The organism is Streptosporangium sp. NPDC020072, assembly GCF_040631445.1.
Taxonomy (GTDB): domain Bacteria; phylum Actinomycetota; class Actinomycetes; order Streptosporangiales; family Streptosporangiaceae; genus Streptosporangium.
This window is the reverse complement of sequence record NZ_JBEYAB010000017.1, coordinates 1-112,978: the sequence shown is the minus strand read 5'-3', so window position 1 is coordinate 112,978 and position 112,978 is coordinate 1. Positions and strand designations below refer to the sequence as shown.

Here is a 112,978-nt window from a genome sequence, read left to right as displayed (position 1 = left end):
TCGCGGAAGTCCTCGATGATCTGCCCGGTGGCGTCCGTCGATCCGTCGTCGACCACGATGAACTCGAAGTCCCTGCGCGCGTTCCTGACCAGGGAGGTCAACGCGTCGGAGATGTAGAGCTCGGCGTCCTTGACCGGGACGACGACGGACAACGTGATCAAGTTTTCCCTTTTCTGTTTTCTCTGGTGATTCGACTCCCACGCGGGGACTTCCTAAGCCCTACACGTGAGGTTTTTGACCTTGCGCTTTACCGGCCCCAAGTGCGAGGAGTTTCGGCTTGGGCGCGTCGGTGCTTGGACTGAGGAACGCAGGAGCGCAGCGACGGAGTGACGAGGGAAAGCGCCGACCCGGGGCGCCCAAGCCCGCGACGCCGCCAGGCGGAGCAAAGGAACACAACTCAGACCCGCACCCTCCGCAGCCGGGCCTTCGGGGCCTCCTCACCGGGGAAGACGCGCTTGACGCCGTCGCCGAGGGCGGTCTCGATGATGCGGATGTCACGGACCAGGTGCTCCAGGCCCGAGGGTTCGAGCGAGGCGGCGTGGTCGGAGCCCCACATGGTGCGGTCCAGCGTGATGTGCCGCTCGACGGTCACCGCGCCCAGCGTCACCGCGGCCAGGGAGATCTGCAGGCCGCGCTCGTGGCCGGAGTAGCCGACGGGCACGCCGTAGCGCTCCTGGAGGGTGACGATCGTGCGGAGGTTGGCCTCCTCGGGCGGCAGGGGGTAGGTGGAGGTCGCGTGCATCAGCACCAGCTTGGAGGTGCCGAGGATCTCCACCGCCCTGTCGATCTCCTCAAGGGTGGACATGCCGGTCGAGAGGATGATCGGCTTGCCGGTCGCGGCCAGGGCCTGCAGCAGCTCCACGTCGGTGACACTGGCCGAGGCGACCTTGTGCGTGACGACGTCCATGGCCTCAAGGAACTCGACCGAGGGCACGTCCCACGGCGAGGCGAACCAGTGCAGGCCGCGCTCCTGGCAGTACCTGGCGATCTCGGTGTACTCGTCGAGACCGAACTCGGTCCTGACCTTGTACTCCATGTAGGTCATCTCGCCCCACGGCGTCTGCCGGATCTGGTCGCGCTGCTCAAGCGGCACGCAGATCTCCGGGGTGCGCTTCTGGAACTTGACCGCCTGGCAGCCCGCCTCGGCGGCCACGTCGATGAGCCTGCGCGCGATGTCGATGTCGCCGTTGTGGTTGATGCCGATCTCGCCGATCACGTAGACCGGCTGGCCCGAGCCGACCAGCGCGTCGCCGATCTGGACCGGCTTGGCGACCGGGGAGAGCCGCAGCTCGGTCCTGGGGGCGGGGGTCGCGGCCGTCTCCGTCGCGGGGCGCGCGGCCAGGACGCGGTCGCACAGTTCCCGTACGGCTCCGGCCCCGCCGGGCCTGGTCAGCACGGTCCTGGCCGCGGCGCGGACCCTGGGGTGGGCGTCGGGGACCGCGACGGGCCAGCCGACGTCGCCCATCGGGCCGAGGTCGTTGACGTCGTTGCCGACGTAGGCGACACGGGAGGGGTCGATGCCCTCGATGGCCAGCCAGTCGCGCAGCACGGTCCGCTTGTCGGTCAGCCCCTGCAGGACGGGCACGCCGAGCTTGCGGGCACGGGCGGTGACCACCGGGTTCTGCTCGGTCGACATGATCATCAGCTTGACGCCCGCCCTGCGCAGCAGGGAGATGCCCATGCCGTCGGAGCGGCTGACCGCGACCGTCTCGTGGCCGTCCTGGTCCACGTAGGCGCGGTCGTCGGTGTGCACGCCGTCGAAGTCGGTGATCACCGCGTCCACGTCGATGGGCTCGGGCAGGTCGACGAACGGCGCGAGGGCCCTGACGATCTCCAGGTCCTCGGGAGAGTCGATCTCCAGGGCGTGCCTGGCGGGGACGGGCTGCACGGAGACGGCGCCGAAGAAGCGGTGACCGTGCTCGCGCAGGCCTTCGGTGCGCATCACGTAGAAGGCGCCGGTCTCGCGGTAATCGGGCTCGCGGTCCTGGCGGCGCGGCCGGTGCGCGGGGTCGTGGTTGATGCCCGCGCCCGCCGAGCTCCACAGGAACTCGTGCGTCTCCAGCCCGGAGAACACCACGTCCGCGGTGCCGTCGAGGACCTTGACGATCGCGCCGTCCAGGTCGGCCGGGTCGATGAACGCGCTGGTGCACTGCACCAGGACGACCACGTCCGGCACGTCGGACAGGTGGTCGAGGACGTGCAGGACGGCCGACTCGCTTGAGGCGGTCGCGCCGCTCAGCTCCTCGGGGCGTTCGATCACGGTCGCCCCCGCCTCACGGGCCGCCTCGGCGATCCCCCTGTGGTCGGTGCTGACCACCACCTCGTCGATCAGTTCGGCCCGCAGGCAGGCCTTGACCGCGCGGGCGACCAGGGGAGTGCCGCCGACCGCGGCCAGGTTCTTCAGCGGGACGCCCGCTGATCCTCCACGGGCGGGGACAACGGCCAGGACTCGCAAGGTTGCTCCTCGTGACATGCGGCAAATGCCCCTGAGCTGGGGCGTTTTAGGAACGCTAGTCACGGGGGTGACCGGACAGGGGTGACTGAGCTGAACGCCCAGAGTCGGTCGTCTTAACTTTCCGGAGAGCCGGGGGCTCCAACACGGAGGGCAGCATGGGGCATACCGGATGTGTCGCCGTGCGCGGTCAGGCGCTCGCGCCGATGGAGTCCATGAGCATGGGCAGCGCCCGTTCCAGGCTCTGCCGCCAGTACGGCCAGCTGTGGGTTCCGGGGCCGTAGAAGTCGGTCACGACCCGCGCGCCGTTCGCCTGGGCCCGGTTGACGAAGGTCTGCGCCTGACGCAGCAGAGTGGCCTCCCCGCGGTCGGGGGCGGTGCCCAGCGGGTCGAGAGACCCGGGTGTGCCGTCCCCGCAGGAGACGAAGAGCCGCACTCCGCGCAGCCCGGCGGTCAGGTCGGCCGGGTTGTGCGCCGCCCAGGCGGGGTCGCGGTGGCCGCCCCACAGGTCGGCGGAGTCCTCGCCGTACTCGTTGAGCAGCCAGTCGACGCCGTTGTTGCCGTCGAGGGTGTTCAGCACACCGGAGAAGGAGGCCGCCGCCCGGAACATCCCCGGGTGACGGGCCGCGTAGGACATCGCGCCGAGCCCGCCCATGGACAGCCCCGCCACCGCCCTGCGGTCCCCGGCGCCGTAGTCGCGCTCCAGGACGCGGCGGACCTCGGTGAGGTGGAAGGTCTCCCAGGCGGGGCCCTCCCGCCAGTCCGAGTAGAAGCCCACCTGGCCCCCCTCGGGGATGACCACGATCACCGGATAGGCCGAGGTGAGCCTGGCCGCCTCCCCCTGGGTCGTCCACGCGTCGTACTCGGACTGGCAGCACCCGTTGAGCAGGTACAGCACCGGCCACGGCCCCGATCCGGGGCGCCACCCGCCGGGCAGCAGCACCCGGACCATGCCCTCGCGTCCCAGCGCGGCCGAGCGGATCGTGAGCTCGTGGTCGCGCTCGCTCAGCCGGTTGACGTGGACGCTTCCCGGCCCGGAGCCGAGCGGTGACATCTCCGGGCCACGCGGTGTCCCGCCGGAGGAGAAGGGGGTCAGCAGCGCCAGGAGCACGGCCGCCACGGCCGCTCCGGCGAGCAGGAGGACTCCGAGGCGTGCGGCTGTGCGGTTCACGGGACCAATCCTGGCGAAACTTCGCGATCACCGGAAGTGCCGGGCGGCGGCGCGCCGTGGCGCAATGGTTCGTCATGGCCTGCCGGGGTACGGCCGTTCCGCAGGGGTCGGGGACATCCGGGGGAGAGGGGACGGCGGATGCGCGGGCTGGTGTGGATGAAGGACGGGGGCGCCGAGTACGCCGAGGTGGACCTCGGGGCGGAGCTGACGGCGGTCGGGGTGGCGATCGGCACCGACCCCGTGCCCTACCGCCTTGAGTACACCCTGCGCACCCTGACCGGATACGTCACCGAACTGCTGTCGGTGCGGGTCCACGGCGCGGGCTGGCACCGGGCGCTCGACCTGCGCCGCTCCGTGCACGGAGCCTGGTCCTGCGAGACCAAGGAGGAGGGGAACCTGGGCGGGCCGTCCCCGGGCGGCGACATGAACGCCCTGGGCGACGCGCTCGACTGCGACCTCGCGCTGTCTCCGCTGACCAACACCATGCCGATCCTGCGCCACGGCCTCGACGCCAACGACGGGCGGATCGACCTCGTCACCGCCTGGGTCGGGGTGCCCCACCTGCACGTGACCCGTCACCCGCAGCGCTACGTCCACCTGGCGCAGGGCCGGGTGCGCTTCGAGGGAGAGGGCTTCGGCGCCGACCTCACCCTCGACGGGGACGGCGTCGTCGCCGACTACCCGGGGCTGGCCAGGCTGATGAGCGGGGACGCCTCCCCGGCCTGGTGACCCCTCTCAGGGAGCGGGCCGTACGAAGACGGCGACCGTGCGGGCGGAGACGCTCAGCGTGCCGGTCGCGGGGTCGAAGCCGGACCTCCGGACGACGGGGTCGCCGCCGCCGGCCTGGACGGGGTGCAGTTCCACCCGGGCGCCCGCCAGCGCCGCGACGGCCTGCGTCACGGTCCCCGGTGTCGCGTTGAAGACGACCGTCAGTGACGTCCGGTGCGGGTCGAGGCCGTCGGAGTCCAGATGCATGGTCACCACGCCGGGGATCTCCCGCGGCCCGGCGGCGGGAAAGGACAGGCGCGCCTGCACCTCGTCGAGGGAGCCGAGCGCGAAGGCGGGGGACGAGGCGCGGATCCTCAGCAACTCGCCGTACCTCGCCCTGGCCGAGCGGATCGCCGCACGGCCCGGCCTGAGGGCGGGGTCGGCCAGCAGCGGCCTGGCGTACTCCCACCTGGCCTCGTTGCCCGCCCTCGGGGGGAGGCCCGCGCCGAACCCGTTGCCCAGCGCGGGGTCCCACAGCATCCGGTTGAACCAGTCGCCCGAGTCGTAGGAGTTGCGGTCGAAGGACTTCGAGCGGAGCCGTTCGCTGCCCGCGTGCACGAACGCGAGGCCCTGCCCGAGCAGTACGGTGGCCAGCGAGAGCGTCTGCATCCGCACCCGGTCGGCCATCGTCGTCGACCTGGGCAGCTTGTAGGCCAGCGCGTCGAACAGCGTCTCGTTGTCGTGGGCGTCCACATAGGTGACGACCTCGCCGGGTGAGGCGGTGTACCCGGCGGGGGAGCCGTTGTAGCCGATCTCCGAGGCCCGCGTCCACCTGCCGTCCGAGGCGGTGAAGGCGTAGTCGCGCAGGTTGCCCGCGAGCCCCGCCTTGATCAGGTCCTGGTAGTACAGCAGCCGCCCCCGCCGCTGCTCGGGCGTGCCGTTCACGGGTGAGTCGTCGGGCGGTCCCGCCAGGCCGGAACCGAAGCCCCGCACCCTCGGGTCGGCGTCGAAGGGGCCGCCGCCGCGCACCGCGTCCCGCAGCCGGTCGCTGAAGGTGGCGATCCCGGTGCCCGCCATGGCGGTCTGGGTCGCCTGCTCGAAACGGGCGCCGCCGGCGACCTCGCCGAAGTCCCAGCCCTCGCCGTACAGCAGGACCGAGGCGCCGTCCACGCCGTCGGCGCCGGGGGTGAGCCGGTCGAGGGCCTCGCGAACCGCCAGGAGGTTCGCCTTCGGGTGATGGCCCATCAGGTCGAACCTGAAGCCGTCCACCTTGTACTCGCGGGCCCAGGTGACGACGGAGTCGACGACGAGTCTGCCCATCATGAGGTGCTCGGGGGCGGTGTTCGCGCAGCAGGTCGAGGTGGCGACCGTGCCGTCGTCGAGCAGCCGGTGGTAGTAGCCGGGCACGAGCCGGTCGAGCACGGCCGAGGGGTGCTGACCGCAGGCGTAGGCGTGGTTGTAGACCACGTCCATGACCACCCGCAGCCCCATCCGGTTCAGTTCGGCGACCATCCGCCGGAACTCCACGATCCGCGCCGTCCCGTCGGGGTCGGAGGCGTAGGAACCCTCGGGCACCGTGTGGTGCAGCGGGTCGTAGCCCCAGTTGTAGGAGTCCCGCGCCGCCGTCAGGGCCACACGTTCCTGCTGCAGCTCGGAGTCCGGCGGCATCGAGGCCAGGTCGCCGTCCGGCTCGGTCCGCTCGGACCGGCGGTCCGGGACGGTGGCGAAGTCGAAGACCGGCAGCAGGTGCACGTGGGTCAGGCCGTCCCGGGCCAGGGAGCGCAGCTCCGCCGTCCCCGCCGAGTCCCGGGCGAAGGCGGCGTAGGTGCCCCGCTCCTCCTCGGGGACCGACGGGTCGCCGGCGGAGAAGTCGCGCACGTGCAGTTCGTGGATCACCGGCCGGTGCCGGGTGACGGGGGGCTTGCGCAGTTCGGCCCAGCCCTCCGGGGCCAGGGCGGGGTCGGCGAGGTCGGCGAACTGGCTGCGCGTGGAGCCGGCCGACAGCGACAGGCCGTATGGGTCGGTGACCTCGTTGACGACGACCTTTCCCGCGGCCGGGGCGTAAACCGTGACCAGGAAGGTGTAGTAGCGCCCTCTCCACGACGGGTCGCCGGTGACCGACCAGACGCCCGTCCCGTCGTCGCGCCGCATCGGACGCACGGTACGGCCCGCCCCGGAGGGGGTGTCGTACAGCGCCAGCCGTACCTTCCCGGCGGTCGGGGCCCAGACCGAGACCCTGGGGACGCCGTCCTCCCAGACCGGGCCCAGCTCGGCGTCGGCCGCCGCCCGGTAGAGGTCGTCGAGCACCCCGGCGATCTGCACCCCGGTCGCGGCCAGCGGCGCCCCCGCCGGGTCCCGCCGCACGGCGACCACCTGGCCGCGCAGTGCCGAGGGGACCAGGCCCGCGTCACGCGGATCGACCGTGAAGGCCGTCCGCCCGGCCAGGTGAGGCCGTACGGCCAGCTGCGCGGCGGTGAGCGAGCCGGGGGACAGGCGGATGACCCCGAGGGCGCCGGTCAGGTCCCCGCCCGTGCGGGCGATGCCGCCCTCGCCGGACAGGAGCAGGCTGTGGCCGAACCCGGCCGGGTCCCCGTCCAGGTCCCAGACGACCGTCCCGCCGTCGATCCAGTGCGCCCACGCCCGGCCGGGATCGATGTCACCCCCTGCGCCGTCGTGCTCCGTTGCCTGGCTCACGTTCGCGGTCTCCTCGCCTCACGGGCACGCTTTCCTGACCTCCTCGTTCCCCGCGAGGCGGCCGTGACGCAAGCGGTTACAGGGGTTTCATCGGGAGTCCTCGGTGCCTCCAGGGTGAGAAACATGCAGCTAGACGGATATATGGTGACTTTCCTGGTGAGCGTTCCGGGTCCTGTCTTGACATCTTCCTGTAACAAGTTTGCAGAAAGTTGCGGCAAATTCTTTCGCTCCGGCTTACCGCCGCGTAACGTCCGGCGTATCCTGCCCGGCCCGGTGGTCCGTCCCCGGCCGCGGCGGGGACCGCCATACCGTGGGCCCGCCGGGCGTCACGGTCTGACAGTCGTCTGATCGGGGGACCCCCATGACCGAACTCGCCCAGTCCCACCGCCCCGGCGGAGCAGACGGGACGGCCACCCGCTGGTGGCGCGACGCGGTGATCTACCAGGTCTACGTGCGCAGCTTCGCCGACGGCAACGGGGACGGGATCGGTGACCTGCTCGGGGTGCGCGGGCGCCTGCCGTACCTCGCGGACCTGGGCGTCGACGCCCTCTGGCTGACCCCGTTCTACACCTCGCCGATGGCCGACTTCGGCTACGACGTGGCGGACTACCGGGACGTCGATCCGATCTTCGGGACGCTGGCCGACGCCGCCGCGCTCGTCGAGGAGGCGCATCGGTACGGGCTGAGGGTGATCGTGGACGTCGTGCCCAACCACACCTCCGACCGGCACGCCTGGTTCAGGGAGGCGCTTGAGGCGGGACCGGGCAGCCCGGAGCGGGAGCGCTACGTCTTCCGCGAGGGCAGGGGCGAGAACGGCGAGCTGCCGCCGAACGACTGGGAGTCGATCTTCGGGGGGCGCGCCTGGACCCGGCTGCCGGACGGCGAGTGGTACCTCCACCTGTTCGCCCCCGAGCAGCCCGACCTGAACTGGGAGAATCCCGAGGTCCACGCCGAGTTCGAGTCGGTCCTGCGCTTCTGGCTCGACCTGGGCGTCGACGGCTTCCGGGTGGACGTGGCGCACGGCATGGTCAAGGCGCCGGGGCTGCCCGACGTCGGCCATCCCGACCAGATCCGGATGATCGGCACCGACGTGGTGCCGTTCTTCGACCAGGACGGCGTCCACGACATCCACCGGGCCTGGCGCAGGCTCCTGGACTCCTACCCCGGCGAGCGGATCGGCGTCGCCGAGGCGTGGGCGCCCTCCCCGGGACGGTTGGCCCGTTACGTCCGCCCCGACGAGCTGCACCAGGCCTTCAACTTCCACTTCCTGGGCACCCCGTGGGAGGCGGCGGCCTTCCGCGCGGTGATCCAGGAGTCTCTGGACACCGCCGGGTCGGTTGGCGCCCCGACCACCTGGGTGCTGTCCAACCACGACGTCAAACGGCACGTCACCCGCTACGGCGGCGGCGGGACGGGCCTGCGCAGGGCCCGCGCCGCGGCGCTGCTGACGCTCGGCCTGCCCGGATCGGCCTACGTCTACCAGGGGGAGGAGCTCGGCCTGCCCGAGGTCCTCGACCTGCCGGAGGAGTTCCTGCACGACCCGCAGCGGCTGCGCGACCCGGAGGCGGGCAGGGACGGCTGCCGGGTGCCCCTGCCGTGGAACGAGACCGAGCCGCACCTCGGCTTCGGCCTGCCGGGCGGCGAGGACCCCTGGCTGCCGATACCCGCCTCGTGGGGGCCGCTCAGCGTCGAGTCGCAGCTGGCCGACCCCTCCTCCACGCTCAACCTGTACCGGCGGGCCCTGGAGGTCAGGCGCGCCCGGCGCTCCTTCGGCGAGGACGCTCTGGCGTGGCTGCCCTCCCCGGAGGGGACGCTGGCCTTCGCCCGCGGCGAGGGGTTCGCCTGCACGGTCAACCTGACCGGTGAGCCGGTCGAACTGCCCGCGCCGGGACGTGTCCTGCTGGCCAGCGAGGAGCCGGTAATCGAGGGCGGCCTGGCGCGGCTCGCCCCTGACTCCGCTGTCTGGTGGGAGCGCGAGGGCGCGTGAGAGCGCCGTTCGCCGGGCAATGCCCACCTCAACGCCGGTGAAAGAGTTGTAACGGTTCGCTGGGTGCCTGCCGCCCCCGATGGTCCGGCGGGGGCTCCCTGTGCCAGGATCTCCGCTGACCGTCACTCAGCGATGGGACGTGCCTACATGGAGTCGATCATTCCGCGATGGACCGTTCCCGCTCTCGCGGTGTTCACCGTGAGCGGTCTCCTCGTCGCGGTCCCCGGCCCCGCCCAGGCGCGGGCGGGCGGCGTCTACTACGTCGACTCCGAGAAGGGCGACGACGCGGCCGCAGGCACCTCGCCGGAGAAGGCGTGGCGTTCCCTGGGCAGGGTCAACGACGCCAGGTTGCGCCCCGGTGACGTGGTGCGGCTCAGTCGCGGCGGAGTGTGGCAGGGACCGCTGCGGCTTCGCGCGAAGGGCACCGCGGCGCGGCCCGTCGTGGTCGAGCCGTACGGCACGGGCTCGGCGCCGAAGGTCGGCGGCGAGGGCACGGAGAGTTGCGTGGTGCTCGGCGGCTCCCACCTGCGGGTGACCGGGGTGCGCGCGAGCGGCTGCCAGTGGGCGGGCTTCGAGGTGACCGGAGACGACAACGAGCTCGACGGCGTCCTGGCCGACCGCAACGCCAGCGGCGTCAACCTCGTCGGAGCGCGCAACGTCCTGAGGAACAGCGTGCTGACCCGCAACGACCGCATGAGCGTCAACGACAACGGCGGTGACAACGACTCCGGCGCCTTCGGCGTGCTGCTCAACGGCGACGACAACCTGGTCTCCGACAACGTCATCACCGGCAGCTACGCCGCCAGCCAGGACTACGGCACCGACGGCGCCGCGGTCGAGGTGTTCAACGGCGACCGCAACCGGGTGGTCAGGAACATCGCCCGCGACAACGAGACCTTCGCGGAGCTGGGCGCGCGCAAGGGCAGGACCGCGACCGGGAACGTGTTCGCCTTCAACGTGGTGACCTCCTCACGCAAACGCGGCTCCTTCCTGATCACCCGGGGCGCCGGTCATGTGGTCGGGCCGGTGCTCGGCACGGTGGCGGTGCAGAACTCGGTGTACCTCCCCGCCCGCGACACCATCGGCTGGTCGTGTCACGACGGCTGCTCCCCGGCCATCCTCAAACTGCGCAACAACGTCATCGTGGTCGGCGGCCAGATGGGCTACGAGGACGGTGCGGGGGCCGACGAGGGCGGCAGCGTCTACCGGGGCAGGTCCCGCGGGTTCAAGCTCGGCTCGCGGTCCGTCGTCGCCGATCCGCGCTTCAGGGGTGGGAACGACCTGCGCCTGAAGCCGGGCTCCCCGGCCCTCGGCCGGGGCCTCAAACTCAACCCTGCCTGGTACGGCGGCGCCTCCCAGGCCCGTGACCTGGCGGGGAAGGCCCCTTCGGTGGTTCCCGACGCGGGCGCCTACCAGCACTAAGCTTTCCGAATTTTTCGGATTTAAGGTCTTATCTTGGACATCTCCCCGGAACATCCGTGAAACCTGTCTAGGACACCCTGTGTTCGGAGAGGGGGGATCGACGATGATGTTGCGACTGCGGGTGTCCTTTCCCGACAGGCCGGGGGCCCTGGGCCAGGTGGCCCGGGTGCTCGGCACGCTGGGCGCCGACATCCTCCAGGTGACGGTGCTGGAACGTGAGGCGGGGCGGGTCGTCGATGACTTCACCGTCTCCTGGCCGGGACCGTTCGGCCCGGAGGGCGTCAGGGACCGGCTCTCCGCCGTGCCGGGCATCCGTGTCGAGGCCGTCTGGCGGACCAGGGAGATCCCCGGGACGTCCCCCGACTACGACCTGCTCAGGCACGTCGTCGCGGAGCCGGGGCGGGCCTTCGCCACCCTGGTCGACGCCATCCCGGACCTGGTGAGCGCCGAGTGGGCGGTCGTCGTCTCCTCCGAGAGCGGCGAACTCGTCCACCGAAGCTGGCAGGCGCCGGAGTCCCTCGACGAACGGGGAGGCCTGTCCGGGATCGGATCGGCCGACCTCACCGCCCTGCGCCCCTGCGCGCTCACCGGGGGACGTCACCGCTTCATGAGCGTGCCCGTCCCCGGCGCGGGACTCCATCTGGTCCTCGCACGTACGGAGGGACCTCCGTTCCACCGCGCCGAGCTGGACCGCGCGGTCCGTGTCGTGGAGATCGTCTCCATCATCGGCCGCAGCACCGCGCCGCAGACCCCTCAGGGCGTCTGAGGCCGTTCATCCGGGCCTTGCCGCGATCCGGGTCCCCGGGTCCGTCCAGGGCGCGTCCGGTCCCGCTCAGCGGCGGGGCGGGTCGATGCGCGAGCCGTCCACGGTGAAGAGCATCAACCGGCTGGCGTCCACGCCGACCCTGGCGGGCTCCCCCGCCCGCCAGACGGGACGAGCGCCGAGCCGGACGATGAGGTCGGCCCTGCGATGGGTCCCGCTCGCCTGCTCGTTTCCGTACTCGGTCTCGGCCTGTGCGGACCGGCCGGGCAGCAGCCTGCGGATGGCCGCCATCGCACGGCCACCGGAGGCGGCCATCGCGTGGGCGTTGTGGCGCGGGTCGGGCGGCTCGGGGACGGCGACGGACTGGATGCCGCTCTCGACGTAGGCGAGCCACTCGTGGCCGTGGTACTCAAGCGCCCTGACCCGGCCGAAGAAGACCGGGCCCTCGAACGTCTCCGGCACCGGGGCGAGGCAGTCGGGACGCAGGCCGACGATGATCTGACGGCCGACGTGCTGGGAGATCACGTACGCCCTGGGATCGGTCCAAGGAATGGTGATCTGATGTGGCCCGAAGTCCAGCATGATGAACTGGTTCTGCGGGGTCTTGACCACGGCCGACAGCAGGTTGAGCTGCTGGGAGCTGAGGAAGGCCGCGGTGAAGGCGGTCGCCGGGTCGTTGTAGACCTGTCCCGGGGTGCCCAGGTCCTGGAGCACGCCGCGGTTCATGATGGCGATGCGGTCGGCCAGGGTCAGGGCCTCGACCTGGTCGTGGGTGACGTAGATGGTGGTCACGCCGAGGGAACGGACCAGCGAGGAGATCTCCATGCGCATCTCGGTGCGCATGCCCGCGTCGAGGTTGGACAGCGGCTCGTCCATCAGGAACAGCGAGGGCTGGCGGACGATCGCCCTGCCCATCGCGACACGCTGGCGCTGGCCACCGGAGAGCGTTCCAGGACGGCGGTCGAGGGTCTCGTCGATGTGCAGCGCCTTCGACAGCTCGGTCACCCGCTCGCGCACCAGGGCGGGGTCGGCCTTGGCGATCTCCAGGGGGAAGGCCATGTTGCCCCGCACGGTGCGGTGCGGGTAGAGCGCGCCGTTCTGGAAGACCATGGCGACGTCACGCTCACGCGGCGGCAGGTCGTTGGCGAGGGTGCCGCCGAGCCACAGGTCGCCCGAGGTGACCTCCTCAAGCCCGGCGATCATCCGTAGCAGCGTGGACTTACCGCATCCCGAGGGCCCCAGCAGGACAAGGAACTCCCCGTTCTCGGCGCGCAGGTTGACGCGGTCAACCGCGAGGTACCCGCCGGGGTAGACCTTGGTCACATTGTCGAGGACGACGGTACTCATGCGCGCTCGTTCCTCCCGGACTCCGCTGCCCGGATCCAGCCGTGTGATTGATGAGGTAGTACATCGCGACATTCACCTGTGTGTCCATAGATGTGGTTAGAAATCGCTTGCCTTCGGGCCACTTCCGGAGCCCGGCTCCGGGTGGCCGATGTCGCGACGACAAGGGTTCAGGTGCTGATCGTGATGACGGTCGCTGAATGTTACAGTTTGCGAAAAGTTGTGCGAACCCTTTCACGGGGGCCGGATGCCGTCTGGCTTGCGCCCCGCTCGGCCGCATGGTGGGGTGCTTGTGATGGACGGCGAACTCCCGCGGGTCCCCCGGCCCCGCCTCGACGGCGCGGGTGTCAGACTGGCCGACATCGCGGCGCGGGCGGGAGTGAGCGAGGCCACGGTCAGCCGGGTGCTCAACGGCAGGCCGGGCGTGGCGGTCACGACCAGGCAGGCGGTGCTGGCCGCGCTGGACGTGCTCGGCTACGAGCGCCCGCAGCGCCCGCGCGGGAGCAGCAACGGGGTGGTCGGCCTGGTGATCCCCGAGCTGGACAACCCGATCTTCCCTGCGTTCGCCCAGGCTCTCGGAAGAGAGCTGACCCAGCACGGCTACACCCCGGTGCTGTGCACCCAGCTTCCCGGCGGCGCCCCCGAGGACGAGTTCACCGAGATGCTGACGGAGCGGGGGGCCAGCGGCATCGTCTTCGTCTCCGGGCTGCACGCCGACACCACCGCCGACGTCGAGCGCTACACCCGACTGGTCGGCCGGGGCCTGCCGATCGTGCTGCTGGACGGCTACAGCGACCGGATCGAGGCCCCCTTCATCTCCCCTGACGACAGGGCGGCGGCGTGGCTGGCCGTGCAGCACCTGGTGGACCTCGGGCACGAGCGGATCGGCATGGCCCTCGGGCCGCGCCGGTACGTGCCGGTGATCCGCAAGATCGAGGGTTACCGCCAGGCGATGGCGCACCTGCTCGGCGCGGACGAGACCGACGAGCTGATCTCGCATTCGCTGTTCTCCGTCGAGGGCGGCCAGGCCGCCGCGGTCCGGCTGCTCGAACAGGGTTGCACCGGGATCGTCTGCGCCTCCGACCTGATGGCGCTCGGCGTGATCAGGGCCTGCCGGGAACGGGGGCTGTCCGTGCCCGAGGACGTCTCGGTGGTCGGCTTCGACGACTCGCCGCTGATCGCCTTCACCGACCCGCCGCTGACCACCGTCCGCAAGCCCGTCGGCGCGATGGCCGCGGCCGCCGTCGCGGCCCTCATCGAGGAGATCAGCGGCACCCGGGGCAGGAACGTCGAACTGGTCTTCCAGCCCGAGCTGGTCGTACGCCGCTCGACCGGCTCCGGCCCGCTGGTGAACCGTTAGACCCGCCGGATGCGGGCCGCCTCTCCGCACCGGGCGCCGTTGACCGGTGCGGAGGGTCTCGCGGCCCCGGCTCACCCCCGTTCGGGGGAGCCGGGCCTGCGGCCGCCGGAAAGGCGGCCGAGAAGGGAGGCGGCGGAGGCCCGGTAGGCGGCCACGTTGCGCATCTTGACGTGCTCGTAACCGCGCACGACGTCCGGCAGTTCGGCCAGTTCCAGGACCGTCGCCGCGGTCTCGGGGGTCAGGTGGGACAGGGCCCGCCGCACGTCGCGGGTGTACTCCGCGACCAGCGCCCGCTCGGTCCTGCGCACCCCGGCCATGCCGAACGGGTCCAGCCGGGTGCCGCGCAGCCCGCGCATGCCGTACAGCAGGCGGAAGGCGGGGTCGAACCAGGTGCCGAGGCGGATCTTGCGGTTCATGCCCATGGCACGCAGCACCGGCGGGTGCAGGTTGTAGGAGATCTTCGCACCCGGCCCGAACTCGGCGGCGATCCTGGCCCGCTCGGCCGGGTCGAGGTGCAGTCTGGCGACCTCGTACTCGTCCTTGTAGGCCATGAGCCGGTGCAGGTGACGTGCGTAGGCCTCGGTGATCGGCAGCGAGTCCCCGGAGGTCCCCCTGGAGGCCTTCTCCTCCTCCTCGGCCTTGACCGCGCGCACCGCCTCGGCGTAACCGGCCGCGTAGCGCGGGTTCTGGTAGGCGGCCAGGTCGGGCACCCTGACCGTCAGAAGGCGGTGCAGTTCGGTGCCGGGCTCGGCGATCGAGTCGACGAGCCGGGCGAGCTCCGGGTCGGGACGGGAGGCGGGCGGCGCGGGCGGGCGGGCCGCCTCGGAGACGGCCTCGGGGGCGGCGACGACGGCCCTGCCCCAGTGGAAGGCGGCGATCGTCAGGTCGGCGGTCTTGCCCCCGCTCTGCCGTACGGCCCGCTCGATCGACTCCAGGCTCAGCGGGATGAGCCCGCGCTGCCAGGCCGCGCCGACCACGATCGTGTTGGCCGGCATGTGGTCGCCGAACAGCGCCTGGGCCAGGTCCTCGGCGTCGAGGTAGACGTTCAGTTCGCTCCTGGTGCGCGATTCGAGCGCGCCGATCGGTGAGCCGAGTTCGGTGACGTGCCTGGACGGGTCGACGACCATGGAACCGGTGGGGACCAGGCTGGTCGAGACCACCGCGACGGTCCGCCCGGGGTCGGCGGCGCTCAGGTGCTTGGGGTCGGTCGCGCCGAGCAGGTCGAGCGCCAGGTAGGCGTCGACCGCGCCGGTGCCCGCCCGCGCGGAGCGGTCCTCGCCGTCCTCGAAGATCCGGACGTCGGAGACGACGGTGCCGCCCTTCTGGGCCAGGCCGGTCTGGTCGAGCCCGCGTGAGCGCTTGCCGTCCAGCATCGCCGCGGTGCCGAGCATCTGCGCCACGGAGACCACCCCGGTCCCGCCGATGCCGACCAGCCTGATCGTCGTCTCCCCGGCGCGCGGCTCGGGCGCGGGCAGCGCGGGCGGCACGGGTACGGCCCGGCGCCGCCGGGTGTCCTTGCCGGGCACGACGGTCACGAAGGACGGGCAGTCGCCCTCGACGCACGAGTAGTCCTTGTTGCACGAGGACTGGTGGATCTCGGTCTTGCGGCCGAACTCCGTCTCGACCGGGAGCACGGACAGGCACTCCGACTTCTGCCCGCAGTCGCCGCAGCCCTCGCACACCCGCTGGTTGATGGCCACCCGCCTGACCGGGTCGGGCAGTTCGCCCCGTTTGCGCAGCCGCCGCTTCTCCGCCGCGCACTGCTGGTCGTGGACCAGCACGGTCACGCCGGGGATCGAGGCCAGCTCCCGCTGCGCCTGTTCGAGCGCGCTCCGGTCGCGGACCTCGGCGATCCGGGAGAGCCTGACCCCCCGGTAACGCTCGGGCTCGTCGGTCGTGACGATCACCCTGCGCACGCCCTCGGTCTCCAGCCAGCGGGTCAGGTCGGCCACCGCGAGCGACGGGGTGATCGTCTGCCCGCCGGTCATCGCGACCGCGCTGTTGTAGAGCAGCTTGTAGGTGATGTTGACCCCCGCGCCGACGGCCGCCCGTACGGCCAGCGAGCCGGAGTGGTGGAAGGTGCCGTCCCCCAGGTTCTGGAAGATGTGCGGGGTGTCGGTGAAGGGCGCCTGCCCGATCCACTGCGCCCCCTCGCCGCCCATCTGGGTCAGGCCGGTCAGCGTGCCCTTGCCCTCGCGGTTGATCACGATCATCGTGTGGCAGCCGATCCCCGCGCCGACGGGGGCGCCGTCGGGCACCGCGGTCGAGCGGTTGTGCGGGCAGCCGGAACAGAAGAAGGGGGTGCGCTGCGGGCCGAGCAGCTTCAGCGGCGCCGGACGGGAGATCACCGCCAGCCCCCTGTCGACCCGGTCGCCGGCCGCCGGGTCGAGTCCGGCCCTGCGCAGCCGGAAGGCCAGCGCCTTCGCCGCCAGGTCGGCGTCGACGCCGCCGCTCCTCGGGATCAGCGGGGCGCCGTTCTCGTCGAGCTTGCCCAGCACGCGGGGGGCGTCGGCGGTGCCGTACAGGACGTCCTTGACCAGGCCCTCAAGCAGCGGGTCCTTCTCCTCGACGACGAGGATCTCCTTGAGCCCCCTGGCGAAGGTCCTGACGATCTCCGGTTCGAGCGGCCAGATCATGCCTATCTTGAGGACGCGGACGCCGAGCTCCGCCGGGTCGACGCCCAGCCTGCGGAAGGCCTCGCACACGTCGTAGTAGGCGGTGCCGGAGGCGACGACGCCGAGCCAGGCGTCCCGGGGGTCGACGGTGACGCGGTTGAGGCCGTTCTCCCTGGCGTAGGCACGGGCCAGGTCGAGGCGCGGGCCGGTGAGGGTCCGCTCCATCTCCAGTGACCACGGCGTGAGCAGGGTCGCGTCGGGCGTGTGCCGGTACGGCCTGCCCTGGTACTCGACGACGGGTGTGACCGGGACCACACGGCCGGGTCCCACCTCGACCGTGCCGCTGGCGTCGACGACGTCGGTCACCGTCTTGACGGCCACCCACAGGCCGCTGGCCCGGGAGGCGGCGATGGCGTGGCGGCCGAGGTCGAGCAGTTCCTGGACGCTTCCCGGATGGACGATCGGCATGCCGAAGGAGGCCAGCGTGCTCTCCGTCGCCGAGGGGAGCGTGGAGGACTTGCAGATCGGGTCGTCCCCGCACAGGGCGATCAGGCCGCCGTCGGGGTGGGCGCCGACGAAGTTGCCGTGCCGCAGCGCGTCGGCGGCGCGGTCGACACCGGGGGCCTTGCCGTACCAGACGCCGAGGACGCCGGCTTTGCGCGGCCGGGGCAGGCCGGGGACGAGCTGGCTGCCCCAGACGGCCGTGGCGCCGAGCTCCTCGTTCTGGCCGGGACGGTGCACGACGTCCAGGGGCTCGGCGTGCCGCCGCGAGCGGGAGAGTTCGAGGTCGAAGCCCCCGAGGGGGGAACCGGGGTAGCCGGAGACCATGGCGCCGGTTTCGAGACCGGCCGCGCGGTCGGCGCGCATCTGGTCGAGGATCACGCGGACCAGGGCCTGCGTGCCGGTCATGAACACCTGGCCCTCTTCGAGGGCGTATCGGTCGTCGGGAGCCGTTGCGCGGGTTTCGGCGGAGATCGTCATGATCGGTGGTCCCGTCTTGCCGTGGTGCACTTTGGTTGCCGCAAGGTTATGTCAGGCTGTCCGAAATATGATGTCAATATTTATTGTCCACTGCTGAGTGGATAGCATCTGATGCCATGGATGCCACGGATCGCGCAATCATCGGCCTTCTCCAGGTGGAGGGCAGGCTCAGCAACCTCGAACTCGCCGAGCGGGTGAGGCTCACTCCCTCGCCCTGTCTGCGCCGGGTCCGCAACCTTGAGGAGTCGGGGGTGATCAGCGGTTACCGGGCCGTCATCGACCCGGCGGCCGTCGGGCGCGGCTTCCAGGTTCTGGCGTACGTGGAGCTTGAGGGCCAGGACGCGGAGACCGTCACCGCCTTCGAGGCCGCGGTCCTGGAGATCGAGGACGTGGTCGAGTGCCTGCGCATGTTCGGCCGCCCCGACTACGTGCTGCGGATCGCGGTGCCCGACATGGAGGCCTACAGCCAGCTGTGCCTCGAACGGCTCGGCAAACTGCCCGGCCTCGACAAGCTGACCTCCCAGATCGCCATGAAGGCCCTCAAACCCGGTGGCGTCCTACCGCTGTGACCTCCGCGGCGCGGCGGACGGGGCGGGAGTCCCGGAGGGCGACGGCTTGGACGACGGCTTGGACGACGGCCTGGGAGATGGCGCGGGCGGGGGAGGGGGTGGCGTCCTGGGCAGGTCGATCAGCGCCTGCCTGGCCCGGGGCGCGCCGTCGAGGGAGAAGTAGGGGTTGATCCGCAACGCCCTGGCCAGGTGGGCGCGGGCGGCGGCCGTGTCGCCGAGGGCACGCGCGATCTCGCCCCGGTGGTAGGCGGCCTGCGCGTTCCGGGAGCCGGGGGGTTCGGCGCGGGCGGCGTACCCGGCCGCCTCGGCGTCGTGGCCGGCCCGGTGCAGCGCCCACGCCAGGGCGTCGGCGACGTCCGCGCCGCCGTGCCCGTTCCACTCGGCCCGCAGGCGCCGTACGGCAGAGGCGGGGTCGCCGTGGTCGGCCTCGAACCGTCCCGCCCTCAGCGCGTCCACCCTCGCCAGGCCGTGGGAGGTGAACAGGGCGTACTGCCGCGCGGCCCGCTCCGGCCGCCCGAGGTGCTCGTACAGTTCGCCGAGGTCGGCCGTGTAGCCGGGGTCGCGGGCCGCCGCGGCGCCGTAGTCGCGGATCGCCGCGCCGGTCCAGCCGAGCGCCGCCTCCGCCCTGGCCCGTCCCGCGTAGGAGGGGGCGTGCTCGGGGTCGGCGGCGAGCGCCCGCCCGTAGGCGCGTACGGCCCGCCGCGGCCGTCCCAGACTCCATTCGAGCTCGCCGAGCCCGTGGGCCTGGCACGCCAGCTCTGCGGGGGAGGAGGCCGCGAACCCGGCTCTGCGGAGCACGGCCCTGGCCCGCCCGCTCTCACCGCGCAGCCGCAGCAGGTCGGCGGCCCGGGTGAGCGAGGCCACGTCCGGGGTGCCGCCGAGCATCCGCCTCAGGGCCAGGTCCGCCCTGTCGTACCGGCCGAGCCCGGTGTAGGCGTCGGCCAGCACCGTGTACAGCGGCCAGCGGCGCGGCGCGGTCCTGCGGGCCCGTGTTCCCCAAGCACGGGCGGCGCCGTGGTCGTGCCTGACGTTGGCGATCACCCCCATGCCGATCATCGCGTCGGCCTCGGGGGACAGGCTCAGCGAGTACCTGAAGGCCGAGCGCGCCAGGGCGTAGTGGGCCGGGTCGCCGGTGCGCCCCGCCGCGTCGAGATGGGCGTCGCCGAGCGCCGTCCAGGCCCGCGCGTCGGCGGGATGCTCACGCAGGCGGGCGCGCGCGTCCGCGACGGGGTCGGTCCGCGTCCGGGAGGTCCGTGAGCCTCCGGCGGAGGCCCCGTCAGGTCCGGTCGAGGCTCCGGGCGGTGTTCCGGGACCGGGTGCCGGATCACCGGGGCCGAACAGGGCCAGCAGGACGCCGCCCGCCGTCAGGCAGCCGAGCAACGGCAGGAATCTGCGCACGCGTCTCGCCTCCGCGCTCTCAGAGGTGGCCGGGCCACGGCGGCCCGTCGTTCCGCGTGGAACGGTGGGGAACGGGAACCGGCTGGCGGCACATTATCCGGATTTTTCCGGAAATGATCTCTCGGGAAACGCGGCGAAACCGGGTCGAGTACTGCGTGAAACCCACGTTCGGCGTCCTTTTCGAAAAGCCCCCGTTCAGGTTCTCGATCATGAGAAAACTAGCACCGCGGGCACGAGCCTCTCGGGGAGCAGCCGGTCAAGAAACCCCAAAAACGGGAGCGAAAAAGCACGAGGCCCCCGCCGGAGCGGGGGCCTCACGGACCTGCGTCAGACCACGCCGGTCTTGACACGCGTCAGGAAGTCGGCCCAAACCTGGGGGCTGAACAGCAGAGCCGGGCCATCGGGGTTCTTGCTGTCGCGAACCGCGATGACGCCGGGGAGGTTGTCGGCCACCTCCACGCACTCGCCGCCGTTTCCGTTGCTACGGCTGCTCTTGCGCCACTGTGCGCCGGTCAGGTCCATGAATGCATCCTTTTCTCGATGAAGGCCGCCGATGCGGCCTGGGGTAGGGCATATGAGCGCAGGGCGTCGAACTGGGCCGATAGAGGGTCGACCCGCGCTGGATCGATCAGAAGCTGTGCGGCTTCCGCGTTCTCCATGTACACGATGTCGGGGGCGCCTTTGAAGGACAGGACCAAGATGGGCCCTGCGAGCCCGGCATAGGCGCCCACGTCGAAGGGGATCACCTGGATGGTGATCCGCGGTCGCATCGTGGCATCCAGAAGGTGTTGCAACTGCGCGCGCATGACCGCGCCGCCACCGATGGGGCGGGTCAGCACGGCTTCGTCCAGCAGGACGAAGAGGATCGGCGGGTCCGGCCGGTCGAGCAGTCGCTGGCGTTGCATACGCACAGTAATCATCTCCTCAACCTCCTTCTCGGTGTCGAACGGCCTTCCCGCCCGGGTCAGCGCCCGTGCGTAGTCCTCGGTCTGTAGCAACCCGGGAACCACCGACAGCTGATAGTTACGCAGCGTCCTTGCCTCCCACTCCAGCTCGAACAGCGAGCGCACCCACGCGGGGGAGGACTCCCTGCCGATCAGCGGCCAGAGCTTGACGAGGGTGCCGCCGGTCTCCAGGACCTCATCGCATCTCTGTGCGAACTTCCTGGTGGGAGCACGTGCGGCGGTCTCGATCAAGCCGACCAGTGAGGTGGAGTACGAGGTCCGTCTGGCCAGCTCCTGCTGGCTCCAGCCCATCGCCTCGCGCAACCTGCGCAGCTCGGAACCCCAGTAAGCGCTGACGCTCGTGCTGGGGTCCAGCTCTTTGGGGGCGGGCATGGGGGGCTCCCGTCTTTCTGGGTCCTACAGGGGTCGGGGTGGAACCTACAGCCGACCCGAACCGAGGTGCATGTACCTCTTCGTAGTCGAACATCTACAGAAAGTAATCACTCCTGTTCACTCTGGGAAGTGGAAACGAAGAATCGCTTGCATCGATTACCGAGAGGAGGTGGACGGTGGTGACGATCGTCCACGGCACATCCGCCTGGACGCCCGCCGTGCGTGCCGCAGGTCTGCTCAATGACGAGCTGGCCAGTCGGGGAGTCAAGGGTGACGTCCACGGGGGTTACGGTCTGGCGCTGGTCTCCGTGCACGGAGACCTGGTGGTCTGGACGGACGGAACGGTCTACCGCTGGTGGGCCGGACACCTGTCGCGGCGGACGGGACGGCGGCTCTACGCCGTCTACGGGGTGGACAACCCCGCGACCGTCGCGCGTGGGGTGATGCTGCGTTACGTCGAGCTGGACGGCGGACAGGACGGTGAGTACGGCGGCGGGTACGGAGGCGAGCGCGGAGGCGATCACAGCGGCGAGCACGGCGACGGGCAGGCAGGGCGGCCGGGGGAACGCCGCCCCTCCTTCGCGCCTCCGCCGGACAGGACGGTGCCGCCGCCGGGCAGGGCGTTGCGAGGGCCGGTCACGGGGGACCGTCCTGAGGAGCCGCCTTCCCCCGCCCTGACGCGGCCGTCGGCCGTGTCCGGGGTCATGCTCGCGGCCGGGGTCGCGCCGGGCGTGACGGACGGGAGCCGTCCGCGCCCGGTACCCGTCCGGTAGGCCCGAAAGAGACGCCCCTTTCCGCCTGGTCCTGCCGGGCGGGGCGGAAAGGGGCGGCGGACGGCGGTAGAGTCGTCCGCCCGGCCACCGAGTACGGCGGACCCGGGGCGTGGACCGTTCCGCGCGGCCCCGGATCCCACGGCGGGGCCGTACGCGCGGGCCCGGCCGTCGAAGGGATCTCTGGAACGTCATGGCGCAGCGGTTTCGGGGCGGGCTCGTCGCGGCCGCGGGCACACTGACCGCCCTCGTCCTCGCCGGGCACCGGCTGGTGCCGAACTGGCGGGGATGGGGCAACACGCTCGACAGCGCCCTGCCGTGGTTCGGTCTCGTGGTCCCGCTGCTGGCCGTGGCCGCTCTCGCCAGGAGGTCACGGCTCGCCACCGCGGGGGCGCTGGTGCCGGCCGTGACGTGGGGGGTGATGTTCGGGCCCGCGTTCGTGCCCGTCGTCCGGGCCGGGCAGCCGGACCTGCGCGTGGTCCACCAGAACGTCAACATGGCCAACCCCGACCTCGCCGGGACCGCGAGGGCCCTTCGCGCGGCGCGCCCCGACATCCTGGTGGCGGCCGAGCTCTACGACGACCCGGTCCTGATGAACGGGACGGTCGATCCCGCCTTCGCCGCGGAGATCGACCCCGACCTGCCCTACCGGTTCCCCGACAACCCCGGCATCGCGGTGTGGAGCAGATATCCCTTCGTGGGCAGGCCCAAGTCGGTGCCCGGGGTGCCGCGCTCCCGGTGGGCGACCATCCGTACCCCGCACGGCCGGGTCAACCTCTACGCCGTGCACCTGGCGTCCTTCCGCCCGGGGGAGCGGTGGGTGATCGCCGAGCGCAACGCCCAGGTCGAGGCGCTGGCCGCGGCGATCAGGGCCGATCCGAGCCCCCGGATCATCGTCGTCGGCGACCTCAACACCGCCTCGACCGACCGGGAGCTGCGAGCGCTCACCGAGACGCTCTCACCCGCGGCCGAGCGGGCGGGCTCCGGCCTGCAGTTCACCTGGCCGGCCACGCTGCCCCTGGTGCGTCTCGACCACGTGCTCACCCGGGGGTTGGAGGTGCTCGACAGCCGGGTGCTGCCCAGGTCGGTCAGCGACCACCGGCCGATCCTGGCCGACCTGCGTTTCCCCTCCGGGAGGGAGGCCGGCGCGGGCCGGTGAAGCGGATCGCGCCGACCCGGTCCGCCGCCGGCCTGTCCAGCAGGGTCACACCCGCGGCGGGCGGCAGGGGGCCGCGCCGGGCCCGGCCGACCAGGTCCCGCCAGCGGCGGCGGTGCCTGGCGAAGGTCGTCGCGGTGACCGTGCGCCCCCGGGCGCGCTGCCCGGCCCGCGCCGTCTCCGGGTCGACGTCGAGCAGCACGAGGTGGACCTCGCCGCCTGCCCTGCGGGCCAGCCAGGCGAAGCCGTGCAGAATGTGCGGCCAGGTGCCCCGGGTGTGCGCGACCACGTCGTGCCCGCCGAGCACCGCCCGTGCGATCCGCCACACATGTGTGGCATGCACGAGCGGAGTGCGGGCCCGATGTGGGACCGGCCCGAGATAGCGGGCCCACCAGTTGCGTGACTGCCGTGAGTCGATCACCCGGGTACCACCGGCGGCGACCGGCTCCCGTTCGTCGCCGCTGAGGCCGTACAGCCGGTCGAGCAGAGTGCTCTTGCCCGCGCCGGGGAGACCAGCGAGCAGGACCAGGGAACCCGGCGGATAGGTCAGGACCGTCGCGGCCCCTCCCCCGAGAGGAAAGGAGGGAGTGTCGCCGGTGGGGGAGGGGAGGGTGGGCATGGCGACTCCTCGAATGACGCGGTCATCCGAGGTCTCCTTCACCCGCGCAGTGCGGGCGGCCGCCCGGGGACGCCGTGGGACGTCCGTACTGACCGGGTCGGCTCTTGGGAAGTACTCCCCTCGCCCCTACAGGGTAAAGGAACGGTGCTCCCGGCTCCACCCCGTGAACGTCGCTCAGCGGAGAGCGGCGGCCTCCGCGGCCAGTCGCTCGATGCGGGAGTAGTCACCGGAGGCCAGCGCGTCCGCCGGGGTGAGCCAGCTGCCGCCGACACACCCGACGTTGGGCAGCGCGAGGTAGGTCGCGGCCGTCGCGGGCTTGATGCCGCCCGTCGGGCAGAACCGCACCTCCGCCAGCGGTCCGGCCAGCGCCTTCAGGTACGGCAGCCCGCCCGCGGCCTCGGCGGGGAAGAACTTCATCTCGGTCAGGCCGCGCTCGGCCAGCGCCAGAACCTCGGAGGCGGTCGCGACACCCGGCAGGAACGGCACGCCGCTGTCCCGCATGGCGTCCAGCAGCGAGGGTGTGGAGCCGGGGCTGACCAGGAACCGGGCACCGGCCTTGACGGCGGCGTCCACGTCCGCGCCGGTACGGATGGTCCCCGCGCCGATGACGGCCTCGGGCACCTCGGCGGCGATCCGCTTGACGGCCTCCAGCGCGCCCTCGGTGCGGAGGGTGACCTCGATCACGGGCAGGCCGCCCCGGACCAGGGCACGGGCCATGGGGACCGCGGTCTCCGGGTCGTCGATCACGACGACCGGGATCACCGGGGCGATGTCGAGCAGACTCATCGATACTCCATGTTGGACAGGCGCTGGCTCAGCCACGCCGCCGCGCCGACGAGCGCGGGCTGGGGCGCCACGATCAGGTTCGTGGCGATGCCGGAAAGGTAGTCGTTCAGCATGGGGGTGCTCTCGAACCGGCGGCGGAAGCCGCTGGAGAGAACCCGTCCCACCATACGGGGCAGCACGCCACCGCCGAGATAGACGCCGCCCCTGGCGCCCAGGGTGAGCGCCACGTTCCCGGCGAAGGTGCCGAGCATGCAGCAGAACACCTCGACGGTCTCCGCGCACAGCGAGTCGTCCATCCTGGCCACGATGTCGGCGGCGGTCAGGCGCGGCGCGTCGGTCCCGCGCACCAGTGCCAGGGCACGGTGCAGCCGGGTCAGGCCGGGGCCGGACAGCAGGTGCTCGGCGATCACGTGTTCGAGCCCCTCGGAGCGCAGCGCGCGGACGATCTCGTGGTCGCGCTCGTCGAGGATCGGCACGGTGACGTGGCCGCCCTCGCTGGGGATCGGCACCCAGCCCCCGGCCGCGGGCGCCAGACCCCCGACGCCGAGGCCCGTTCCCGGCCCGAGCACGGCCTTGATGCCGTGCGAGGGCGCGGGGCCGCCGAGCGAGACCAGATCCTCCCCGCCCAGATGGGGCAGGGAGGCGGCCAGGGCCTCGAAGTCGTTGAGCAGTTCGGCGTTGGGGATGCCGAGGGCGTGTACGGAGCCCGACCAGCCCGCGTTCGTGAGCCGGTAACGGTCTCCCTCGACGGGACCCGCGATCGCGATACAGGCCGCTCCCGGCTGAACTCCGCCCGCGTGTTCCGCGAGATAGGCGGCTACGGCTTCGGGAAGCCCTTCGTGATCGGCGCCGGCCAGCACGGCCACCGCCTCGGGGGCGCCGCCCGGCTCGGTGACCAGGCCGAAACGGGCGTTGGTTCCCCCGACGTCGGCGACAAGCCAGGGGAGCCAGGGCAGGCTCACCATCGCGCGTTCCTCATGCCCCGGCCTCAAGGCTCTCCGCGTGGCCGTTCAGGGCGAAGATCCCGGCGCCGCGTTCGGCGGGGCCCGCCGTACGGCGGAAGGCGGCGAACAGCTCACGTCCCGTGCCGACCCACCGGGCGTCGGTGAGCGGGGCGCCCTGCGGGGTGCGGGCCGCCAGCTCCTCGGCCGGGACGAGCAGCTCAAGGGTGCCTGCCGTCGAGTCGAGACGGATCGGGTCGCCGTCCCTGACCAGTGCGATCGGCCCGCCGTGCGCGGCCTCGGGCGACAGGTGGATGGCCGCGGGAACCTTGCCGGAGGCCCCGGACATGCGGCCGTCGGTGACGATCGCCACCCGCTGCCCCCGGTCGAGCAGCACCGCCAGCGGCGGGGTGAGCTTGTGCAGTTCGGGCATGCCGTTGGCGCTGGGTCCCTGGTAGCGGATGACGGCGACGAAGTCCTGGCCGTCGAGCTCGCCCGCCTCGAAGGCGCGCAGCAGTTCGAGCTGGTCGTCGAAGACCTTCGCCGGGGCCTCGACGACCAGGTGCTCCGGCTTGACCGCGGAGACCTTGCTGACCGCGCGGCCCAGGTTGCCGTCGAGCATGTGGATGCCGCCGTCGGGGGAGAAGGCCTCGGAGACGGGACGCAGCACGTCGGGGTCGGTGCTGCCCTCGGTGCGCTCCTCCCACAGCAGCTCGCCGTCCGCGCCGTCCTTGAGGACGGGGGCCGAGCGGTAGTGGTCGAGGCCGTGTCCGGCGACGGTCAGCACGTCGGCGTGGAGCAGCCCGGCGTCGAGCAGGTCGCCGATGAGCACCTGCATGCCGCCCGCGGCCTGGAAGTGGTTCACGTCGGCCTGGCCGTTGGGGTACATGCGGGTCAGCAGCGGCACCACCTTCGACAACGCGGCCAGGTCGTCCCAGAGCAGTTCGATGCCCGCTGCGGCGGCGATGGCCACCAGGTGCATCGTGTGGTTGGTCGAGCCGCCGGTGGCCAGCAGCGCCACACAGGCGTTGACGATCGCCTTCTCGTCGACGACCCGCCCCACGGGGGTGTACTCCTCGCCGTGCACGGTGATCTCGACCGCCCGCCTGCCCGCGGCCTTCGTCAGGGCCTCACGCAGCTCGGTGCGCGGGTTGACGAACGTCGAGCCCGGCAGGTGCAGGCCCATGACCTCGATCATGACCTGGTTGGAGTTGGCGGTGCCGTAGAAGGTGCAGGTGCCGGGCGAGTGGTAGGAGCGCGACTCGGCGTCGAGCAGTTCCTCCCTGCCGACCTTGCCCTCGGCGAAGAGCTGCCGGGTGCGTGCCTTGACCTTGTTGGGCAGGCCCGAGGTCATTGGGCCCGCGGGCACGAACACCGCGGGCAGGTGGCCGAAGTGCAGCGCGCCGATCAGCAGGCCCGGCACGATCTTGTCGCAGACGCCCAGCATGAGACCGGCGTCGAACATGTCGTGCGAGAGCGCGATCGCGGTGGACATCGCGATGACCTCGCGGCTGTAGAGCGACAGCTCCATTCCCGCGCGGCCCTGGGTGATGCCGTCGCACATGGCGGGCACGCCGCCGGCGAACTGCGCGACGCCGCCCGCCGCGCGCACGGCCGCCTTGAGGATCGGCGGATAGGTCTCGTACGGCTGGTGCGCCGACAGCATGTCGTTGTAGCTCGACACGATCGCGACGCCGGGCTTGACGTTGGCCATCAGGTCCGGCTTGTCCCTGCCGGCGGCGGCGAAGCCGTGGGCCAGGTTGGCGCAGCCGAGATGTCCGCGCGCGGGCCCGCGCTCGCGGGCCGTCCTCGCCTCGGCGTCGAGCCGGGCGAGGTAGGCGCCACGGCTGGCGCGGCTGCGCTCGGCCAGGCGGTCGGTGATCTCCTGGATGGCGGGGTTCATCCGGCCTCCTCGTCGGTCGTCGTGGTCTGCGGGCTCGTTCACTCCGAGGCCTCCTCGTGCCAGGTACGGCCGCTGCGGCCGAGGAGCTCGTGGGCTCCTGCGGGACCCGAGGTGCCCGCGGGGTACGGCTCGGGCAGGGTGCCGTGCGCCTCCCACTCGCCGAGGATCGGGTCGATCCACCGCCAGGCGGCCTCGACCTCGTCACGCCGCATGAACAGGGTGGGGTTGCCGGTCAGGACGTCCATGAGCAGCCGCTCGTAGGCCTCGGGCACCCGGGTGGTGAAGGTCTCGGCGAAGCTCAGGCTGAGCGGAACCGGCTTGAGGGCGACCTCGCCGGCGCCCGGCTCCTTGGCCATGATGTGCAGCTGGATGCCCTCGCTGGGCTGCAGCCGCAGCACCAGCCGGTTGGGCGCGCTGCCGGGGAAGATCGAGTGGGGCACGTCCTTGAACTGCACCACGATCTCCGAGTACCGGTGGGGCATGCGCTTGCCCGTGCGCAGGTAGAAGGGGACGCCCGCCCAGCGCCAGTTCTTCACCTCGGCGCGGATCGCGGCGAAGGTCTCCACCCGGCGCGAGGTCTCGGTCGGCGCGGTGCCGTCCGGCTCGTCGAGGTATCCGGGGACCTGCTCGCCGCCGGACTCGCCCGCGGTGTACTGGCCGCGGACGGTGAACCGGTCGACCTCGCCGCCGACGATGGGCCGCAGCGCCTGCAGGACCTTGACCTTCTCGTCGCGGATGGCCTCGCGGTCGTTGCGCGAGGGGGGCTCCATCGCGACCAGGCACAGGAGCTGGAGCAGGTGGTTCTGCACCATGTCACGCAGCGCGCCCGCGTGGTCGTAGTAGCCGCGCCTGCCGGGGGTGCCGACGGTCTCCGAGGCGGTGATCTGGACGTGGTCGATCCACAGGGAGTTCCAGATCGGCTCAAGGAAGGCGTTGGCGAAGCGGAGCACGAGCAGGTTCTGCACGGTCTCCTTGCCCAGGTAGTGGTCGATGCGGTGGATCTGGCGCTCGTCGAAGATGGCGCCGACCTCGTCGTTGATGCGCCGCGCGCTGGCCAGGTCGCGGCCGAGCGGCTTTTCGAGCACCACCCGGGAGGCGGGGGTGACCAGCCCCACACGTTCGAGCTGCCTGCAGAAGGGGCCGAACGTCATGGGCGGGCTGGCCAGGTAGAACACCCGGGTCCGCTGCTCGTGCCCGGCGAGCATGGCGCCGAGCCGCTCCCAGCCGGCCGTGTCCTCGCCGCCGATGTCGACCGAGACGTGGTGCAGCCTGCCGAGGAAACGCTCCCAGACGTTCAGGTCGTCGATCGGTACCGCGCCGCGGACCTGGGCGTCCACCTTGCCGCGGAAGTCGGCGTCGTCGAGTCCGCCCCGGGACATCGCGATGATGCGGGTCTCGGGGGAGAGACGGCCGTCACGGTCGCAGTGGTACAGCGCGGGGAGAAGTTTCCGCATGGAGAGGTCGCCTGTACCGCCGAAGACGATCAGGTCGGCGGACTGCGGGAGCTCGGACATGGGGAGTACTCCGTGGTGATCTACCGGAATTAGGGATAGATCGGACACTATCCGGATCTTGCGCTCTACACAAGCGGAGTTTTGTCATCTTAGATGAGAAAGTTTGAACTTTTCATTTCCTAAGCGGGTGTGGTTCACTTAGCGGATGCCTCGTCGTCCCGCTGCCGCGCTCGCCACCAGCGGTGAGGTTCTGCGCCTCATTCGCACCGGTGAGGCGATCACGCGCGCGGACATCGGCCGGGTCACCGGCCTGTCCCGGCCCGCCGTCTCGCTTCGGGTCACCGAGCTGCTGGACCGCCGCCTCGTCATCGAGGACAGCGACGGTCCCTCCACCGGAGGCCGCCCGCCGACCCGCCTGGTCTTCAACGCCTCGGGCGGCGTCGTGCTGGTCGGCTCCCTCGGGGCGAGCAAGACACAGATCGCCGTGTGCGACCTCGCGGGCGGAGAGCTGGCCCGCGCCGACCTCGCCATCGACGTCGAGGAGGGGCCGGACGTCGTCCTCCCCCTGGTCATGCGGACCTGGGGCGAACTGCTCGGCGACCGGCCCGTCTCCCAGGTGCGCGGGGTCGGCCTCGGGGTGCCCGCGACGGTCGAGTTCGCGGCGGGCCGTACCGAGAGCGCCCGCATCATGGCGAGCTGGACCGGTGTCACGATCCCGCCGATCATCGCGGACCGTTTCCCCGCCCCGGTCTTCCTCGACAACGACGTCAACGTCATCGCGATCGGCGAGCACCGGGCCGTCTACGCTGGGCAGGCCGACGACCTGCTGTTCATCAAGGTCTCGACCCGGATCGGCTCCGGCATCATCGCGGGCGGCGAGATCCTGCGCGGCGCGCTCGGCGCCGCCGGGGAGATCGGGCACATCCCGGTCCGCGACGGCGGCGGGGTGCTCTGCCGGTGCGGCAACGTCGACTGCGTCGACTCCGTCGCCAGCGGCACCGCGATCCTGCGTGACCTGCGCGCCAGGGGCCACGAGGTGAGAACCCTTGCGGACGTGGTGAGCCTGGTGCGGGCGGGCGACGCCGAGACCATGACCGTCGTCCGCAACGCGGCCAGGATGCTCGGCGAGGTCGTCGCCACCGCCGTCAACCTGCTCAACCCCGCCGTGGTCGTGCTGGGCGGGGACGTGGCCGAGACCTTCCAGCCGCTGCTCGCCGGGGTGCGCGAGGTCGTCCACCGGCGCTCGACGGCCCTGTCGACCCGTAACCTGCGGATCGAGCGGAGCAGACTCGGTCCCGGCGCGGGCATCGTCGGCTGCGCGCACATGGTCCTGGACCACATCCTGTCGCCCGAGGCCGTGGACGCCCCCTCCTGAGGGCCGGTACCCGGCCGCGCCCACGGGGAGCCTGTACTCCCGAGGGCCGTGCCTGCGGGCGGCGGTCCTCCAGGAAGGGCGCTCAGCCCGCCTCGGTCGTCGTGCCCTTCCTGGCGTGCGACTGGCGTCGGACCGCCAGGGCGATGTCGACGACCGCGACGACGACCGCCAGCGCCATCACCACGGTCAGCCAGGTCAGACCCGCCACGAAGCCGAGCACACCGATGCCGACGGCCGCGATCAACGCGAACGAGCCGAGCCTGATGTGGACCACGTCGCGGGGTGTCGCGCCGACCATGGGCTTGCCGTCCGCGGACATCCGCTCCGGCTGTTCCTCGGGTGTCATCGTCTCCTCCTTCGGGCGGGGTTCTCCGGCGGGTGTGGCCCCGCGCTCAGTCCTCCCAGGGCGGTGTCTCGTGCATCTTGGAGTAGTACCTGGCCAGATGGGACTTGATCGGCCCGACGTCGCCACCGGGGACGTCGACCCCGCCTCTGGCCCCTTCGACGACGCCCGCGGCGGCGTGCAGCGCGCGCGGGACGGCCTTGAGCTCACCGTCGATCACGTCGGCGAAGGGCAGTTTGTAGCTTCCGAACTCGTCGGGCTCGCCGCCGTCGTACCAGAGGTGGGCCTCGCGGTACTTGGCGTTCGGCCTGTGCTGTGCCCCCGCCCAGGCGCGTACGCGTCTCTCGGCGGCCTCCTTGTTCCAGCGTCGCCTGGAGTCGGCCAGCGGCAGGTCATGGAACCGCGTCACCGTCATACCGGTCCCCCTTCCTCGCGGACCTCGGGTCTCGCCGGGCCTCGTACGGCACGGCGAGACCGGTGGAATCAGTCCTTGAAGGCGTCCTTGACCTTCTCGGCGCCGTCCTTCAGCTTCTCGCCCGCCTGCTTGAGGTGGCTCTTGCTCTGGTCGGCGCGACCTTCGGCCTCAAGCCGTTCGTCGTCGGTGAGGCGCCCGGCGCCCTCCTTGACCTTGCCCCCGAGTTCCTCGGCCTTGTTGGAGACCTTGTCTTCCGCACCCATGAGTGATTCATCCCCTTACATCCTCTATGTGGAGTTTCCCCGCACAGGGATATCCAGTGTCCGAGGACGAGGGAGATAAACATGGGCCTGCGGGAAAGGGGCTACGCGGGGGTGATGAGCCGTTCCATGGAGAGCATGCGGAAGGAGCGGTGGTCCTCGCGCTCGACCTCGGTGTAGCCGAGACGGCGGTAGAGGCCGATGACCTGGTGTCGCTGGGGCATGACGTCGAGGACCAGCCGGGCGAAACCCCGCTGCTCGGCATGTCTGTGCGCGTGCTCCATCAGCAGTTTGCCCGTCCCGCCACGGTGGCCGGGACGCGCGTAGAGACGGCTCACCTGGACGGCGTCCGTCCCGGGGAGGGGCTTGAGACCCACGCCGCCGATCGGCCTGTCGTCGTGGCAGGCGACGAGGAACACGCCGGGGTCGCGGTAGACGGACCCGGGGTCGCGGCATTCGTTCTGCATGCGGGCGGGCAGCTCGTCGAGGGAGACCGGGACAGGGAGACCGAGCTCCGCCTGGGTCGCTCCCATGTACTCGAAGATCAACGCTCCGACGTCCGCCCAGCGGTTCGTGGTGTGGGCGTCCAGGACACGGATGGGGGAGTTCATGACACGCTCCGACGGTCGCGCTCCGGGCGGGTTCGCCCGCCCCGGCGTTCGGGTGAGATCGGTCGCATCCCCATATCTTGAACGATGCCTTGATCCTTTGATGAGGCAGGGGTGGAGGTTTGTCTGTCACCCATGGGAGCCGCTCCCAGGTGCGCTGTGAGCGGAAAGCGCTCACAGCGAACGGCGCGGGAACGCCGGCCAGGGAGCGTTATGGTCGCGATGAATCGTCATTCGTAAATTCAGCTCCGGGGTGGGTGAAAGAGATGACCAATTCGCGGCCCGTCGCCGAGGATCAGCTCTACCAGCGGCTTTTGCGTAAACGGATCGTCGTCCTCGGCACGGAGGTGAACGACGAGGTGGCCAACAGGATCTGCGCCGAGCTGCTCCTGCTGTCCGCGGACGACGACCGGCGTGACATCTGGCTCTACATCAACTCGCCGGGCGGCTCTGTCTCGGCGGGCATGGCCATCTACGACGTCATGCAGTACATCCCCAACGACGTCGCCACGGTCGCGATGGGCATCGCGGGCTCCATGGGGCAGTTCCTGCTGTGCGCGGGGGCGCCGGGCAAGCGTTACGTGCTGCCGCACGCCAGGATCATCATGCACCAGCCCTCGGGAGGCCTGGGCGGCACCGCCACCGACATCGCCATTCAGGCCGAGCAGATGCTGTACACAAAGCAGCTCATGCGTGAGCGGATCGCCTTCCACACCGGCCAGACGCTGGAACAGATCGAGGAGGACTGGGACCGCGACCGCTGGTTCACCGCGACCGAGGCCAGGGACTACGGGCTCGTCGACGAGGTCATCCGTACCACCAGGGAGGTCGTCCCCGAGAGCTGAGACAACCCCTCTCCCCGCGCGTCCCGTGAACGGACAGGGGCGCGGCCGGGGAGAACGGGAGCAGGGCCGGGCGTGTCAGCGGTGACAGAGCAGGCAGCGCAGGGCGCGCTCAAGGGACCCGGCGTCGGAGACGGGGACGGGCCAGGGCAGACGGATCAGCGTCGGCTCGTCGACGCCTGAGCGGACGGTCGCGCCGAACCTGTCGAGCTCCCAGAGCCATACGTCGGGGACGGGCCCGTCGAGCAGGCAGGCCAGCGCCGTCTCAAGCTGGTCGCGGTGTGTGCCGTTGACATGGCCGAGCAGGCGTTCGGCGACGTCCATCAGGGGGTCGGGGCGGGCGCCGAGATACTCCTCACCGTCGAGCACCCCCGACTCCGGGCCGGTGAGATAGATCACCTGGCCGACGTCGATCCGCAGCAGCCGGGGGCCACGGCCCTCAAGAGCCTCGAACAGCGCCTCGTCGGGGCAGCGTTCGGCGATCGCGATTGCGGCCTGCCGCGCCTCCCCATCGGGTACGGCCTGCGCCCACCCCTGCACCTTGAGCAGGCCGCGCGAGGCCTGGACGGCTCCGAGACTGCGGCTGGCCGTCAGGTCGACGGTCACCACGGGTTCGTCGAGCGCGTCGTGGAGCGGATCTCCCGGCATGACCAGCAGCACCGGGCGGCCCCGGTCGTCGACGCCTCCCCTGGCGGGCGAGGCGGGCAGGCGGGTCCCGGTCAGGGACACGTGGGTCGGGACGGCCGTGGCGGCGAGGGTGCGGACCCGTTCGGGGATCGGGGGAGCGGTGACGGGCTGCATGAACAGGCTCTCCTTGAGATCGGGGGATCCTTGACCTAAGGTAAGGCTTACCTCACTAAGGCAAACCTAATCACAGAGGAGTGACCGTGCGCTACACCGGGCCCAAGGTGCGGCTGTCCCGCAGGGCGGGCGTCCCGCTGACCCGCAAGGCCGTGCGCTACTTCGAGGAGCGGCCGTACCCTCCGGGCGAGCACGGGCGCAAGACGAACAGGCGGCAGACCGGTGACTACGGCCTGCGGCTGATGGAGAAGCAGAAGCTGCGCTGGTACTACGACGTCTCCGAGCGGCAGATGCGCCGCTACTGGGACATGGCGCTGCGTGGCACCGGCCGTTCGGGAGCCGAGCTGGTCGTGCTGCTGGAGAGCCGTCTGGCCTCCCTGGTCCTGCGGGCGGGTCTCGCCCCGTCGATCTACGCGGCCCGTCAGTACATCTCCCACGGCCACATCACCGTGGACGGCCGCAAGGTCGACATCCCCAGCTACCTGGTCAAGCCCGGCCAGGTCATCGCGGTCCGTCAGAGGTCCAGGACGATGCAGCCGTTCGTCGCGGCTGCGGAGGGCGTCTACGCCGACGACCGGATCGCCGCCTACCTCGACGTCAGCCACACCGACCTGAGGTTCACCCTCGTCGGCCGCCCGCTGCGCGAGCAGATCGTGATCCCGGTCGACGAGCAGCTCGTCGTGGAGTTCTACTCCCGCTGACGGCTCACCGCTGGCGCCCGCCCACCGGTCAGCGGCCGGCGGGCGTCACCGGGACCCGGTCCCGCAACTCGCGGATCTCCGCCCTGAGCGCGGTCAGCTCCGCGAGCACCGCCTCGTTCGTCTCCCTGACCGTCAGGGCCTCCTGGGCCGCGGCCTCGGCCGACTGCTCGGCGTGCTCGTCCTCCATGGCCCTGACCACGACGGCGATGAAGAGGTTCAGCACCACGAAGGTGCACACCAGCATGAAGGCCACGAAGAAGATCCAGGCCGCCGGGTGCTCGTCCATGACCTCCCGGGTGATGTCCGACCATCCGTCCCCGGTCATCATCTGGAACAGGGTGAACAGCGAGGTCGGCAGGTCCCCGAAGTAGTCCGGCGCGGTGTCGTGATAGAGCTTGGCGCCCATCACCGCCGCCACGTAGAGCACCAGGCCGAGCAGCAGCACGATCGACGTCATCCCGGGCACCGCGTTGAGCAGCGCCGTCACCACCCTGCGCAGACTCGGCACGACCGAGATCAGGCGCAGCGCCCGCAGGATGCGCAACGCCCGCAACACCGAGAGGCCACTGGCGACGGGCAACAGGGAGATCGTCACGATCGAGGTGTCGAACAGGTTCCACGGGTCGGCGAAGAACCGGCCCCGGTAGACGTAGACCTTGGCAAGCAACTCGGCGACGAAGACGTAGAGCGCGGCGTGGTCGATGACGGTCAGGGCCGTGCCGTACCGCTCGACCGCCACCTCGGAGGTCTCCAGTCCCAGGGTCGCGGCGTTGACCAGGATGATCGCGATGACGGCCTGCTGGAAGCGCGGAGCCTCCAGAACGGCGCGGGCACGCTCGCGCAGCGGCACGAATGACTCCCCGTGGGTCGTTGGCCGGGTGAACTGAGGGAAGATCATATCGCTCGGGGATCATCCGCCCCGCCCGGAAGTCGGCCTCCTCAGGCCAGGGACCGGCCCGTCCCGCCGCAGGGGGGTCGTTCGCCCGCTCCCGCATCCGGGACGCGCGCCGAGGCCGGGGCGGCGCGGGCCGCCCCGAGCACGGTCGCCGCAGGCGCGGCGGCGACGGTCACGCGTGCCGTCTTCGGCGATCGGTTCCACCGAACCTGCCCACACCGCTTTTCCTGAAATTTGGTGATAAATCCGACAGTGTGGACTCGGCGCGCACGGAGGTCGGCGGGCCGAGAGGACGGCGGATGGAACGGAACGCGGGAACGCGTGGTCAGAGGCAGGTCAGGTCGGGGTTGGGCACCGGCCCGCAGGGGCCCTTGTTGCCGCCGCCGTCGACGACCTGACCCGCGGGAGCCCAGATGAGGTAGCCGCCGTTGAACCTGCCGACGTTGCCGGACAGGTTGATCCGGGACTCGGGGACGGTGCGGACGTGGACGCCACCCGCGACCGGGTTGCCGTCACGATCCTTGACCCCGCTGGGCCGCAGGCCGTTGCCGGTGAACACGTTGCCGGAGATCCACTCCGAGTTCGCGCGCCTGATGCCGTTGTCGACGAGGACGCCCGCGGTGCGGTTGGAGGTGAACCGGTTGCCCTTGATGGTGAAACCGGTGACGTCATCGGCCTCGAAGCCGATGTCGTTGTTCCTGATGTCGTTGTCCTGGATCGTGTTGGTGACGTTCGGCGACTGCGGCATGGCCGTGTAGAAGGCGCTTTCCGCGTTCTTCAGGACGTTGCCGGTGAACACGTTCTCGCGGGACATGTCGTAGAGGAGCACGGTGAAGTCGTCGAAGACGTTGTTCTCGTAGCGCCCCCTGCTGGACTGCTCAAGCCGCAGGGAGCCGGAGGTCAGTCTGCTCGCGCGCACGGTGCCCGTCGACTGGCGCAGATACAGCTGGTCGCGCGCCTCGCAGCCGTCGAGCGTCACCCAGGAGTCCTGGGCCCTGATCCCGTTGACCGTGCAGCCGCCGGAACCCTGACCGAGGACGGCGGAGGCGTTGGTCAGCTTCGTCTGCGCCCCGAGCCGGACTCCCGAGACCGTCAGCGGGATCGGCGAGATCAGCTGGGAACCGGCGGCGGTGAGCGACTGGGAGCCGGTGAGCGTGCCGTTGACCAGCGTCGTGCCCCTGCGGTCGGGGATCTGGACGGCGGGCGCCCCGCTGACGGTGTGGCCCGCGAGGTCGACGGTGACGTTGTCCGCGCCGATGGTCAGCCCGGTGCCCTGGCACACCAGGTCGGCGGTCAGGACGAGGTTCGCCGTCACCACGTCACCGCACTGCGCGGCCGCAGCCGTGGCGGGGGCGGGGGCGGGGGCGGGGGCGGGCAGGGCCACTCCGGGTCCGGCCGTGGCCAGGACGGCGGACAGGGCCCCGACGAGTACGGCGGCCGTGCGAACCGCCCCCGGTAATCGTGCCGGGCCGTAATCGCTCTTCCTCTCGGGCATTTCCCCTCCATGGTCACGGTGAATGATTTCCCCGGCGCCGGGATAAGGGGGCCGGCGCCGGGTTCCACGGACCAAGGGTGCACGAGGATCAGGGAGCGGAAAAGGCGGGAAAACGGCCGCCACCTGTTCCGGAAATGCCTCCGGAAGGCTACGTGACAGAAAAGGAGATACGGTTTTCCGGTTGTTCTTCTTTTTCGGCCGGGCCTTTTCGTGTTTCCCTGCCGGTGCTCGGCCTAGCGCGGCGGGCCGTACGGCTCGATGCGGGGGTCGGAGTGGGGGCCCGTGCCTCCGAAGGCGACCGGGGAGATCCGGTCGGCGGCGGCCTCGGTCACGCGCAGGCCGTACAGGCCCCTGCGGGGATCGATGAGCACCAGGTCGTAGCCCAGGTCGACCTCCTCGTCCCTGAGGCCGAGGCGGTGCGTGGCCTGTTCGAGTGTGGCCTGCGGCGGCAGCCGTACGGTGATGAGGACCATGACCGTGCCGCCGCTACGCCGCACGCCGGTCTCTGCGCCGCAGTGCGGCGAGAACCCCCGCGACGTCCAGCAGGCCGTAGCCGTAGTCGTAGTCGTAGCCGACACCGCCCCGGTCGTCCGCGGTGCGGTGCAGCAGGGTGCGCAGTTGCGAGGGGGACAGTACGGCGGCGGGCCAGCGGGTGCGGATGGCCGCGACCAGTCCGGCGGCGACGGGGCAGGCCGCGGAGGTGCCCGAGTCGGGCGAGCCCTCGCCGAAAGCCCCGGAGCCGGAGAAGTGGGTGTAGGAGCAGATGTCGGGCTTGCGCTGGGCGAGACGGCCGGGCCCCTGGGAGGAGTAGCCGACCCGCTCGCCCTCGGTGTCCGCACCGGCGACGGACAGCACGCTCGGGTGCGAGTTGGCGCCGCCGATCGGGCGGTCGGGGTAGGCGCACCGGCGGTCCCTGCAGTCGCGCCCGCAGTTGCCCGCGGCGAACAGCACGTCGGCGCCCGCCTGCTCAAGGCTGGAGACGATCAGGTTGAACGGGTGGGCCGCGTTGTCGGAGTAGTTGCCGGGGTGGCCGACGGGGAAGTCCCACTCGGGGGAGAAGGAGCCCCAGCTGTTGCTGACGACCAGCGACCGGGTCGCGGCGGGCAGGGAGTCGAGCACGGTGCGCAGGTGGGCGAAGGCGGCGACGGCGTCGGAGAGCAGGCCGTCGATCTCCGAGCCGCCGGGACGCCGGGAGAGCAGCACGGGAATGTCGATCAACGACGCCTTCGAGGCGCTGATCAGTGCGTCGAAGGCGCACATCGTGCCGTGGTCGACCTCGAACCGGCCCGCGGTCCCGGAGACGCCGGAGGGGTTCCAGCTGTGGGCGGAGTCGATGATCGGGGCGTGTCCGATGCGCTGGGCGACGTGTGCGGCGTTGATGCCGGTGTCCACGACGGCCAGGGGGACGCCGGAGCCGTCCAGCCCCTCCGACCTGAGCTCGGCGACGCGCAGCAGCCGCTCCACGTCGTGCCAGTCGCCGACGGGGGCGTCGCCGCCGCAGACGATGCTCGACCCGATCACCGGGTCGGCGTGCACCCCGATGACGTCGGAGCGGGTGTTGGGCAGCAGCGTGACCCTGGTGGAGAGCTCGTCGTCGGAGATCTCGCCGCGGACCAGGACCGAGGCGTGTTCGGCGGCGAAGGAGAAGGTCAGTGCCTGGTTCAGGGACAGCGGGTCGCCCCCGGCCGCCGGTACCGGGCGGGGCACCGCGACCGGGACGAAGGAGTGGTCGAGGACGACCCCGGGCAGGCCGTCGGACACGTCGGCCGTGGTCGTGGCGACACCCGGGTCGGCCACGGCCGCGACGATGTCGGGGGTTGGGCGGAGCTGGATCAGGACTCGCATGGCGCACCACCGGATTCGAGGGGATCGAACTCTCCCCACGTTCCTGCATTTCCGGCGGCCCCGTCCAGCCGTGAAAAATGCCTCTGAACAGGCCTTATGTCACCAATCCCAGCAAAACGCCAGGGTTGATTTCCTTCTCCGGAAGGTCGCCGATCACTGTCCCGGCGGACATGATCGCGGCACCGGGGACCGCTCCGGCCTGCTACCGGACCCCTGGACGGGCGGGCGCAGAACCGGGGCCCGCCCGCCCAGGACGAGTGGGTCAGAAGCCGCAGATCTCGCTCAGCGACTTGGCGGTGGCGCCGTTCTGGGTGGGCGTCTCGCGCGGTGTCTGCGGCGCCGTCCGGTGCGGCGTGGGCCGCGTGGTCGAGGGGGTCGCCGCGGGCGTGCCGTCGCCGCCCGTGGGGGAGGCCGTTGCCCCGCTCACGCCCGGCGAGGCCGTCACCCCGGCGGCCTGGGCCCGGCGGGCGGGCCGCTCGGACTGGCGCAGCGCCCTGACGGTCGCGGCGCGGATCTTCCGCCAGTCGGGGGAGCCGGAGTAGAACTCCGGCGGCACGAACTGCAGGCTGGTGATCCTGGCGTTCTTGACCTTGAGGGCCAGCTCGGTCAGCGGGTCGAGCAGCTCACGGGGGATGTCGGTCTTGGCCATCTTCTTGGCGACGTTCGCGATCTTGACGAAGTTGGTGAGCACGACCGAGGGGGTCGCCTGCTGGGCGAAGGCGCCGATGACGCAGCGCTGGCGGCTCATCCGGGAGAAGTCGTCGCTGCCGACACGGGAGCGGCCGTACCAGAGGGCCTCCTCACCCGACAGCGTCCGGTAGCCGGCCCTGATGGTGCCGGCGGTGCCGTAGAGGCCGCCCCACGGGACGTCCCTGTCCACCCGGATCTTCAGGCCGCCGATGGCGTCGACCAGGTGGGCGAAGCCGAACATGTTGATCAGCGCGTAGTAGTCGATCCTCAGGTTGAGGGTGTAGCCGATCGCCTCCATGAGAGCCCTGGGCCCGCGCTGACCGTCCTTGCCCTGGACGACCTCGGGGTGCTCCTCGCCGTACTGCCACACCTCGTTGAGCAGGCCGCCGTTGGGCAGTTCGCGCATGAAGCCGTTGGGGAACTGCCTGCCGAGCGTGCCGTCCGGAGGGAAGCGGACGTGCTGCAGGTTGCGGGGCAGGCTGAACATGACCGTGTTGCCGGTCGAGACCTGCACACTGGCCACGGTCATGCTGTCGGTCCTGATGCCGTCCCTGTTGCCCGCGCCGTCGCCGCCGACGAGCAGGAAGTTCACCCGGTCGCGTCCGTTCCACGGATCCTCGTGCTTGACGGGGACCACGGCCGGGTTGTCGGTCGAGCTCTGGAAGATGGCGTTGGCCGTGTTCTTGGCGGTCAGCACGGTGTTCGCCACCAGGGCGAACGGCGACATCACCCCGACGCACAGCAGGCCGATCGCGACGCCGGAGACGATCTGTCCCCTGCCGCTGAGCCTCCTCGGACGCAGGGAGATGTAGGAGGAGAGCACGATCAGGAACCAGGCGAGGGCTCCGGCGCCGGCCAGGGCCACCGCGCTCGTCAGCGTGCTGTCCCTGGTCAGGAAGCCCACGTTGCCGGGAAGGACGACGAACGCGACGACCGCCGCGGCGACCAGGAGCGCGGCGAAGACGCCCAGCAGCGCGTAGCCGGTACGGCGGTGTCCCGCGCGCAGGTGGGCCGCGCCGGGCAGGACCACCGAGAGCCCGGTCCAGCCGACGAGCGAGGCGGTCGTCAGCGGCTTGGCGAACCTGGGCCGTTTCCCTGCCGGTCGCGCCACGGGAGGCGGGCCCTGTGCGAGGTCTCCCGGGCCCTGTGGGATCCGGGCGTCCTCTCCCGGGGGCTGGGCGGTCTTCCCGGCCCCCTCGCCGGCCCCGGCCGAGGGAGGACCGGGGGCGCCGAGAACACCGGGGGCGTCGGGGGTTCCCGGAGCGCCGGGAACGTCGGCGGCGGGGGCGCCGGGGGTGACCCCCGGGTCCTGCTCAGGGGCGTGCCGTTTCCCGTCATCGCCGGAAGAGTCCCCCGGGCCCTGCCCATGGCGCATGATCACACCGCTTCCTACTGCGTCCTACCCCGGTCCACCTGGCAAAACAGCCGAGGTCCCCCGATTACATGGAATTGGCAGGATTCTAGCCCCATACATGGACATGGCAGACAGACAACCAAACTTCGGTTAATGAGTATTTAAGCTATGACGTCGAGGAGGAGGAGGCCAGCCAGGTGTTGCACTGGAAGGTCTTGTTCTTCTCGTAGCCCTGGCGGAACCAGCGGTTGTTGTTCGCCGGAGTCCCGTGGTCACGGGGGTAACCGGGCCAGTCCCCGACCCGCGAGTAGAAGTAGTAGAGCGTGTTGCGCCTGGCCGGGGTGACCGGGTAGGTGCTCGCGACCGAACGCATGAACATCCCGCCGAAGCAGGTGGCCTGGAGCTCGAACCTGCGGCTCAGCGCGAGCCTGCCGCTCCTGCTCGACGAGCGTTGCGTCTTCTGCCACCAGCTGTCGGACAGGCCGGTCAGCTGCTGCACGTGGTGGCCGTACTCATGGGCCATCATGCTGATGATCGCGCCGTGCCAGCCGACGATCTGGCCGTATCCGAGGCTGTTGCCCGATCCCTTGGCCATGGCGCCGGTCGAGGCGTAGATGGTGTGGTTGCGCGGGCAGTAGTACGGCACGATGCTGCCGATCTGGGGGAAGTCCCCGCACGCCCCGCGTCCCCGGCCCGAGACGATGGCGTAGCCGGGCGGGCTCCAGTCGATGCCCTGCTCGCCGAGGATCCGCGACCACCCCTTGTCCAGGCACTTGGAGGTCTTCAGGATCAGCCCCTTGAGCTGGCTGTGGCTGTAGATGCTCGGCGAGCCCGCGGAACAGCTCACCGTGGGCAGGCCACCGGTCCGGTAGAGGGTGTTGCCCTCCAGGGTGGTGTTGCGGACGACCTCCTTCGAGGGGCTGGGCACGTCCGTCGGCTTCGTCTCCTGCGGCGTCTCCGTCGGTGTGGGTGTGGGCGTGTCCTCGGTGGCCGGCCGCGAGGTCTCCAAGGGGGAGGGCGTGTAGGTGGGCACGGCGAAGTGCGGGGCCGAGTCCCGGTAACGGTTCTTGATGATCGACCCGGCGACCACGAGCCCGATGAAGAGCAGCGCGATCACACCGAAGACGCTCACCACGATCACTCCGGCGCCTCCCGAGCGCCGCTGCGGCGGCTGCCACGGAGCGGGAGAGACGGGAGGAGGTGGCGGGATCGGCGCGCCGTACGGCGGCTGCCCCTGGGGCGCCCCGGGGTAGGGCGGCTGCCCCTGGGGCCCGGGCCGGGGGTAGCCCTGCGCGGGCGGCGGCGGATACCCCTGGCCCGCGGGCGGGTAGCCCTGCGGTCCCGGGTTCTGGGGCGGATAGCCCTGCGGCGGGGCGGGCGGGTGACCGTATCCCTGGTTGGGGCCGGGTCTTGGGCCTGCCTGACCGGGCGGCGGATAGCCGTAACCCGGGGGGAAACCCTGCCCGGGAGGAGGCTGCGGCGCGGACGGGTACGGCTGTCCGGGCATCCCCTGCGGCGGGCCGGGAGGCGGTCCCTGTGGTGGTCCCTGAGGCGGCGCGGCGGGCCAGGCGGGAGGCGGCGGTGCGGGACGGGGGTGCCCCTGGGGGCCCTGGGGCCCCTGAGGCCCTTGAGGCCACGGTGGTTGTGGAGGGTTGTGCCCGTTGCCTGTCACGCTGTCTCCCCGTTAACCCGAGTGTCCGGCCGTCCACGAATGACCGGACTTTTATCGAATTTGGGGCGTAAGCATACTGATTTATCATCCGTCACGGATGTCGCTATATACGGTTACATTCTGAAATCGTCAAAGGTGATCTCTGCAATGTCCGGGACCGACCCCGGGCCCGTGTCCTAGCGTCGAAGCCATGAATCTGCAGCAGCTCCGCTACGTGGTCGCGACGGCGGAGCACCGCACCATGACAGATGCGGCCAGGTCGCTGTACATCGCGCAGCCCGCGCTTTCCCGCGCGATCAGAGACCTTGAGCGAGAGTTGGGAATGACGTTGTTCGCCCGTTCCGGGCGCGGCGTGGTCGTCACGGCGCAGGGGCGCCGGGTGGTCAAGCTGGCCCGGGAGGCGCTCGACGCAGTCAGGGAGATCGAGGCACTGTCCGCCCACGGCCACCAGGCCGACGCGGAACTGCGCATCGCCTCGACCCCCAGCCTCGAACCGGGGCTGGCCGGACGACTCCTTCCCGCCTACGCCGCCGAGCATCCAGGGGTGCGCGTGCACATCGTCCGTTGCGACGGCCGGGACGGCGTGGTCAACGCCATCAGGGACCAGCGGGCCGATCTCGGCCTGACGGACCTGCCCGTCCCGGCCGACCTGGTCAGCCATCCGCTGGAACGCCAGGAGATCGTGCTGATCTCCCCGTCCGGCCTGGACCTGCCCGACCCGGTCCCGATGAACAGGCTCAACGGCATGCGGCTGGTCATGCCCGTCCCCGGCAGTGCCCGGCGCAGGGAGTTCGACGCCCTGTTCACCAAGTACGGCATCGCTCCCGTGCCCGCCGTACAGCTCGACGAGCGCGGCAACTGGCTCAACACGGTCCGCTCGGGAGCGGCCTCCCTGCTGTGGTACCGGGGCATGGCCGAACAGGCGGCCAGGGCCGGGCTGGTGGTCCGCTCCCTCGACCCCTCGGTCCGCAGGGTGATCGCCCTCGTCCACGCGCGGCGGCGGCTGCCCTCCGTCGCCCAGGACTTCGTCACGGTGGCCGAGGGTGGGTCGGCCGCCTGACCTCCACGTGAGGCACGGTTTCCCCAACCCCCGGAGGCGGCGCAGGTGGGAGCGCCCGCCTCTCCGGTACCGGCCCGATAGGCTCGGTATCGATGACTATCTTGCGCCTGCGAGGCCGTGAGTTCCGGCCCGGCGAATTCGCGATCATGGCGGTGGTCAACCGCACCCCCGACTCCTTCTACGACAGGGGCAGGACCTACGGCTTCGAGGCCGCGCTCAAGGCCGTCGACGGGGCCGTCGAAGGCGGCGCGGACATCGTGGACATCGGCGGTGTCAAGGCGGGACCGGGCGACGAGGTGGACCCCGCGGAGGAGATCCGCCGGGTGGCCGGCCTGGTCGCGGCGGTCAGGGACCGTCACCCCGATCTGGTCATCAGCGTCGACACCTGGCGCGCCGAGGTCGGCGAGGTCGTCGCCGAGGCCGGCGCCGACCTGCTCAACGACACCTGGGGTGGAGTCGATCCCGGCCTGGCCGACGTCGCGGCCAGGCACGGCATCGGCCTGGTGTGCGCGCACGCGGGAGGCGTGACCCCGCGCACCCGCCCGCACCGCATCGCCTACGACGACGTGGTCGCCGACGTCGTCGACCACACCGTCGGCCTCGCCGAGCGGGCGGCCGCCGCCGGGGTCGCCAGAGAGTCGATCCTCATCGACCCGGCGCACGACTTCGGCAAGAACACCCGGCACTCCCTGGAGATCAGCCGTCGCCTCGGCGAGATGGTCGGCACCGGCTGGCCGGTGCTCGTCGCGGTCTCCAACAAGGACTTCGTCGGCGAGACCCTCGGCGGGCTGCCTGTCGACGAGCGGCACGCCGGGACCATCGCCACCCTCGCGGTCTCCGCCTGGCAGGGCGCCAGGGTCTTCCGGGTCCACGACGCCGCCTCCGCCCGTGACGCCCTCGCCGTCGTCTCCGGACTGCGCGGATCAGGTCTCTGAGAGGACCGGAATGGGATCGGGCCACCCGTGGGGGGAACGGGTGGCCCGATCGCGAGGCGGGGGCGCACCTCGCCTTTCGATGGGTCCTGTCCGCGGGCGGTCCCGCGACGGCGGCAGACGGTCCGTCCCGCAGGCCTGGGAACGCATGCCTGGCTCGTGCTGACGGTCTCGCCCGCCGGGGGTGCCCCGGCGCCCCGGAAGAGGCACAAGTGAGCGTCCCCATCGTGAACCCGCGACGGGTTTACCGCAATATCCTGACCGGGGTAAATCGATTTGTTATCTGGTCCGTCGCGTACCGTCCGCCGGAGGGAACCGAAGGTCACGGCCCTGACTCACGACCGAGGCGGATCACCCGGCAGGCCGAGGGCGTGGTGCACCACGTCGTGCATGTAGGCGCGGAAGCGGCGCAGGATCTCCGGGTCGCCGGGGCTCCAGTGGTTGCCCTCCTCGTCGAGGACCCCGCCACGGGAGAAGGCGTGCGCCGACCACGTCACCGTCCAGACCGCGAACATCACGTCGGCGGACGGCGAGGCCAGGGACCGCAGGGTCTCGCTGATGCGCCGGACCACCGGCTGGACGTACTGCCGTTCCGGCTCGGTGACGTCGCTGGCGTCGGACAGCCAGCGGTGCATCCACAACGCGGCGATGTCGGGGTTCCTGACGCAGAAGTCGATGTAGCTGTCGAGCAGGCGGTGCACGGCCCCCGAGGGCTCCCCGAGGGGGTCTCCCGGAGGCGCGGCGGCGATCTGCGCGATCGTCCCCTCAAGATCGGCGAGTTCGGTCAGGTGGGCGCGCTCCATGACCGCGAGGTACAGCTCCCGCTTGCCGCCGAAGTGCTCGTTGAGCGTGGCGACGTCGACCCCGGCGGCCTCGGTGATCTGACTGGTCGAGGTTCCGTCGTAGCCAAGGGCGGCGAAGAGCCGCGTCGCGACCCGCAGGATCAGCTCCCGCTCGCCGCCGTCAGCGGAAGTCATGAAAGTGACGCTAGGTCTCCGGGCCCTTCCCGGCCAAGCACATGATGGACAAGCGTCGGTCAAGATAGCGGAAGTCGTACAACTGCCCGTAAACCAGGCGAGGCATCCTCCAGGTGCACCGCGCCGCCGTGGGCGTTGACCGTCTCCCTGACGATCGCCAGGCCGAGCCCGGAACCGCCCTCGTCACGGCTGCGCGCGCTGTCCAGCCGGGTGAAACGGTCGAAGACCCGTTCCCTGTCCGGTTCGGGGACGCCGGGGCCGTCGTCGGTGACGGTCAGCACCGCGTCCGCGCCCTCGACGCGCAACTCGACCACCACCGGGGCCGAGGTGTACCGCAGCGCGTTGTCCACGAGGTTGACCAGCACCCGCCCCAGGTCGAGAGCGTCGCCCGTCACCACGGCCGCCCTCGTGGGGGAGTCGCCCGCCGGGGCGGGCAGCCGTACCGTGACGGCCTCGCCGTAGCGCTCGACGGTCTGCTGGATGAGCTGCTCCAGTTCGACGGGCTCCCTGCGGGCGGGGCCGCCCCGCTCGTCGAGCCTGGCCAGGGCGAGCAGGTCCTCGGCCAGCCTGGACAGGCGCATGGTGTCCTCAAGCACGCCCTCGGCCGTCTCCCGCCAGTCCTGCCCCTCGGGATGGCCGAGCGCGACCTCAAGCTGGAGACGGATACTGGCCAGCGGGCTGCGCAGCTCGTGCGCCGCGTCGGAGACCAGGGACCGCTGCCGCGCGTCGGCCTGTTCGAGCCTGGTCAGCATGTCGTTGAGGGTGGTGGCGAGGCTGTGCACCTCGTCCCTGGCCTCGGGCACCGGCAGCCGCCTGGAACGCGCGGTGTCGGTGATCTCGTCCGCGCCCCTGCGCAGCGCGGCGATGGGACGCAGCGTCCTGCCGATGATCACCCAGCTGGCGCCGGCGAGCAGCACGAGCAGCAGCGGCGTGCCGACGACCAGCACGTGACCGGCCGTACTGAGGCTGGTCTCCACCTCACGGAACGAGCGCGCCGAGATCACACTCTGCCCCCGGTCCGCGCTGAGCACCCGTACCCGAAGCAGATGCGGGATGCCGTACGGCTCGCCGTTGACGAACCGCGCCCTTCCCTTGGTGATCGCGGAGGCCCGCTCGGACGCGCTCAGCAGCGGCACCAGCCGGTCGGTGCCGGTGGTCGCGTGGGTGATCCGCCCCCGGCCGTCGATCACCTGCAGCAGCGTGCCGTCCGAGGTGGTCAGCTCGTCCGGCAGCCGCCCGGCGTCGGCCAGCGAGACCGTGTCGCGCGCCCGCTGGTAGATCGCGTCGTCGATGGTGGTGATCAGCGCCTGGCCCAGCACGCCGACCATCACGTACGCCGAGACGACCAGCGCGAGCGCGAGCACGGCGGAGGCGACCGCGGTCAGCCGGAAACGCAGGCTCTTGCGCCGCCACCAACCGGCCGTACGGCGCCCGCCCCGCGTGCGCGGGTCAGCCGCCATCGCCCGCGAGCCGGTACCCGGCCCCCCTGACGGTCTGCAGCGCGTTCCTGGAGAACGGCGCGTCGACCTTGCGGCGCAGGTAGCCCACGTAGACCTCGACCACGTTGGGGTCGGTGTCGAAGGTGTCCCACACGTGTTCCAGGATCTCGGACTTGGAGACCACCTCGTCGTGGTGGCGCATGAGGTACTCCAGGAGGGCGAACTCCCTGGGTGTCAGCTCGATCGGCTGCTGCCCCCTGGAAACACGGCGCCGCGCGGGGTCCAGGGTCAGGTCACCGGCCCGCAGCACGGCGGGGCGCCGGTTCGCGCCCCGGCGCAGCAGCGCCCTGAGCCTGGCGACCAGCACGACGTAGGAGAACGGCTTGGTCAGGTAGTCGTCGGCGCCCAGATCGAGGCCGTCGGCCATGTCGTACTCGCCGTCCTTCGCCGACAGCATCAGGATCGGCACCCAGTTCTCCTCGGCCCGCAACTGCTTGCAGACGTTGTAGCCGGAGATCCTCGGCAGCATGATGTCCAGCACGACCACGTCGTAGTCGCCGACCCTGGCCAGGTGCAGTCCCTCCTCGCCGTCATGCGCGAGGTCGACCGCGAACCCCTCGGCCTGCAGCCCGCGCTGGAGCGCCGCGGCCATCCGCCGCTCGTCCTCAACGACGAGAACCCGCATCCCCCACCACCTCCGCCTTCGCCCCCATCTTCGGCCAGCGGCACTGAGAGACCGCTGAGAACCTGTGAGACCTCTCAGTCTGTCTCAGCTCCGGCACAGGAACGGTCACGCAAGCTGCCTTCAGAAACGATCGACGCACTACCGTAAAGGAGTGACATGTCTGAACGAACAAGGCGAAGCCGCGTGACGAGATGGGGTGTGCCGGTCGCTGCGATCGCGGTGGTAGCCGCGGCCATCGGAGCGGGCCCGGTCATCGCAGCCGTCCAGGGGGAGCCCACGCTCCCCGCGCGTACGGCGCAGCAGCTGCTCGCCGACGCCGCCACGGCCTCCCGGTCCGGCATGAAGCCCATGTCGGGCACCGTCATTCAGACAGCCTCCCTGGGACTTCCCGGCCTGCCGGAGATCTCGGGCATGGGCGGCTCCTCACCCGCCGCCCTGCTGGCGGGCTCACACGAGCTCAAGGTCTGGTACGGCGGCGCGGACCGGCTCAGGCTGGCTCTTCCGGGCAAGATGAGCGAGACCGACCTGATCGTCAACGGCGACCAGGTCTGGCTGTGGCGCAGCGAGGACAACGAGGCCACCCGGATCAACGGGGTGGACCCCGAGGCGCAGGACAAGCACGCCACCGCGCTTCCCTCCGCGACCACTCCGCAGCAGGCCGCGCAGCAGGTGCTGAGCAGGGCGGCCACGGACACCGTGGTGAGCGTGAGCAACACCGAGCGGGTCGCCGACCGCCCCGCCTACCAGCTCGTCCTGGCTCCCAAGGACGGCGCGTCCCTGGTCAAGGAGGTCAAGCTGGCGCTCGACGGGGAGACCTTCGTCCCCCTGCGGGTGCAGGTCTACGCCAAGAGCGCCGCCGAGCCGGCCTTCGAGGTCGGTTTCACCTCGGTCACGTTCACCCCGCCCGCCGCGGAGAACTTCACCTTCACCCCGCCCGCGGGGGCGAAGGTGACCGAGCGGGCCGCCGACGAGTTCAGCGAGCAGGACCGGGCCAGGCAGGAACGGGAACGGGCGCTGAAGGGCAGGGCCAAGGTCGTCGGGCAGGGCTGGACCTCGGTCGCGGTGCTCCCCTTCTCCGTCAAGGACCTCGGCGCGAACCGGTCCCAGGACGCGGACGGCCCGGCGGGGAACGCGAACGCCCTCGCGGACGCCCTGCTGAGGTCGGCCAAGCAGGTCAGCGGGCCGTGGGGCAGCGGCAGGGTCATCCAGAGCAAGCTGCTCTCGGCGCTGCTGACCGACGACGGCCGCCTGCTGGTCGGCGCGGTCACCCCGGAGAGGCTGCAGGAAGCGGCGGCGAGCTGACGAACGGGACGCCGGGAGGGCCATGACTCCCGGCGGCCGGCCCCGGGGGACGCGCCCACGTCTCCCGGGACCGGGACTCCGGCGGGGCGGAGCGGGGCCGTACCCACCCTCCGGCCCGTCGGGCCACGCCCCAGGAACGACGCCGCGAGCGGAGGGCCGTCGCGCTCGAAGGCGGAGACGACACAGGCGACGATGGGAGAGCCATGCTGACCGTCCAGGAGGACAGATCCTCCTCCGCTTCCTCCGCTGTGCCTCCCGAGGCCCGCACGGAGGACTACTCGATCGTCACCCGCGGACTGACCAAACGCTTCAGGGGCGGCCAGGTGGCCGTCGACCACCTGGACCTTGCCGTGCCGAAGGGAAGCGTCTTCGGGTTCCTCGGCCCCAACGGCTCGGGAAAGACCACGACGATCCGTATGCTCCTCGGCCTGGTCGCCCCCTCGGAGGGCGGCTGGGAACTGCTCGGCACCGCCATGCCGGACGGCCTGCGGACGGCGCTGCCGAGGGTGGGCGCGCTGGTGGAGGGGCCGTCCTTCTATCCCTACCTGTCCGGTGAGGCCAATCTGCGCCGCTACGACGCGGCCGACCTCACGGTCGATCCCCGTACCGCCTCGGCCAGGATCGGTGAGGCCCTCGAAAGGGTCGGGCTCACGGCCGCCGCCCGCAAGCGTTACCGCGCCTACTCCCTCGGCATGCGTCAGCGCCTGGCGATCGCCGCCGCGTTGCTGCGGCCCAGGGAACTGCTGATCCTCGACGAGCCGACCAACGGCCTCGACCCGCAGGGCACCAGGGAGGTGCGCGGCCTGGTCAAGGAGATCGCGGCGGAGGGCACGACCGTGTTCGTCTCCTCCCACCTGCTGGCCGAGATCGAGCAGATGTGCTCCCACGTGGCCGTGATGCGGGCCGGACGGCTGGCCGCCCAGGGTCCTCTGGCCACCCTCAGAGCCGCGGAGGCGGTCAGGATCAGCGTCGAGACACCGGACGTCGCGGCCGCGGCGGCCGTGCTGGCGGACCTGGGCCTGGCGGGAGTACGGCTCGGCGAGGACCGCGAGGACGAGGTGAGCGCGGAACTGGGCGAGAAGGCCGCCGAGCGGATCTGCGCCGAACTGGTCACCGCCGGTGTCGCGGTGCGCGGCCTGGCCGTACGCCGCCCAAGTCTTGAGGACGTGTTCGTCGGCCTGACCGGAGAGGGTTTCGATGTCGCCGGCTGAGAAGGGTTCCCCGAACCAGACAATGACCGCCCCCCAGAACACCGGAGAGAAGGACACCCCGCCCTCCGAAACCGACGCCTTAGAAGGCCCCACCCCCGGCCTGGCCCGCACCAAGGAAGACAGCGCGAAGGACTCCGGCTTGGGCGCGTCGGCGCTTGGACTGAGGAGTGAGGGAGCGCAGCGGACGAACGACGAGGGAAAGCGCCGACCCGAAAGCGCCCAAGCCCGCGACGCCGAAGGCGTCGCAAAGAGGCACGGTCTCATGCGCTTCCTCTTCTCCGAGGTCGGGCTGACCTTCCGCAGGCCGAGGAACCTCGCCATGCTGGGGGTGCTCGTCCTGGTGCCGGTGCTGCTCGGCGTCGCGCTCAGGGCGTTCGGCGGACCCGAGCCCGGTGACGGCGCTCCCGGCGTCTTCACCCAGATCACCGGCAACGGGCTGTTCCTCACCTTCGCCGCGCTCTCCCTGCTGGTGCAGTTGCTGCTGCCGGTCTCGGTCGCGGTGGTCGCCGGGGACTCGATCGCGGGGGAGGCGGGCATCGGCACGCTGCGCTACCTGCTGGCGGTTCCGGTGGGCCGCACCAGGCTGCTGGTGGTCAAGTACGCCAACGCGGTGATCTTCTGCTTGGCGGCCGTGGCGGCGGTCGCGTCGTCGGCGCTGCTCACCGGGCTGCTGTTGTTCCCGGCGGGGCCGATCACCCTGCTGTCCGGCGGGACGATCCCCATGGCCGAGGGACTGCTGAGGATCGGGCTCGTCGTGCTGTACGTCGCGGCGGGAATGGCGGCGCTGGCGGCGATCTCGCTGGCGTTCTCGACGCTGACGGAGATCGCCATCGGCGCCATCGCCGCGACCGTGGTGCTGGTCATCGTCGCCCAGGTGCTCGGGGTCATCCCGCAGTTGTCCGGGCTGCGGCCGTACCTGCTGTCGAGCTGGTGGAGCGGTTTCGACGGGGTGTTGCGAGACCCGGTCGCCACCGGGGAGATGGGACAGGGGCTGCTGGTGTTCGGCGCCTACATCGTGATCTTCGGTTCGATCGCGTGGGCCAGGTTCAGCGGCAAGGACATCAGCGGCTGATCCGGCCGGGGGAGACGGAGGCGGGGGCCCGCGGAATCGATCCGCGGGCCCCCGCCGTCTGTTCTCGTCTCCGCCGAGGCTTCTCCGCGGAAGCCTCTCCACGAGCCTCCCGCCGGAGCGCCTCACCGGCGGGTCAGGAGGCGCGTCCTCCACGGCGCAGGCCGAGCACGCCGACCACGACGCCCACGACTCCGGCCAGCAGGCCGGCCCCGCCCAGCAGCCGTGCGGTGCCGTCCGAGGAGGACGCCTGCGCGGCGGGCTTGGCGGCCTCGGACTCGTGGGCGGCCACGGTGGCCGTGGCGGACGGGCTGGCCGCTCCGGCGCCGTGCTCGTCACCCCCGGTCGAGGGGGTGAGCCTCAGGGTCGGGACCGGGCGGTCGGCCTCGGAGCCGTCGGCCTTGGGCGGGTCGGCCCACTTGACGACCTCACCACCGGTGTAGGTCTGGGTGGTGGGGAAGGTGAGCTGGTCGGTGTCCTTGGGGAGCATCCCCATGGAGACCTCGAACTCCTGGAACTGGCTGGGGCCGATCTTCCCGCCCGACCAGGTGACCTTCGTGACGGCCTCGGTGATCTCGCCGTACTCGGTCGTCACCGGCTTGGGAAGCTTGCCGGTTACCACCTTGACGTCCCAGCCGGGTACCGGCTTGACCGAGACGAACGGCAGCGGGTGGTCGGTGGGGAACTCCACCTCGACCTTCTCGGTCGAGGCGTTGTCACGCTCGTTCGGCACCCGGAAGGCGACCTTGGTGAACCCGCCCTGCTCCGCGGTTCCCGGGTTGATGCTCACGTGCGCGAGGGCGGGCAGCGCCAGGCCGATGGTGAGCGCGACGGCGCCGGCGGTCACGGCGGCGGCACGGCGGCACACTGAGGAAAGGGACATGCTTGGAGACTCCACTTCGATACTTCGTGTTCTGTTCCGGCGGTGACAGGTGACACAGGTGTCAGGCGATCTCAGACGGCGGGAAGTGGAGGACCGCGTCTGCTGACGGTATGGCGGAGCAGCCGCCCGGCGGGGACGGGGGCGACGGTGGCGGGCGCCGTGCGCGCAGGAGCGGGGATCGAGGGCAGCGGGAGCAGGCGCAGAGCCGCGCTGAGCCGCCGTCCGGCGGCGCGCAGCAGCGCCCACAGGGCGGCCTCGCCGCGTGACAGCCACCAGCCGGTGATCAGCGTCGCGGTGAGGTGCGCGATGATCATGCCGAGGCCCTCGCCCAGCCTGCCGCCGTGGCCGTGTACGGCCAGTGAGATCCCCGAGGGGTCGTCGAAGGCGAACAGTTCGTGTAGGAACAGTTGCATGCCGGACAGGGTCACGCCGATCGTCGTCGCCGACCGTTCACGACCGGCCAGCGCCGCCGTCAACGCCATGACCGTGGCGCCACCGGCCGCGACCGCCCACGACTCGGGCCCCGAGCCGCCCGCGGCCAGATGGCCGAGCACGGCGAGCGTCACGCAGACGGCCGAGAAGGCGGCCGTGCGCATGAGGCGTAACGGGAGGCGGGCATGCATGACGCCCATATGCTCTCACGCTCCGGCCTCCCCCGCCGTTCCGGGCTCATGGCCGGGCACGGACGCGAAAGCCGGGGCGCGGACGGCCCGGGGAAGATCTTTCCGGACTCTGCCCGGAATGTGGCGCCGTGGGCGTCGGATGCGCCGGAACTCCTCTTTACATACCCGTTGCGTAACTGTACGTTGTTGACTTATCACCCTACGTACTCGCGAGACAGAGGTGAGGCATGCCCGACAACGGCACCGAGCGTCGCCCCGACCCCCGGGTGGCGTTCGCCGGAGAGACGGGATCGCGCGTCGGTGAGACCGACGCGTGCCCGGGCGCCGCCGAGGGCGTCACCGCCACGACGGGCGCCGGTGGCCACCTGCCCCCGCTGGCCGAGGAGCGGCCGGACGGCAGACCGCTTGCCCAGCGCTTCGCGGAGCCGGAGGGATAGGTCATGGAATTGCACTTCCGCAACCGCTACACCGCCAGGGCATGGATCGCGATCATGTTCTACAGCCCGGACGGCTGCCGCGACCAGGGACAGTGGGGCACCCGGGGCTGGTGGGCCGTCGACCCGGGTGGTGAGGCCTACATCCTCAACACGGGCAACCGCTATGCCGCCTTCTACGCCGAGGCCGCCGACGGCGCGGTGTGGACCGGCTCCCACGGCCCGTTCTACGTCTACCGGGACGCCTTCGACTCCTGCCTGAACGTCGGCAGCACCGCCGCGCGGCGGGTCGGCGCCCGTCTGGTCGATCTGAACGGTTACTCCAGCTACTACGTCAATCTCACGGCCTGACCCCGGACCCACCCCTCCAGCCCGGCGTGCGCTCCCATCCCCCTGACCGCTGGGGCGCGCGTCGGGCGTCGCCCGCGGTGACGGACGTCCCCGGCTCCGCGCCGGTGCCTGCGCCCCGGCGTCCCGCTCCCCGGCGGCGTCCAGCCGCGAGCCGGTGACCGGCCCGTTCCCAGAGCGGGCCGGTCACCGTCCCCGCGACGACGCTCAGCCGGACGGTTCCGCGGCCGGCGCGGTTCCGCCGGTGTAGAGACGGGCGACCACGTCCTCGATGGACTTCTCCTCGGGAACGGTCGCGCGCAGGTCGTCGAGGGTGCCGTCGAACGTCAGGCGGCCGTGGTCGATGAGCATCACCCGGCGGCAGAGCCGCTCGATGTCGCCCAGGTCGTGGGTGGTGAGCAGGACAGTGGTGCCGTGCTCGGCGTTGCGGCGGCTCAGGAAATCCCGCATGGCGGCCTTGCTGACCACGTCCAGGCCGATGGTCGGCTCGTCGAGCACGAGCACGGCGGGGTCGTGCAGCAGGGCCGCGGTGACGTCACCGCGCATGCGCTGCCCCAGGCTGAGCTGGCGGACCGGGGTGGTCATGAAGGACTCCAGGCCGAGCAGGCAGGACAACTCCTCAAGCCTCTCCCGGAAGACAACGCGATCTACTTTGTAAAGGTGCCGGATCAGTTCGAAGCTGTCCCGCAGCGGCAGGTCCCACCACAGGGTGGTCCGCTGGCCGAAGACCACGCCGATCCTGCGCGCGAGAGCCGTACGGCGCCGGGCCGGGTCGAACCCGGCCACCTCGATGCGGCCCGCGGTCGGCGCGAGAATGCCGGTGAGCATCTTGATGGTGGTCGACTTGCCCGCGCCGTTCGGGCCGAGATAGCCGACGAACTCCCCGGCCCCGACCGCGAACGACAGGTCCCGTACGGCGTGCACCGTCTTACGCGCGCTGCGGCGGCCGACGGTGAACGAGCGGCCGACTCCCTGAACCTCGATCATGTCGTGTCAGCTCCCTGTCGAGCGGTAGCGGCGGACGCCCGCCCGCCAGGCGAACGCGGCGACGGCGGCCAGCGTCAGCGCGGCGAGCGGGGAGGCGAAACGCAGCCAGTACGGCAGGCCGAGCGGGTCGGGCCGGTCCAGCACGAACAATGTGGGCTGCCAGTTCACGAAGGCCAGTGGCACGACGAAGGTGACTCCTCTGACGAGGTCGCGGCTGTAGACGTTCAGCGGGTACTGGGTGAGCGCGTTGCCGCCGTAGGTGAAGGCGTTGGCCACCTCGGGCGCGTCGGTCAGCAGGAACTGCGCCGCGCCGGCCAGGGCGAAGAGAGAGGAGAAGATGACGATTCCGCACAGGATCATCGGCGGGATCGCCCAGGCCCTGTTCCAGGGCAGGTCGAGTCCCGGCAGGGCGATGGCGAGCACGACCGCGGCCTGGGTGACCCTGCCGAAGCGGTGCACACTGAAGCGGTCGACGGCCATCTGGACGAAGGCGCTCGCCGGACGGATGAGCATGATGTCGAACCCGCCCGTCCTGATGTGCTGGCTGAGCCGGTCCAGGTTGCCGAAGAGCATGTCGCTCACCCCGAAGGCCAGACTCGACGTGCCGTACAGGAACATGACCTCGGACAGGCCGAATCCGGCGAGCGAGCGGGTGTGTTCGAAGATCACCCAGATCGCCAGGACGTCGAGCATGTTGATGGCGAACGAGCTCACGGCCATCGTGATCAGCGGCCCCGGATACTGGGCGGAGGCCCGCAGCCAGGTCCAGGCGAGCAGGAGATAGGTCCTGACCATGTCAACCACCCTGGATCACGACCTTGCGGCGGGCGGCGGAGGTCGCCAGGGCGCCGAGGGTGAGCAGGGCGACCGCCCAGGCGGCCTGGAAGCCCAGGGCGTCGAGGATGTCGCGCTTGCCGAGGTAGAGGTCGGCGGGGACCTGGACCATCGCCGACCAGGGCAGCACGCGGGCGAGGTCGCCGAGCCAGCCGGGGAACAGGTTCAGCGGCAGCACCATGCCGCTGAAGAAGAGCGTCAGGACCAGTGACAGCGACTGCGTGCCCCTGTCGTCGACGAGCCAGCAGGCGGAGAGCGCGATGAGATAGCGCCAGGCGAAGCTGACGACGACCCCGAGCGCGAAGCCCGCGGCGAAGGAGAGCCAGGCGGCGGGGCCGGGGGGCAGGACCAGTTCGAAGAGCACCGCGCCGACGACCGTCGGCGGCAGGCTGCGCAGCAGGAACAGGTGGGCGGCCCTGCCCACGTCGTCGGAGAGGCTCCACAGCTGTAGCGAGGCGGGACGGACGAGGTCGACGGCCACGTCTCCGTTGCGCACGCGTTCGGCCAGCTGCAGACCTCCGCCGAAGACCTGCATCGGCCCGATGAAGGCCTGGCTGAGGAAGCAGAAGGTCACGGCGTCGGCGAGGTCGTAGCCCGCCAGGCCGGGCCGGGCGGTCCACAGGGCGATCAGCACGTAGGCGCGCAGGATGCCGAAGACGGTGTTGGTGAAGGCCCCGGCGAGGGCGGCGGACCGGTAGGCGAAGTGGCGGCGGAAGCCGTACCAGGCGATGTGAAGGTAGAGAAGGAAGGCGGCCTCCCCGGGAAGCGTCGGGACAACCGTCCTATCGTTGTCGCCGATCTTGATCGGGGCAACGGGTTTTTCCGTCTCCTCGGTCACATGGCGTCACAGGTTGATTACCGTTAGGGATGATTCCCCTTACCTTTCGCATCCCTTAGGTCTGGGGCGCGGGCGGCGGGCTCCCGGGTTCGTCACAGTGTGTGTGCCGCATCGCGTACACGAGAGGTTCAACCAGGATGGCACGTGGCGGAACTGGTCCCAGGTACGGCATGCCGCCCGGCGTGCGGCCCCTCACGTCAGGAGATCCGATCGCGGTCGGCGGCCACCGGCTGCTCGGACGGCTGGGGGCCGGGGGCATGGGCGTGGTCTACCTGGCCGAGCGTCCGAACGGGGACGTGGTCGCGCTCAAGACCCCGCACCCGGCCCACCTCGGCGACGTCACCCTGCGCGCGCGTTTCGCCGAGGAGATCGTCAACTCCCGGAGGGTGGTGCCCTTCTGCACCGCGCGGGTCTACGAGGACGGTGTGGACGGCGACCGCCAGTACCTCGTCTGCGAGTACATCCCCGGTCCCGCGCTGTCGGAGGTGATGGCCCGGGTGGGGCCGCTGTCCGCCGACCTCGCCTACGGCGTCGCCCTGGGGGTGGCGGCCGCGCTGGTCGCGGTGCACGAGGCGGGCCTGGTCCACCGCGACCTGAAGCCGGGCAACGTGCTGCTGTCGGAGGAGGGGCCGAGGCTGATCGACTTCGGCATCGCCAGGGGCGTCGACACCCTCGTCGCGCACACCGAGGCGGGGCAGGTCATGGGCAGTCCCGGCTGGGTCTCGCCGGAGCGGCTCACCGGTGGGCCCGCGCTGCCCGCCTCCGACGTCTTCGCCTGGGGATGCCTGGTCGCCTACGCCGCCACCGGCTCCCATCCCTTCGGCGCGGGGGACGCCGAGGCGCTGGCCCGCCGCGTGCTGGCCGATCCGCCGGAGCTGACCGGTCTTCCCGAGAGGCTGCGCCCGGTGGTCGAGGCCGCGCTCGCCAAGGATCCCGCGCGGCGGCCGGGCGCCGCCGACCTGCTCGGCGCGTTGCTCGCCGCGGGAGGGGTCGGCGCCCCGGGGAATCTCCGCGTGGCGGTCGCCGAGGTGCTCGGGTGGATCTGGACCCCGGTGCCGTGGCCCCGGGGCGGGGCGGGGCAGGGGTCGTTCCCGGTGAGGGCGGAAAGCGGGGCGGGCGGGGAGCGCCCCTCGGTCGGGGCGGGTTCCGCCTCCCACCGGGTGGCGAAGACGGTGCCGCAGCGACGGCCGCACCGGACGCAGGCGGGTTTCGCGGCGCTGGCCACCCTCGTCATGGCGGCCGTCACGGTCTTGGCGGCGGCCAGGGGAGGGGCCAGGCCGTACGCCGATCCCGAGGTGGGGGAGCTTCCCGCGGTGATCGCACCGGTCCACGGGAGCCCGGCGGAGCGTGCCCGGAGGGAGACGGGGCGGCCCGCCACGCCGAAGGGGCCGCCGCCGCCGACCCCGGTGGCCCCGGGGGCGTCGGCGGTCCCGGTCGTCTCGGCGGTTCCGGCCGCTCCGGTCGCCACGCCCACGGCCGGTGTCACGGAGCCCCCTGCTCTTCCGCCTGCCTTCGAGGAGCCGGGGTTCGCCAGGCCGCAGCACTATCCGAGGCGTTATCCGAGGCTTCCGCGGTGGTCGCGGCTCCCGCGGTGGACCAGGGAAACCGCCGAGGCGGAGGAGCCGGTCGGCTGCGCGGGCACCCTGGACAAGGGCGTGGAGTGCCCGGCGAGCCCGGGTGAGTCCAAGTCGTTCCTCACCCCGGTCCCGCAGGTGGGGGGGAGCGAGAGCGTCGCCCCCGTCACGGGAGGCTCCACGGCGGTGCCGCCGTCCCTCCCCTCGTCGAGCGCGGCGCCCGCCCTCAAGTCCGGGGAGTGATCCCGCCGGGGCGTCCGTTAGGGTGATCGGCGCGTGTCGAGTCGGAGGGGGAGGCCTGTGGGCGGACTCGCGCCGGGTGCGGTCGAGTTGAGCGGCGTCGGTGTCCGGGTGGTCGGTGGGACGTTGCTGGACGGGGTCGACTGGCGGGTCGGGTACGGCGAGCACTGGGTGGTGCTCGGGCCGAACGGCGCGGGCAAGACGACTCTGCTGTCGCTGGCGGCGGCCGTACGGCATCCGACGGAGGGCACGGTGACCGTGCTCGGCCAGCGGCTTGGCCGGATGGACCTGCGGGAACTGCGCCGCCACATCGGCCTGGTCGCCGCGAGCCAGCGGCTTGTCGACGAGGAACTGCTTGAGGAGGAGGGCGCGAGCGCCCACACGGTCGTGCTGACCGGTCACACCGGCACGAGCGCCCCGCTGTGGGACCGTTACCGGCCCGAGGAGCACGAACGCGCCCACCGGATGCTGGGCGAGATGGGCTGCGGGGAGCTGGCTGAGCGGCTCTTCCGGGTCTGCTCGCAGGGAGAACGGGCCAGGATCCGCGTCGCGAGGGCGTTGATGGCCGATCCGGTTCTCCTGCTGCTCGACGAGCCGTTCGCCGGGCTCGACCTTCCGGCCCGGGAGGACCTGATCACCGCGGTGGAGGGCCTCGCCATGACCCGGCCCGCGCTGACCACGGTCACGGTCACCCACCACCTTGAGGAGGTGCCCGCGACCACGACCCACGCTCTGCTGATGCGCGAGTCGCGGATCTGCGCGGCGGGGCCGGTCGAGCGGGTGCTGACGGAGGAGAACCTGTCCGGCTGCTTCGGCAGGCCGCTGCGGGTCGGCCGGCACGAAGGACGCTGGTCGGCTGTGGCCGTACGGAGCTGACACGGGACCGGCCGGTTCCGCGCCCGGTGGGGTCAGTCCTTCTTGCGCTGGCGGATGAGGCCCATGAACCCCGGGCTCGGCTTGAACCTCGCGGTCCAGGTCTCGGCGATCTCCAGGGGTTCCCCGGTCTGTGGGTTACGGCCGGTCCGTGCGGGTTTGTGGACGATCTCGAAGGAACCGAAGCCTGGGATCGCGACCTTCTCCTCGGCCGCGACGGCTGTCTGGATGGTTCCCAGGATCGCTTCGAGGGCCGCCGCGGTCTGCCTCCTGGTGAGTCCCGCCTCGGCCGCGGCCTTCTCGATCAGCTCGCGCTTGTTCATGGGGACAGTTAACGCCATTCCCCTCATCGTCGGGGAGGTGCCTGCCGTCCCATGGGGGGACGGCAGGCACCTGGGGCCTTCAGCGGTCCGACTGGGCGGCCAGCCGTTCCGCTTCCCCGTACAAGGCCTCGACGAGGATGAGCTCCAGGCGGAGGTCTTCGTCGACGAGGCCGTCCAGAACTTCCATTCGGGCCTCCCACTACTCGGACGTCTCACGGGCCGTGAAAGTTCACACGGGTACCGGATCGGACGTGACCGTGATCTGTGAAACCGCGCCGGGCGTGTGAGCGGCCTCCACCACTCCCGTGTCGTCCTATGTCGCGACAAGCTCGGCGAGATCGACGTGCTCGCCGACCTCGCGCACGTCCAGGCAGTACGCCAGCAGAACCCGCCGTTCGCCGACCCGCCGGGTGACACGCAGGCACGGTCGATCGTTGAGCACGACCGCCTCGACCTCGATGCCGTCCGGCCCTCGCCAGATCCCCATGGAGTCGAGGCTACGAACAGTCAGGTAAGGCCGGGGTAACCAACCGGGCATATCGTGATAGGTCCCGTAAGCCATGTGGTTTGACCGCTTCCGTCGGTGATTAGCCGTTGTGCTCTGGGTAACAGACGGTCTTAATCCAAGTAATCAGGGAGAAATCAACATGGTTCTGCCCAAGCTAACCCCCGAACAGCGTCAGGCGGCCCTCGCCAAGGCCGCCGAGACCCGTGTCGCCAGGGCCAGGCTTCTGGCCGAGGTCAAGGCGGGATCGATCAGCCTTGAGCAGCTGCTCTCCAGGAACGACGAGATCGCCAGGCGCATCAAGGTCTCGCAGGCGCTGCGCGCCCTGCCGGGGATCGGCAGCATCAAGGCGGCCCAGCTCATGCAGCGGGCCGAGGTCGACGAGACCCGCCGTCTCGGCGGCCTGGGAGCGCAGCAGCGGCGCAGGCTGATCAGGGCCCTGGTGAGCGGGACGACGAGCTGAACGACGCCCTGAGGCGGAACACGGCGAAGGCCCCGCCGTACGGACTCGGGAGATCCGTACGGCGGGGCCTCACGCGACGACCTGGTGGCCGGGCCCGCCCGGGGAGCGATCCCATGCCCTGGAGGCGCCCGGGCGGGCCCTTGTCCGAGGGGTCAGTGAGCCGTCTCGAACTGCTCCTCCTCGGTCGAGCCCCTGAGGGCCGTGGTCGAGGAGTCCGGCGCCACGGCCGTGCTGACCAGGTCGAAGTATCCGGTGCCGACCTCGCGCTGGTGGCGGGTGGCGGTGTAGCCGCGTCGTTCCGCGGCGAACTCGGCCTCCTGGAGGCCGACATAGGCGGTCATGCCCTCCTCGGCGTACCTCCTGGCCAGGTCGAACATCGAGTAGTTGAGCGAGTGGAAGCCCGCCAGCGTGATGAACTGGAACTTGTATCCCATGTGCCCCAGCTCGCGCTGGAACTTGGAGATCGTGGAGTCGTCGAGGTGCTTCTTCCAGTTGAACGAGGGCGAGCAGTTGTAGGCGAGCATCTGGTCGGGGTAGACGGTCTTGACGGCCTCGGCGAACCGGCGGGCGACGTCCAGGTCCGGAGTCGAGGTCTCCATCCACAGCAGGTCGGCGTAGGGGGCGTAGGCCAGGCCCCGTGCGATGCAGGCGGCGACGCCGTTGCGGACGCGGTAGAACCCCTCCGCGGTGCGCTCGCCGGTGGTGAAGGCCTGGTCACGGGGGTCGACGTCGGTGGTCAGGAGCGTCGCGGCCTGGGCGTCGGTCCGCGCGATGATCACCGAGGGGACGCCCGCGACGTCGGCCGCGAGACGGGCCGCGTTGAGCGTCTTGACGTGCTGGCCGGTGGGGATGAGCACCTTTCCGCCCAGGTGGCCGCACTTCTTCTCCGAGGCGAGCTGGTCCTCCCAGTGCACGCCCGCCGCACCCGCGGCGATCATGCCCTTCATCAGCTCGAAGGCGTTGAGCACTCCGCCGAAACCCGCCTCGGCGTCGGCCACGATCGGGGCCAGCCAGTGGGGGGCGTCGCGCTCCTCCTCCGACCAGGTGATCTGGTCGGCGCGCAGCAGCGCGTTGTTGATGCGGCGTACCACGGCCGGAACCGAGTTGGCGGGGTAGAGGCTCTGGTCGGGGTAGGTCTGCCCGCCCAGGTTGGCGTCGGCGGCCACCTGCCAGCCTGACAGGTATATGGCCTTCAGCCCGGCCTTGACCTGCTGAACGGCCTGGTTGCCGGTCAGCGCGCCGAGGGCGTGCACGTAGTCCTCGGTGTGGAGCAGTTTCCAAAGCCGCTCGGAACCGAGCCGGGCGAGAGTGTGCTCCTCCTGGACGGAGCCCCGGAGTCGAACCACGTCCTCGGCCGTGAAGGTCCGCTCGGTACCCGCCCAACGAGGGTCGGTCTGCCACTCTCGCCGCAGCTCGTCTGCGGCTCCCTTGAGGCGATCGTTCATCGTCACTCCTTGTCGTCCCCTGGGTGCCTTGCACCGAGTGTGTTCCCCATCGAAAGGGACGAACAGGTCACCGATCGCGAAAGAATCGACTTTGTTGCTACTTCGGCAAGGATTGGCCGTCTTGGGTGCAGAAGAAATTCATAGTTTTCGATATGGACTAGACCAATCCCGGGTTGGGTGCGCGGGTGCTTGAAATATCTCTCGAAATTTCGTTTAGCATCGTGGTATGGCATCGCTCGTCGGAGAAGAACCGCTGTCCTTGACGCAGGAGCTCGACCTCATCGCGTTCGGGCAGCGGCTGAGACACCTGCGCAAGCAGCGCGGCCTCACCCTCTCCGACCTCGGTGAACGCGTCGGCCGCGCGCCGAGTCAGCTGTCGCTGCTGGAGAACGGCAAGCGCGAACCCAAGCTGTCGCTGCTGAAGTCCCTTTCCGTCGCGCTCGGCGTGCCCGTCGAGGAACTGCTGCGCCGCCAGGCGCCCAACCGCAGGGCCCAGCTGGAGATGGAGCTTGAGGAGGCCCAGCGCGACCCGCTGTACGCCGGACTCGGCCTGGCCAGGCTGAAGGTCTCCGCCCGCGTCCCCAACGACGTGCTCGAACACATCCTCGGCCTGTACGGCGAGCTGCGCTCACGTCAGGCCAGGGGCACCGCGACCCCGGAGGAGGCGCGGGTCGCCAACGCCGAACTGCGGCGCATGCAGCGCGAACGGGGAAACCACTTCGAGGAGATCGAGAAGGCCGCGGCCGAGGCGCTGTCCGCGGTCGGCTACCGTACCGGGGCGCTGTCGCAGGGCACGGTCCAGGCCCTGGTCACCCACTTCGGCTACACCGTGCAGACCGTCCAGGACCTGCCCCGCACGGTGCGCTCCATCACCGACCTGCGCAACCGGCGCATCTACGTCAAGCACGAGCAACTCGGCATGCACACCCCGCGCACGATCCTGCTGCAGACACTCGGCCACCTCGCCCTGGGCCACCACAGGCCCCGCGACTTCGCCGACTTCCTGCGCCAGCGGACCGAGGCCAACTACTTCGCCGCCGCGGTGCTGGTGCCCGAGGCGACCGCCGTGCCCTTCCTCAGGGAGGCGAAACAGGACAGGGCGCTCAGCGTCGAGGACCTCAGGGACGTGTTCGCCGTCTCCTACGAGATGGCCGCGCACCGCTTCACCAACCTCGCCACCCACTTCCTCGACCTGACCTGTCACTTCGTCCGCAACGACGCGGGCGGGATCATCTTCAAGGCCTACGAGAACGACGGCATCGTCTTCCCCGCCGACGAGCAGGGGGCGATCGAGGGTCAGCGGATGTGCCTGCAGTGGTCGGGACGCCAGGTCTTCCGCTCCCCGGACAGGTTCTCGGTCTTCTACCAGTACTCCGACTCGCCGACCGGCACCTACTTCTGCATCGCCCACGTCGACCCCTCGCGGGAGCGGGACTTCGCGATCACCCTGGGCGTGCCGTACCGGGAGTCACGCTGGTTCCGCGGCAGGGAGACGACCAACCGCACCAGGTCGAACTGCCCGACCGGTGACTGCTGCCGCCGCCCGCCCGTCGAGCTGGCCCAGCGCTGGGACGGCTACGCCTGGCCCTCGGCGCGCGGCAACTCCCACGTCCTGGCCGCGCTGCCGCCGGGGTCGTTCCCCGGCGTCGACGAGGCCGACGTCTACGCCTTCCTCGAACGTCACGCCGCGGGCTGATCGCGCTCCAGCACGAGCCAGGGGTTGCCGAAGAACTGGTAGGCGGGCGCCGTCGCCGGGGCGACGCAGCGCAGCGAGCGCAGCACCTCGGCCGGAGGCTCCCCGGCCAGGGCGCGCCGGTGGAACTCCTCGACCAGGCCGTCCCCGACGGGCCTGAACGGCGCGACGGCGGCGCACGCCCCCGCCAGCAGGAACGGCTGGCAGTCACCGGGCTCGTCGAGGAAGACGAACGCGCCACCGCCCATGCCCCGGCCGAGGGACTCGGGGGCCGGGCCGCCCGTGGCGAAGTGCACCACGTCCGGCGGGTCGCCCAGCAGCGCGAGCACCTCGCCCAGCGAGGTGCCGACCTGCCTGGCGCCGAAGGCGGAGACCAGCGGGTGCGGGTGCGGCCCGCCGTGCACGACCGCCATGCCCCGCCCGCCCGCCCGCGCCGGAGGCGGCAGCTCAGGGCGGTTCCCGCCGAGCGGCCAGCGCCCCGTCACCGCCTGGCAGTTCAGGAAACCGGGCAGGGACCGGTCGAACGGATGCTGGAGCACGGCCAGATCCCACGGGACGTGTGGCTCCTGGGACAGGAAGAGCACACTCGGCCGCCGGGGCGACACCCGCCCGGCCACCGCGTTGAGCAGCTCCCAGAACCCCGGCGGGACGTGCGCCGCGACCCGCGCCCCCACCTCCTCCAGGGGCAGGGACTGCTCGGCCAGGCCCCGCCCGAACTCCGAGGCCCGCATGCCCAGCTCGCAGACCTCCGCCTGGTCGGGGGTGACGAAGTGCGGCGACTGGTAGGTCCACCACAGCCGTCCCGGCCGGTCACCGTGGACGACGACCGCCGTGACGTCCGGCGCCTGCCCGGTCTCGGCGAGCCGAACCCGGGTCCCGGCCACCGGATGCGGGGCGTTGTCCCTGCCGAGCAGGCCGGGGGAGTCGAGGACCGCCAGCGCCCGCACACCGAAACCGACCACCTGGCCGCGCACCGCGTGCACCACCTGGATCTGCCTGGCGGTGACCGGCTGCTCCTGCGCCGCGGCGACCAGGCCGACCTTCGCCCTGGGGTACGGCGAGGCCTCGTCTGCGCGCAGCCGTACCCGCCAGCCGCCGGGCGCCTCGAACCCCTCCGCGACGATCTGGATGTCAAGATCGGCAGGTCCGAGCCTGCCGTACGGCGCCGCCCGCCCACCGGGTGTCTCCTCGGCCACCAGGCCGACCTCGACCTCGGCTCCCCAGCCCGCGACGACCTCGGCGGGCGCCTCGATGAGGGGAAGCGGGGGTGCCTGCCCGGCGGCGGACGACTCGCCCTGCCTGCGGCGACGGCGGAAGGCGCCGGTCAGTCTGCCGATCACCGAGCGCGCGGGCCCGGGGGAGGCGCCGGACGGGATGCGGCCGAGCGGGCCGGTGCTCGCGGCCGGAGGCTCCTCCTGCGGGGGCGCGTCCTGGCCGAGCAGCAGGCAGAAGCGTTCCCACGCGGGGCCGTACTGGGAGATGAGGGCGACCACGGCCTCGGCGAGCGGTCCTGGCAGCTGCCCGCCCTCCCCGGCGAGCAGCGGATCGAGCCGGGCGGCGAGCTCTGCCGGAGGCTCACCCGGCATGCCGCCGAGTTCGTCACGGACGGTGCGCGCCGCCCTCATCACGGCCACCGGGTCCATACCGTCCCTCCTCGCTCCGCTCTGAGCCGATCTTCCCACTGCGCGGCGGGTACGGGAGCCCGTACCCGCCGAGAATAGGAGCCGCATAGGGTGATACCCGTGGATTTCGAGGTGCTGGGAAGGAAGGGCTGTGCTGCCTGAGGTGGAGGCATGGCTGGGCAGGCGCACCTCGTCGTCGGATGACTGGTCCCTGCCCTGGTTGCTCAAGGCCAAGGGGAACAGCACGATCAGCGTCGTGCTTCCCGCGCGTGACGAGGCCGAGACGGTCGGTGAGATCGTCACGGCGATCCGGCGCGACCTGGTCGAGAGGACCCCGCTCGTCGACGAGATCGTGGTCATCGACTCACGCTCCGTGGACGAGACCGCGGCGCGCGCCGCGCAGGCCGGGGCCAGGGTGGTCGCCCAGGACGAGATCCTGCCGGACCTGAAACCGCTGGACGGCAAGGGGGAGGCCCTGTGGAAGTCCCTCGCGGTGACCTCGGGCGACCTGCTGGTCTTCGTCGACGCCGACCTGCGTGAGTTCCGCACGTCGTTCGTGACCGGACTGCTCGGCCCGCTGCTCGACGATCCCGGTGTGGTCTACGTCAAGGGCTGCTACGACCGGCCGCTGCAGAACGTGCAGAGCGGGGGCGGGCGGGTCACCGAGCTGGTCGCCAGGCCGCTGCTCAACCTGCACTGGCCGCTGCTGGCCGGATTCGTGCAGCCCCTGGCGGGTGAGTACGCCGGGCGGCGCTGCGTGCTTGAGCGGGTCCCCTTCGTCACCGGCTACGGAGTCGAGCTGGCGCTGCTGGTCGACCTGCTCGAACTCGTCGGCCTCGACGCCCTCGCCCAGGTGGACCTGGGCAGGCGTGTCCACTCCCACCAGTCGACCGAGGCGCTCGGCGGGATGGCCGCGCAGATCCTGCAGACCGCCTGGTCCCGCCTGGAACGGCACAACAAGATGGTCTCGCTGCACACGCCCTCGCCCCGGCTGGCCCAGTTCCGCAGGGGGGCGCACGGCCACCAGGTGACCGTGCGCGACGTGGCCGTGGCCGAGCGGCCCCCGATGGCCACCGTCGAGGGACGGCGCCCGGCGAAGTGACCGGCCCGCGCGGGCGGCGGGGTTACGCGCCGCGCCGGTTGGCCAGCCGCCACCCGGCCAGCGCCAGTGCGGCCAGGACCAGCGCCCCGGCCACGTAGACCCACGGAGACGGCGAGGAACCCCCGCCCGAGGAGGCGGCGGGGGCGGGGGTCACGGGGGTGGTGGTGACAGTGGGACGGGTGGGCGTGCCGAGCGCGGACAACAGGGCCGCGGGCAGCGGCTGCCCCTCGATCCCGTCGTCCGCGACCAGCGCCCCCGTCCCGGCGCGCACCCGGTGGTCGCCGTCGCACAGCGCCGTGTGCAGCGGCAGCCCCGGCTCGGTCGGGATCATGCCGCTCTCCTTGGAGGACGCGAACACCAGGTATCGGGCCCCCTGCTCGAAGTTGTAGCCGCAGGCCGCGCTGTCGGCGTTGGTCGTCACCTGGTACTCGGTCAGTGCCTGCCCCTTGTAGACCTGGTCGGCCTTGAAGGTGTAGACGACCGGCGCGGGCACGGACGCGTCGGTCTTGGCCGGGCGGGAGGCGAGCACCGTCCCGGTGAAGACGACACTCGCGTTCCCTACCTGTTCCGTGGGTTGGAGCGGGGCGCAACTGCAGGCGCACGCGGTGCCGGGAAAGGCCACGATGGCGGCGGCCAGCAGGAGGAGGACGGTGACGACCCTGTTAATCATGTCCTCATCACGTATCCCGGCGCCCGGCGGTTCGCCCGCGGGCTCATTCCTCCGGCGTGGGGCGGTCGTGACGGGGCGTTCTGTACCAGACGACCGCGCCGATCGCCGCGAGTGCCGCCAGGGCGGCCCAGATCCACCAGGGGATGCCGCTCGGGGCCTCCTCACCCGCCGCGGCGGGTGCCGGTGAGGCCGAGACCTGGACCGCGGAGGCGGTGGGCGCGGCGGATTCACCCGGTGCTGACGGCTCTCCGGAACCGGTCACGGTGAAGGGGATCTCGCCCTCGATGGGGTGGCCGTCCGAGGAGACGACCCGCCAGGCGATCACGTATCCACCCGGGGCCAGCGGCTGTGTCACGTCGGCGGTCACCTTCGGTCCCTCGGTGCGCGGCGTGCCCAGGGGCGCCTGTGTGTTGTCCGTCCGGCGCAGGACGACGGCGGGGAAGTGGACCCGGGAGCTGAAGACCAGCTCGATCCGCTCGGGGGAGGACACCTCGGCGTTCTTCGCCGGGGAACTGCTGCGCAGCTGGTCGTGGGCGAGCGCCGCGGGCGCGGTCAGGACGAGGAGGACCCCGCAGCCCGCGACCGCCAGGACTATTCTGCGTATGAACTGCGGCAGATATGCCATAACGGACTCCATGGAGACTTCCGGACGCGCGATCGGCGCGGCCGGGCAAGGCGGAAGGCACCCCCGGCAGGGGCACCCGATCACGGGGCGCGCCGGCCACCGGACCCGCCAGGGTCTCCCTCAGCCGGCGCGCGGAAGCGCGGGCGGCCCGCGCCTGCGCGGAACCGGGCAGGCCCACCCGCTCGGGAGGGGCACGGCCTCGACGAACGGCACGAGAACGGGAACGGCCGCGGGCGTCCAGGTGGCGGCGAGCACCGGAAGGATCGGGAGCCGCGCGCCGTACACGCGGATCATGAGCCACAGGGCGCTCTCGCCGCGCCACAGCCACCAGCCGGTCAGCAGCGCCGCCGCGAGGTGGACCGCCGTCATGCCGGGCCGGGCGTGCCCGTGGGCCAGCGGGATCACCGGGTACGGCACGGGCGCGGCCCGGCTGAACAGCTCGTGCAGCAGGACCTGCGCGCCCACGCTCGCGGGAAGCACGACCTGCGGGCCGCGCTCGTGCCCGTTGAGGGCGTAGCCGAGGCAGAGGGCGACGATCCCCCCGAGGACGGCCGTGTACGGCGGCACCGCCCCGCCCCCGGCCAGGGCGTGGCCACCGCCGGAGACCACGAGGCACAACGTCGCGAAGACGAGTGCCCGCGGCAGACGGAGCGCTGACGCCACTGGGGCCATGACCGTCATCCTGTCAGCCGGGTCAGGCCCCGAGAAGACCGGGGGACGTCGCCGCTGGGCTAGCCTGAGGCGCGATGAACCGTTTGACGACCTCAAGGGGCGAGTTCGAACTCGCCCGTTTCCCCGAGCACTCCCGGCAGGAGCTACGCGCCTGGGACGCCGCCGACGAGTATCTCCTGCGGCACCTCGAAGGGGCGGACGGCGAGCCGGTCGCCCTGTCCGGCACGGTGGTCGTGTCCGGTGACCGGTGGGGAGCCCTGGCCACCGCGCTGGCCGCCCACCGGCCCGCGCCCGTGCAGATCACCGACTCCTTCCTCACCCAGGAGGCGACCCGGGCGAACCTCGCCCGCAACGGGATCGATCAGGACGCCGTCCGGCTCCTGTCGACCGGGGACACGCCCCCGGAGCGGATCGACGTGCTGCTGGTCAGGGTGCCCAAGAGCCTGGCACTCCTGGAGGACCAGCTGTGCCGTCTGGCCCCGGCCGTGCACCCGGGCACCGTCGTCGTCGGCACCGGGATGGTCACCGAGATCCACACCTCGACGCTGCGGCTGTTCGAACGCGTCCTCGGGCCGACCAGGACGTCGCTGGCGGTCAGGAAGGCACGGCTGATCTTCTGCACGCCGGAGCCGCGCCCGGCCCCGGCCGTCAACCCCTGGCCGCTGAGCTACACGCTGCCCGGCGACGTCGGAGCGGTCTCCGGCCTGACCGTCGTCAACCACGCGGGCGTCTTCTGCGCCGACCGCCTCGACATCGGCACCAGGTTCTTCCTGAGGAACCTTCCCGGCCGCAAGGGGCCGGAGCACGTGGTCGACCTGGGTTGCGGCAACGGGGTCGTCGGCCTGGCCGTGGCGCTGGCCGACGAGGAGGCGCGGGTGACCTTCGTCGACGAGTCCCACCAGGCGGTCGCCTCGGCGCGGGCCACGTTCCTGGCCAACGACGTCCCCGCCCCGGACAGGGCGGAGTTCCTCGTCGGCGACTGCCTGTCCGGGACACCCGCCGGATCGGTCGACCTGGTGCTGAACAACCCGCCCTTCCACAGCCACCGGGCGACGACCGACGAGACCGCCTGGCGGATGTTCACCGGCGCCCGCGCCGCACTGCGCCGCGGAGGTGAGCTGTGGGTCGTGGGAAACCGGCACCTCGGCTACCACGTGAAGCTGCGCAGGCTCTTCGGCAACTGCGAGGTCGTCGCGAGCGACCCGAAGTTCGTCGTCCTGCGGGCCGCCAAGCGCTGACGCCGTACCGGGCCGGTCCCGCACCGCCGCACGGCCCACGCCAGGTAGGCGGGTGTCTCGTCGGTGACGACGCGTTCGACGCCGTAGCCTGCCAGGCGCCGCCACGCGGCGGGGTCGTTGGGGGTCCAGGCGTAGACGGCGACCCTGGCCCGCGCGTACGCGCGGGCCAGCTTTCCGGTGAGCCTGTCGTGACGGATTCCGACGAAGGCGAACCTCCTGGCCAGCGAGACCGGAGGGGCCGTCCTGGCCAGCAGGCCCCGGCGCGCGTGGATGGAGCGCACCGCCCGCAGCGTGTCCGGGGAGAACGACATCAGGCTCGCCCACCGGTAGGCGTTCAGCCGGTGGTACTCGCCGGAGAGGGAACGCAGGTCCGCCGCGTCCGGGACCTCCTTGAGGTCGAGCAGCGTCCGGCCGCCTGCCGCGCGCAGGAGCCGCAGCGCCTCGTCCAGCGTCGCGGGCCGCTCGCCGCCCAGGGTGCGCAGCGCGCGGAAACGGGACAGGGTCATGCCGGAGACCCGTCCCGTGCCCGTGGTCGTCCGGTCGACCGTGGCGTCGTGCATCAGCACCGGCTGGTGGTCCCTGGTGAAGTGGACGTCCAGCTCGACCTGTCCGGACCCCGCCGCCAGGGCGTCGCGGAAGGCCCTGAGGGTGTTCTCCGTGCCCGGCGGGCCGTATCCGCGGTGGGAGACGACGGCGGGCGCCGGGCACCCGGCCGGCACCGGGGGGAGGGAGGCGGTCCGCTCACCGCCCCGGCCGAGCGTCACGACGGCCAGCGCGGCGAGCACCAGCGTCCCGCGCGCGAGCCTGACGGCGGCCGGGCTACCGGAGGACACGAGGGTGGATGTCGGACCGGGGAACAGGAAGCCGGGGAATGGTACACACAGTTATTGACTGTAACTGTGTGTCATCAATCCGCAAAGGGCCGGTCATGCCCGGTACGGCCGCCGGCCTGGGCCGGCGGCCGTACCGGGTCAACGGTCATCGGTCGCCGCGTACCTCGACCCGCTGCCTGCGGTAGTTCGCGCCCGGCCCGCCCGGGCGGTAGCCGCGCTCCACGTTGCCCGCGATGTCCACGGAGAACCAGTGCACCTCGGTCGTACGGTCGACCGTGATCCGCTGCGCCCCCTCACGCGTCCCGGCGGCGACGAGCTTGGGAGAGTTCAGCGTCGGCCTGCTGCCGTCCAGCGTGTAGTAGACGTTCGCGGGTTCGTCGGTGGTGAAGGTGAACGTGGCCGAGGCGCCGGTCCTGCCGGTCACCTTCAGCTCGGAGCCGGGACGCCGCCGGTCGCCCGAGTAGGCCCTGGCGACCTCCAGGATGGCGATCTGGCCGCTGGAGAACTCCATCGCCTCCTCGTGTCCCTCGGCGAACGGAGGCTGGAAGCCCACCGGCTGGAAGCGCTTGGTCGCCGGGTCGTAGAGGTCGGCGCCGACCTCGAAGTCCCAGCCGATGATGCCGCGGTTGTACCAGTGCTCGTCGGCGCTGTTGCCCGCCGCCGAGTACAGCACGTCCGGCACCGGCCCGGTACGGCCGGGCCAGATCGCGGTGCCGCGCCTCTCCTGCACCGCGGACAGGATGTGCCGGGAGGACTCCCAGAAGTAGTTCTCCGTGCCCAGATCGGTCCGCGGCAGCGTCTCGCGACCGGCCTCCTTGTAGGCGCCGGGAGGCCACATGAAGTAGCCGCCGTAGGAGTGGGTGTTCATCGCGAACTTGATGTTGGGGTACTTCCTGGTGAGCCAGACCTGGTTGCGGTCCTCAGGCTCCGACAGCTCGGACGGGCCCGCGAACACGCCGCTGGTGCAGTCGGAGGAGGCCCCGAGGTAGCCGTCGAACATGGAGCCGACGGAGAAGTTGCGGTTCAGGTCGACGCCCCACGAGTTGCGCGAGGCCGGGTCGGCGGCCTTGGCCGGGCAGTGGTTGGTCATGTTCTTGCGCTGCATGTTGTAGTCGTAGAAGCTGTAGTGCCCGCCGTCTGGGTTGGACGTCGGCAGGATGAAGATGTCGAGGTCGTCGACGATCCTCCTGGTCCGCGGGTCGTGCGCGTAGTTGCGCAGCAGCCGTTCCGCCGTCTCCACGCAGACCAGCGGGGTCACCCACTCACGGGCGTGCTCCTGGCAGTAGAGGAAGACGCCGACCTTCGGACCGCCCCGTTTGGTGCCGACGCGCAGCGCCTTCATCTGGAACGGCTCACGTGAGACGCTCTGCGGCGCCTTCAGGCCGTCGGTCAGCCGGGTCGCGGGGGCCGCGGCGACCAGACCGCCGCCCTGGTCGCCCCGGTAGGTGGCGGCGGTCAGCAGCGCCGAGGCCGCGGTGTTCGCGTTGAGCGCGTCGACCACCTGACGGGCGGTGCTGGAGATCGCGCCGGAGGCGTCGGTGGCCAGGCCGACCACGACGTCCTTGCCGGTGACCGTGACGCTCAGCGGGGAGGAGGCGGCCTCGGGGCGGGTCAGGGCGAGGCTGACGTCGTTGCCGCCCTGCGAGCCGTACGCGGTCGAGGTCACGTAGAACGTGCTCGCCGCGCCCGTGCCGAACTGCGCCTGCGCGGCCCTGCGGTAGCCGTTCGTCTTGTACGGCAGGTCGATGATCTGGGTGATCCTGGGGAACTCGGCGGCCAGGGCGGTGATCCGGCCGGTGACCTCGGTCGGGTCCATGTAGTGGTCGACGAAGTCGGAGACGTAGTGCCCGCCGGGCGGTGTGCGCCGTTCGCCGAGCCACTTGGTGACCGGGACCGTGACCGAGCCGCCGCGGCTGCTCTTGATCGTCACCCGCGAGGGGGCCTGCGTCACCGGCAGCGGGTAGTCGAAGCGGTGGTACATGTACTGTCCGGCGTCGGTGAGGCGTGACAGCGTGGCCGTGCCGCCCGAGTCGGGGGGAGTGCCCCGTCCCGAGTCCCAGGTGGCCGTGAGCACGGTCTCGGCGTCGGTCGCGCTCGACTTGACCTCGACCGAGAGGAACCGCCGGTCGTCGGTGCTGGTGAACCACTCCGCGCGCAGCGGGGTCAGGGTGTCGTTCTGCTGCGCGGCGGTGACCGCGGCCGACATCGCGGTCCGCCGTTCCGCCTGGTTCGCCGCGAAAGCGGCCTGGCCGGGCACGGCGTCACGGACGTCGAAGCCCTGCCCGCGCAGCTCCCGCGCCTCCTGGGGGCTGAGTACGGCGTGCACCTCGATCCCGTCGTCGACGGCCTTGCGGTACTCCGCGAGGTCGACGCCCAGGGCGTTGAGGCGGTCGACGGCCGCCTGGTCGGGGACGACGACCCGCAGCAGGGCGACCCCGTCCTGCGTGGTGCTCGGCTGCCGGTCGGGGACCACCTCGCCGCCGGACAGGGCCGGGGGAGGGGGGCTGGCGAGCACCGGGGTGGCGCCGAGCGCCAGGACGACGGGCAGGACGAACGCGGCCACGACGCGGCCGCTCCCTCTGCCGTTGAGAGAACTTCTCATGCGAGATTCCTCCAGTTGGTGCGCTCGGCCGAGTAGGGGGTGTCACGGAATGAGCACACAATCGGAGGGAAATCTTGATCGATAAGATCATCTTCGTCAAGTCCCCCGGTTTGGACGGCGTAGGGTTATACAATTTCCATTCGATTGAAGTGAAATTTCATTATGTGTCGTTTGGATTGTGCTATCCGGGACGGCCTGGACGCCTGTGGCCATGGGCCTCGGGGGTGTGTGCTCGGGGGTGTGGCCAGGCCGTCCGGCGTTTTTTCTCGGGGCGTGGCCGGTCTTCGCTGGATTTCCCGGGATATGGGTCTTCGCTTTACGGATGAGCTCCTTCGCCGGAGAACGCGTGTTCCGGATGCCCAGAAAGGCCGTGCCGCCTCATGACCGCCGGGTGTGGAACACCGGGAAAACGTGCTCTGTCATTTCCTTGGTGAGATCGCGGCGATCCGGACGGCCATGCGGCAGGCCGGAAGCCCGGCGAGCCCGTCGCCGTTGGACCTGCCCGTGGCGTACACCTGTCGCCGATCGACACAGAGTCCGTTCTCCAGGATGTTCAGCGGGGTGGAGGTGAAGGTCCGGTACTCCAGCCGTGGAGTGTGATCGGGCAGGGCGGTGGTTTGCCCGCGGACAGGCCTGGTGGCAGTGTTCGTTCCCATGCTTGTCGTGGCGCCGGGGTCGCTTCGGATTCCCGGAGCCGCGAACCCGGCAGGACGGAGGGACGAGGTCGACATGGCGGAGCCGGTTCCCGGGCAGGCGGCGGCCACGCCGGCTGATGTGGCGCGCGCCCGGGCCGAAATCGGGCCGGGCCTTCCGGCTCCGCTGGTGGCCCTGTGGAAGGTGAAGGACGGCCTGGCGACCGATGCCGGTGTGACCGTGTACCCGGCTGGGTGCATCGGTGAACGCAACGCCACCTACGACGTCACGCGGTGCGCACCGGGTTTCGTCCTCATCGGCGACGACAGCGGTGGCCGCGGGTTTCTCCTGCGCGCCGGTGATCCGTGCTCCGCCGTGTTCTCGTCAGATCTGGGCGATCTGGGCCCCGAAGACTTCGAGGTCGAGGCCGTGGACCTCACGTCCTGGATCGAATCGCTCTGCCCTGACCTCTTCCGCTGTGGACCGCCCACGGTTTCCGGTCCGGGAACAACGCCGGACGGTTGACCCGACGGGCTTCTACAGGCCGAGTTTGCGCACCTGGTCCGTCACGGCTGTCAGGAGGGCGGTCAGCGCGGGAGTGGGCGGGGTGTCCCGGGTGACGGAGACCAGGCGGCGTCTGAGGGTGGTTTCTGCGATGTCCCGGATCGCGAGGGCGGGGTCGTCGCCGGGCAGGCTCAGGGTCGGCATGAGGGCGACGGCGGTCGCGGCGCGGACGAGTTCGAGTTGGACGTCGGCGTCGCTGGAGCGGTGCCGGATGTCGGGCTCGTAGCCGCCGAGGGCGCGGCAGGTCCCGACGACCATGGCGTGGTGACCGGTGCCCTCGGCGGAGGCGGCCCAGATGTCGGATCGCAGGTCGGTGAGCGCCACGGGTCTCCCGGGCCGGGCGAGCCGATGCGCGGCCGGCAGCACGATCTTCAGGTGTTCTTCGAGCAGAAGCGTGAAGCGGAGCCCGGCCGGACGAGGGCGGGGGTGGCTGTCGTACTCGTCGCCGATGACGAGGTCGACCGCGCCCAGGCGTAGACCCGGCAGGGACTGTTCGAGCTCCAGCTCGAAGATCTCCACGCGAACCTGCGGGTGGTCCGCCTTCATGCGGGCCACCGCCGGGATGAGGAGGCGGCGGGCCGCCGATTGCAGGCCGCCGGCGCGGACAGTGCCCCGGATGACGCCGCTGAGGGTGGCAAGGTCGGCTTCCGCAGCCTCGGCGGCCGAAAGCAACACCCGCGCGTGCTGAGCGAGCAGGCGTCCGGCGTCGGTAAGCCGCACACCGCGCCCGGCCTTGTCGAGCAGCCGGGCGCCGGTTTCCCTCTCCAGCAGGGCGAGCTGCTGGGAGACCGTGGAGGGGCTGTAGCCAAGGGCCGCGGCGACCGCGGCCAGGGTGCCTCGTTCCTCGAACTCCCGCAGAAAGCGCAGCCGTCGAAGGTCCAGCTCGATCATTCGGGAATCCTAACGAGTCGCCTCCGGGAATCATCGCTGGACCCGATGGGTCAGGTGTCCAATCCTTGGGCGCATGGGTGCAGCACTGTGTCTTCTGTCCGCGGCCTGCTTCGGCGCCATGGCGATCTTCGGCAAGCTCGCCTACGACGCCGGTGTCTCCCCCGGGGCGCTGCTGCTGGTGCGCTTCGCCCTGGCCGCCGTCCTGCTCGGGATCGTCCTGCTGGTACGGCCGGGGCTGCGCCGCGCCGCCTCCGGTTCCCCCCGGGGTGAGGCGGCCGGTCGGCCGGCGATGACGCGCGGCCGGGTGACGGCCGTCGCCGTCGGCCTGGGTGCCGTCGGGTACGCCACGCAGGCGAGTCTGTTCTTCTCCGCGCTGCGGCTGATGGACGCGTCCCTGCTGGCTCTGATCCTCTACACCTACCCGGTCATGGTCACCGTGGTGGCGGTGCTGCTCGGCCGTGACCGGCTCACCCCCGCACGCGGAGCGGCGCTGGCGGCCGCCTCGGGCGGAACACTTCTGGTCCTGCTCGGCGCCGGCGGCGTGAGCTTCCACCCGCTCGGGGCGCTGCTGGCCTTCACCTCCGCGATCACCTACACCGTCTACATCCTCGTCGCCGACACCGTCGTGCACCGGCTGGCACCGGTGGCGCTGTCCGCGCTGGTGATGACCGGTGCGGCCGGCACTCTCGGCGCCCGCGCCCTGCTCACCGGCGGCGTCGATCTCCGTTTCGGGGCGCCGGGATGGCTCTGGCTGGCCTGCATCGCCGTGGTCTCCACCGTCGTGGCGATGCTGACCTTCTTCGCCGGGCTCAGGCGCACCGGCCCGTCGACCGCCGCCATCATGTCCACCTTCGAGCCCGTCGTCACCGCCGCGCTGGCCGCTGTCTTCCTCGGCGAGTCCCTGACCCCGGTGCAGCTCGCCGGCGGCGCGCTGGTGTTGTCGTCCGTGGCAGTCCTCCAGCTCCGGCGCGCCGGTGCCCGCACGAACCCCTCGCCCTCGGCGGTCCGGCGGGCAGGACCCGTCCGACGCCCTGGGAGTGCCGGACCGTCTCCTGGTGCCGAGCTGCATGCGCGTCCCGTGCGATGCGGGCCCGATCACCCCTGATCACCTCGACGGGCCGGTCGACCGGTTGCCCGCCTGATCCGGTCCGGCGCGACCACACAGCCGTCCGGGCGGTCGTCCGGCCCGCCGGTCACGGCCTTCTGGCCAGCCACACGGTCCTCGTGGTACGGACGGTGAGGTCCGTCCGCCGCAGCACGCACTCCGGGCCGTCGCCGTCGAGGAGAACGTCGAGCGCGGCCAGGTCGTCGGCGTCCAGCAGGTTCTCGACGCCGGAGCGGACGCGCCGCAGGGTCGCCAGGGCGTAGCGGCCCGTCGCGGCGGGCAGTGGCGGCCGCAGGTCGATGGCGAAGTTCCGCTCGGTCTCGACGGTGAACCCCGCCTCGGCCAGCGGAGCCCCCCAGTCGGATCCCAGGAGCGGCATGTGCTCGGCGCGCATCTCCGCCAGGAGGGCGTGACAGCGCGCCTCAAGCCCGGGACGGCCGACGCCCTGGTCGTCGGGCAGGAAACGCGGCATCGGCAGGGAGTCCATTTCGAGTACGGCCAGCAGCCCTCCGGGTCTGAGGGCCGCGTGGACGTCGGCCAGGACGCGGCCGGGGTCCGCCATGTGGTGCATGGAGGCCGAGGCCCAGACCAGGTCGACGGCGCCGACGGACGGCCAGGCGGTGTCCAGGTCCGCCTGGACGGTGCGGACCCGCCGGTCGAGGCCGAGGGCGCGGGCCCGGTCCGTGAGGCGGCGCAGCATGTGCTCGTCCTGGTCGAGGGCGATCCCCTCGGCCTCCCCGAACCGCGCGAGCAGCGTCAGGACGCCGGTTCCCGTGCCACTGCCCAGGTCGAGGATCGTACGGGGCGGCGAGTCCGCGGCCAGTCCGGCGATCAGGTCCGTCACCTCGGCCAGGTGGGCGTGCAGGACCTCCGCGTCCAGATCGAGCAGCTCGGCCATGCCCGAGCCGTCGTGGTCGGCGGTGGCGTGGTGATGATGGTGGTGGTGAGGGTTTCCCATGAGGGAACCCTACGAGGAGTTTGCGTCGATGACATACCATCTTGCGTATGAAGCAAGACGGTGATCTCGACAGCGTGGTGCGCGGGCGGATCAGAGGGCTGCGCGTGGCCAGGGGCTGGTCGCTCGACGACCTGGCGGGCCGCTGCTACCTGAGCCCCTCGACCCTGAGCCGCATCGAGACCGGCCACCGGCGCATCAGCCTCGACCAGCTCAGCGCGATCGCCCGGGCCCTGGGCACCACCATCGACCAGCTCGTCGAGCCCGTGGGCGACGAGGACGTGGTGATCAGGCCGAGGCACGACGAGGGGCGGGGGCTGACCACCTGGATGCTGGGCGGACGCGACGGGCCGCACGGGGTGACCGTCGCGAAGATGCGCGTCACCAAGCCCGTACGGCGCGGCGTCGACGAGCTGAAGGTCCACCCCGGCAGAGACTGGTTCACCGTCCTGTCCGGAACCCTCACGCTGCTGCTGGGGGAGCGGACCATCAGGGTCGAGGCCGGGCAGGCGGCCGAGTTCTCCACCATGATCCCGCACGCCTTCGGGGCCGAGGACGGCCCGGCGGAGATCCTGTGCGTCCTCGACCACGAGGGGCAGCGCACCCACCTGTGGCAGCTGCCCTGACCGGCCCGGCCGTACCCGTGACATGAGGTCCGGGGTAGGGCCGGGCCGGCCCGCGGCGTCACGCCACGGCGGGCCTGAGCGCGTCCGGGGTGTACAGCGCCGCCAGTTCGGCGGCGATCTCGGCCGGTGTGGGCAGCGCCTCGATCTCGGCCCTGACCTCGTGCGCCGTCGCGCGCAGCGCCTCGTCGGTCAGCAGGCGCTCGATCAGCGGCACCTCCAGGTCACCGATCAGTGTGGTGAGCGCGCTGCCCCTGGCGGCCAGCGTCTCGGCGTTGATGTGCCGGTCGGCCCCGTTGGGCAGGATGAGCTGCGGAACGCCCAGCGCGGAGCAGGTCAGGGTGGTGCCCGCGCCGCCGTGGTGGATGGCCGCCGCGCTGCCGCGCAGCAGAGCCCCGAGCGGCACCCAGCCGGTCACCCGGACGTTCGGCGGCAGGGGCGTGGACCACGAGGTCTCGCCGGAGCCCGTGGCGATCACGAACTCCGCGTCCACCGCCTCGGCCGCCTCGATGATCGGGGCGAACTCGCCGAGCCCGTGGGTCTCGGGAACCACCGTGCCCAGGGTGACCGCGACCCGGGGCCGGTCGCCCTCGTCGAGCAGCCACTCGGGCAGCAGCCCGCCGCCGTTGTAGGGCGTGTAACGCATCGACCACCGGGGCCGGGGCCCGATCTCCAGGGAGGACGGGACGACGCCGATCGTCTCGACGCCCTTGGGCACCGTGACACCGTGGCGCAGGAACGCCTCGTTCGCGGGCGCCTGATCGAAGACCTCGGGCTCGAACCCACCGACCCCGTAGCTGTGCGCGACACACGGCACGCCCAGCTTGGCGGCGGCCACCGGCCCCGCGGTGAAGATCGGGTCGTAGACGATCAGGTCAGGGCGCAGGCGCTCGGCGAGCCTGACGTGCCCGTCCACGTAGCCGTCCCACATCGCGACGACGAGCGGCTTGATCTGCTCCAGCTCCTCGGGACTGATGCCCTCCCGGGGCTGCTGGAGACGCTCGGCCGCGGGGCCCTCCTTGAAGTCGGCGATCATCCGCGCCGTGGTGAGGCCGGGTACGGCGTCCAGTGTGAGGAACCCGGCGTCGCGGACCGCGAGGGCGTCCCCGGCGGCGGCGAAGGTGACCTCGTGGCCGGCGAGGCGGAACGCCCACGCGAGCGGCACCATGGGAAACACATGCCCGATTCCCGGAGCAGGTACGAAAAGCACGTGCATTTCTGACAGGTCCCCTCTGTCGTTTGACACCCTGTTTTCTTGACCTTGCTCTTCCGGGGTCAAGTCAACCGAATCCCACACGTGTTGATCAAGAGCCACCCGGGTGACTTCTCACGGGAGTCAGGGCACCAGGACGATCTTGCCGCGTCCGTGCCCCTCCTCACTGAGCCGGTGCGCCCCCGCGGCGTCGGCCAGCGGGAGGACGGCGCGGACCGGCAGGGCGAGGGTCCCTGCCGCGTGCAGGGCCAGGGCCCGTGCCACGGCCTGGACACCGTGGCTCTCCCCCTCGCCGCCCCCGGTGAAGCGCGTCCCGGTCTCGACGGCCTCCGGCACGCTCACGATGCCGACGATCCGCTCGGGGCCACCGAGGAGGCCGACCGAACCGGCCAGCGCGCCCCCGGCCGCGTCCAGCACGGCGTCCACCCCCTGGGGCGCCACCTCACGAACCCGGTCGAACACCCCCTCTCCATAGGAGACAGGAACCGCGCCGAGCTCACGCAGGTAATCGTGGTTCGCCGCGCCGGCCGTACCGACGACACGGGCGCCGGACGCGACCGCGAACTGCACCACCAGGCCGCCGACACCGCCGGCGGCCCCGTGGACCAGCAGGGTCTCCCCCGCACCGACCTTGAGGAGGTCCAGCACCCGGTTGGCCGTCTCCGCCGAGGTGTACAGCCCGGAGGCGGCCTCCCAGGACAGGCCGGCCGGTTTGGCGGAGAGCAGGGCGGCGTCGGCGAGGGCGTACTCGGCGTACCCGCCCGCGACGGGGCCGAGGACCTCGTCCCCGGCCGTCCAGGCGCTCACGCCCTCGCTGACCGCCACCACCTCACCGGCCGCCTCGCCTCCCGGCGTGTACGGCAGGTCGACCGGCAGGAACTCCTTGAGCAGTCCGGCCCGGATCTTCCAGTCGACCGGGTTGACCCCGGCGGCGCGCACCCGCAGCAGCACCTGGCCGGGACCGGGGGAGGGGACGGGCACCTCGGCGAGCCGCAGTTCCTCGGCGCCGCCGTAGGAGGAGACGACGACGGCCCTGCCGACGGTGGGAAAGGACGAAGAGGACATGACACTCCTTGAGCCTTGATCGGGGTGCGCGGGCGGTGCGCCCGCGCACCGGGACACGGCCGAAACGGTCTCATCCCCCGAGACGGACGAGAAGCGGAGTGTTTTCCCTAGGATCGAAAATCCTAGTCTCAGAGTCGGGATTTCCGGAGGGCACCCCACGGGCGGAGACCCGTCCGCGGGGTGCGGCCGTCAGCAGGAAAGGGCCCCGGTCAGGGCAGCGTCCGCAGGTAGGTCGGCGGCTTGCGCACCTGGCTCGCCTGCTCGAACGCGTAGCTGATGGCGATCAGCGTCGGCTCGGAGAAACGGCCGCCGAAGAACGTCACGCCGAGCGGCAGCACGTCCTTGGCGTATCCACCGGGGACCGTGACCGCCGGGTAGCCCGCCATGGCCGAGGGCGAGGAGGTGGCGACGAAGTCGGTGAAGTCGTCACCCTTGGTCAGATTGGTCACCCAGGCCCCGTTGTTGGTCGGGGCGAGCACCGCGTCGAGCCGGTTGGCGGAGATCACGGAGTTGATCGCGTCACGGGAGAGCGAGGTCGCCTTCTCCCTCGCGGCGCGGTACTCGAAGTCGTTCAGGTCGCCGCTGGTCGCCTGCGCCTGCTCGAACAGCTCCTGCCCGAAGTAGCGGAGTTCGGTCGAGGCGTGCTTCTTGTTGAACTCGATCAGCCCGGCCAGGTCCGCCGGGTGCTTCCCGGGGGCCTCGGCCAGATAGGCGTTGACGTCGTGCTTGAACTCGTTCGTCAGAGCCGGGAACTCCTGCTCGGCCGCCTCGTCCGTCCCCGTCAGTTCGAGGTTGTCGACCACGGTCGCGCCGCGCGCCCTGAGCGTGGCGATGGTGGCGTCCAGGGCGGCGACCACCTCCCGCTTGTTCCCCGCGGCCGAACGCCAGACGCCGATGCGCTTGCCGGCGAGCGCGTCCGGCCGCAGCGCCTTGAGGTAGTCACGGTTGCCGCCCGGCACGGTGGCCGGATCGCGCGGGTCAACCCCCTGGATGACGGAGAGCACGGCGGCCGCGTCGGTGACGTTCCTGGTGAGCGGGCCCGCGGTGTCCTGGGCCAGGGAGAGCGGCACCACTCCGGCGCGGCTGACCAGGCCGACCGTCGGTTTGACCCCGACGACGCCGTTGATGCCGGCCGGGCAGACGATCGAGCCGTCGGTCTCGGTGCCGATGGTGACCGCGGCCAGGCTCGCGGCGGCGGCGACCCCGGAACCGCTGCTCGACCCGCAGGGGTTGCGGTCCAGGACGTAGGGGTTGTTGGTCTGGCCGCCGACCGCGCTCCACCCGCTTGAGGAGGCGCTGGAACGGAAGTTGGCCCATTCGGACAGGTTGGTCTTGCCGAGGATCACCGCGCCCGCCGCGCGCAGCCGCTGGACCAGGAAGGCGTCACGGGCCGGGCGGGAGCCGAGCAGCGCCAGCGAACCGGCGCTCGCGCGTCCGGCGGCGGCGATGTTGTCCTTGAGCAGGACGGGGATGCCCTCAAGGGGGCCACGCGCGCCCTGGCGCCGCCGCAGGTCGCTCTGCTTGGCCTCCCGCAGCGCCGCGGGGTTGGTCGAGATGACCGCGTGCAGCAACGGGTCGACCGTACGGATCCGGTCGAGGTAGAAGCGGGTGAGCGCCACCGAGTCGAAGCGCTTCTGGTTCATGGCGCGCTGCATGTCCAGGACGGTCGCGCGGTCCAGGTCCAGGCCGCGCAGGACGGTGCTCGACGGGGGTACGGCCGCCTCGTGGGCGTGTGCCGGTGCGGCCACGGACAGCCCGGCGACGAGTGTCGCCGCCGCCAGCCATCGCGTGGAATGCGTGAAAGTCATGGACGACCAGCGTAGCGATCATGCTTTCTGAGGAAAATGTTTCCGGTTCATACTTTTGCCGGACAGGGGCCGCTGTGATGGGCTGACGGACCGCGGTCCGCGAGAGGGGGATCTCGCGGACCGCGACCTCTCAGAGACGGCGGACGGCTCCCCTGATCGACCCCTCAGCCGGTTCCTCGGCCAGGAGGGGGCTCGGCGAGCCGCCACCGACGAGCACCTCCGCCCAGAACACGAACCCCGCGACCACGTAGTCGGAGTTTCTGTCCGGGTCCAGGAGGAACATCCTCGCCTTTCCCCAGCTCTCTCCGACCCGGCGCTCCTCCGAGCGTGTCACCTCGGGATCGGCGACGGTGAGGCGCAAACCGGAGCGGAGAGCGGGCAGGGAGATCCGTGAGACGTCCTGGAACAGGACGTCGAACACTCTCGGTCTCTCCTCGCCTTCGGGGTCGCCGTCGAAGCCTCGCAGGAGCACCTTGCCGTGCCCCACCTCGATCGCCCAGGGCTTGAACCGCCCCGGCAGGACGAGCGGGAGCCGTCCGTTCTCGATCGACACGTTCATCCCACACCAGCCCAGTCGTTGAGCCTACGGTTCCAGCGGAAGAAGTTGACTTGATCCATGATGCCCGCAGCGTCCACCTGCAACAGCTCCCACTGGGTGTGCAGCAGGTCACGAGAGTTGGTGTTCTTGGCGATCTCCAGTGCCTTCGCGGGCCCACGGTTGGCGCCGGGGAGACCGTCCAGCATGAACGAGATCTCGCCCTCGCCGCGTCCGGCCCTGGCGATCGCCGACTGGACCTCGTCCCGCCACGTCGCGCTTGGCGCTCCGAGGAGATTGCGCGCGCCGACCTTCTCCGAGAACTCGTTCAGTTTGAAGTCACGTCTTCCGAGCGCCACATGGTCCTTGGGGCCGATGAAGTCGCAGCCGTCGTTGTGGACAAGGAGCGAGGTTCCGCCGGTGACCACGTGGTAGGTGTGGATGTCGGCGATGGTGAAGTTGTGGACGCGTTCGTGGGCGGTCCACTTCTTGAGCGCGGTGACCTGGACGTGGGTGCCCGCGCTGGTGCGCAGCCACATGCCGGGCTGGAGTTCGCCGGCCTTGAGCCACTTGCGTGCGCTCTGGACCCAGAACGGGTGGCCGTCGGTCGCCGCGATCTGGCCGGTCGCCGATCCTCTGTCGCCGTCGGTGTCGACGGTGACGCGGACCAGGTTCTTTTCGCCCTCGCCGACGATCAGTCGTACGACCGGTTTGGCCGTGGTCTGGCCGGTCTCCGGGTCGGTGGCGACGACCTGTTCGCCGAGGTCGACTTTTTCGATGGGTTTGACGGTGCCGTCGGCCATGAGCACCGGCGTGCCGGCGACGAAGCTGTTGCCGGGTTTGCAGTTCGGCGCCTCGACACGAGGCCTCTCCGACGCCGCCTTGGGTTTCGTCTTGGCCTTGGCCTTGGCGGCGAGGGCTTTGGATCTCTCGGCTGCTTCGGCGGCGACCTTCTTGGCGTAGGCCTCGGCCGCCGCCTTGGCCGCCGCGGCCTTCTCCGCCGCCGCTCTGGCCGCCCTCGCGGCCGCGGCCTTGGCCGCCTCGGCCGCCTTTTCCGCGCCGCGCAGGATGGCCTTGGCCCACTTGAGTTCCTCGAAGAAGGCGAAGACGGCCTTGCCCGCCCGCCAGATCGCCTCGGCGATCTTCTTGGCCTTGAAGATCTTGCCCCAGGGCAGCGCCCCGATCACGGCCATCACACAGGAGCCGATGTCGCCGTTGAGGCAGTTGACGATGTCGTTGATCCCCATGATCTCCATGAGGATCTGGCCGCCCGCCTCCAGGATGACGTCCAGCACGCTCTTGTTCTGCAACTGCTGGGCCTTGGCGACGTCCTCGGGGCTGGGCCCGGACTCGGCCTCCTGGCCGGGGGCGGTACCGCTGCCGCCGCCGTCCGCAGCCGCGTTCACCATGCCGGTGGGGTCGGTGTAGACGAGGGGGTTGTTGGAGGCGTAGGTGTAGGCGGAGGTGGCGCCGGCACCCGTGGGCATGGGATCGACGCTGCTGAACCGGCCCGTGCCGGGGTTGTAGTTGCGGGCGCGCAGGTAGTAGTTGCCGTCGCCGGTCGTGCTGTCCTGGTAGGCGCCGGTGAACCGCAGCGGGTTGTCCGGGCCCGCCGCGACGCTCCGTTCGGGCGCGCCGGCCCCGCTCCGCCCGGCGGCTCCGGCCCCTCCCGGTGGCGGGGTCGCCCGCCCGGTGGCTCCGGCGGTCAGGGTGGTGCCCGTGCGGGGGTTGCCGAACGGGTCGTAGTCGTAGCCCGCCTCGATCTGGCCGGTCGGCGAGACCATGTTGGCGACGCCGCCGAGCCAGTCGTGGGTGTAGGAGTGCGCGCCGCCGGTCAGCAGGGCCAGCGGCTCGTCCTCGGGGCCGTAGGTGAAGCCCTGCCTCTCGACGACGGCGCCGCCCGCGTTGACGGTGGTGTCCAGCGCGATCTGCGGCAGGGTGCCGTTGACGTCCCAGCTCCAGCGCTGGATCGCCGAGACGGTGCCACCGGCTCCAGTGCTGGTCGCCGACAGGCGCAGGCCGGTGGCGTCGTAGGCGAAGGTGGTGGAGTTGCCGTTGACGGTGGCCTTGGCGAGGCTGTTGTCGAGGTTGTACTCGAACCGGTCGGCGCCCGCGCGGATCTGGTTGCCGTTGACGTCGTAGGCGAAGTCGCGGGCGACGCTGGAGCCGGGCCGGGTCACGGTCTCGCGGGTCAGCTGGTCGGCCTCGTCATAGGCGTAGACGGTGGTGTCGTTGCCCGCCGTACCGGTGCGTTTCTGGCTGAGGCGGTTGCCGACCAGGTCGTAGGTGTAGTCGATCCGCCCGGCCATCTGCGAGCCGGTGGCGCAGCTCGTGGCCGAGTAACAGGCAGAGGTGACCCGGTCGACCGTGTCGTAGGCGTAGGAAACCGACTCGCTCGCGGTGCCGCGCGTGGTGACGACCTTGGTGGGGTTGCCGACCTGGTCCAGGGTGAGGTCGAAGGCCGAGACCGGATCGGCGTCGCCGTTCGCGGTGGCGATGCGGGTCAACCGTCCGGCGTCGTCGTAGGCCCGCCTCTCGGTCAGGCCCGTGCCGCCGGGCAGGGTGGTGCTGGTGCGCCGCCCTGCCACGTCGTAGCCGAAGCGCCACTCGGCGCCCGCGCCCGCGGTGCCGCCGGTCACCTTCTGCTCGGTCTGCCTGCCGTCACCGTCGTAGGCGAAGGTGACCGCGGTGCCGTCGGGATAGGTGCGGGAGGTGATGTTGCCGCGCTCGTCGTAGCCGTAGGAGAAGGTCTCGTCGGCCTGGCCGGCGGTCTTGCGGGTCACCTTGAGGATCTGGTCCTCGTCGTCGTAGCCGACCTCCCGCACCCCGGTGGGGTCACCGTAGGAGGTGGTGCGGTCCTTGGCGTCGTAGCCGAAGGTGTAGGCCGGCCCCTGCGAGCCCAGCGCCGTCTTGGTACGGCGGCTCAGGATGTCGTAGGTGTTGACGACGGTCCGCTTGAGGCGCTCCTCGGGGCTGACCCACTCGGGACCGTTGACGGTGATCGCGGTCAGCGGGTTGCTCTCGGCGTCGTAGGTGACCTCGACCCGCCGCGACAGTGGATCGGCCTTGGTGATCAGGCGTCCGGCGTCGTCGTAGGACATCCGGGTGTAGCGGCCCAGCGGGTCGCGCACCGACTCCAGCAGCCCGTCGGTGCTGTAGGTGTAGACGGTGGAGCGGGCCGTCGGGTCGTTCGGGTTGTAGGGCGTCTCCGGAGTGTGGACCGTGGCCGGAAGGTCGTCCTCCCGGTAGGTCCGGTAGGTGGTGCGTCCCTTGGCGTCGGTGACCGAGGTGACCCGGTTGCTCGCGTCGTAGACGGCGGCCGTGGTGTTGCCGAGCGGGTCGACGGACTTGACCTGGTTGCCCGCCTGGTCATACTCGTAGCGGGTGGTGAAGCGGGCGGGGTCGGCGCCCTCGACGTTGCCCCGCGGTTCGGTGACGCCGGTCAGCAGGCCGTCGTCGTCGTATCTCCAGGTGGTCACGCCGCCCTCGGCGTTGGTCTCCTTGATCCGGTTGCCCGCCGCGTCGTACTCGGTGCGGGTGGTCTTGCCCGCCGGGTCCTTGATCTCGGTCTGCCGGCCGCTGCGGTCGTAACCCATGGTGGTCCTGCGGCCGAGCGCGTCGGTGGTGGAGGTGACCTGACCGTTGTTGTCGCGTCCGAACGCCGACTGCTTGCCCAGCTCGTCGGTCCTGTTCGTGGTCCGGTCCAGAGCGTCGACCTTGATGTCGCGCTCGGTGAACCCGCCGCCGGGATAGGGGTGCCGTACCCGGATCGGGTTGTCGTCGGCGTCGTAGAAGTAGGTGGTGGTGAAGTCGGCCGGGTTGGCGCCCGGCTCGTTGCCGCGCGGCGAGGTGACGGTCTTGAGCAGGCCCTTGCCGTCGTAGCCGTAGGTGGTCGTGATGGGGGCCCTGGTACGCAGGAGCGCCTGCGTCGAGGCCCGCCGTCCGGCGTCGGTGTAGGTGTAGGTGGTGGTGCGCCGGGAGTCGTCGACCGTCTTGAGCAGGCCGTTGGCGAAGTAGAAGTAGTCGGTTGTGGCCTCGGTCGGGGTCTGCCTGCGCACCAGGCGGCCGGTCTCGTCGAACCCGCTGCGCCAGGCGCCGTTCTTGCCCGGCTCAAGGGTGCTGGTCACCCGGTCCTGGGCGTCGTAGGCGTAACGGGTGGTGTAGGCCGCCCGGTTGCCACCGGGTACGGTACCGCGTGGGTCGACCGTGGCGGTCTGACGCCCGGTGGCGTCGTAGACGATCTCGCCGCGCCGCCCGGCGGGGGAGATCGCCGCCTTGAGCAGTCCGGCGTTCGGGTCGCCCTGCGGCAGGTACTCGTAGTGGCTCACCTTGCCGCGCTGGTCGGTCGTCGAGGTCCGCAACCCGCGGGAGTCGTAGGTGTGCGTGACGGCGTGGCCCTCGGGGTCCTCGCTGCGCACCAGCTCGTTGAACTCGTTGTAGGTGTCCTTCCACACCTGGCCGTTGGCGTCGGTGTGGGTGGTGGGGTTGTTGCGCTCGTCGAACCGGGTCTTCTCGGAGAAGCCGAGCGGCTGGGGCGCCTTGGTCTGCAGGCGGTTGCCGTTGGCGTCGAAGGTCGCCTCGTGCTGGTGCTGCTTGCCGTTGACCACCAGGTCGCGGTTGAGCTCCCGGTCGTAGCGGTGGTTGTCGGAGTCGCCGGTGCCGCGCTGGGAGTACACCAGCGTGTTGCCCCGGTAGCCGTCCCAGAGCACCACCCCGTCGGGGTCGGTGGTGGTGGCCTCCTGTTTGGCGGCGTCCCAGGCGAAGGTGGTCTGCTTGCCCAGGCCGTCGCGCTGCGCGGTCACCCGGCCGTCGGTGCCGTAGTCGTTGGAGATGATCGCCACGTTGTGCGGGTCGACCACCTGCGACAGCAGGGTGGTGGCGTGGTAGCGGTACCTCCAGGTGAACCCGCGGGCGTCGATCACCGAGGTCAGGAATCCGTCGGTGTAGAAGTAGTTCACGTTGCGGCCGTCGGGCAGTTTGATCTCCCGGATCAGGCCGCCCTCGATCCGCACCGAGACCACCCGGCCCGAGGCGTCGGTGATGTTGACCCCGAGCCCCTCGTAGGCCAGCCGTACCCCGACGTCACGCGCGTTGCGGATCGAGACGAGGCGTCCCTGACCGTCGAAGCCGTAGCGCACCTGCCGTGGTGTGGTCAGCTCCCAGCCGTCCGCCGTTCCGCGCAGGGTGGAGCGCACGCCGGGCGGGCGCTTGTAGGCGCCGCCTGCGGCGGGGGTGTAGCGGGCCTGGGCGCCGTCCTCGGCACGTACCACGGCCACGCCGTCCTCGCCCACGCTCACCCGCATGTCGTAGGACCAGGCCCAGCCGGGACCGAGAGGGCTCGCCCCCCGGTTCATCGAGGAGTAGGTGCGCGCCGAGACGAACTGCGGGCCGTAGGAGGCCATCGCCAGGTCGCGCTCGGTCCGCACGAAGGCACCCGTGCCGGTGTTGACGCCCAGCGCCCTGGAGGCCTGGCCCGCGGCGGTCAGCGCCAGCGCGTTGCCGCACCCACAGCCGGAGGCCTGCTCGTTCGGGACCGGCGGCGGGTCCACGGTCTCGCGCGGGACCGAGCGGTCCGACGGGGCGGAGACCACCTCGCGGCCGTCGTCGTAGACCGCGGCGACGGTGACGAAGTACTCCCTGCCGGTCTCCAGCGTCCAGCCGTCGGCGGCGCCGAAGGAACGGCAGAGGTCGCCCGCGCCGCCGCAGTAGGACCGTTGCAGGTCGGGGCGCTGAACCAGGGTGGAGGTCTGCTCGGTCTGCGACTGGGCGTCGTACAACCGCACCCGCGCCGCCGTCCACGAGGGACCGGCCTGGCCGACGTTGAAGTAGGTCACCAGCGAGGTGTCGCCCAGCACGTAACCCGGACGCAGCGACAGATCGGTGAACCCGTCGTCCACGGCCTTTCTCGCGGTTTTTCCGGTGAGGGACGTCCAGCGTTCCCCGCTGACCCTGACCGGCTGGCCCGCGGCCTTCGCACCCAGGGGTACGACCGGAGGCCGTTCACCCGCTTTGAACGCCCTGTCCGGGCGTATCCCCCTGGGCAGGGGGCGTTCGACGGGGCCGGGACCGGGCCTGGCCTGCGGAACCGGTGGCGGCGCGGCAATCGCGGGAGGCACGTCCGGTACCGTGAGAAATGACGCGACGAGCGTCGAGACGACAAGTGGAATCAGAATTCGGGCATGACGAAGTCGACCGATGGCGGGCATTGCCCAAAACCTCCCCCGTGGAGGGACCGGCAGCGGAAGAATCAGCTATCCAGGTACGCCAACGAGGGAATCATTCGGCATTGTGCACTGCAATGGCTTTGTTTCGCCGATGACGTTTTGTTATAGAGCCCGAATTCGCTGCGTCGAGCAGGTCGTTAATGCGGGGAAAACGTGATCAACGGTTCCGGCCTGGTGTGATGCAATTCCGGGGATCTTCCCTAATCAATCGGGAAGATCGGCCGACCTGATCCTTGCTCACGCTCCGCGTATTCCGTGTGACGCGGAAACACGGCGCCTTCCTTGGCTTTCCGCGCCACCGGGACGCACCCCGCGCCCACCCTGTCCACCGCCGGGTACGGCCGTCGCGATCCACTTCCCGGCACCCACGACCGGGTGGGCGCGGGTGCCGGAAGTGCTCTCAGCGGGGGTCGGGGTCCCGTCTGGGGACGGCGGTGACGAGCAGATGGGCGAAGGTGTCGCTGAAGGCGTGCAGCAGGGCGCAGGCGTGGGAGTCCTTCTCCCGGGTGACGGTGAACGCCAGGCTCCACTGTTCGACGACGGCGCGGTGGACGGTCTCCGTCTCGGCGGGGGCGGCCTCCGTGAGGGCCGTCCGCGACAGGTTCAGGCGGCGGCGGACCTCCGCCTCACGGGCGGAGTCCCCCCGGGCGAGCAGCCGTACGGCCCTGGCCCTGGCCATCGGCCACAGCGGGGTGGGCATCGTCGCCACCAGGATCTCCGCGGCCCGCCGTGCCGCGGTCTCCTTGACCGGAGGCAGGCTGTTGTCCTTTTTCTTTCGCACCGTCCTCGGTGCCGGGGCCGCCAGGGCCGACGGGAGCGGCGACGAGGCCGAGGACGGTTCCGCGGGCAGGAAGGTGAGCAGCTCGGCGGTGGGGGTCAGGAGGCGGGGACGCCTGGCCTGGCGGTTGACGGTGAGGAGCACGGCCGTGGCGACGGCCACGGCGAGCATGAGGGCGAGGAACTGCCAGTGGGTGCGCAGCAGGCCCAACGTGACGAGAAAGGTGGTCGGTCCACTCGGCGGGTGGGGGGTCCGGGTCAGCAGGTGGGGGGTGACGGTCATGGGCATCCTGACCGAGACCAGCGCGACCGGGGCGGGGAGGGGTGAGGTGGTCATGGGATCAGCGCGTCCCGCCCCGGCCCGCGAGCGTGGCCCGCGACCGATAGACGACATAGGGGCGCACCAGATAACCCAGCGGAACGCCGAAGGCGTGCACCAGCCTGCTGAACGGCCACAGCGCGAACAGGGCCATGCCGAGCAGGGTGTGCACCTGGAAGAGCAGCGGGGCGTTCGCCATGGCGGGCACGTCGGGCTCCAGCTCGAACAGGCTCCTGAACCACACCGAGACCCCGAGCCGGTAGTCGTAGGAGCCCGTCCTCGCCCCGATCAGGGTGGCCGCGACCCCGGCGAGCAGGACGGTGGCCAGCACCGGATAGACCAGGCGGTCACCACGGACGCCGGCCTGTCTGACGGCACTGACCCGCAGCCTTCGCCACATCAGGAGGGCGAGCCCGCAGACGGCGGCGACCCCGGCCAGGCCGCCGACGAACAGCGCGTTCGCGCGGTAGAGGGACTCGGTGATGTGCATGTCCTCGGTCAGCCGTTCGGGGACGAGCAGCCCGACGAGGTGGCCCGCGATGACGAACAGCAGGCCGTAGTGGAAGAGCGGCCCCGCCACGCGCAGCAGGCGGCTCTCGTGCAGCTGGCTTGATCGGGTGGTCATCCCGAAGCGGTCGTAGCGGTAGCGCCAGACGCTGCCCGCGACGAACAGGACGAGGACGAGGTAGGGCAGTACGCCCCACAACGCGATCTGCAGATGTCTCACCGGCGGGCTCCCTGGCTGGAGTGCTGAGTGACCGTTGGATAGGGAGTGAGGTCGAGGCCGACACTCTCGGAGGGCGGCCCCGCCTGCGCGATCTCGCCCACCGCCCGGCGTTCCCGCGCGCTCGCCTGAGGCAGGGTCGCGCGTACGGCGTCGAGCACGTCGGCGTAGGGACTGCGGTACTTGTGCAGGGCGGCGGACAGCAGGTCGAGCGCCGCCCGGTGCCCGCGCAGCAGTGGCCCGCCCCGTTCGGGGCAGCGGGCCGCGAACTCCAGCATCAGCGGCAGGAAGTCGGGTAGTTCCGCCTCCTCCGGCCGCCAGCCGCTGGCGCGGTAGAGCGCCTTGATCTCGGCGAGGGAGGCGCCCCGCCGTCTGGTGTCGCCGTCGGTGTAGTAGGTCAGGTGCAGGGTACGGCGGCCGCTGCGGTCGAAGGTCGTGACGTACCGGGCGGCGAGGTCGAGGGTGTCCTGTTCCCGCACGTGGTCGCGGAAGCGCAGCAGGAGGCGGGCGGGCGGTGCCGGGACGACGGCCAGGGCCCGTCCTACCAGGTCGAGGTGGCCGGGCCAGTCGGGACCGGGATAGGCGAGCAGCAGGGAGGCGGCCTGGTGGACGACGGCGTGGTTCATCCGGCCTCTCCTCTGCGGGGTGGGAACAGGCCGTCGGGCCGGCCCCTGCCGTCCCAGCCGAACAGGTTGAACCGCCCGCGCCGCTCGTCGCCGCCGTCCGGGATCGGTGACGCATGGAAGGCGGCGGTGTCCGCTCCCGCCCTCATCCCCGCGAACATGTCCTCCGTCATGCCGGGGCCGCCCGGTCCGTCCAGGCTGCACCCCGCCGCCGCGTCGGCCCGCCCCGCGCCCGCGGCGTAGGCGGTGGGGATCACGTACCGCTCGTCGTACTTGGCCAGGGCGAGCAGGCGGTACATCTCCTCGATCTCCCCGGGCCGCATCCCGACGTCCTCCGCGACCGTGGGATCCGGTTCCTCGCCGAGGTTGAGCGCCCGCATGTGCGAGCGCATCGCCGCGAGCCTGCGCAGCGCCGCCTCGACCGGGGCGGTGTCGCCCGCGGTGAACAGCCCCGCCAGGTACTCCAGCGGGATGCGCAGCGCGTCGATCGCGCCGAAGAGGTTGTCCGCGTCCTCCCCGTCGTTGCCGGTCCCGGCCAGCGCGTCCACCACCGGGGACAGCGGCGGCACGTACCAGACCATCGGCATGGTCCGGTACTCCGGGTGCAGCGGCAGCGCGACCCGGTAACGGGTGATGAGCGCGTTCACCGGGGAGCGCCTGGCGGCCAGGATCCAGTCGTGCGGGATGCCCGCCGCCTCCGCGGCGGCGACCACCTCGGGGTCGTCGGGCGAGAGGAAGCAGTCGAGCTGGGCCGGGTAGAGGTCCTCCTCCCTGGGCGTCGCGGCGGCCTCACCGACCCGGTCGGCGTCGTAGAGCATCACCCCGAGGTAGCGCAGCCTGCCGACGCACGTCTCGGAGCAGACGGTCGGCGCCCCGGCCTCGATCCGCGGGTAGCACAGTGTGCACTTCTCCGCCTTGCCGCTGTCGTGGTTGAAGTACACCTTCTTGTACGGGCAGCCGCTGACGCACATCCGCCAGCCCCGGCACCTGTCCTGGTCGACCAGGACGATGCCGTCCTCAAGCCGCTTGTACATCGCGCCGGAGGGGCAGACGGCCACGCAGGACGGGTTGAGGCAGTGCTCGCAGATGCGCGGCAGGTAGAACATGAAGGAGCGCTCGTACTCCAGCCGCACCTCCTGGCTGACCCTGCGCAGCACCGGGTCGCCCGCCAGGTGCTCGGGGCCGCCGCCCAGGTCGTCGTCCCAGTTGGGCCCCCAGGTGACGGCCGTCGGGGAGCCGTCGATGAGCGAACGGGGCGCGGCCGTGGGCACGTCGTCGCTCAGCGGGGCGTTGATGAGGTTCTCGTAGTCGTAGGTCCACGGCTGGTAGTAGTCGTCGAGCAGCGGCAGTTCGGGGTTGGCGAACAGCCGGCTCAGGCGCCTGACCCGGCCGCCGGAGCGCGGCACCAGTCTGCCGTTGCGCAGCCGCCAGCCGCCCTTCCACCTGTCCTGGTCCTCGTAGCCCCTGGGGTAACCCTGCCCGGGACGGGTCTCGACGTTGTTGAACCAGACGTACTCGGTGCCCGACCGGTTGGTCCATGTCTGCTTGCAGGTGACGGAGCAGGTGTGGCAGCCGATGCACTTGTCCAGGTTCATCACCATGGCGATCTGAGCCATCACGCGCATCAGTACTGCACCTCCTGGGAACGGCGGCGGATGACGGTCACCGCGTCACGCTGGTTGCCGGTCGGCCCGTAGTAGTTGGGCGCGAAGGACAGCTGGCCGTACCCGCCGATGAGGTGGGTCGGTTTGATCAGCAGTTTGGTGAGGGCGTTGTGCACGCCGCCCCGGCGCCCCGTGGCCTGCGACCTCGGCACGTTCACCAGGCGTTCCTGCACGTGGTACATGAAGACGGTGCCCTGCGGCATCCGGTGGGAGACCACGGCGCGGGCGACGACGACGCCGTTGGCGTTGACCGCCTCGATCCAGTCGTTGTCCGCGATCCCGGCGGCCCGGGCGTCCTCGACGCTGACCCAGATGACGGGGCCGCCCCTGGCCAGGGTCTGCATCAGCAGGTTCTCCTGGTACTCGGAGTGGATGGACCACTTGGAGTGCGGGGTGACGTAGCGGACGGTCACCGCGAGATCCCCCTCGTGGGTCCCGCCGTACTCGCCGAGGGCCGCCGTGTCCAGCGGCGGCCGGTAGACCGGGAGTTGCTCGCCCAGCTCGGCCATCCAGTCGTGGTCGAGGTAGAAGTGCTGGCGCCCGGTGAGGGTGTGCCACGGTTTGGCGTGCTCGACGTTGACGGTGAACGGCGCGTAGCGGCGGTCGGGGGCCTCCTTGCCCGACCACTCGAAGCTCGCCCCGACCTGCACGGGACGGTCCTGGGTGTCGGAGAAGACCACCCTGCGCTCGGCGACGGAGGCGGCCAGTTCGGCCATGCCGGAGCCGGGGCCGCAGCGTTCGCCGAGCCTGGTGAAGCCCTCGGCGGCGACCCGCCCGTTCGTGGTGCCGGACAGGGCCAGGATCGCCTCGCACAGCTTGACGTCGCTGTCCAGCAGCGGCCTGCCCGCCGCAGGGCCGTCCCCGGCCTGCCCGCAGCGCGCGGTCAGCCAGCGAGCCTCGGGCGCGGTGCCGACGGTGACGCCCTTGACCGTCAGGCCCACCTGTTCCGGCAGCGGGCCGAGGGAGGCGAGCTTGGCGGCGACGGCGGTGTAGTCACGTTCGACGAGGGTCAGCGCGGGCAGGTTGTGGCCCGGTCGCGCGGGGACGTCGCCGCCGCGCCAGTCGGGGACGCGGCCGCCGGGCTGGGCCGTCTCACCGGGCGTGTCGTGCTGCAGCGCGGTGGCGACCAGGTCGTGGGCGACGTCCAGCCGCCCCGCGGCCAGCTCGGAGAACCTGCGCGCCAGACCGTGGAAGATCTCGAAGTCGGTGCGGGCCTGCCAGGGCGGGCTGATGGCCGGGGAGAAGGCGTGCACGTACGGGTGCATGTCGGTGCTGGACAGGTCGTGTTTCTCGTACCAGGTCGCGGCGGGCAACACCAGGTCGGAGAACAACGTGGTCGAGGTCATCCGGAAGTCCAGCGAGAGCAGCAGGTCGAGCTTGCCGCGCGGCGCCTCGTCGCGCCACTCCACCTCGCGGGGCCTGTCGCCCGGGGGCGCCTCCTGGGCGGTGGCGTTGTCGGGAGCGCCGAGCAGGTGCCGCAGGAAGTACTCGTTGCCCTTGGCGGAGGAGCCGATGAGGTTGGCCCGCCACACCGTCAGCACCCTCGGCCAGTTCTCCGGCGCGTCCGGGTCCTCGCAGGCGAAGCCGACCCTGCCCGCCGCGATCTCCTCGGCCGCCCACAGCGCCGGGTCCTTCCCACTGGCCCGCGCCCTGGCCCCGAGCTCCAGGGGGTTGGCGGAGAAGGTCGGATACGACGGCATCCAGCCGAGCCTGGCCGACTGCGCGACGAGGTCGGCGGTGTGCCGTCCCGCGAACAGCCGCCGCCCGGTCGCGCTGGACAGCGCGTCGGCGGAGAAACGCTCGTAGCGCCACTGGTCGGTGTGCACGTACCAGTACGGTGTGCCCGCCATCTGCCGTGAGGGACGCACCCAGTCGGCGGCCGTGGACAGCTGCTGCCATCCGGCCAGCGGCCGTACCTTCTCCTGGCCCACGTAGTGCGCCCACCCGCCGCCGTTGACGCCCTGGCAGCCGGTCAGCAGCAGCAGTGAGAGGAACGAGCGGTAGATCGTGTCGGAGTGGAACCAGTGGTTGGTGCCCGCGCCCATCACGATCATCGCCCGGCCCCGGGTCTTCTCCGCGGTCGTGGCGAACTCCCTGGCGATCCGGGTGATCCGTTCGGCGGGGACCGAGGTGATCCGCTCCTGCCAGGCCGGGGTGCAGGGGGAGTCGGCGTCGTCGTAGCCGTCCGGCCACCGTCCGGGAAGGCCGGGGCGGCGCACGCCGTACTGGGCGAGGAGCAGGTCGAAGACGGTGGTCACCAGGCGTCCGCCGATCCGCCGCACCGGCACCCCGCGCCGTACCGCGCCCGTCTCCCCGTCGCCTTCACCGAGGCCGGAGTCGAAGCGGGGCAGCAGGATCTCGGCGGTCTCGCCGCCCTGCGGCGGGTGGAGGCTGAGCAGCGGCTCGACCGCGCCCAGGTCCAGGTTCCACCGGCCCGCGCCCTCCTCGGTCCAGCGTTCGCCGAGGGTGCCGTTGGGCGCGACCGGCTCACCGGTGACCGCGTCGAGGAGCACGGGCCGCCACCGGTCGGCCGCGTTCACCGCGGCCCCGTCCCCTGGGGCGCTGCCCTCTGGGGCGCCGTCCGGTGCCAGGTCGGCGGCGGTGACGAACTTGCCGGGCACGTATCCGCCCGTCTCGTGCTCCTCCAGCGCGACCAGGAACGGCAGGTCGGTGAAGCGCCTGACGTAGTCGGTGAAGTACGGCACGGTGCGCTCGACGAAGAACTCGTTCAGGATCACGTGTCCCATCGCCATGGCGACCGCGCCGTCCGTGCCCGGATGCGGGTGCAGCCACTCGTCGGCGAACTTCGTCGCGTCCGAGTAGTCGGGCGAGACCACGACGACCTTCTGGCCCCGGTAGCGGGCCTCGGCCATCCAGTGCGCGTCCGGGGTGCGGGTGACCGGGACGTTCGACCCCCACAGCATCAGGTAGGCCGCGTCCCACCAGTCGGCCGACTCGGGCACGTCGGTCTGGTCCCCGAAGACCTGGGGCGAGGCCACCGGCAGGTCGGCGTACCAGTCGTAGAAGGACAGCATGGGGGCGCCGATGAGCGACATGAAACGCGCGCCGATCGCGTGCGAGGCCATCGACATGGCGGGGATGGGGGAGAAGCCCGCGACGCGGTCGGGGCCGTACTTCATGATGGTGTGGACGTGCGCGGCGGCGGCGATCTCCAGCGCCTCCTCCCACCCGATCCGCACCAGCCCGCCCTGGCCGCGCGCCGACTGGTAGCGCCGTCGTCTCTCCGGGTCCGAGGTGATCTCCGCCCAGGCCGCGACGGGGTCGCCGAGCCTGGTTCTGGCCTCCCGGTACATCCGCACCAGGACGCCACGGGCGTGCGGGTGGCGGACCCTGGTCGGAGAGTAGGTGTACCAGGAGAAGGAGGCCCCGCGCGGGCATCCCCTCGGCTCGTACTCCGGCCGGTCGGGGCCCACGGAGGGGTAGTCGGTCTGCTGGGTCTCCCAGGTGATCAGCCCGTCCTTCACGTACACCTTCCAGGAGCACGACCCGGTGCAGTTCACCCCGTGGGTCGAGCGCACCACCTTGTCGTGCGCCCATCGCTCCCGGTAGGGGGCGTCGTTGACTGCCTGGTCGCCGCGGAAGACGGCCCGCAGGTCGGGGGTTGTCTCCGAGCGGTGCAGTAACCTGCCCGCCTGGAGGAGCATCTCCGTTGCGGCTGCCGCCGCCCGGTCGGTTCTGTCACGCGCTGTCCGAGGAACCATGGAACCCCCTCGGCGGGCATGCGTCATCACGCCCGCGCCGCTCCTGATGTTCACTGTGTGGAGCTGCCCGCTGTCGGTGGCGGCCTCATTGCCGCATGGAAACAACCGGAGTCAGCAGCCGGGCAACACTTTCGTCAAGGAAAGTGTTTCTATCATGCGATGGTTAACGGGGGAATCCGTCTGCTCGGCATGTCGATTCTTTCGGGCCCGAAACGCGCGAGACGGTCCTCCGGAACGACGGAAAGGGTCGCCGGGAGGGCCGTCTGCGGGGTTTTCTGCACGTCAGGTGGATATGAGGAAGGAAAATGAGCCATTGATGTGGGCCGTCGCGAACGGGCCTTTATGGCTGGATGTGTGGGGTTGTCATGGGGAAAGCGGAGCTTCAGGAGAGAAGGTCGGTATCATCCTCGTCCTGCGCGACCGCGGTGAACTCCTGCAGCCCCCGGGCGAGGGCCTGCCGCGTCCCGGGCGTCAGCCGCTCCAGCGCCGCGCCGATGCGCCTGCGACGGGCCGAGCGCAGCCGCCGCAGCGTCTCCCGGCCCCGCTCGGCGGTCTCGATGCGGATCTCACGGCGACTGTGCGGGGCGGGGAAACGGGTCAGCAGCCCGGCGCCGTCGAGCCGGTCGACCATCCGGCCCGTGGCCGAGATCGACATGCTGAGGTGGGCGGCGAGCGTGCTGAGGTTGAGCGGGCCGTGCCGGTCGACCGCCAGCAGCACCCGAAGCTGGGTGAGCGACAGGTCGCTCATCTCGGCCACCGCGTTGAGCGTCACCTCGACCAGGACCAGGGAGGCCTCCTCGACCACCCAGGCCGAATCGCTCTCCTCGCCGGAGGGAAGCTCGTCGCCGCCGCCGTGGATCGCTTCGGTGGTCATGCGCGCCCTTTCGCTGTACGGTTCGCCGCCCCCGTGGCGACGCCCTCTGTTTAGACCGTACTGAGCCCGGGCCGTCCGCACGACCGTGTACGCGGACCGGCCCCGCCGGGGAGCGCGTCGCGCCCGCCCGCCGGGGCCGGTCCTGGGTCGGTGAAAGGGGTCGGCGAGAGGTCAGTGCCGCCGGTAGGTGACGGTGAGCGTCGGCTGCCCGACGCCCTCCTCCTTGTTCTCCGAGGCGGCGAACGCACGCCAGTTGTTGGCCTCGGCCTCGTTGGCGCTGCGCAGCTGGACGCCGTGGTTGGGGGCGCCGGCGGCCCAGGCACGGGCGATGGAGGTCACCTCCCAGCGCAGGTAGCCCGCCCCGCGGCGGCAGGGGGCGGTCCAGGTACGGCCGCGACCCTCACGGTTGGTCGTGGCGCCCGCCGAGGTCGCCGGGGGCTTGTTCGCCCAGGTCAGGTTGTGCTCGTTCCAGGCGCCGGTGAGGCGCTCAACGGTCAGGCCCGAGCCGACCCGCCTGCCGCAGGCGCTGGTCTCGACGTTCCACAGCCCGAGCCGGGCCGACAGGACCTTCTTCCTTTTCAGTGCGTGGGTGTCGAACTTCAGCAGGGAGCGCATGACGTCGCTTCCGCTCTGGTCCTCCTTCAGCATCGTCCCGGCGATGATCAGGACGTCGCCCGGGTGCGAGTTCCAGGAGGTCGCGACGTCGGTGTCCGCCTCGATGGGCAGGGTGGTCGTCGGGTCGACGGTCACCGGGTAGACGGTCGCGGGGTTGGACAGGAACGCCTGGTCCGGCTTGAGGACCAGGGTCGTCGAGCCGTTCTCCGTCTCGACCCTCGTGTCGATCACCGAGACCGCCTTACCGCGGGGCTTGCCGTGCCCGCGCGAGTCCCACATCAGCGGCTGCGACGCCGAGGCGACGACCTCGCCGTTGTCCGCGCCCTCGGTGTCGGTCAGCAGCAGCCGTCCCGCCGGGGACTCCGACAGCGCGACCCCGGTGGTCTGGACGGGGATGCGCAGTTCGAGCGGGCCAGAGGGCCGCTCCCGCAGCACCACGTCGTGCCGGAAACCGGTGGGCAGCGCGGTCACGACGAGGTCGGCGGCGGGTCCGGCGGCGTCGGTGAACGTCGCGACGTTCCCCTTGACGACGGGCTTGGGCAGCGGCTTGGGCCACTGCAGGGAGAACACGCGTCCCGCGTCGTCCGTCAGCGTCGCCAGCGGCCCGTCGCCGCCGCCGGAGATCCTGACGTCCGCCCGCGCCGCGCGCGGCCTGAGCGCCCCGCCCTCCTCGACCAGGTCGGTGTCGACGGCCACCCACTGGCCGTTCCGCCTGACCTGCGAGGGGCCGGAGGTGATCGTGGAGGTGAAGCTGCCGTCGGGGTTGGCCACGGTGGTGCTGGTCTCGTCGGTCAGACCCGGCACGGGGACGGCCCGCCCCAGCGAGGCGGCCTGCTCCGCGGCGGCCTGCTCGACGGCGTCCCGAGCGTCGTCGTCGGCCACGGTCTGCGGCTGCCCTGCGCCCGGCGCGGCCAGGGCCTGGACGGCCGTCCCGCCGGTGAGAGCGGCCACCGTCGTCACGCCCAGGGCCAGCCGGCCCAGGGAACCCCCAAGAGAAATGCGCATGTGCGTCCTATGTCGTGAGCGAACATTCGACGGGAATGCCTTTTCGCACGGAAAACGCGTTCACACCGACCGTGACGGGTCGCGTGGAGTTCGGGCGCCCGTCATTTCCCCTGGAAACGGCGGGCGGTTACGGATTCCTCCGGCATGGGATTCACCGGCGCCGTTTCTTGCCCCGTGGCGTCGGTGTGAAGAGGGAGGAAGGCGGCCGGTTCGCCGAGCGAACCGGTGTGATCACCCTTGGTGAGGGTGTCCCGTCGTGGGTGCGAGCATGGTTCCCCGTTTCTGCGATGAAGCAAGATCCCCGTTGGCCCAAATAACTATCACGAATAAGTACTGAAAAATAAGGACATTAGTGCAGTGTGGCGCACGTCACACCGGTGTATCCGTTTCCTTCCGCGACGCGGAACGCGCGGGGCCGCACCCCCGTTTCCCGGACGTACGGCCCCGCGAACTGTCAGCAGTCGCTCTCGTGGTAGGTGCTGTGACCGCTCCAGACCCCCCAGCTCGCGGTGTAGCCGTAGCAGTCGGTCCACTCGCCGCCGACCGCGGTGGTGAGCGAGTCGTCGGAGTAGTAGGTGGTGCTGCAGCTGCGGCCCATCCCGCAGGGCATGGCCTGGGCCGGGGCGGCGGGGAGAAGGGCGAGGAGGGGAGCGGCGAACGCGGTGACGAGGAGCACGCGGCGCATCGTTGGGGGGTCCTTCCTGTTCGTGGGAGGGCGTGGAACGAAAAGGCCCCGATGGCGGACGGCGGAGGCCTCATGGATCCCTCATGGATCCTTCATGGATCACTGCCAGGGTGTGCGCGGGACGGTGAACCGGCAACCGGAGGTCTCATGGATGAGGCCGTCCCGACAGTCGCGGTGCCGGGACGGCGATGTCCGAAAACCAGTCCGCGACGTAGTCGATCGAGTCGATCCAGTACCCCGACCCCGCCGACAGCCTGCGCGCGTGCATGAACATGGCGCCGCCCTCGTAGGAGTAGGCGCACCGCTGCCCGCCACGCTCGGACTCGCATTCCTGGAAGATGTGGCCGACGCCGCCGTACCCGGTCCTGAACAGGGTCCTCACCGTCCCGGCCGAGGCGACCTCAAGCCCGCGGTTCCTGTCTGTGGCCTCCCGCACGATGACGCCGGCGCTCGCCTGCCGGTTCACGAAAAAGCCCTTTGTTTCGGAAACGGTGCCGAGCGCCGCCCGGAGTAAGGTGCCGCAGAGAGGAGTCGTGCGATGGGGAAAAGCGGTAACACGGAGATCTATCGTCAGGCGCGTGACCTGCTGCTGGGATGCGGCGGGGAGCACGCGGAGGCGGTGCGGCGCTTCACCTGGCCCCGGTTCGAGGGCCCCTTCAACTGGGCGGTCGACTGGTTCGACGCGATCGCGCGCGGCAACGGCCGTACGGCGTTGTGGATCGTCGAGGAGGACGGTTCCGAGGCCCGCTACACCTTCGACGAGATGGCCCGGCGTTCCGACCGGGTCGCGGCGTTCCTGGCGGCCCAGGGGGTTCGCCGGGGGGAGCGCGTCATGCTCATGCTCGACAACCAGATCGAGCTGTGGGAGTCGATGCTGGCGGTGATGAAGCTGGGCGCGGTGATCCTGCCCGCGACCACCGCGCTCGGCCCGGGCGACCTGCCCGACCGCATCGGCAGGGGCGGAGCCCGGTACGTGATCGCCAACGCCGCCGACACCCCCAAGTTCGACGGGATCGAGGGGACCTACGTCAGGATCTGCGCCGACGGCGCCCCGGCGGGCTGGGTGCCCTACCGTGACGCCCACACCCTCGACGCACCCCCGGCGGCGCATCCGGGCACCATGCCGGACGACCCGCTGTTGCTGTACTTCACCTCGGGTACCACGAGCAGGCCGAAGCTGGTCGAGCACACCCAGGTCTCCTATCCGGTCGGCCACCTGACGACGGCCTACTGGATCGGCGTGCGGCCGGGGGACGTGCACCTGAACATCAGCTCCCCCGGGTGGGCCAAGCACGCCTGGAGCTGCTTCTTCGCGCCCTGGATCGCCGAGGCGACGATCTTCGTGCACAACTACGGCAGGTTCGACGCGGGCGCGCTGCTCGCGCAGATCCGCAGGGCGGAGGTGACGACGTTCTGCGCACCGCCGACCGTCTGGCGGATGCTGATAAAAGCTGATTTGTCGGGCGGGCCGGGGCGGCTGCGGGAGGTGGTCTCCGCCGGGGAACCGCTGAACCCCGAGGTGATCGAGCAGGTCCGCGGCCACTGGGGGCTGACGATCCGCGACGGTTTCGGGCAGACCGAGACCACGCTCTCGGTCGGCAACGTGCCCGGCGAACCGGTCAAGCCCGGCTCGATGGGGCTGCCCATGCCCGGAGTCCCGGTGGTTCTGGTCGATCCCGTCACCGGCGAGCGCGCCCAGGAGGGGGAGATCTGCGTCGACCTGGGCGAGCGGCCCGTCTCGCTGATGGCCGGTTACCGGGGCGACGAGACGCGCAACGCCGAGGCCATGGCGGGCGGCTACTACCACACCGGAGACGTCGCCTCCCGCGACGCGGACGGCTACATCTTCTACGTCGGCCGCACCGACGACGTGTTCAAGGCCTCCGACTACAAGATCTCCCCCTTCGAGCTGGAGAGCGTGCTCATCGAGCATCCGGCCGTCGCCGAGGCCGCCGTGGTGCCCGCGCCCGACGAGCTGCGCCTGGCCGTGCCGAAGGCCTACGTCACGCTGGCGGCCGGGTGGGAGCCGGACAGGGAGACCGCGCTGGCCATCCTGCGTCACGCCCGCGAGCGGCTGGCGCCGTACCAGCGGGTACGGCGCCTGGAGTTCTCCGGGCTGCCGAAGACGGTCTCCGGCAAGATCCGCCGTGTGGAGCTGAGGGGACGCGCGGAACGGGACGCGGCCGAGGGCGGCTCCTCCGGCGAGTGGCGCGACGACCAGTTCCCCGAACTGCGTTCCTGAGGCCCGCCGTACCCCGCCCCGGCGACGGTGAGGGTGACCGGGACGGTGACCGGGAGTGGACAAACATGTCACCCGTTCACGAACAGTGCCTGGTCCGGGGGCGTGGGGCGGACGGGACCGTCCGCCCCACGCCCCGGCTGCCACCCGGCACGGACGGTCGCGCGACCTCTCTGAGGAAGTCGGTGGTTTCTTCGGCGGAGGTGGGAGCGCGCGGTGAACGGACGAACGACGGACGAGCGAACGGCGGGCAACGTGGCGGCGGCGCGGGAGCTGGCCCTGCGGCTGCCGAACTGGACGATCTGGTACGGCCTGCACACCCACAGCTTCTGGGCGATGCCCACGGCGGGACACCTGGCCGCCACACCCCACGTCGAGGCCTCGACCCCGCAGGAGCTGGAGAGCACGGTCAGGCACATGGAGTACCTCGCCGCGCGGGCCGCCTCTCCCGGACCCGAGGCGCCGTACGGCGGGCGCCACGCGGAGCACATCCCTTTCCATGGGGAGCCGAGGGACAGGCCACCGAGTCAGGCACCGGCGCGGGCGGCGCGGTGAGGGCCGAGCGGGCGCTGGCCGACCTGCGGCGGGAGCTGCGCGCGGCCGGGGTCGAGACCGAGGAGCACGACGTGTTCGCGACGAGCTCCGGCGATCCGATGCTCAGCCTCGCCCCGGGGCTGATCGTGTGGGCCGGGCCTGAGTGGTTCCGGTGGGTCGGGGAACGCGACCGGTGGAGGTACCACACGACCGGAGACCCGGCGGGGGCCGCCAGGCTGATCCGCCGCTTCCACGACAGGCTGCGGCGTGACCGGCCCGAGGAGGCACACGTACGGCACGAGCATCCCTGACCCGGGGCCCCAGGTGAGGAGTCGGAGACGGCCGTCCGGGGAAGTCTGTCCGGGGGGCCGGTCCACACGGCGGCCGGCTGTCCGAGGAACGAGCCTGGAGGCCCTGTGGCATACGACGTGACGGCGGTACGGGCGCACTTCCCCGCGCTGGCGGAGGGGGCGGCGCACTTCGACGGGCCGGGCGGTTCGCAGACCCCCGGTGTGGTCGCCGAGGCGGTGGCCGGGACGCTGCGCTCCGCCGTCGCCAACCGGGGAGTCATGACCGCGGCCGAGCGCCGCGCCGACGCGATCGTGACCGGCGCCCGCCGGGCGATGGCCGACCTGCTCGCGGCCACGCCGGAGGGCGTCGTCTTCGGCCGCAGCATGACGCAGCTGACCTACGACATGGCCCGCGCGCTGGCCAAGGAGTGGCGTCCCGGCGACGAGGTCGTGGTCACCACACTCGACCACGACGCCAACATCCGGCCCTGGGAGCAGGCCGCCCTGGCGCGCGGCGTCACGGTTCGCCGCGCCGACTTCGACCCGGACAGCGGGGAACTGCCCGTCGCCGCGGTCGCGGACCTGCTCACCGAGCGCACCAGGCTCGTCGCCGTCACGGCCGCGTCGAACCTGCTGGGCACCTGTCCCGACGTCGCGGCGATCGCCGCGCGGGCGCACGAGGCCGGGGCGCTGGTCTACGTGGACGGGGTGCACCTGACGCCGCACAGTCTGATCGACGTGGGGGCGCTCGGCGCCGACTTCTACGCCTGCTCGCCGTACAAGTTCCTCGGCCCGCACCTGGGCGTGCTCGCCGCGGACCCGGCGCTGCTTGAGACGATCAACCCCGACAAGCTGCTGCCCGCCAGTGATGCCGTGCCCGAGCGGTTCGAGCTGGGCACACTGCCGTACGAGCTGCTGGCGGGCACGACGGCGGCGGTCGGCTTCCTGGCGGACCTCGTGCCGGGCGAGGGGGACAGGCGCGCGCGGCTCGCCCGCTCGATGGCCGCGCTCGAAGGGCACGAACGGGCCATGCTCGACCGGCTTGAGGCGGGCCTGGCCGAGATCGGCGGGGTGCGGACGTACGGCGCGCCGGGGCGCGAGCGCACCCCGACCACGTTGTTCACCGTCGGCGGGGTCACGCCCGCCGACACCTACCGGCTGCTGGGCGAACGCGGGGTCAACGCGCCCGCCAGCTCCTTCTACGCGCTGGAGTGCTCCCGCAGGCTCGGCCTGGGGGACACGGGCGCGGTGCGCGCCGGGATCGCCCCCTACACCGACGAGCAGGACGTCGACCGGCTGCTGAAGGGCGTGCGCGAACTGGCCGGGTGAGCTCTCAGGCGGCCGTCCCGGCGGGTTGCGCGCGCCGGGCGGTCGTCTCACGTACGGCGACGAACGCCAGCAGGGCGATGCTGCCCAGGTCGAAGACGATGCTCACCGTCGACAGGCCGGGCCGGGCCGCCGGGTTGAGGAAGGTGAGCCCGAGGAAGGCGGCCTTGGCGAGGATCGCGGCCAGGCACGCGGCCAGCCGGACGGGCGGGGACAGGACGGCCCACAGCAGGGCGGCGCCCAGCAGGAGCTGGAGCACGCCGCGGTGCTGCAGCAGCGCCAGCACCATGGGATCGGGGTCGGTCACGCCGTAGGTCGACCCCAGCATGGACGGGTTGACCAGGGCGAACACGGGGAGCGTGGTGACCAGGCCCGTCACCGCGAGGGCGGCGCGGGCCGCGATCTCGCCGGGTGGTGTCGAGGACATGCGGCGGGCTCCAATCCATCAGCTTAGTTGATCGTCAGCGTAGCTGACGGATTTCCTCTCTTTCAAGGCCGCCTCCGCGCGGCTCGTGCGCCCGCGTTTCGGCCGTTCAGGCGGGTTCCGGACCCAACAACCAACATTCTAGGTAGATAAAGTGGGTTTTCGGTTTATCATGGGAACATGGGAGCATTGCTCGATCTTGTGCAACTGCGTACTTTTGTTGCCATCGCGGAGTGTGGCGGCTTCGGCCGGGCGGCGTCCGCGCTGCGGACGAGCCAGCCCACGGTGAGCCAGCACGTGCGGTCTCTGGAACGTGTCGTCGGACGTCCGCTGGTCGAACGGGCCGGCAGGCTGACCAGGTTCACCGCGGCCGGCGAGGCGCTGCTGGCCGAGGCGCGGCGACTCCTCGCCGCGCACGACGAGGCGATGTGCAGGCTCGGGGCGGAGCCGGTTCCGACGCTGACCGTCGGGGCCGTCGAGCACGCGGCCTCCCCGGTCCTGCCCGACCTGCTCACCGTCCTGATGTCCGCCCTGCCGGGACGCGACGTGGTGTTCCGGCTGGACCGCAGCACGGTCCTCGCCGAGGCGACGCTGCGCGGGACGGTGGACATGGCGCTGATCCTCGGCGCGGTCGCCAACGTGGGAGGGACGGAGGTCGGCTCCCTGCCGCTGCGCTGGCTGGCCGCGCCGGACTGGGTTCCGCCCGCGCCCGGCGCGCCGCTGCCGCTCGTCGCCTTCCAGGAGCCCTGCGGGCTGCGCCAGCAGGCCGTGGGCGCGCTGGAGAGACTCGGCTGGATCGTGCGGATCACCACCGAGGCGGCCAATCTGGAGGGCGTCCTCACCGCGGTCAGGGCGCGGCTCGGCGTCGCCCTGATGCCGACCGCGTGCGGCGTCCCGCCGGGACTTGAGGAGGTCCGCCAGCTGCCCCCGCAGGGCACACTCGGGCTGCGCCTGCTCAGCAGGCAGGGACTCGATCCGGCGATCGAGGCGTACGCGGGCGACACCCTGCGCGCCTTCTTCGCCGAGGTCCCGCCCTCCCGGCCGTTTCTCACCGGCCTTCCCGGTGGAGAGCGGCAGCGTCGCGACCAATACAAGACCAGCCATCCGATAAGCAATTCAAATTGACATCGATTGGCAAGGTGAATTGCTTGGCGAATATTCATGAAAGGTGGCCTGAAATGCTCGGACGTCATTGACGTAAATCGCCTGACATGGTGTGATCGCTGTGCGGCCCTGATGTTTGTCCGGGGCCGGGGAGAATGATTTATTTCCACGGAGGGTGCGTTTTCCGGCCATTCGGCTCACCCGCCGATGGCATGTCCGCCCCTTCTCGCGCACGCGTTCCACGCCCCAGAAGAAGGCCACGCCGATGACACCGAGCGATGACCCGGCCACCAGAGCCACCCCGATCCCCGGCCGCAGGCGGGGCGCCCTGCGCTCCCGGCGCCCCGTCGTCCTGATCGCCTGTCTGGCCACGGCCGTCGTCGCAGGCGCCGTCGCCGTCTCCGTGATGACAGGAGGCGCTGACCGGCCGGTGGCGCGGGCCGTCGCGGGCCCCTCGGGCGCGCCCGTCGCGGGCGGCACCCTCACCTACGCGATCGCGGGCACCCAGGTATCGCTGGACCCGGCCGTCGCGGCCACCGCGGTGACCGGTCTCATCGACCGCAACGTCTTCGACTCCCTGGTGGCGCAGACCGGCCCGGACAGCTTCGGTCCCTGGCTGGCCAAGGAGTGGACGGTCTCCAAGGACGGCAAGGTCTACACCTTCACCCTCCGCGAGGGCGTCACCTTCCACGACGGCACCCCGCTCACCGCGGCGGCGGTCAAGGCCTCCCTCGACCACGTGGTCGACCCCGGGACGAAGTCGGCCTACGCGGCCTCGCTGATCGCCCCGTACCGGAAGGCGCGCGTGGTGAGCGACCTGGTCGTCGAGGTGACGCTCTCCCGGCCCTTCACCCCCTTCCTGCAGGCGCTCTCCGTGCCCTACCTGGGCATCCAGAGCCCGGCCGCGCTCGCCAAGCCGGTCTCCGAGTACCGGCCGGTCGGCACCGGCCCCTTCTCCTACGTCTCCTGGGAGAAGGACAGGCGCGTCACCCTCAGGCGCAACCCCGGCTACACCGCGACCCCCGCGGGAGCCTCCCACCAGGGAGCCGCCTACCTCGACGGCCTGGTCTTCGAGTTCGTCTCCGAGGACGCCACGCGGTACGGCGCGCTGACCAGCGGCCAGGCACAGGCCATGGCGGGTGTGCCGCCCGTCAACGCCGACAGGCTGAAGACGCTGCCCGGGTTCACGCTGAACGCCCAGGAGACACCCGGCCTCAACTACAACCTCTACCTCAACCAGACCCGGGGGCCGCTGCGCGACGTGCGGGTCCGCCGCGCCCTGTCCGCCTCGGTCAACGTCGACCAGCTGGTCAGGAGCGTCTACTTCGGCCACTACAGGGCGGCGCGCAACCCGCTCAGCGCGGTGACCGCCGCCTACGACGCGGGCGCCGAGAGCGAACTGGCCTCCTACGACCCCAAGGAGGCGGCCAGGCTCCTGGACGAGGCGGGCTGGAAGGAGACCGACAAGGACGGCTACCGCGTCAAGGACGGCGAACGGCTCACCCTCGTGTGGCCCTTCTGGGCCGAGGGGAACAAGGACCAGCGCGACGTCCTGGCCGAGGGCGTCCAGGCACAGGCCAAACTCGCCGGCATCGAGATCCGGCGGCCACCCGTCGACACCGGCGCCTACGTGAGCGAGTACCTCATCGGCGGCGGCTACGACCTGATCGACGTCAGCTTCGCCAGGCCGACCCCCGACGTGCTGAGATTCGCCTTCGCCTCGGGCAACACCTACGCCAAGGCGGGCGGCAACGTCGCTCTCGTCGACTCACCCGAGATCGACGAACGGGTCGAGGAGGCGGCCGAGACCTCGGACCCGGAGACGGCCAGGCGCGACTACGCGGCCGTGCAGAAGGAGGTCCTCAGGCAGGCCTACGTGCTACCCCTCTACACGCCGGTGCAACTCGTCGGCCTGTCGGGGCGGGTGCGCGGCGTCGCCTTCGACGCGCAGACCTACCCCGTCTTCCACGGCGCCTGGCTGGGGGCCTGATCCCCATGCCGCCGCTGGCACGCCGGCTGGCACGCAGGCTCGCGCTCACCCTGTTCGTGCTGTGGGGGACGGCGACACTGGCCTTCATCGGCATGCGGCTCGTGCCCGGAGACCCCGCCCACGTCATCGCGGGCGGGGTCCAGGCGAACGCCACCCCCGAGGTGCTGGAGACGATCCGCGCCCGGTACGGCCTGCACGACCCCCTGCCCGTCCAGTACGCGATCTTCATCGGCAGGCTGGCCCGCGCCGACCTCGGCGAGTCCTACCAGCTCAACCAGCCGGTGAGCGCGGTGATCCTGGAACAGCTCGGCGCGACCGTCGCCCTGGCCACCGGCGCCGCGGTCCTCGGCTTCACCCTGGCGGTGACCCTGGCCCTGTTCACCGCGGGACGCCCCAGAGCCGGGGCCGTCTCCCGCGTCCTGGAGTTCTGCGCCGTCTCGACCCCCAACTTCTGGAGCGGCATCCTGCTGCTCGGCGCCTTCTCCTTCACCCTCCACTGGTTCCCCGTACTCGGCGAGGACGGCCCCCGCGCGCTCGTGCTGCCGTGGATCACCCTCGCGCTGCCCATCGCGGGCGTGCTCGCGCAGATCACCAGGGAGGGCGTCGAACGCGCCCTCGGACAGCCCTTCGCCCTGACCGCCAGGTCAAGGGGCGCCACGGAGAACCGCATCCGGCTGCGGCACGCGCTGCGGCACGCCGCACTGCCCGTCCTCACCCTGTCGGGCTGGGCCCTCGGCGAACTCCTCGCCGGAGTCGTGGTCGTCGAGACGGTCTTCGCCCGCCAGGGACTCGGCCAGGTCATCGTCTCGGCGGTCAACGGCAGGGACTTCCCCGTGGTGACCGGCGTCGTCGTGCTCGCGGCCCTCACCTTCTCAGTGATCAACACCGGCCTCGACCTGCTCTACCGGGTGGTCGACCCCCGCGTACGGCAGGCCACCCCGTGACCGCCCCCACGCTCGTGCCGTGCCGGGGAACGCGCCCGCGGCCAGGACTGTGGGCGGCCTGCGCGTTCCTCGCCCTCGTCTGCTGCGCCGCGTTGTTCCCCGCGCTGTTCGCCGGGGCACCCGACCAGGTGGACGCGACCGCCGCCCTGCGAGGCCCCGGCGCCGGGCACCCGTTCGGCACCGACCAGCTCGGCCGCGACGTGTTCGCCCGTGTCGTGTACGGCGCCCGCGCCTCGCTGTTCGTCGGCCTGGGCTCCACACTGCTCGCCGGAGCCGCAGGCTCGGCGTGGGGACTGCTGGCCGCGCTCGGCGGACGGGTCGCCGGTGAGGTGGCCATGCGCCTGGCCGACATCCTGCTGGCCTTCCCCGGCGTCCTCACGGCGCTGCTCGTGGTCGCCGTCCTCGGCCCCGGCACCCGCAACGCCACCCTGGCCATCACCGTCGCCCTGGCCCCCGGCTTCGCCCGCGTCGTCAGGGTCCAGGCCCTCCTCGTGCGGAACTCCGCCTACGTCAGGGCCGCGACCAACCTGGGACTGCGACCCCGCCGCGTTCTGCGCAGGCACATCGTGCCGAACACGCTGGCGCCGCTGCTGATCCTGGCGACGCTGAACGTCGGCACCGCCGTCATCGCCGGAGCCTCCCTCAGCTTCCTGGGCCTCGGCCCACGGCCACCGGCCCCCGAATGGGGCGCCATGCTCGCCCAGGCCCGTAACTACCTCGACGTCTCCTGGACCCTCGCCCTCTTCCCCGGCGCCGCCATCACCCTGACCGTCATGTCCGCCACGGCCGTGGGGCGCGCCCTGCAGGCCCGCTACGAGAGGCGGGAGCCGTGACGCGGGAGGAACCGCTGGTCGTCGTGGACGGGCTCTCCGTCGACTTCACCACCCGGCACGGCGTCGTGCGCGCCGTACGGGACGTCGGCCTGACGCTGCGCGCGGGCGAGTGCCTGGCCGTGGTCGGCGAGTCGGGCTCCGGCAAGAGCGTCACCGCCCGCGCGCTGCTCGGCCTGGCCGGGCAGGGCGCCGACGTCCGCGCGCGCACCCTGTCCTTCGCGGGACACGACCTGATCGGGCTGGGCGGACGGCAGTGGCGGCGGCTGCGCGGACGGCGGATCGGCTACGTCCTGCAGGACGCGCTGACCTCCCTCGACCCGCTGCGCAGGGTCGGCTACGAGGTCGCCGAACCCCTTGAGGTACACGGCCTGGCCACCCGTGACGACCTCGACGACCAGGTCGTCGCGCTGCTGTCCGAGGTGGGCGTCCCCGACCCCGAGGTCCGCCTCCTGCAGTACCCCCACGAACTGTCCGGTGGCCTGCGGCAGCGCGCCCTGATCGCCTCCGCCGTCGCGGCCCGCCCCCGGCTGCTGATCGCCGACGAGCCGACGACCGCCCTCGACGTCACCGTCCAGGCCCAGGTCCTCGACGTGCTGGCCGCCAGGAGGGACGCGGGTACGGCACTGCTGCTGATCAGCCACGACTTGGCGGTCGTCGCCAGGCTCGCCGGCCACGTCGCCGTCCTCTACGCGGGAACGGTCGTCGAACAGGGGCCCGCGGCCGGCCTGCTCACGGCGCCCGCCCACCCCTACACGGCCGACCTGCTCGCCGCGGTGCCCTCCGTCGACGGCCCGGTGCCCGACCTGTCCGGGCTCCGCTCCGCACCCGCCGCCCAGGAGGGCTGCCCCTACGCGCCCCGCTGCCCGCTGGCCGACGACCGCTGCCGTGAACGGCCGCCCGAGGCGCTGCCGTACGGGACGGACCGGGTGGTGCGCTGCTGGTATCCGGGGACAGTGCCCGCGACCGCGTCCAGGAAGCGCGCCGCGGGCCCCGCCGCGCCGACGCGGGCCGAGACGGTCCTCACCGTCCGGGGGGTCGTCAAACGCTTCCGTTCACCCGGCGGCTCCCACCGCACCGCGGTCGACGACGTGTCGTTCGACCTGGCCGCGGGGGAGGCGCTGGGGATCGTCGGGGAGTCGGGTTCGGGCAAGAGCACGACCGCCAGGATCGTCATGGCCGAGTTCGAACCCGACGCCGGATCGGTGCTTCTGCACGGCCGGCCCTGGAGCGGCCTGAAGGAACGGGACCGCCGCGCCCGGCGCTCCCGCATCCAGCTCGTCGACCAGGACCCGCTGAGCTCCTTCGACCCCCGCCACACCGTTGAGGAGATCGTCGCGGAGGCGCTGCCCCGCGCTCGGAAAGGCGTCGTACGTGAACGCGTCGCCGAGTTGCTCGGGCAGGTCGGGCTCGATCCCGCCGTTCTTCGCAGACGGCCCGGCCGGCTGTCCGGCGGTCAGCGGCAGCGCGTGGCCATCGCGCGGGCGCTCGCCCCCGCCCCCGACGTGCTCGTCTGCGACGAACCGGTCTCCGCGCTCGACGTCACCGTGCAGGCGCAGATCCTGACGCTGCTCACCCGGCTCAGACACGAGGCCGGGGTCTCACTGCTGTTCATCTCGCACGACCTGGGCGTCATCCGCCAGGTGTGCGACCGGGTGGCGGTCATGAAGGACGGCAAGGTGGTCGAAACCGGACAGGTCGAGGCCGTCTTCCGTGCTCCACAGGCCGCCTACACCCGGGCGTTGCTCGCCGCCGTGCCACGGATCGGCCCCGGCCCCGTACGGCACACCCGCGTTTCCCAGAACCCGGAACCGCGCGACCCGCGGCCGGGAGACCCGTCCCCGTCACGGACCTGAAAGGCCGACATGACCCCAACCACCCCTGAACCACGCCCTGAGGGCCTCTACCCGGGCTGGACCCCGGCGCCGCGATCCGTCGTCGTGACGGGCGCCGCCTCGGGCATCGGCCGGGCGACCGTGGAACTGTTCGCCGAACGGGGAGTCGGCGTCGTCGCCGTCGACCACGACGAGTGGAGCCTCAAGGAGATCGCCCGCCTCGACCGGGTCGTCCCCCTCGTCGGCGACGTGTCCACGGAGGCCGCCAACCGGAAGGCGGTCGCGCTGGCCGTCGAGGAGTTCGGCGGGCTCGACGCCGTCGTGCTCAACGCCGGGATCGGCGGCACCCGTCCCTTCGAGGCGCCCGGCGCGGTCGAGGCCGCCGAACGCATCCTCTCCGTCAACCTGCGCGGCCCCGTCCTGGGCATCCGGGCAGCGGCACCCGTGCTGCGCGAGGGAGGCGGCGGCTCCATCGTGGTGACCGCCTCCGTCGCCGGCCTGCGCGCAGACCCGGGCAACTGGGCCTACAACGCCTCGAAGGGCGCCGTCATCAACCTGGTACGGGCCGCCGCCATCGACTACGCCGTCCAGGGCATCCGGGTCAACGCCCTGGCCCCCGGCCTCACCTGGACCCGGATCAACGAGGGGGTACGGCAGAACCCGGCCTTCGCGGCGGAGATCGAGAGGCGCATCCCGCTGCAGCGCTTCGGAGAACCCCGCGAACAGGCCGAGGTCGTCTGGTTCCTGACCTCCCCGGCCGCCTCCTACGTCACCGGGACGACGCTGGTCGCCGACGGCGGCCTCGACGCGAGCCTGGGAGTCCTCCCGCTGCCCGGCGTCCGGTGACCCCCGTTCCCCACACCTCAACGGAAAAGGAGTCAACGATGAGCACCACGGAGACCAACCGCGCGGTGGCGCGACGCTTCTACGAGGAGGTCGTGTCCAAGGGCCGCCTGGAGGTCCTCGACGAGATCGTCGCCGAGGACGGCACCGACGCCGCGGGACCCGCGCTGGGCGGCGGCGGGCGCGCCGGTTTCGTCCAGCACATCACCTGGCTGCGCCAGGCGGTCGAAGGCGTGACGGCCACGGTGACCGACACCGTCGCCGAGAACGACAGGGTCGTCGTCTACTGGACCATCGAAGGGGTGCAGCGCGGCGAGGTGTTCGGCGCCCCGCCGAGCGGACGCCGTTTCGTCGGCCAGAGCATCAGCACCATCAGGTTCCGTGACGGCCAGATCATCGAGTACGAGGTCCTGCCCGACCGTCTCGGCATCGTGCAGCAGCTCGTCTGAGCGCCCGCCCGCCGCCCGCTCCGGGAGTCCGGAGCGGGCGGCGGTGTCATGCGACCGTCACACCAGCCCGTCGACCCACGACCTGATCGCCTGGGCGGTGGTGTCCGAACGCTCCTCAAGAGTGGTGAAGTGGTCGCCGGGGATGTCGGTCGACTCGTGCGCCACCGGCCAGTACGCCCGCCAGTCCAGCCGGCCCTCGGGATCGACCGTCGTGCCGCGCAACGGCTCCGTCGCCCGCAGCAGCAGGATCGGCGTCTGGACCGGCTTCGGCTGCCAGCCGACGAAGAGCCGGTTGTAGAGACCCATCGTGGTCAGCCTGTCGTCGTGCAACATCATGTCGAACCGGTCGATCCGGTCGAGCATCCCGCCGATCATGCCGCCCAGCCACCACTCCATGCCCTCCTGGCCCGCCGCGTCGATCGGATAGCTGTCGATCAGCGCGAGCCCGGCAGGCCTCAGCCCCTGGTCCTCAAGCGCGACGGCGACCGCGTGCGCGACACAGCCACCCATCGAACGGCCGACGATCACGAAGGGCTCGTCCTCGCCGACGCAGGCACGCAGACCCTCCACGTTCATCTGGACCAGCGTCTCCAGCGAGTCGGGCAGCGCCTCGGCCTCCCCGTCGGTGAATCCGGGAGACGGTACGACGTGGACGTTCCGCTCCCCCCTGAAGACCTGGCCGAACCGCGAGTACTCGTGCGGTCCGGAGATCGCGCTGAGCGCGGGGAAACACACCAGGGACACCCGCCTGGGGCCGGTGGCCAACCTGATCGGGGGCCGCGCGTACCGCTCACGTTCGGCGGCGCCGAACTGGCCGCGCACGTACGAGACCGCGAGCAGCAACTCGGCCGCCTGCAGGTGTTTGCCCGTCTCGTGCATCCGCCGGTGGATCGCGGCCAGTCCGCCGCCCGCCCCGCTCACCCCGGTACGGCCTGGCCGTACCTCCCTGGCCGTTTCCCCCAGCTCACGGTCGAGCAGGTCGGCGATGGCCTGGGGGGTGGGGTGGTCGAAGGTGAGGGTCGCCGGTAGGCGGAGTCCGGTGGCGGTGCTGAGGCGGTTGCGCAGTTCGACGGAGGTCAGCGAGTCGAGACCCAGCTCGATGAGCGCGCGGTCAGCGGGAATGGTGCCCGGCGCCGGATGGTCGAGCACCGTGCCGACCTCACCGCGGACCAGTTCGAGCAGGGCCTCGGCGCGCGCCTCACGGTCGAGCCCGGCCAGCCTGCCCGCCAGCGACGCCGCCCCGCCCCCGGCTCCCGCACGGGTCCGTGCGCTCGGCCGGGCGGCCCGGACGAGTCCGCGCAGGAGCGGTGCGGGCGTTCCCTCCACGGTCGGCGCCAGCAGCGCGGGCACCACGACCGAGCCTCGCGCCCGCCCGGAGACGGCGGCGTCGAACAGCGCGAGCGCCTGCTCGGTGGGCAGCGACCGCAGCCCGGTGCGCGCGATGCGTGCCTGGTCCGCCGAGCTCAACCGGGCGGTGATGTCGCTTTCCTGTTGCCAGAGTCCCCAGGCGAGGGAGGTGGTTGTGGGGTGGTTGGTGGCGAGGGCGTCGAGGTAGGTGTTGGCGGCGGTGTAGGCGGCTTGGGCGGCTCCGCCGAGGAGGCCGGAGATGGAGGAGAACAGGACGATGGTGGGGGGGTTGTGGCGGGTGAGGTCGTGTAGGAGGTGGGCGCCGTCGATTTTGGGGGTGAGGACGGGGTGGAGTCGTTGGGGGGTGAGGG

At 71.4% G+C, this 112,978-nt stretch carries 99 protein-coding genes (1 of these 99 cut by a window edge); 38 read left to right on the top strand and 61 right to left on the bottom strand.

Going from position 1 to position 112,978, the window contains the following annotated elements:
- From ABZ470_RS34670 to ABZ470_RS34660, 3 genes are all read right to left on the bottom strand, one after another.
- Positions 1-161: the 5' portion of a glycosyltransferase family 2 protein gene (locus tag ABZ470_RS34670; protein WP_362916721.1), read on the bottom strand. The gene continues 769 nt to the left of window position 1, outside the view; only the first 161 of its 930 coding nucleotides appear in the window; its start codon is at positions 159-161; the stop codon falls past the left edge of the window.
- Positions 162-397: 236 nt separating this feature from the next.
- Positions 398-2,455 (bottom strand): N-acetylneuraminate synthase family protein, encoded by a 2,058-nt coding sequence (locus ABZ470_RS34665; protein ID WP_362916719.1) that lies wholly within the window; start codon positions 2,453-2,455, stop codon positions 398-400.
- Positions 2,456-2,642: 187 nt separating this feature from the next.
- A complete protein-coding gene (locus tag ABZ470_RS34660; RefSeq protein WP_352009337.1) occupies positions 2,643-3,623 on the bottom strand; it encodes an alpha/beta hydrolase family protein in 981 nt (326 codons plus the stop codon).
- Positions 3,624-3,761: 138 nt separating this feature from the next.
- Between ABZ470_RS34660 and ABZ470_RS34655 the strand changes: the two genes are divergently transcribed.
- Positions 3,762-4,352, top strand: coding sequence for a putative glycolipid-binding domain-containing protein (locus ABZ470_RS34655; RefSeq protein WP_362916717.1), 591 nt, complete (start codon positions 3,762-3,764; stop codon positions 4,350-4,352).
- A 6-nt stretch (positions 4,353-4,358) separates the two neighbouring features.
- On the opposite strand, the gene pulA is transcribed toward ABZ470_RS34655, so the two are convergent.
- Positions 4,359-7,025, bottom strand: a complete 2,667-nt coding sequence (gene pulA / locus ABZ470_RS34650; protein WP_362916715.1) for a pullulanase-type alpha-1,6-glucosidase — start codon at positions 7,023-7,025, stop codon at positions 4,359-4,361.
- Positions 7,026-7,386: 361 nt separating this feature from the next.
- Between pulA and ABZ470_RS34645 the strand changes: the two genes are divergently transcribed.
- The 3 genes from ABZ470_RS34645 to ABZ470_RS34635 all read left to right on the top strand — a co-directional run bounded on the left by ABZ470_RS34645 (position 7,387) and on the right by ABZ470_RS34635 (position 11,200).
- A complete protein-coding gene (locus ABZ470_RS34645) occupies positions 7,387-9,012 on the top strand; it encodes a glycoside hydrolase family 13 protein (RefSeq protein WP_362916713.1) in 1,626 nt (541 codons plus the stop codon).
- Between the two features lie 132 nt (positions 9,013-9,144).
- Positions 9,145-10,434, top strand: coding sequence for a hypothetical protein (locus ABZ470_RS34640; protein WP_362771822.1), 1,290 nt, complete (start codon positions 9,145-9,147; stop codon positions 10,432-10,434).
- 103 nt (positions 10,435-10,537) lie between these two features.
- Entirely contained in the window at positions 10,538-11,200 is a 663-nt protein-coding gene (locus tag ABZ470_RS34635) for an amino acid-binding protein (RefSeq protein WP_352009342.1), read from the top strand.
- Positions 11,201-11,266: 66 nt separating this feature from the next.
- Here ABZ470_RS34635 and ABZ470_RS34630 read toward each other — a convergent pair whose 3' ends face one another.
- On the bottom strand, positions 11,267-12,544 hold the full coding sequence (locus ABZ470_RS34630; RefSeq protein ID WP_362916711.1) for an ATP-binding cassette domain-containing protein: 1,278 nt from the start codon (positions 12,542-12,544) through the stop codon (positions 11,267-11,269).
- A gap of 292 nt (positions 12,545-12,836) precedes the next feature.
- On the opposite strand from ABZ470_RS34630, the gene ABZ470_RS34625 reads away from it, so the two are divergent.
- Positions 12,837-13,901, top strand: coding sequence for a LacI family DNA-binding transcriptional regulator (locus ABZ470_RS34625; RefSeq protein ID WP_362916709.1), 1,065 nt, complete (start codon positions 12,837-12,839; stop codon positions 13,899-13,901).
- A gap of 71 nt (positions 13,902-13,972) precedes the next feature.
- Here the strand turns inward: ABZ470_RS34625 and ABZ470_RS34620 are convergent, their stop codons facing one another.
- The gene (locus ABZ470_RS34620) at positions 13,973-17,497 is read right to left on the bottom strand and encodes an indolepyruvate ferredoxin oxidoreductase family protein (protein WP_362916707.1); all 3,525 of its coding nucleotides are present in this window, start codon (positions 17,495-17,497) and stop codon (positions 13,973-13,975) included.
- A gap of 116 nt (positions 17,498-17,613) precedes the next feature.
- On the opposite strand from ABZ470_RS34620, the gene ABZ470_RS34615 reads away from it, so the two are divergent.
- A complete protein-coding gene (locus ABZ470_RS34615; RefSeq protein WP_352009346.1) occupies positions 17,614-18,066 on the top strand; it encodes an Lrp/AsnC family transcriptional regulator in 453 nt (150 codons plus the stop codon).
- Here the strand turns inward: ABZ470_RS34615 and ABZ470_RS34610 are convergent.
- The 3 genes from ABZ470_RS34610 to ABZ470_RS34600 form a co-directional block, all read right to left on the bottom strand.
- On the bottom strand, positions 18,055-19,464 hold the full coding sequence (locus ABZ470_RS34610; protein WP_362916705.1) for a tetratricopeptide repeat protein: 1,410 nt from the start codon (positions 19,462-19,464) through the stop codon (positions 18,055-18,057). The two genes, ABZ470_RS34615 and ABZ470_RS34610, sit on opposite strands and share 12 nt — an antisense overlap.
- 327 nt (positions 19,465-19,791) lie before the next feature.
- Positions 19,792-19,986: a DUF397 domain-containing protein gene (locus ABZ470_RS34605; RefSeq protein WP_352009348.1), complete on the bottom strand. Its 195-nt coding sequence runs from the start codon at positions 19,984-19,986 to the stop codon at positions 19,792-19,794.
- Positions 19,977-20,801 carry a helix-turn-helix transcriptional regulator gene (locus ABZ470_RS34600; RefSeq protein ID WP_352009349.1) on the bottom strand — a complete coding sequence of 275 codons (825 nt, stop codon included), beginning with the start codon at positions 20,799-20,801 and terminating at the stop codon, positions 19,977-19,979. The genes ABZ470_RS34605 and ABZ470_RS34600 overlap by 10 nt, the downstream gene beginning before the upstream one ends.
- Positions 20,802-20,977: 176 nt before the next feature.
- On the opposite strand from ABZ470_RS34600, the gene ABZ470_RS34595 reads away from it, so the two are divergent.
- Together ABZ470_RS34595 and ABZ470_RS34590 are read left to right on the top strand one after the other, a co-directional pair.
- Positions 20,978-21,574 carry a hypothetical protein gene (locus tag ABZ470_RS34595; protein WP_362916703.1) on the top strand — a complete coding sequence of 199 codons (597 nt, stop codon included), beginning with the start codon at positions 20,978-20,980 and terminating at the stop codon, positions 21,572-21,574.
- 190 nt (positions 21,575-21,764) lie between these two features.
- Complete coding sequence (locus tag ABZ470_RS34590; RefSeq protein WP_362916701.1) at positions 21,765-22,730, top strand: endonuclease/exonuclease/phosphatase family protein; 966 nt, start codon at positions 21,765-21,767, stop codon at positions 22,728-22,730.
- On the opposite strand, the gene ABZ470_RS34585 is transcribed toward ABZ470_RS34590, so the two are convergent.
- The 5 genes from ABZ470_RS34585 to zwf all read right to left on the bottom strand — a co-directional run bounded on the left by ABZ470_RS34585 (position 22,660) and on the right by zwf (position 28,490).
- Positions 22,660-23,346 (bottom strand): AAA family ATPase, encoded by a 687-nt coding sequence (locus ABZ470_RS34585; protein WP_352009352.1) that lies wholly within the window; start codon positions 23,344-23,346, stop codon positions 22,660-22,662. The two genes, ABZ470_RS34590 and ABZ470_RS34585, sit on opposite strands and share 71 nt — an antisense overlap.
- A gap of 174 nt (positions 23,347-23,520) precedes the next feature.
- The gene (eda, locus tag ABZ470_RS34580) at positions 23,521-24,132 is read right to left on the bottom strand and encodes a bifunctional 4-hydroxy-2-oxoglutarate aldolase/2-dehydro-3-deoxy-phosphogluconate aldolase (protein WP_362916699.1); all 612 of its coding nucleotides are present in this window, start codon (positions 24,130-24,132) and stop codon (positions 23,521-23,523) included.
- Positions 24,129-25,097 carry a glucokinase gene (locus ABZ470_RS34575; protein ID WP_362916697.1) on the bottom strand — a complete coding sequence of 323 codons (969 nt, stop codon included), beginning with the start codon at positions 25,095-25,097 and terminating at the stop codon, positions 24,129-24,131. The genes eda and ABZ470_RS34575 overlap by 4 nt, the downstream gene beginning before the upstream one ends.
- A 10-nt stretch (positions 25,098-25,107) precedes the next feature.
- On the bottom strand, positions 25,108-26,976 hold the full coding sequence (gene edd, locus ABZ470_RS34570) for a phosphogluconate dehydratase (RefSeq protein ID WP_352009355.1): 1,869 nt from the start codon (positions 26,974-26,976) through the stop codon (positions 25,108-25,110).
- Positions 26,977-27,014: 38 nt separating this feature from the next.
- On the bottom strand, positions 27,015-28,490 hold the full coding sequence (zwf, locus tag ABZ470_RS34565) for a glucose-6-phosphate dehydrogenase (protein ID WP_352009356.1): 1,476 nt from the start codon (positions 28,488-28,490) through the stop codon (positions 27,015-27,017).
- Between the two features lie 145 nt (positions 28,491-28,635).
- Here zwf and ABZ470_RS34560 point away from each other — a divergent pair, with 145 nt between their 5' ends.
- Complete coding sequence (locus ABZ470_RS34560; RefSeq protein WP_352009357.1) at positions 28,636-29,805, top strand: ROK family transcriptional regulator; 1,170 nt, start codon at positions 28,636-28,638, stop codon at positions 29,803-29,805.
- Between the two features lie 82 nt (positions 29,806-29,887).
- Here ABZ470_RS34560 and ABZ470_RS34555 read toward each other — a convergent pair whose 3' ends face one another.
- The 4 genes from ABZ470_RS34555 to ABZ470_RS34540 all read right to left on the bottom strand — a co-directional run bounded on the left by ABZ470_RS34555 (position 29,888) and on the right by ABZ470_RS34540 (position 31,434).
- Positions 29,888-30,151 (bottom strand): hypothetical protein, encoded by a 264-nt coding sequence (locus ABZ470_RS34555; RefSeq protein WP_352009358.1) that lies wholly within the window; start codon positions 30,149-30,151, stop codon positions 29,888-29,890.
- 46 nt (positions 30,152-30,197) lie between these two features.
- Positions 30,198-30,563: a hypothetical protein gene (locus ABZ470_RS34550; RefSeq protein WP_362916695.1), complete on the bottom strand. Its 366-nt coding sequence runs from the start codon at positions 30,561-30,563 to the stop codon at positions 30,198-30,200.
- 68 nt (positions 30,564-30,631) lie between these two features.
- The gene (locus tag ABZ470_RS34545) at positions 30,632-30,826 is read right to left on the bottom strand and encodes a CsbD family protein (protein WP_352009360.1); all 195 of its coding nucleotides are present in this window, start codon (positions 30,824-30,826) and stop codon (positions 30,632-30,634) included.
- A gap of 101 nt (positions 30,827-30,927) precedes the next feature.
- The gene (locus ABZ470_RS34540; protein ID WP_352009361.1) at positions 30,928-31,434 is read right to left on the bottom strand and encodes a GNAT family N-acetyltransferase; all 507 of its coding nucleotides are present in this window, start codon (positions 31,432-31,434) and stop codon (positions 30,928-30,930) included.
- A gap of 263 nt (positions 31,435-31,697) precedes the next feature.
- On the opposite strand from ABZ470_RS34540, the gene ABZ470_RS34535 reads away from it, so the two are divergent.
- Positions 31,698-32,276 carry an ATP-dependent Clp protease proteolytic subunit gene (locus ABZ470_RS34535; RefSeq protein WP_352009362.1) on the top strand — a complete coding sequence of 193 codons (579 nt, stop codon included), beginning with the start codon at positions 31,698-31,700 and terminating at the stop codon, positions 32,274-32,276.
- Positions 32,277-32,351: 75 nt separating this feature from the next.
- Here ABZ470_RS34535 and ABZ470_RS34530 read toward each other — a convergent pair whose 3' ends face one another.
- The gene (locus ABZ470_RS34530; RefSeq protein WP_352009363.1) at positions 32,352-33,074 is read right to left on the bottom strand and encodes a DUF2470 domain-containing protein; all 723 of its coding nucleotides are present in this window, start codon (positions 33,072-33,074) and stop codon (positions 32,352-32,354) included.
- Positions 33,075-33,160: 86 nt separating this feature from the next.
- Here ABZ470_RS34530 and rpsD point away from each other — a divergent pair, with 86 nt between their 5' ends.
- Positions 33,161-33,775 (top strand): 30S ribosomal protein S4, encoded by a 615-nt coding sequence (gene rpsD / locus ABZ470_RS34525; RefSeq protein WP_352009364.1) that lies wholly within the window; start codon positions 33,161-33,163, stop codon positions 33,773-33,775.
- Between the two features lie 28 nt (positions 33,776-33,803).
- Here the strand turns inward: rpsD and ABZ470_RS34520 are convergent, their stop codons facing one another.
- From ABZ470_RS34520 to ABZ470_RS34495, 6 genes are all read right to left on the bottom strand, one after another.
- On the bottom strand, positions 33,804-34,625 hold the full coding sequence (locus ABZ470_RS34520; RefSeq protein WP_352009365.1) for an ion transporter: 822 nt from the start codon (positions 34,623-34,625) through the stop codon (positions 33,804-33,806).
- Positions 34,626-34,995: 370 nt separating this feature from the next.
- Complete coding sequence (locus ABZ470_RS34515; RefSeq protein WP_362916693.1) at positions 34,996-36,165, bottom strand: right-handed parallel beta-helix repeat-containing protein; 1,170 nt, start codon at positions 36,163-36,165, stop codon at positions 34,996-34,998.
- Between the two features lie 233 nt (positions 36,166-36,398).
- The gene (locus ABZ470_RS34510; protein WP_352009368.1) at positions 36,399-36,662 is read right to left on the bottom strand and encodes a hypothetical protein; all 264 of its coding nucleotides are present in this window, start codon (positions 36,660-36,662) and stop codon (positions 36,399-36,401) included.
- Positions 36,652-38,010 carry a S8 family serine peptidase gene (locus ABZ470_RS34505; protein ID WP_362916691.1) on the bottom strand — a complete coding sequence of 453 codons (1,359 nt, stop codon included), beginning with the start codon at positions 38,008-38,010 and terminating at the stop codon, positions 36,652-36,654. Before ABZ470_RS34505 ends, ABZ470_RS34510 begins: the two co-directional genes overlap by 11 nt.
- Positions 38,011-38,272: 262 nt before the next feature.
- Positions 38,273-40,075: an LCP family protein gene (locus ABZ470_RS34500; protein ID WP_362916689.1), complete on the bottom strand. Its 1,803-nt coding sequence runs from the start codon at positions 40,073-40,075 to the stop codon at positions 38,273-38,275.
- A gap of 145 nt (positions 40,076-40,220) precedes the next feature.
- Entirely contained in the window at positions 40,221-41,561 is a 1,341-nt protein-coding gene (locus tag ABZ470_RS34495) for a neutral zinc metallopeptidase (RefSeq protein ID WP_362916687.1), read from the bottom strand.
- Between the two features lie 355 nt (positions 41,562-41,916).
- Between ABZ470_RS34495 and ABZ470_RS34490 the strand changes: the two genes are divergently transcribed.
- Both ABZ470_RS34490 and folP read left to right on the top strand, forming a co-directional pair.
- The gene (locus ABZ470_RS34490) at positions 41,917-42,786 is read left to right on the top strand and encodes a LysR family transcriptional regulator (protein WP_352009372.1); all 870 of its coding nucleotides are present in this window, start codon (positions 41,917-41,919) and stop codon (positions 42,784-42,786) included.
- A 92-nt stretch (positions 42,787-42,878) separates the two neighbouring features.
- On the top strand, positions 42,879-43,721 hold the full coding sequence (folP, locus tag ABZ470_RS34485) for a dihydropteroate synthase (protein WP_352009373.1): 843 nt from the start codon (positions 42,879-42,881) through the stop codon (positions 43,719-43,721).
- Positions 43,722-44,053: 332 nt separating this feature from the next.
- On the opposite strand, the gene ABZ470_RS34480 is transcribed toward folP, so the two are convergent.
- Genes ABZ470_RS34480 through ABZ470_RS34470 form a run of 3 tightly spaced genes read right to left on the bottom strand, consistent with a single transcriptional unit; the run spans position 44,054 to position 46,819 of the window.
- Positions 44,054-44,695, bottom strand: coding sequence for a TetR/AcrR family transcriptional regulator (locus ABZ470_RS34480; RefSeq protein WP_352009374.1), 642 nt, complete (start codon positions 44,693-44,695; stop codon positions 44,054-44,056).
- 59 nt (positions 44,696-44,754) lie between these two features.
- Entirely contained in the window at positions 44,755-46,155 is a 1,401-nt protein-coding gene (locus ABZ470_RS34475) for an ATP-binding protein (protein ID WP_362916684.1), read from the bottom strand.
- Positions 46,145-46,819 (bottom strand): response regulator transcription factor, encoded by a 675-nt coding sequence (locus ABZ470_RS34470; RefSeq protein ID WP_352009376.1) that lies wholly within the window; start codon positions 46,817-46,819, stop codon positions 46,145-46,147. Before ABZ470_RS34470 ends, ABZ470_RS34475 begins: the two co-directional genes overlap by 11 nt.
- Positions 46,820-47,002: 183 nt before the next feature.
- Here ABZ470_RS34470 and ABZ470_RS34465 point away from each other — a divergent pair, with 183 nt between their 5' ends.
- From ABZ470_RS34465 to ABZ470_RS34455, 3 genes are all read left to right on the top strand, one after another.
- Positions 47,003-48,121, top strand: a complete 1,119-nt coding sequence (locus ABZ470_RS34465) for a DUF2092 domain-containing protein (RefSeq protein WP_352009377.1) — start codon at positions 47,003-47,005, stop codon at positions 48,119-48,121.
- A 203-nt stretch (positions 48,122-48,324) separates the two neighbouring features.
- Positions 48,325-49,332: an ABC transporter ATP-binding protein gene (locus ABZ470_RS34460; protein ID WP_362771854.1), complete on the top strand. Its 1,008-nt coding sequence runs from the start codon at positions 48,325-48,327 to the stop codon at positions 49,330-49,332.
- Positions 49,333-49,594: 262 nt separating this feature from the next.
- Complete coding sequence (locus ABZ470_RS34455; protein WP_352009379.1) at positions 49,595-50,404, top strand: ABC transporter permease; 810 nt, start codon at positions 49,595-49,597, stop codon at positions 50,402-50,404.
- Between the two features lie 133 nt (positions 50,405-50,537).
- Here ABZ470_RS34455 and ABZ470_RS34450 read toward each other — a convergent pair whose 3' ends face one another.
- Positions 50,538-51,284, bottom strand: a complete 747-nt coding sequence (locus ABZ470_RS34450; RefSeq protein ID WP_352009380.1) for a YcnI family protein — start codon at positions 51,282-51,284, stop codon at positions 50,538-50,540.
- 71 nt (positions 51,285-51,355) lie between these two features.
- Positions 51,356-51,880 carry an MFS transporter gene (locus ABZ470_RS34445; RefSeq protein ID WP_362916682.1) on the bottom strand — a complete coding sequence of 175 codons (525 nt, stop codon included), beginning with the start codon at positions 51,878-51,880 and terminating at the stop codon, positions 51,356-51,358.
- A gap of 254 nt (positions 51,881-52,134) precedes the next feature.
- On the opposite strand from ABZ470_RS34445, the gene ABZ470_RS34440 reads away from it, so the two are divergent.
- Together ABZ470_RS34440 and ABZ470_RS34435 are read left to right on the top strand one after the other, a co-directional pair.
- Positions 52,135-52,344 (top strand): hypothetical protein, encoded by a 210-nt coding sequence (locus ABZ470_RS34440; RefSeq protein ID WP_362916680.1) that lies wholly within the window; start codon positions 52,135-52,137, stop codon positions 52,342-52,344.
- 3 nt (positions 52,345-52,347) lie between these two features.
- Positions 52,348-52,692 carry a DUF1036 domain-containing protein gene (locus ABZ470_RS34435; RefSeq protein WP_362916678.1) on the top strand — a complete coding sequence of 115 codons (345 nt, stop codon included), beginning with the start codon at positions 52,348-52,350 and terminating at the stop codon, positions 52,690-52,692.
- A gap of 204 nt (positions 52,693-52,896) precedes the next feature.
- Here the strand turns inward: ABZ470_RS34435 and ABZ470_RS34430 are convergent, their stop codons facing one another.
- Genes ABZ470_RS34430 through ABZ470_RS34420 form a run of 3 tightly spaced genes read right to left on the bottom strand, consistent with a single transcriptional unit; the run spans position 52,897 to position 55,348 of the window.
- Positions 52,897-53,676 (bottom strand): ATP-binding cassette domain-containing protein, encoded by a 780-nt coding sequence (locus ABZ470_RS34430; protein WP_362916676.1) that lies wholly within the window; start codon positions 53,674-53,676, stop codon positions 52,897-52,899.
- Between the two features lie 6 nt (positions 53,677-53,682).
- Positions 53,683-54,471, bottom strand: a complete 789-nt coding sequence (locus ABZ470_RS34425) for an ABC-2 family transporter protein (RefSeq protein ID WP_362916674.1) — start codon at positions 54,469-54,471, stop codon at positions 53,683-53,685.
- 1 nt (position 54,472) lies between these two features.
- Positions 54,473-55,348 carry an ABC-2 family transporter protein gene (locus tag ABZ470_RS34420; protein WP_362916672.1) on the bottom strand — a complete coding sequence of 292 codons (876 nt, stop codon included), beginning with the start codon at positions 55,346-55,348 and terminating at the stop codon, positions 54,473-54,475.
- Between the two features lie 137 nt (positions 55,349-55,485).
- Between ABZ470_RS34420 and ABZ470_RS34415 the strand changes: the two genes are divergently transcribed.
- Together ABZ470_RS34415 and ABZ470_RS34410 are read left to right on the top strand one after the other, a co-directional pair.
- Positions 55,486-57,165, top strand: a complete 1,680-nt coding sequence (locus ABZ470_RS34415) for a protein kinase (protein ID WP_362916670.1) — start codon at positions 55,486-55,488, stop codon at positions 57,163-57,165.
- A gap of 57 nt (positions 57,166-57,222) precedes the next feature.
- Positions 57,223-58,038, top strand: a complete 816-nt coding sequence (locus ABZ470_RS34410; protein ID WP_352009388.1) for an ATP-binding cassette domain-containing protein — start codon at positions 57,223-57,225, stop codon at positions 58,036-58,038.
- Between the two features lie 32 nt (positions 58,039-58,070).
- Here ABZ470_RS34410 and ABZ470_RS34405 read toward each other — a convergent pair whose 3' ends face one another.
- Together ABZ470_RS34405 and ABZ470_RS34400 are read right to left on the bottom strand one after the other, a co-directional pair.
- On the bottom strand, positions 58,071-58,358 hold the full coding sequence (locus ABZ470_RS34405) for an HU family DNA-binding protein (protein WP_184714124.1): 288 nt from the start codon (positions 58,356-58,358) through the stop codon (positions 58,071-58,073).
- Between the two features lie 313 nt (positions 58,359-58,671).
- On the bottom strand, positions 58,672-58,845 hold the full coding sequence (locus ABZ470_RS34400) for a hypothetical protein (RefSeq protein ID WP_352009389.1): 174 nt from the start codon (positions 58,843-58,845) through the stop codon (positions 58,672-58,674).
- Positions 58,846-59,005: 160 nt separating this feature from the next.
- Here ABZ470_RS34400 and mihF point away from each other — a divergent pair, with 160 nt between their 5' ends.
- Complete coding sequence (gene mihF, locus ABZ470_RS34395) at positions 59,006-59,326, top strand: integration host factor, actinobacterial type (protein WP_352009390.1); 321 nt, start codon at positions 59,006-59,008, stop codon at positions 59,324-59,326.
- Positions 59,327-59,478: 152 nt separating this feature from the next.
- Here mihF and aceA read toward each other — a convergent pair whose 3' ends face one another.
- Complete coding sequence (aceA, locus tag ABZ470_RS34390) at positions 59,479-60,771, bottom strand: isocitrate lyase (protein WP_352009391.1); 1,293 nt, start codon at positions 60,769-60,771, stop codon at positions 59,479-59,481.
- Positions 60,772-60,997: 226 nt separating this feature from the next.
- Here aceA and ABZ470_RS34385 point away from each other — a divergent pair, with 226 nt between their 5' ends.
- On the top strand, positions 60,998-62,467 hold the full coding sequence (locus tag ABZ470_RS34385) for a helix-turn-helix domain-containing protein (protein WP_352009392.1): 1,470 nt from the start codon (positions 60,998-61,000) through the stop codon (positions 62,465-62,467).
- Here the strand turns inward: ABZ470_RS34385 and ABZ470_RS34380 are convergent.
- Positions 62,452-64,107 carry a hypothetical protein gene (locus ABZ470_RS34380; protein ID WP_362916668.1) on the bottom strand — a complete coding sequence of 552 codons (1,656 nt, stop codon included), beginning with the start codon at positions 64,105-64,107 and terminating at the stop codon, positions 62,452-62,454. The genes ABZ470_RS34385 and ABZ470_RS34380 overlap by 16 nt on opposite strands.
- 130 nt (positions 64,108-64,237) lie before the next feature.
- On the opposite strand from ABZ470_RS34380, the gene ABZ470_RS34375 reads away from it, so the two are divergent.
- Complete coding sequence (locus ABZ470_RS34375) at positions 64,238-65,188, top strand: glucosyl-3-phosphoglycerate synthase (RefSeq protein ID WP_352009394.1); 951 nt, start codon at positions 64,238-64,240, stop codon at positions 65,186-65,188.
- Positions 65,189-65,210: 22 nt separating this feature from the next.
- On the opposite strand, the gene ABZ470_RS34370 is transcribed toward ABZ470_RS34375, so the two are convergent.
- The 3 genes from ABZ470_RS34370 to ABZ470_RS34360 all read right to left on the bottom strand — a co-directional run bounded on the left by ABZ470_RS34370 (position 65,211) and on the right by ABZ470_RS34360 (position 67,155).
- Positions 65,211-65,858 (bottom strand): hypothetical protein, encoded by a 648-nt coding sequence (locus ABZ470_RS34370; protein ID WP_362916666.1) that lies wholly within the window; start codon positions 65,856-65,858, stop codon positions 65,211-65,213.
- Between the two features lie 43 nt (positions 65,859-65,901).
- Positions 65,902-66,483, bottom strand: coding sequence for a copper resistance protein CopC (locus tag ABZ470_RS34365; RefSeq protein ID WP_362916664.1), 582 nt, complete (start codon positions 66,481-66,483; stop codon positions 65,902-65,904).
- A gap of 120 nt (positions 66,484-66,603) precedes the next feature.
- Positions 66,604-67,155, bottom strand: a complete 552-nt coding sequence (locus tag ABZ470_RS34360) for an MFS transporter (protein WP_362916662.1) — start codon at positions 67,153-67,155, stop codon at positions 66,604-66,606.
- Between the two features lie 74 nt (positions 67,156-67,229).
- Between ABZ470_RS34360 and ABZ470_RS34355 the strand changes: the two genes are divergently transcribed.
- Positions 67,230-68,393, top strand: a complete 1,164-nt coding sequence (locus ABZ470_RS34355) for a methyltransferase (protein ID WP_362916660.1) — start codon at positions 67,230-67,232, stop codon at positions 68,391-68,393.
- On the opposite strand, the gene ABZ470_RS34350 is transcribed toward ABZ470_RS34355, so the two are convergent.
- The 3 genes from ABZ470_RS34350 to ABZ470_RS34340 form a co-directional block, all read right to left on the bottom strand.
- The gene (locus tag ABZ470_RS34350) at positions 68,303-69,226 is read right to left on the bottom strand and encodes a glycerophosphodiester phosphodiesterase family protein (RefSeq protein ID WP_362916658.1); all 924 of its coding nucleotides are present in this window, start codon (positions 69,224-69,226) and stop codon (positions 68,303-68,305) included. The genes ABZ470_RS34355 and ABZ470_RS34350 overlap by 91 nt on opposite strands.
- Positions 69,227-69,371: 145 nt before the next feature.
- Positions 69,372-71,828, bottom strand: coding sequence for a M14 family zinc carboxypeptidase (locus ABZ470_RS34345; protein WP_362916656.1), 2,457 nt, complete (start codon positions 71,826-71,828; stop codon positions 69,372-69,374).
- 419 nt (positions 71,829-72,247) lie between these two features.
- The gene (locus tag ABZ470_RS34340) at positions 72,248-72,484 is read right to left on the bottom strand and encodes a hypothetical protein (RefSeq protein WP_362916654.1); all 237 of its coding nucleotides are present in this window, start codon (positions 72,482-72,484) and stop codon (positions 72,248-72,250) included.
- 73 nt (positions 72,485-72,557) lie between these two features.
- Here ABZ470_RS34340 and ABZ470_RS34335 point away from each other — a divergent pair, with 73 nt between their 5' ends.
- Positions 72,558-72,986 (top strand): hypothetical protein, encoded by a 429-nt coding sequence (locus ABZ470_RS34335; protein ID WP_352009402.1) that lies wholly within the window; start codon positions 72,558-72,560, stop codon positions 72,984-72,986.
- A 12-nt stretch (positions 72,987-72,998) separates the two neighbouring features.
- Here the strand turns inward: ABZ470_RS34335 and ABZ470_RS34330 are convergent, their stop codons facing one another.
- Positions 72,999-73,916: a LysR family transcriptional regulator gene (locus ABZ470_RS34330; RefSeq protein ID WP_362916652.1), complete on the bottom strand. Its 918-nt coding sequence runs from the start codon at positions 73,914-73,916 to the stop codon at positions 72,999-73,001.
- A 73-nt stretch (positions 73,917-73,989) separates the two neighbouring features.
- Here ABZ470_RS34330 and ABZ470_RS34325 point away from each other — a divergent pair, with 73 nt between their 5' ends.
- Entirely contained in the window at positions 73,990-75,021 is a 1,032-nt protein-coding gene (locus ABZ470_RS34325; protein ID WP_362916650.1) for a DMT family transporter, read from the top strand.
- Positions 75,022-75,109: 88 nt separating this feature from the next.
- Here ABZ470_RS34325 and ABZ470_RS34320 read toward each other — a convergent pair whose 3' ends face one another.
- Complete coding sequence (locus ABZ470_RS34320; protein ID WP_362916648.1) at positions 75,110-75,979, bottom strand: methyltransferase domain-containing protein; 870 nt, start codon at positions 75,977-75,979, stop codon at positions 75,110-75,112.
- A 47-nt stretch (positions 75,980-76,026) separates the two neighbouring features.
- Between ABZ470_RS34320 and ABZ470_RS34315 the strand changes: the two genes are divergently transcribed.
- A complete protein-coding gene (locus ABZ470_RS34315) occupies positions 76,027-76,602 on the top strand; it encodes a helix-turn-helix transcriptional regulator (protein WP_362916646.1) in 576 nt (191 codons plus the stop codon).
- A gap of 58 nt (positions 76,603-76,660) precedes the next feature.
- Here the strand turns inward: ABZ470_RS34315 and ABZ470_RS34310 are convergent, their stop codons facing one another.
- The 14 genes from ABZ470_RS34310 to ABZ470_RS34245 form a co-directional block, all read right to left on the bottom strand.
- Positions 76,661-77,767, bottom strand: coding sequence for a nucleotide disphospho-sugar-binding domain-containing protein (locus ABZ470_RS34310; protein WP_362916643.1), 1,107 nt, complete (start codon positions 77,765-77,767; stop codon positions 76,661-76,663).
- A gap of 168 nt (positions 77,768-77,935) precedes the next feature.
- Complete coding sequence (locus ABZ470_RS34305) at positions 77,936-78,877, bottom strand: NADP-dependent oxidoreductase (protein WP_362916641.1); 942 nt, start codon at positions 78,875-78,877, stop codon at positions 77,936-77,938.
- 209 nt (positions 78,878-79,086) lie between these two features.
- The gene (locus ABZ470_RS34300; protein ID WP_362916639.1) at positions 79,087-80,685 is read right to left on the bottom strand and encodes an amidase; all 1,599 of its coding nucleotides are present in this window, start codon (positions 80,683-80,685) and stop codon (positions 79,087-79,089) included.
- A gap of 130 nt (positions 80,686-80,815) precedes the next feature.
- Positions 80,816-81,238, bottom strand: a complete 423-nt coding sequence (locus tag ABZ470_RS34295) for a hypothetical protein (RefSeq protein ID WP_362916637.1) — start codon at positions 81,236-81,238, stop codon at positions 80,816-80,818.
- 2 nt (positions 81,239-81,240) lie between these two features.
- Positions 81,241-87,336 (bottom strand): RHS repeat-associated core domain-containing protein, encoded by a 6,096-nt coding sequence (locus ABZ470_RS34290; RefSeq protein WP_362916635.1) that lies wholly within the window; start codon positions 87,334-87,336, stop codon positions 81,241-81,243.
- Between the two features lie 508 nt (positions 87,337-87,844).
- On the bottom strand, positions 87,845-88,558 hold the full coding sequence (locus tag ABZ470_RS34285) for a hypothetical protein (RefSeq protein WP_362916633.1): 714 nt from the start codon (positions 88,556-88,558) through the stop codon (positions 87,845-87,847).
- 4 nt (positions 88,559-88,562) lie between these two features.
- Positions 88,563-89,267 (bottom strand): respiratory nitrate reductase subunit gamma, encoded by a 705-nt coding sequence (gene narI / locus ABZ470_RS34280; RefSeq protein WP_362916631.1) that lies wholly within the window; start codon positions 89,265-89,267, stop codon positions 88,563-88,565.
- Positions 89,264-89,890 carry a nitrate reductase molybdenum cofactor assembly chaperone gene (gene narJ / locus ABZ470_RS34275; protein WP_362916629.1) on the bottom strand — a complete coding sequence of 209 codons (627 nt, stop codon included), beginning with the start codon at positions 89,888-89,890 and terminating at the stop codon, positions 89,264-89,266. Before narJ ends, narI begins: the two co-directional genes overlap by 4 nt.
- On the bottom strand, positions 89,887-91,512 hold the full coding sequence (gene narH / locus ABZ470_RS34270; protein WP_362916627.1) for a nitrate reductase subunit beta: 1,626 nt from the start codon (positions 91,510-91,512) through the stop codon (positions 89,887-89,889). The genes narJ and narH overlap by 4 nt, the downstream gene beginning before the upstream one ends.
- Positions 91,512-95,273 (bottom strand): nitrate reductase subunit alpha, encoded by a 3,762-nt coding sequence (locus ABZ470_RS34265; RefSeq protein ID WP_362916625.1) that lies wholly within the window; start codon positions 95,271-95,273, stop codon positions 91,512-91,514. Before ABZ470_RS34265 ends, narH begins: the two co-directional genes overlap by 1 nt.
- 382 nt (positions 95,274-95,655) lie before the next feature.
- Complete coding sequence (locus ABZ470_RS34260; protein ID WP_362916623.1) at positions 95,656-96,147, bottom strand: MarR family transcriptional regulator; 492 nt, start codon at positions 96,145-96,147, stop codon at positions 95,656-95,658.
- A gap of 171 nt (positions 96,148-96,318) precedes the next feature.
- Entirely contained in the window at positions 96,319-97,767 is a 1,449-nt protein-coding gene (locus tag ABZ470_RS34255) for a DNRLRE domain-containing protein (RefSeq protein ID WP_362916620.1), read from the bottom strand.
- Positions 97,768-98,221: 454 nt separating this feature from the next.
- A complete protein-coding gene (locus tag ABZ470_RS34250; protein WP_362771909.1) occupies positions 98,222-98,452 on the bottom strand; it encodes a DUF6289 family protein in 231 nt (76 codons plus the stop codon).
- Between the two features lie 145 nt (positions 98,453-98,597).
- A complete protein-coding gene (locus ABZ470_RS34245; protein ID WP_362916618.1) occupies positions 98,598-98,918 on the bottom strand; it encodes a hypothetical protein in 321 nt (106 codons plus the stop codon).
- Between the two features lie 72 nt (positions 98,919-98,990).
- On the opposite strand from ABZ470_RS34245, the gene ABZ470_RS34240 reads away from it, so the two are divergent.
- From ABZ470_RS34240 to ABZ470_RS34225, 4 genes are all read left to right on the top strand, one after another.
- Positions 98,991-100,694, top strand: coding sequence for an AMP-binding protein (locus ABZ470_RS34240; protein ID WP_362916616.1), 1,704 nt, complete (start codon positions 98,991-98,993; stop codon positions 100,692-100,694).
- Positions 100,695-100,907: 213 nt separating this feature from the next.
- On the top strand, positions 100,908-101,246 hold the full coding sequence (locus ABZ470_RS34235) for a hypothetical protein (protein ID WP_352009422.1): 339 nt from the start codon (positions 100,908-100,910) through the stop codon (positions 101,244-101,246).
- Positions 101,243-101,536: a hypothetical protein gene (locus ABZ470_RS34230; protein ID WP_352009423.1), complete on the top strand. Its 294-nt coding sequence runs from the start codon at positions 101,243-101,245 to the stop codon at positions 101,534-101,536. The genes ABZ470_RS34235 and ABZ470_RS34230 overlap by 4 nt, the downstream gene beginning before the upstream one ends.
- 105 nt (positions 101,537-101,641) lie before the next feature.
- Positions 101,642-102,844, top strand: a complete 1,203-nt coding sequence (locus ABZ470_RS34225; RefSeq protein WP_362916614.1) for a cysteine desulfurase-like protein — start codon at positions 101,642-101,644, stop codon at positions 102,842-102,844.
- A 4-nt stretch (positions 102,845-102,848) separates the two neighbouring features.
- On the opposite strand, the gene ABZ470_RS34220 is transcribed toward ABZ470_RS34225, so the two are convergent.
- Entirely contained in the window at positions 102,849-103,268 is a 420-nt protein-coding gene (locus ABZ470_RS34220; RefSeq protein ID WP_352009425.1) for a hypothetical protein, read from the bottom strand.
- Positions 103,269-103,445: 177 nt separating this feature from the next.
- Here ABZ470_RS34220 and ABZ470_RS34215 point away from each other — a divergent pair, with 177 nt between their 5' ends.
- From ABZ470_RS34215 to ABZ470_RS34185, 7 genes are all read left to right on the top strand, one after another.
- Positions 103,446-104,390: a LysR family transcriptional regulator gene (locus ABZ470_RS34215; RefSeq protein WP_362771915.1), complete on the top strand. Its 945-nt coding sequence runs from the start codon at positions 103,446-103,448 to the stop codon at positions 104,388-104,390.
- Positions 104,391-104,634: 244 nt separating this feature from the next.
- Positions 104,635-106,359 (top strand): ABC transporter substrate-binding protein, encoded by a 1,725-nt coding sequence (locus tag ABZ470_RS34210; protein WP_362916612.1) that lies wholly within the window; start codon positions 104,635-104,637, stop codon positions 106,357-106,359.
- 5 nt (positions 106,360-106,364) lie between these two features.
- On the top strand, positions 106,365-107,303 hold the full coding sequence (locus tag ABZ470_RS34205; RefSeq protein WP_362916610.1) for an ABC transporter permease: 939 nt from the start codon (positions 106,365-106,367) through the stop codon (positions 107,301-107,303).
- A complete protein-coding gene (locus ABZ470_RS34200) occupies positions 107,300-108,136 on the top strand; it encodes an ABC transporter permease (protein ID WP_362916608.1) in 837 nt (278 codons plus the stop codon). The genes ABZ470_RS34205 and ABZ470_RS34200 overlap by 4 nt, the downstream gene beginning before the upstream one ends.
- On the top strand, positions 108,133-109,989 hold the full coding sequence (locus tag ABZ470_RS34195) for an ABC transporter ATP-binding protein (protein WP_362916605.1): 1,857 nt from the start codon (positions 108,133-108,135) through the stop codon (positions 109,987-109,989). The genes ABZ470_RS34200 and ABZ470_RS34195 overlap by 4 nt, the downstream gene beginning before the upstream one ends.
- Positions 109,990-109,998: 9 nt before the next feature.
- Positions 109,999-110,814, top strand: a complete 816-nt coding sequence (locus ABZ470_RS34190) for an SDR family oxidoreductase (protein ID WP_352009431.1) — start codon at positions 109,999-110,001, stop codon at positions 110,812-110,814.
- Positions 110,815-110,852: 38 nt separating this feature from the next.
- Positions 110,853-111,260 carry an ester cyclase gene (locus tag ABZ470_RS34185; protein ID WP_352009432.1) on the top strand — a complete coding sequence of 136 codons (408 nt, stop codon included), beginning with the start codon at positions 110,853-110,855 and terminating at the stop codon, positions 111,258-111,260.
- A 57-nt stretch (positions 111,261-111,317) separates the two neighbouring features.
- Here the strand turns inward: ABZ470_RS34185 and ABZ470_RS34180 are convergent.
- Positions 111,318-112,978: thioesterase domain-containing protein (locus tag ABZ470_RS34180; RefSeq protein ID WP_362916602.1), on the bottom strand; the 1,661-nt coding region annotated here is incomplete at its 5' end.

Excerpts from the sequence above, each read along its gene's own strand:
- ABZ470_RS34490 (WP_352009372.1), top strand. The coding sequence starts at position 41,917 with ATGAATCTGCAGCAGCTCCGCTACGTGGTCGCGACGGCGGAGCACCGC.
- ABZ470_RS34210 (WP_362916612.1), top strand. The coding sequence starts at position 104,635 with ATGACACCGAGCGATGACCCGGCCACCAGAGCCACCCCGATCCCCGGC.
- ABZ470_RS34560 (WP_352009357.1), top strand. The coding sequence starts at position 28,636 with ATGCCTCGTCGTCCCGCTGCCGCGCTCGCCACCAGCGGTGAGGTTCTG.
- ABZ470_RS34450 (WP_352009380.1), bottom strand. The coding sequence starts at position 51,284 with ATGTCCCTTTCCTCAGTGTGCCGCCGTGCCGCCGCCGTGACCGCCGGC.
- eda (WP_362916699.1), bottom strand. The coding sequence starts at position 24,132 with ATGAGTCTGCTCGACATCGCCCCGGTGATCCCGGTCGTCGTGATCGAC.
- ABZ470_RS34250 (WP_362771909.1), bottom strand. The coding sequence starts at position 98,452 with ATGCGCCGCGTGCTCCTCGTCACCGCGTTCGCCGCTCCCCTCCTCGCC.
- ABZ470_RS34285 (WP_362916633.1), bottom strand. The coding sequence starts at position 88,558 with ATGACCACCTCACCCCTCCCCGCCCCGGTCGCGCTGGTCTCGGTCAGG.
- ABZ470_RS34380 (WP_362916668.1), bottom strand. The coding sequence starts at position 64,107 with ATGGACCCGGTGGCCGTGATGAGGGCGGCGCGCACCGTCCGTGACGAA.
- ABZ470_RS34435 (WP_362916678.1), top strand. The coding sequence starts at position 52,348 with ATGGAATTGCACTTCCGCAACCGCTACACCGCCAGGGCATGGATCGCG.
- ABZ470_RS34575 (WP_362916697.1), bottom strand. The coding sequence starts at position 25,097 with ATGGTGAGCCTGCCCTGGCTCCCCTGGCTTGTCGCCGACGTCGGGGGA.
- ABZ470_RS34635 (WP_352009342.1), top strand. The coding sequence starts at position 10,538 with ATGATGTTGCGACTGCGGGTGTCCTTTCCCGACAGGCCGGGGGCCCTG.
- ABZ470_RS34430 (WP_362916676.1), bottom strand. The coding sequence starts at position 53,676 with ATGATCGAGGTTCAGGGAGTCGGCCGCTCGTTCACCGTCGGCCGCCGC.
- ABZ470_RS34330 (WP_362916652.1), bottom strand. The coding sequence starts at position 73,916 with ATGATCGAGCTGGACCTTCGACGGCTGCGCTTTCTGCGGGAGTTCGAG.
- ABZ470_RS34625 (WP_362916709.1), top strand. The coding sequence starts at position 12,837 with ATGGACGGCGAACTCCCGCGGGTCCCCCGGCCCCGCCTCGACGGCGCG.
- narJ (WP_362916629.1), bottom strand. The coding sequence starts at position 89,890 with ATGAACCACGCCGTCGTCCACCAGGCCGCCTCCCTGCTGCTCGCCTAT.
- ABZ470_RS34500 (WP_362916689.1), bottom strand. The coding sequence starts at position 40,075 with ATGCGCCATGGGCAGGGCCCGGGGGACTCTTCCGGCGATGACGGGAAA.
- ABZ470_RS34645 (WP_362916713.1), top strand. The coding sequence starts at position 7,387 with ATGACCGAACTCGCCCAGTCCCACCGCCCCGGCGGAGCAGACGGGACG.
- ABZ470_RS34515 (WP_362916693.1), bottom strand. The coding sequence starts at position 36,165 with ATGCCCGAGAGGAAGAGCGATTACGGCCCGGCACGATTACCGGGGGCG.
- ABZ470_RS34590 (WP_362916701.1), top strand. The coding sequence starts at position 21,765 with ATGGCGCAGCGGTTTCGGGGCGGGCTCGTCGCGGCCGCGGGCACACTG.
- ABZ470_RS34340 (WP_362916654.1), bottom strand. The coding sequence starts at position 72,484 with ATGGGAACGAACACTGCCACCAGGCCTGTCCGCGGGCAAACCACCGCC.
- ABZ470_RS34630 (WP_362916711.1), bottom strand. The coding sequence starts at position 12,544 with ATGAGTACCGTCGTCCTCGACAATGTGACCAAGGTCTACCCCGGCGGG.
- ABZ470_RS34345 (WP_362916656.1), bottom strand. The coding sequence starts at position 71,828 with ATGAGAAGTTCTCTCAACGGCAGAGGGAGCGGCCGCGTCGTGGCCGCG.
- ABZ470_RS34355 (WP_362916660.1), top strand. The coding sequence starts at position 67,230 with ATGAACCGTTTGACGACCTCAAGGGGCGAGTTCGAACTCGCCCGTTTC.
- ABZ470_RS34640 (WP_362771822.1), top strand. The coding sequence starts at position 9,145 with ATGGGACGTGCCTACATGGAGTCGATCATTCCGCGATGGACCGTTCCC.
- ABZ470_RS34535 (WP_352009362.1), top strand. The coding sequence starts at position 31,698 with ATGACCAATTCGCGGCCCGTCGCCGAGGATCAGCTCTACCAGCGGCTT.
- ABZ470_RS34365 (WP_362916664.1), bottom strand. The coding sequence starts at position 66,483 with ATGGCATATCTGCCGCAGTTCATACGCAGAATAGTCCTGGCGGTCGCG.
- ABZ470_RS34620 (WP_362916707.1), bottom strand. The coding sequence starts at position 17,497 with ATGACGATCTCCGCCGAAACCCGCGCAACGGCTCCCGACGACCGATAC.
- ABZ470_RS34585 (WP_352009352.1), bottom strand. The coding sequence starts at position 23,346 with ATGCCCACCCTCCCCTCCCCCACCGGCGACACTCCCTCCTTTCCTCTC.
- ABZ470_RS34385 (WP_352009392.1), top strand. The coding sequence starts at position 60,998 with ATGGCATCGCTCGTCGGAGAAGAACCGCTGTCCTTGACGCAGGAGCTC.
- ABZ470_RS34600 (WP_352009349.1), bottom strand. The coding sequence starts at position 20,801 with ATGCCCGCCCCCAAAGAGCTGGACCCCAGCACGAGCGTCAGCGCTTAC.
- ABZ470_RS34305 (WP_362916641.1), bottom strand. The coding sequence starts at position 78,877 with ATGTCCTCTTCGTCCTTTCCCACCGTCGGCAGGGCCGTCGTCGTCTCC.
- zwf (WP_352009356.1), bottom strand. The coding sequence starts at position 28,490 with ATGTCCGAGCTCCCGCAGTCCGCCGACCTGATCGTCTTCGGCGGTACA.
- ABZ470_RS34260 (WP_362916623.1), bottom strand. The coding sequence starts at position 96,147 with ATGACCACCGAAGCGATCCACGGCGGCGGCGACGAGCTTCCCTCCGGC.
- ABZ470_RS34455 (WP_352009379.1), top strand. The coding sequence starts at position 49,595 with ATGCGCTTCCTCTTCTCCGAGGTCGGGCTGACCTTCCGCAGGCCGAGG.
- ABZ470_RS34530 (WP_352009363.1), bottom strand. The coding sequence starts at position 33,074 with ATGCAGCCCGTCACCGCTCCCCCGATCCCCGAACGGGTCCGCACCCTC.
- ABZ470_RS34315 (WP_362916646.1), top strand. The coding sequence starts at position 76,027 with ATGAAGCAAGACGGTGATCTCGACAGCGTGGTGCGCGGGCGGATCAGA.
- ABZ470_RS34470 (WP_352009376.1), bottom strand. The coding sequence starts at position 46,819 with ATGCGGGTTCTCGTCGTTGAGGACGAGCGGCGGATGGCCGCGGCGCTC.
- ABZ470_RS34605 (WP_352009348.1), bottom strand. The coding sequence starts at position 19,986 with ATGGACCTGACCGGCGCACAGTGGCGCAAGAGCAGCCGTAGCAACGGA.
- ABZ470_RS34405 (WP_184714124.1), bottom strand. The coding sequence starts at position 58,358 with ATGAACAAGCGCGAGCTGATCGAGAAGGCCGCGGCCGAGGCGGGACTC.
- ABZ470_RS34545 (WP_352009360.1), bottom strand. The coding sequence starts at position 30,826 with ATGGGTGCGGAAGACAAGGTCTCCAACAAGGCCGAGGAACTCGGGGGC.
- ABZ470_RS34360 (WP_362916662.1), bottom strand. The coding sequence starts at position 67,155 with ATGGCCCCAGTGGCGTCAGCGCTCCGTCTGCCGCGGGCACTCGTCTTC.
- ABZ470_RS34325 (WP_362916650.1), top strand. The coding sequence starts at position 73,990 with ATGGGTGCAGCACTGTGTCTTCTGTCCGCGGCCTGCTTCGGCGCCATG.
- ABZ470_RS34475 (WP_362916684.1), bottom strand. The coding sequence starts at position 46,155 with ATGGCGGCTGACCCGCGCACGCGGGGCGGGCGCCGTACGGCCGGTTGG.
- ABZ470_RS34440 (WP_362916680.1), top strand. The coding sequence starts at position 52,135 with ATGCCCGACAACGGCACCGAGCGTCGCCCCGACCCCCGGGTGGCGTTC.
- ABZ470_RS34655 (WP_362916717.1), top strand. The coding sequence starts at position 3,762 with ATGCGCGGGCTGGTGTGGATGAAGGACGGGGGCGCCGAGTACGCCGAG.
- ABZ470_RS34480 (WP_352009374.1), bottom strand. The coding sequence starts at position 44,695 with ATGACTTCCGCTGACGGCGGCGAGCGGGAGCTGATCCTGCGGGTCGCG.
- ABZ470_RS34300 (WP_362916639.1), bottom strand. The coding sequence starts at position 80,685 with ATGACTTTCACGCATTCCACGCGATGGCTGGCGGCGGCGACACTCGTC.
- aceA (WP_352009391.1), bottom strand. The coding sequence starts at position 60,771 with ATGAACGATCGCCTCAAGGGAGCCGCAGACGAGCTGCGGCGAGAGTGG.
- ABZ470_RS34265 (WP_362916625.1), bottom strand. The coding sequence starts at position 95,273 with ATGGTTCCTCGGACAGCGCGTGACAGAACCGACCGGGCGGCGGCAGCC.
- ABZ470_RS34505 (WP_362916691.1), bottom strand. The coding sequence starts at position 38,010 with ATGCGAGTCCTGATCCAGCTCCGCCCAACCCCCGACATCGTCGCGGCC.
- ABZ470_RS34335 (WP_352009402.1), top strand. The coding sequence starts at position 72,558 with ATGGCGGAGCCGGTTCCCGGGCAGGCGGCGGCCACGCCGGCTGATGTG.
- ABZ470_RS34460 (WP_362771854.1), top strand. The coding sequence starts at position 48,325 with ATGCTGACCGTCCAGGAGGACAGATCCTCCTCCGCTTCCTCCGCTGTG.
- narH (WP_362916627.1), bottom strand. The coding sequence starts at position 91,512 with ATGCGCGTGATGGCTCAGATCGCCATGGTGATGAACCTGGACAAGTGC.
- ABZ470_RS34185 (WP_352009432.1), top strand. The coding sequence starts at position 110,853 with ATGAGCACCACGGAGACCAACCGCGCGGTGGCGCGACGCTTCTACGAG.
- ABZ470_RS34220 (WP_352009425.1), bottom strand. The coding sequence starts at position 103,268 with ATGTCCTCGACACCACCCGGCGAGATCGCGGCCCGCGCCGCCCTCGCG.
- ABZ470_RS34415 (WP_362916670.1), top strand. The coding sequence starts at position 55,486 with ATGGCACGTGGCGGAACTGGTCCCAGGTACGGCATGCCGCCCGGCGTG.
- ABZ470_RS34310 (WP_362916643.1), bottom strand. The coding sequence starts at position 77,767 with ATGGTGCCGCTCGCGTGGGCGTTCCGCCTCGCCGGCCACGAGGTCACC.
- mihF (WP_352009390.1), top strand. The coding sequence starts at position 59,006 with ATGGTTCTGCCCAAGCTAACCCCCGAACAGCGTCAGGCGGCCCTCGCC.
- ABZ470_RS34190 (WP_352009431.1), top strand. The coding sequence starts at position 109,999 with ATGACCCCAACCACCCCTGAACCACGCCCTGAGGGCCTCTACCCGGGC.
- ABZ470_RS34445 (WP_362916682.1), bottom strand. The coding sequence starts at position 51,880 with ATGCGCACGGCCGCCTTCTCGGCCGTCTGCGTGACGCTCGCCGTGCTC.
- ABZ470_RS34400 (WP_352009389.1), bottom strand. The coding sequence starts at position 58,845 with ATGGGGATCTGGCGAGGGCCGGACGGCATCGAGGTCGAGGCGGTCGTG.
- ABZ470_RS34540 (WP_352009361.1), bottom strand. The coding sequence starts at position 31,434 with ATGAACTCCCCCATCCGTGTCCTGGACGCCCACACCACGAACCGCTGG.
- ABZ470_RS34205 (WP_362916610.1), top strand. The coding sequence starts at position 106,365 with ATGCCGCCGCTGGCACGCCGGCTGGCACGCAGGCTCGCGCTCACCCTG.
- ABZ470_RS34550 (WP_362916695.1), bottom strand. The coding sequence starts at position 30,563 with ATGACGGTGACGCGGTTCCATGACCTGCCGCTGGCCGACTCCAGGCGA.
- ABZ470_RS34215 (WP_362771915.1), top strand. The coding sequence starts at position 103,446 with ATGGGAGCATTGCTCGATCTTGTGCAACTGCGTACTTTTGTTGCCATC.
- ABZ470_RS34255 (WP_362916620.1), bottom strand. The coding sequence starts at position 97,767 with ATGCGCATTTCTCTTGGGGGTTCCCTGGGCCGGCTGGCCCTGGGCGTG.
- ABZ470_RS34555 (WP_352009358.1), bottom strand. The coding sequence starts at position 30,151 with ATGACACCCGAGGAACAGCCGGAGCGGATGTCCGCGGACGGCAAGCCC.
- ABZ470_RS34370 (WP_362916666.1), bottom strand. The coding sequence starts at position 65,858 with ATGATTAACAGGGTCGTCACCGTCCTCCTCCTGCTGGCCGCCGCCATC.
- ABZ470_RS34240 (WP_362916616.1), top strand. The coding sequence starts at position 98,991 with ATGGGGAAAAGCGGTAACACGGAGATCTATCGTCAGGCGCGTGACCTG.
- ABZ470_RS34495 (WP_362916687.1), bottom strand. The coding sequence starts at position 41,561 with ATGCCCGGACAGCCGTACCCGTCCGCGCCGCAGCCTCCTCCCGGGCAG.
- ABZ470_RS34425 (WP_362916674.1), bottom strand. The coding sequence starts at position 54,471 with ATGGTCAGGACCTATCTCCTGCTCGCCTGGACCTGGCTGCGGGCCTCC.
- ABZ470_RS34615 (WP_352009346.1), top strand. The coding sequence starts at position 17,614 with ATGGATGCCACGGATCGCGCAATCATCGGCCTTCTCCAGGTGGAGGGC.
- edd (WP_352009355.1), bottom strand. The coding sequence starts at position 26,976 with ATGAACCCCGCCATCCAGGAGATCACCGACCGCCTGGCCGAGCGCAGC.
- ABZ470_RS34320 (WP_362916648.1), bottom strand. The coding sequence starts at position 75,979 with ATGGGAAACCCTCACCACCACCATCATCACCACGCCACCGCCGACCAC.
- folP (WP_352009373.1), top strand. The coding sequence starts at position 42,879 with ATGACTATCTTGCGCCTGCGAGGCCGTGAGTTCCGGCCCGGCGAATTC.